Origin of the sequence: Neorhizobium alkalisoli (genome assembly GCF_002968635.1) — a bacterium.
Classification (GTDB): Bacteria; Pseudomonadota; Alphaproteobacteria; order Rhizobiales; family Rhizobiaceae; genus Neorhizobium; species Neorhizobium alkalisoli.
On record NZ_PVBN01000010.1, the window covers coordinates 169,202 to 254,398 of the forward strand.

Consider the following 85,197-nt stretch of genomic DNA (forward strand, 5'->3'; position numbering starts at 1 on the left):
ACCGAATGATCAGTCGACGCTGCTATCGTTGCCGAAAGGTCCGGGTCACCTGCCTTGTCCTCGGCCGGTTTCTCCGGAGCAGCCGGAACCAAGGGCGACGGTTGCGTTTTACGGCGCGACGTCAGGTCCGCGAGAAATCGCCATGGTGACTTCATAGTGCTTTACCCTCGGACTTAATGCGCAACGGCGCTGCGAGATCCTTGCAGATCCCGCTTGCCAAATTTCTTGAATTACTACGCTTGCCGCTGTCAAAAGGCAGAACGACAGCACTGTTCGCGTCAGACGCGATCGAGCCGCTTGCGCAGATCGGCGTTTTCGTTGCGCAGCTTTTCGGCAAGCAGCTTGCGAAGGCGCTGGTTCTCTTCTTCCAGCTTGATCAGATCTTCAATCTCATCAAGGGCTGCGACCGGGGTCGTTTGTGGCTGTACGACAGCCTTGGGTGTGCGCTTGGCTCTGGTCGCCTTTGCTGCAATTTCGGGCTTTGCAGCGACCGCTTTGGCCTTCCTGCCACGGCCGCTTGCAGCCTTTACGGACTCCGCCGGTGCAGCAGCAGCTTGCGACGCAACGTCCGCGGGTGCGGCAACAACCTTCTTCTGGCGAGGTGCCCGCGTTTTCTTCACAGCGGGTGTCTCCACCGGCGCCGCTACACCTACAGCAACGGCGGGGGCGGTGTTATTTTCTTCAGCCATCGATCGTCTCCTTTACAGCCGAATCCTTTTCGGCCGGGCGAGATACTCTGTCAACAGGCGCTTGCGCGGGCCTTTCAGCGCCTTCGGTCGAGTGTCAGAAGACTATCGGGTCGTTGTCACCGACCTGCACCGAACGTCTAACGAGCTTATCTTAAAGCTATGAAACCTGACGTTTGTCTTTGATACGGCAAACGACGAAATAGAAAGCGCTCGACCCTTGCGGGAAGCGCCTTTTCTGGACCCGGACAGCACCTAACACGTACCATGCGGCGATGTCTGATGCCATCGGTAACGGCTGATGCCGGGGAGATATGACATCGAACCGTCACAAACAAGAAGGCTTTGAAGAATCCCTCAGGCGGCTTTGGTCGCCGCTTGAGAATCGGCATCCACGCCCTCCTCCATCTCCGTTGCGGCCAGATCCTTCTCGACCTCGGCCAGTCGTTCCCGCTTGAGTTCGAGGTCCGCCTCAAAAGCGAATGCCTCACCGAGACGTGGGCGATAGGACGCCAGACGTCGCTCGCCATCGGCAAGTCGGAGCCGATAGCCGTCGCGTTCGACCTCGAAGCCGGAGAGTGCGTGTTCGATCCGGGCGACGGCACCTATCGGCGTTGTCGTCACCGGCAGCTCGATCTCGTAGTCGCCGGCAGTCCGCTGCAGCATCGCCGTGTACCGGTAGCCGTCCTTGCCAAAGCGCTCGCCCGAATAGATCAGGTCGAATCCTCCAATCGAGGCCAAAGCTGTTTCGCCCTCGTCGCGCATCTGCACGCGGGTGATGATCTCCTTCATGACAGCACGGCCGGCAAGCTTCCGTTCCAGATATCGCTCGCTGCTCACCTCCATGACGAAGGCATCACCCGTCGTCGGCACGAGCCGATCAAGATCCTCGCCGATATCGGCAATCCTCATCGTCGAGATCTCGATGTCTCGCTCGGCATCACGGATCTGCCGACGGATCGCATGCTGATCGTCGATATGGGCGGCTTCGAGCCGCTCAAGCCTGGCGATCTCGGATTCGAGCCCGGCTTTTTGCATCAGGCGGGCATCCCCGGACGCAATCGCCTTGGCCATGGCGAACTGGTTCGCCTGTCCCTCCCCGATATCCTCCAGCCGGCGTATCGAGGTATCACCGGACAAGGCTGCCGCAATGAACCGGGCCTTTCGCTCGTTGTTCTGCCACATCGTGGCATCGAGGCTGCCAAGCGTGGCATAGGCGAAGATATCGACCTCGTCATGCTGGTTGCCCTGGCGCACGATCCGGCCCTCACGTTGCTCGATCTGCGACGGCAGCCAGGGCACGTCGAGGTGATGCAGCGCCTTCAACCGCGCCTGCACATTGACGCCCGTTCCCATGGTCTCGGAAGATCCGACGATCACCCGCACCTTGCCGGCGTTGAAATCATTGAAGAGACGCTGCTTCGCCTCTGATTTCTTGAAGTCCTGCATGAAGGCGATCTCGGAGGCCGGCACGCCCATCCGGATCAGTTCGTCGCGGATCCAGCGATAGGCCGAAAAGCCGCGCGACGCCTCCACGGAGATCGTGCCGAGATCGGAGAAGATCAGCTGGCCGGCGCCGGGTCGCTCGAACGGCTTGCCGTCCTTGCGGCAATATTCGGCCTCAGTCGTCTCCTTCCAGATGCGATAGGTATTGGCGACCAGTGCATTGAGCTTGTTCTCTGCCTCATTGTCGATCTCGGGATCGACGAGGCGTAGATCGATCGCCGCGTGCCGGCCGTCGGTGATGACAGACAGCAGGATGTCATCACCGGGCTTGACCGGCCCATTGCGCATCTCGATTGCCTTGATGCGGGCATCGAGCGTCTTTTGGTAAGTCTTGAAGGCCGTGGTCGCCTCAGCCGTCACGATTTGACGGCGACCGCCGGAAATTGAGGGTACTTTGACATACTGCCTCAGATCGGCCGGCAGCACGACGTCGGCGAAGGTGCGGAACATGGCGATCAGTTCCGGCACATTGACGAACTGGGAGAACCGCGTGACGGGCTTGTATTTGCCTGACGGCTGCAGCTCGAGCTCGGTCGAGGTGTCGCCGAAGGTCGAGGCCCAGGCGTCGAACTCGTGCAGGCCTCGCTCTGACAGAGCGGTCGCATCCATCAACCGCTGGGCCGTGAACATTTCGCCAAGCGTATTGGTGATCGGCGTGCCTGAGGCGAGTACCAGCGCCCGGCCCGGGTTTTTCGTGTCGACGAAGCGGGACTTCACATAGAGGTCCCAGGCACGCTGCGAGCCGTTCGGATCAACACCGCGCAGCGTCGACATGTTGGTGGCGAAGGAGAGCTTGCGGAACTCCTGCGCCTCGTCGACGATGATCTGGTCGATGCCGATCTCCGAGATGGTCAGCAGGTCGTCCTTGCGGGTTGCGAGCGCTTCCAGCCTCTCCTTGTGACCTTCCTTCATGCGCTCGATGCGCTTGCGCGACAGCCGGTCCTCGCGATCGACCTTGGTAAGCAGATCCTCGTAGAGCTCCAGCTCATCCTGGATCATCTGTGCCTCGAACGCCGATGGTACGGAGATGAAGCGGAAGGCGGAATGGGTGATGATGACGGCGTCCCAATTGGCGGTGGCCGCCCGCGACAGGAAACGGTGGCGCTTCTCCTTGACGAAGTTGGTCTCGTCGGCGACCAGGAGGCCGGCATTCGGATAGAGCGCCAGGAACTCACGCGCCGCCTGCGCCAGGCAATGGCCGGGCACGACCAGCATTGCCTTGTTGATCAGGCCGAGGCGCCGCTGCTCCATGATCGCGGCGGCAAAAGTCAGCGTCTTGCCGGCGCCGACGGCATGCGCAAGGTACGTCGCGCCTGCCGAAATGATCCGCCAGATGCCGCGTTTCTGGTGCCCATACAGAGAAAAGGCGCCAGAGGCGCCGGGAAGCTGAAGATGGGTGCCGTCGAAGGCGCGTGGCGCGATATTGTTGAAGGTGTCGTTGTAGATGCGCGCCAAGCGGTCCGTGCGATCGGGATCGGACCAGATCCACGATTGGAACGCCGCCTTGATCTTGCCAAGCTTCTCCTTGGCGGCTTCCGTCTCGACCGTATTGAGCACCCGGCGCTCCGTCTCGCCGTCGCGGAAGGTGTCGAAGATCTGCGGCACGGAGGAGTTCAACGCGTCCGACAAGAGCTGACCGGCATGGCGGCGATGCGTGCCCCATTCCGTGGTGCCGGCGGCCGACCATTCCAACTGGCGGGCATTGACCGTCCAGGTGGCAAGCTCGGGCATATGGTGGATGGTGATCTCGGCGTCCATCGTCTCCTTCACGAAGGCGACCACATCGGAGGCGGGGATCCATGGAGCGCCGAGACGGGCGGTGATATCGGAGGGACGCAGGTCTGCCGGCTGCACGCGCATCAGCGCCGAAACGTTGCGGGCAAACGCATGGTCGAGCTCTGCGGCAGCCTTCGCGACGGCAAGCTTCGAGCGCACCGCGCCGGAGAGATAGGCATCTGCGGTCAGCCAGGCGCCGCTTGCCGGGTCCTGATAGATCGCCTCGCCGAGCTCGGCAATGACGTCAGCCACGTCACGATGCAGGAGCTCGGCGATATGGTCGAGATCGACATGGCCGCGAGCATTGAGAACGACGGCAAGCGCGTCCGGCGCCGAAGCGATTATCGGCGCCGGAGGCGGTGCGATCACCCGCTCGGTAAAGATCGGCCCCGGCTTGGCGGTATTGGTCTCGAGATCGTAGTCCTCGATCGAGGCGACGAGCCAGCAATCCGGATCGTCGAGGAAGGGCTGCAGGTTCGGGCGCCGATGCGTCTCGCGAACCTCGCCGGTCTGCGGATCTTCGACGCTCGAGACTGTGGTGAAGTTGATCGGCCCGAAATCGCGCACGAAGCTCGACCAGGCGATGCGAAGACTGACCTGCGCGCGGGCATAGGGATGATCGCACTCTTGTAGCTTGAGGATTTCACGGACAGCGTCGCGGATCGGGATGAGCTTGCGGATGATGCGCGCCTGCTTGGCAAAGACCCCATCCGATCCCCTCGCCTTCTTCACCTCGACGGAAACGGCTTGACCATCGACGATCTGCATCAGCGCCGTCGCCTTGCCGATAAAGTAGCTGCCTTCGCGCAAGCCCGGATCGCCAAGGCGTTCGGCCCTCCCCTCGCCGGCGTCTCCCCCTTGGCCGAGATCGACAGTCGGCTCGCCATCATAGATCCCGGTTGGCAGCATCTCGATCGCGGATGCGAGAGCAGCTTCCAGATCGCTCTCGCACGGCAGGCACGTATACGTGTCTCCGTATGGGCCCGACGTGATTGCGTGGCGGCCCAGCACCATGTCCGGGTGATCGGCGAACCAGCGGTTGACGAAGATCGGCCCCTCCCCTTCCTGGTTTTCCTGCACGTCGGAAAGCTCAAGCCAGCTGTCGTCGGTCGCCGGCTCATCAGCGCGACGCTTGCGCAGGAAGAGGATGTCGACGACGACGTCGGTTCCGGCGTCCTGCCGGAAGGCGCCTTCCGGCAATCGGATCGCACCGACCAGATCGGCCATGCCGGCAATGCGCGCGCGGGCACGCGCATCCACCTTGTCCATCGTGCCGGCCGAGGTCACGAAAGCGGCGAGCCCACCCGGCTTCAGCGCCGCGATCGACTTGCAGATAAAATAGTCGTGGAGCCGGAGCCCCTCGCTTCGATAGAACGGATCGGAGCGGACGATGCGATCGGAAAACGGTGGATTGCCGATTGTAAGATCGAACGACGCGGGCAGCGATACGCGGGTGAAATCCTCATTGAGAATACGGGCACCCGGCTGAAGCAACCCGACGATCCGAGCGGTGACGGGATCGAGCTCGATACCGGTGACGCGGCTTCGGTCAGTGATCGCCTGCGGCATCAGTGCCGGAAACAGGCCGGTCCCGATGCCGGGTTCGAGGATGCTCCCGCCCTTGAAGCCCAAGCGGAGCAGACCGGCCCAGACGGCGCGGACGATGAACTCCGGCGTGAAATGGGCATATTGCGTGCAGCGGGCAAGCGATGCGTGATCGGCGCTGGATACGGCGGCCTCGAGGTCTCGGCCGAGCTTGTCCCAACCCCTGGCGAAGCTCTCCTCGCCCGGCCGGCGAAAGATGCCGTTCGCGAGATCGGAAGCGCCGAAGCCGGTGAAGCGGATGAGTTGAGCCTGTTCCGCAGGCGTCGCAGGACGGTTCTCATCGATAATCTCCGCCGCCAGCCGGATCGCCGCGATGTTTGCGACTGCCCTGTCCTTCCAGCTCTTCGCCAGGCCGCGATCGCCGGAGAGTTCGAAGTTCGCAGCCCTCGGTTCCTCGGCGGGCTCACCGGCGACCATCTTCTGCACCGCCAGTCGCGGCGGTGCCGGCCTATCATCGACAGGACGATCGACATCGACGCCTGGTGTCGGGGTGGCGAAACTGGAGGATAGATCGAAATCGGCCAGCCGGCCTATATTGGAGAACAGGTCGAACGTGAAAGGATCGTCATGCGCCATGGGGATTTCCTCTTGGGTGATGGGCGCGCGGCGGCCAGCGGATGTCGTTCCGCCTAGCGCGTGTGCAAGTGGGTTGGGAGGGTTTGAGGGTTGGCGCCGATCAGGCGGCCACGGGTTCGCCAAGGTGGCGGAACTGCACGGGCAGCTTGGCCGCGATCTCTTCATCGGTGAGATCGTCGATGAGCTTCCAGATTTTCGCCTGAGCTGCGGTAAAGACCATGACGATACGCCGGCCGGCAAAGCCCGCCGCAAAGCGCTGATCGGCAAAAGCACAGAAATCCGGTCCGGTGATGCTCCAGATGTGCTCAAGCTTTTCGGCCCGGCTCATGGCTCGCACTGGACGCGATTCCCGTTCGACGATCGCCCGGCGCATGTCATCGATCGAGCCGCTATCGGCGAGATCACAATAGCTGTGGAACCAGCGAAAGCGGCCGTCGATCTTCAGGCTGAAGAACACGCTCGTCACCTGCGCTGCCTGGAACTCGCGCATGGCGAAGTGGTCGCCACGCATGAGGAGCGGCGGCAGGATGTTAAACATGCGGTCATGGTCGACTTCGGCGATTTCGAACCATTCGCCGGCGTAGAGCCGTCCGGAAAGACGCGCCTCGTCGAAGGGCGCTTGGTTGTGGCGGTTCATCATCGCGTAGAACTCGTGGCGGCTGGCGACACCTTCGAAGATCTTGCGCGTTTCGGGACGGCTGGTCATGGCTTTCTCCTGAGGTTTTGGCCCGAAGAGCCTTGCCTCCGGACCTTTTGATCACCCCATCCGCATGGCCGCCTGGAGGTTTGCCGGGTCAGGGGCCGCGCCAGCGGGCGAAGCCTTGCCCTTGACGCGGCGAACTCCCATGCGGCAGGCCATCCTTCAGCCCTCTTCCCATTCTCGCCTTTGCTGCAGATCCTCGTTCCAGTCCCCAGCGATAGGGCGAAGCCGTTGGAAACCGCAGTCCTGTCTCGACGCGATCTGTCGCAACTTGTCGGCATAGGCCTCGCCCTGGCTGTTGCGGTCGGTCGCCGCTACGACGAGATCGAGGCCTCCGGCGAGCAGCGTCACGGCACCCTCGGTCGCCGGCGACCAGCCGCCTGCCGTGCTGGCATAGAGGGTATCGGCGCGGCGACCTTCGAGTGCCGACAAGCTCAAGGCATCGATCGCTGCTTCGGTGACGCAAAGCCGGCCGCCTGACCGGTTGCCGAACCGAAAAAGCGTCTTGGTTCCTCCGCTCGAAAATCCGCGCCACAAAGGCCCCCTCTCCTCCCAACCGCAGATTTTCCCCTCGTCGTTGTGATGGGCAAACCAGGCGCTGCCGGAAGGTCCCTGCCTGATGAGCCTGCCGTCGATCGCCTGTTGCAGGACGGGGCGCGGGATGGCACGTATGCGGGACAGGTAGTCGTGAGCGCGCGCGCCCTGGCGCAACAGTGGGCGGGCCGACCACCGTGCGGTGATCTCAGGGGCCGTCCTGCGCGACGTGCGCGGCCGCCATGTTGGCTGCAATGGCTGAACGCCGGCCAAGGCTCCGACTGCCGTCAGCGTTGCCCGAAAATCTCCGGGCTGAAGGAAGCCAATCAGCGCAAAGACGTCGCCCTTGCGGTCCGACAGTGGATCGAACCAGCCCCTTCCCTCGTGGGTGACGATGATGATGTCACCGCCGCGCCGGAATTTGACGGCGCGGCGTGTGCTCTCCTTCAGATCGATCTCAAAACCAGCCTGCTCCAGGGCGACGGCGCAGGAGACCCGCTCGCGCAGCCGCTCGATATCTTCTCGTTGCATGTCCAATGTCCTTTCCGCCTTTCAGATTGTCAGGGCAGCTTTCGCCAGCCGCGAAGACCGGCGGCTGCAAGGGCGCGATGTGAGGAAGAGCCGCGACGAGATAATGTGCGCGGCGAAGCCTCCCTTGCGGCCGACGGGGCGCCAGCGGCAAAAACACGTCAGGGATGGATGCCCGCAGGGGGAAGACCGCAAGGGCTTCCGCCTTGCCGACAGCCCGGCCCGAAGGGCGACGCCCGAGCATCGACAATCGGCAGGACCGGTCCCAAAAGAAGGCTCGTCATGCTGTGTTTCGACTTTCGGCGATCGGGGTCCGGCGCCGGCCTCGGTTCAGGCCTCGCCCAACGTTGCGCCAGTGCCGCGAATGAAGTCAAAAAAGCCGGGCTGCGGCTCTTTTGCGAGATGTTTCGATACCCAGTTCCGCTCGCTGTCATCCGCAGCAAAAGCAAACTGCCGCGCTTGCCGAACGACCTTGCGATTGTTGCGCTCGACAAGAACCCGCAAATCGGAATTCAGCAGTCTGTTCAAACCCCGAAGCGATTTCGCCGCGAGGAAGAGGAGCCGTGGACCAATGGGCAAGGTCAGGAACGACTTTTCGGACCGCAGCGGAAATTCCAGGCGCACCGGCCGGTCTGATGTCAGCAGTTGTCTGCCTTCATCGACGGCACGAACGCCCCAGTGCATATTGGCGATAAGCGAGGATATGGCGTGATGATCCGTCATGTCGGCCATGATCTTCATTCCGAGCCGATAGCCGTAATTCTCGTCCATCGAGGCAATGTAGTCCCGGAGCGATGGGGGCGCGGCAAAGCCGGGAAACTCGCGAATGACGTCCTGATAACGCGCTTCCATTCGCTGGTTGGGAATTGCCCATTCACGAGAGATATTCGCCTTTGCCGACCGGACGTCTTCCGGTCCCCGCACCAGCAGCGAGACGATAAACCAGGTCCAGTCATAACGTTCCTCACTGCTCCAGGGCCCCGAGGACCCACGCTGTTCCAGGCGCCTCAGCATCTGGCTTGCCCGATGGTCCTTCGGCTTCATGAGTTCCAGTTCGATCGCTGCGGCCTGATCGCCGGTAAAGCCGTCGAATGAATAGCCATCACGTTCCCAGCCCACACCCTTCGGCGCTTTTCGGTCGACCGCGAAATTGCCCGACGGCCAACGCGTGAACCGCGTCAGCATCCGCGGATGACCGCAGGCCCAGCGTTTTGTGTAGAAAATCGGAATATAGTGATGAACGCCAGGAGCGTTGCTCTTGTCTGGTTGGGGCAAACTTGTACCTCGATGCAAACCCGAGGAGACGACGGGGAGAAGCTCTATGGCAACGTCAGCACCGAATTGCCAGACGGGCGCTGCCTGGTCACCGGGTAAAATAGGCCGACATGCGATGCGACGCACGTTTCTGCCAATCGTCGGTGGTATCGAGGAAGCCATCCCAGCGCGGGTCGGACTTCCCGCCTGCAGCCCCATGCTTCTTGGCGTGAGCGGTGACCTCCGCTTCGGCGGCGCGGAAGCGGTAGTGATCGTAGACGTCAAGGACGTGCGCCGCATAGGCCTGGGCGAGCGCCGCGTGCCCCTCGACAATGATCAGATTTTCATCGTTCGAGTAGGACGCCTTGTAACCGAAGTTATGGCTGCCGAAGGCGACGACACATTTTTCCGGATCCATCGGATCGATCACCAGCACCTTGTCGTGGATGATGGCTCGACCGAGCGTCAGGGTCTCGTCATTCTTGAAATCGCCCACAGCTCGGCCGATTTCCCGGTCGGTGAGAGCGGTGGCGCGGATAACCGAGATGCCGGCCTGCTGAAAGACATGCGGCGACCAGGCGGGAAGCTTTTTACCGCTCGGCAGCTCCTGGCTCGGCTCATAACCCCACATCGCCTGCGTATCCGAGATCGCGCCGACAACGTTGAGCGATGTGTCTTTCAGACCGAGAGCGATCGCTTCGGAGACGACGGAGTTGACGCCGCCGCGCGAGGGCATGAAGACCAGGAAGAAGATCGCTTTTTCCGCCTTGCGCAGCAGCGAGAAGAGCCGGTCCATGTCGGGCGGCGGCAGTGCGGGCTTGGCCGATTTGGACGGCGGTTGCTTTTTGCCTGGCATATTGGGCGAGAACCAGATCTCGGCGGAGGCCCCGTTTGGGAGCGCGACGCGCGACGGCGTTCGATTGGTCTTTTTGAGCGTATCGCCTTGGGTTGCGCCCTTGGCCTTGGCGTTGAGCGGAGTGGGTTCAGGCAGTTTGTCCGCCTTGAGCTGCGTCCAATATTCGAAATAGGCGCCGGCAATCGCATCGTCATCGATGCGGACGCAATTGTTGCTCTGGCCGGCCACGCCTGACCAGGTCCAGTTGGTCGAGCCTGTTATGACTGACCGGGGGGTGCCGCCATCGTCGAGCCAGACGACGAATTTGTTATGGCCGATATGACCGGTACCGTTGAACAGTCTGTTTCGAAGCGTGCAACCGCTGCCTGGGATGTCGGCGATCGCCCGAAGGACTGCGCGCGCGGGTGCGTTGCGCGTGTCGTAGATGGTGGGTTGCTTGCCCTTCTCGTTCGGCTCAGCGTCCTCGTCCTGTCCGCTACCGGCGTCCGAGAGAATCAGGTCGAGCCGTGCAGCGTTGTCGGTCAGGAGCTTTAGCAGTTCGACGTCTTCGAGCTCGTAGAGCGCTGCATGGAAACGGCCGCCCGGCTGCGCGAAGAAATCGTGCAGGATGGGAAGGACGTCGCCGGCAAGATAGTTGCGCAGCCAGTCGCCGGGCTTGCGCAAGTGATTCTCAAGTTCGTTCGGTGAGATCGTGCCGTCTTCATTCAGCACCTTGGAGAGGAACTGGGTCGACAGGATGCCGTTGGTGAAGCTGCTTGTGAAGGGCAGCCGTTTTGTGGTGACGTCGATGACATTGGTGAAGGCGGCCGGGGTCAGGTACCCCAGCGGTATCGGCTTTCCCTCGTATGTGTGCTGGACGATCTGTCGCGTCTTGAAGTCACGATGGCTCTCCGGCACGACCTCGACTGGGTCGAGCTCCGCTTTCATCTTGCCGACCGCGCGAATGCGGTAGCGGACACGTTCGTTGTCGGGACGGCGCTGGGCTTCGTTTCGCTTCTTTCGGAGCGTGAGGTCGCGCCAGTTGAATTTCTGGACCGGCCAGACGCTGGTGTTTTGCGCCTGCCACTCAGGATTGCTCTGGCCCTTGAAGGCGACATAGGAGGCAAGTGGCCGTTCCTCTGTCACCTGATCGTTGTCGTCGAGATACTCGCGCACGATGTGAAAGCCGAGGCAGCCGGGGATCGCGGTCGTATCGATATCCCAGGCAAGATAGGCAACTTCGTTATTCGCTATCGCAACGGCTTTCAAAATTTGCGCCATGTCCCATCCCCCAATAGGTCTTCATAAAGGAGCGCAATTTCACGTTGATGACAAGCAAGCAACTTCCGCTTTCAAAAAATAAATCCAATCAACTGGACTCAAATGTTGATTGGCTGGCATGGGATGCCGCCGGAGCGACCGTCGAAACGCGCAACCGCGTCGCCAGGATGCGCAAAGAGGACTGAGCGCGGCGAAGCTTCCCTTGCGGCCGGCTGGCAAGAGGCACAACGGCGGATTGATTCCTCCCCGCGTCAGGGATGGACGTCCGGAGGGGAAGAGCGGAGCGGGCTTCCGCTTTGCCCGCAGCCCGGCCCGAGGGGCGACGCCAACCCGCAAACGTCTGAGTGAACGAATGGAGCAGAAGGGCGACGGCACGATTAAACCGAGCTTGAGATTGGGTGGATAGGAGCATCAATTTGCCTATCGCATAGCTGCAATGCACAATAAGTGATTGCGCACTGCACAACGCATAGGCATGTATGGTGCAGCTGATGCATTTGATGGCCTCCTCCCAGTGCCATCGCGTTAGCTGTTCCCCTCTGGAGGTTTTAACCTTCACACCTTAAAGGGCCCCGGTCTTCCGGTGGCCCTATTTTTCCGGTGTATTGGAGATTAGGGTCGCGAGGAGATTTGCCCGGCGAAGCCTACCGACCGACGCGCCGCTAGCGCAAACGTTCCAGAGATGACGGCCTGAAAAGGCTGGCAACCGCAGGCTTCATTTGCCGACAGGGCGGCCCGTCAGAGACGGCACTCGATCCTATCAAGTATAACGCCAAGATCTGCGAAGTTCAGCCTCTCAGTCCAATGGCTCGCAACCAGGCGTCGACCTGACCAAAAGCATCCTGCTGCCACTGCTCCGGTGAACGGTCGCCGAGCAAGCTGGATTCCTCGACGAACTGCCGAACGCAGGTCGGACCAAATCCGTCGACATTGTCGAACTTTCTGTTGATATGCTCGTAGCCGACAGCGCCGCTCTCATGCTCAAGGATTGGCTGGCTTGCCGCCGCTCGGCAGCTTCCAGGGAAAGTTCGCCGTCATCGGCGGCGCTGTCCCTTGGCTGTTGCTGGACAATGACGAGATGCGCCACGTCGGTACGTTAGACGTAGAAGGATCTGGCCCATCTCGATCAGGACTGTCTTGACCGCCATCGTGGTGCGGGTCGTCGTATTCGGTTGCCGACTGAGGATCGGGTGGACCTACTCCTGCCATGTCAGCATTTCCTCTTTCAAATGATCGGCGGCTTCGCGCCCACGCTCTCCGGCGGTCGAGAGGTCGAGGTAGGTCTGGACGGGGCTGGTGCAGTAAATGCCGGGCGCAGGCTCGATCGTATCCTGGAGGATGCCTGTATCGTGCGGCACTGAAATCCGAACATTTTCCCCCGAAGATACGGACTTGAGTCCAAGACCGTCAACGAGCTGCTCAACTCCGAGATGATCCGCAACAAAGAAATGTGTCGACGTCCTCCCGAAAGGGGCCAGCCATTTCGCGGCGGAAAAGCTCGCCAGTGCGGCGTAAAGACCATTTTTCGACAGGACGAGTGCGGTGACGATCTGCTCCTCCATCGCCTGGCCGTGCAGGGGCGTATAAAAGCGCAGGATTTCGCCCTCCGGCTCGTAGGCTTGGCGCCAGGCTTCAAGCAAGTGAGCAGGCTTCAATAGGAAGATGCCTTCGTCCGATACCTGTCCCCACTCGCGATCCTGCAGCGCCTTGCGGACATTGCTGACATGACCAAGACTGACATCGGCGGCCTGCGCCAATTCGGCGACTTTCCAGGCCCGCGCCGGTTCGCGGAGCATGACGCGTAGGACGGCTGCCGATTTCGGCTTAAAAAGGGATCTCAGCTCGCGCTTTTCGACGGCTGGCCGCGGGGGCACGATGCGTTCGATGAAAACCGTATCAAAGGTCAGCCACGCATTCCCTTCGAGATCCAGATAGGCGACCTTGTTGTCCCGGCAGAAGGATTGCGTTTCCTTCGAGAGATAGGGCGCGATTACGACCGGTGTCAGCGTCCCACCCGCAAGGGCAGCAATCGACCGCAGCTTCGAGATCGAATGTCGCACATACCGAGGCTGCCCATTTTCCTTGAGTTCGCAGACGAGCGTGTGATTTCTTCCAGCGAGATCGACCGTTACCGAAAAATCATATCCGCGGTCCGGGCCACCCACTGGCTCGTTCGCTGATGTGACTATTTTAAGCACAGGAATCTGGCGCAAAAGGTCCAGCAAACGCGTGGGACCTTGCTCGACGAACCTGTTCACCATTTCGGAGCTTTTCAACATTCGCTGAAACTATGTGTTCTGGTGAAAATAGCAACCTATTTCATCACTTTCTTTTATTTCAGCATTTGTTGAAACCAAGATAACAACTGAAATTGGCTCGATTGAGGTTTGCCAAGGGATACTGAACCATCTACCTACACAGCCCAAACGACAGCTGACGCCCCTTTCGCGACTGATATTTGGGATGCTTCAAGCGCAAAGGCGAATTGGGGTGGCGTCCATGCCAACCAGCAAACCGCGATGGCGGCCGAGCCTCGAAAATTGCTCATACTGCCCCACTGCGACGCGACGAAAAATGTCAGCGGTGGACCAAGCATCTATCCGAGCGACGTCATGATCCTCAGATGGGAATTGCAGCGACCGGTATCTTTCCCATTCCTTTCAGCATAGAGCCGGCCGAAACCGTACATCGTTGCGGTCGCCGTATGGGCGATACCAAATAGGAAGCTGATGACTGTGACCAACAGGCTGAATCTTGAGGATAGCGATCGCTACGAGCGAACAACAGTCGCCATCTGCACTAGGCGCTGGATCCGCGCGCCATTGTCGATGCGCTCGCCAAAAAATCGGTTTCCGGCCATGGTCGTGATGGAGACCAGCGCGGAGTAGACGCTTATCTTCCAAGGCTGCTCGCCCTGGTCTTCAACGATGAAGTAGCCCATGAAGGGCGCCAATGAAGCGCTGCAGAGGGCTCCGACGAGAAGGCAAAACGGGATCGAGTTTGACGACCAGTTGGATCGAAAGTTCATCGGGCAGCGCTCTAAACGGAATCGGTGGGCGGCGGGCCTATTGAATCAGGCTGTATCCGTTCAAGTTGTCACAATCAACGCGAGTTCTTACAGCTGATAGCAGACTATTGAGACATCCATGTCGAGGCTGATCGGAGGCTGCCGCTGGCAGTCAATTGCAAGGGTACGGCCGTTGGGGGGGATGTCTCGGACGCAAGCAGCGGTCGTTGCGACGGTTCCAATACGTAGAGGCGAGATGGATTGCCCAGTTCCGCCGGCGAACTGACGGCTAACTACTGGCCAATGACTCTGGCTTACCGTCCAGTGCTACGACACGACCGGCGGCGACATCGATGGGTCCGGCCGCCTCTTGGAGGGCTTCCGCGATGGAGCGACTTCGGCTTCCTCGGCATCGTCAACCTCTGCATCGCCGTTGCCGACTTCGCTCATCCGATGCTTGATGGCCAGCGCGTAGATCGTATCCAGCACGTGCCGGTCGGTGACATCCGGATCGGTGAGCGCAAGAAGTGCTGCACGGACAATCCTTTTACTTGAGGTCTTTGGGCAGCGCTCAACCACAAAGTCGTAAAGTGCCTTGTCGGATAGGCCTTCGGTGGCACCGTCCACGAGAGCGTGATAGATTTTCTTGCGTTTTTCACCCATTGCATATCTCCTTGCGTCGCGCGGCAAGGATAGTCGTCGAACTGTCACAAACAAGGGTAATCTCAAGCGTCAGATTGCGAACCTCCTTTGCACGAAGGTTCGTCCGCCCAACTGGGGATGCGAGCATGATTCCGCAAGCAGCGATGCAAGTCGAAGTCTACGAGGATGAGGCTGAGTTCGATCGCGCCGAGGTCTCAGCACCGAACGAGATCAAGCAAGCTGGAGCAATCTGTCTCCGCAGGAAAAACGGCCAGGAAAGAGTGGAGATTCTTTTGATCGGCAGCCTTCGCAATGGTCGATGGGGTATACCGAAGGGACATATCGAGCCTGGCGAAACATCTCGCGACACCGCCGAGAGGGAGGCTTTCGAAGAAGCCGGCATTAAAGGCACGGCTACGGAGCGGGTCCTCGGGTCGTTTGCCTATACAAAGGAGGGCAGCCCCTTTCGGTACTGTGTTGCCGTTCACCTCCTTGTGGCAACGGATATCGCGAGCGATTTTCCTGAGAAGGACAGGCGCAAGACGAAATGGGTGCCGATCGACGTCGCTCACCGGGAGATCGCCCAGACCCCGCTTGGTCAGATTATTCGCGACCTGTTCTAATTGTTCTGGTCCTTGAATGTCATAAAGTTCCTTGTCACTATCGCCCACCGTAGCGCCTCGACCAGAGCATCATTGACTGCCGAGCGACAGAAGACATCCCGTGTGGTGGCATGTCGTGCTATTGATCCCAACACGCAATACTTACCAGAGCGCCCTCCCCTTCCCTCGATGGTCGAGCCTCTGTTGCCGCCGAAAAACTTTCATACAACCTGCCTTGCCAATGCGTGAGCTTGGGTGCGATTACTCACCACGGTGAGGCACCAAATACGTCGAAAAGAACCGAGAGGTCCAGTTCTGTATTTTTGTGGGAAGCGTGACCTCAGAGGACCGTTATGAAGCCCTGGACGGCCAGCCGTGGCCCAATCGCAGCAACGGAAACCGATGTCGCAAAGGCAAGCGTGATCAATACGCTAATGACATCCCCGGCCGCAATTTTCCCCAAGAAGGCCGGCGACCCGATCCTTCCGTTTTCGATCGGCTTGTTCGAAGACCTCAAAAGCCGTTTGAAGCCTGGCGTTGGGACGACTGCCCTGAGACGCGCAGTCGCTGTCTATGTCCATTCAAAGCGATACTATTTCGCGAGCGCCCAGCCAGACGCCATGCGTCATAATATTGACGGGGAAGTGGTTGAGCCGGTCTCGGCAGCAGACCGAATACTGGCGCAGGAGCGCTTCATGACCTTGAAGCGAGACAAAGAACCACCCTCGCCTGCTACCGTTGATGACAATGTCGCGGCGGCAATACCAAGCAAGAATGAAAGGATCCGCGCCGCCCTACTTTCACGCAAAAGAGATCCGGGTCCGGCGTCTGACTAACTCTCTGGCACCGCTGCGCCGCTATCGGCTTAGCAAACTGCGCGAGTCGACACGGTTGCAGTTAGGCGCGCCTAACTCGCAGACCCTCATCATGTGTACGCTCCGAGGCGCGCCTCGTACGTCAGCCTGTTTCAATTCTCGCGCCATTTCTTGGCGTCGACTGGCAATGCTCAAGCCATCTTAAACGATGACAAGCAAGTAGACGTTGGATCCCATGGTGTGCCACGGAGACCGGCAAGTTAGGCGCGCCTAACTTCGCACCACAGAGCAGGTGACGCCGCCTTTCTTCGCGCTGCCCAGGCGCCTCTCCCATCGGAGGCTCCGACCCGATGCCGGCGGCGCTCGGGAGTTGCGATGATCGCCGCGCCGGCCCCAGTATGTTCAAAGCTCAGATCTCTGCATAGGCCGTGTTACTCCTACCAAAACAACCTCGACACCTCGCTGCTGCGCCGATCTTGAGACACCGGCCAACTCCGCATTTCTACATCGGCGCCTCGGATCCGGCTCGACACCGAGTGCACTGCACCCTTGAGGTACGATCGCCCCGAGGAGAATTGGCGAGGCCGTTCCGTGACAACGGGAACCCACATCAAACGGCTATGGACCTGACGCCACGAGATACGAAATTTTCGAATAGAACTCGGGGGAGAGGTTAGGCGCGCCTAACTGCTCCCCCACTGTTCACCTTCAGCTGCGCCATGACCATCGGTCCAAGCGAAAACTCTCCTCGCTCCCAGCGCCGCGTCAAGTCGCGCAGATAGCCGCCGGGCGAGGTGATAAAGTTCGCTCGCTCCAGAATGCAGGCCATCGCGATTGCCGCATTTTCCGGTCCCATCGCATCGCAAGCGTCTTGATAGGCCGATGGGCTGACACCCAGCATCGATCTGACGACAACCGCAGCTGACATCAGATCACGCCAGCCTCCCACCGCACCGCCTTGTCCATAGTCGCAAATCTGCGGGCAGGCCTTCAGCACAACACCCAACGGGAAGGATGTGCTCGCCAGACGCGGGGGCAAATCAGTTCCACCAGACTTTGCCCCCTGCTCTTTTCGAGAGCTAGGTTCAAGTTCACGGATAGATTCGGGTTTTGAATTCTGTATGTGGCGCTCACCATGAGCATCATTGGTGCTAATAATTTCGGGTTCTTCGTGGATACTCAGGCGGCTAAGCACCTCGGCGTAAAGCAACTGCATTTCACCGAGCAGGCTATCGACGTCAGCATGCGATGGTGTGCGGGGGAGACGCGCCGTCAGATTGATGTAGATGTCCTCGATCGCTTGCCAATCACCCTCCGCGCCTTCCTCAATGGCGGCGCTGATCAGTTTCCGGACGTCCCTCCGGCATATTGTTAGCGTCTCCTTGGCCCTTCTGAACGCAACACGAGCAGCCACGACCTCCTGCGCCATCAGGGCAAGTTCCTCAGCACGAGCGAGAAGCGGCGACAGGTCGAAGCCGAAGGCCGTCTCTATATCGCCATCACGACCCTTCCGCGCAAATCTCTTGCCGTTGGCGCTGTCTTTTCGCACGATCAGGCCGGCATCGACGAGAATTGCCAGATGGCGCCGAAGCGTAGCCCCCGCAATACCGTGGGCGCGGAGTGTCAACTGGGCATTCGAAGGGAAGACAATCATCTGCCCGTCCTGACGAAGTTCATTGGTCGGATGGAACGTTAAGAGCGCATCCAGGATGGCGACGCTGCGATCCTGAAGGCCAAGCGTCTCCCGGGCTTCAGCAACATCTCGGAAGACCTTCCATTTCTCGACAGACTTACCAGGCTTGATCTCGTTCGCGGCCACCTGCCGCTTCACGAGGGCAAGCGTCATCGACCGCCGCCCAAACGGCGTCGTCACACTTCCAGTATGCATCGTCTTTCACCTTTCAGAAGGCAAAAGAAATCCACTCACCAAAACGGCGCCAAGACTCTTGACGAAGATTCATGGAAATGCGATTCTCTGTCTTGCTACAGAACAGATAAGGGCTTCCACGACGGCGACGTTGAGGGGGCTCTTTTCTTTTGCGGGTTTCACTCCGTGGTTCGTTGATCCAGCGTGCTATTTCGCTGAGCGGTGCTCGCGATACAGTTCCTCAAGCTTCTCCAGGACGAGCGCGGCAAACTCAGGCGCTTCTTTCCGGTCGATGGCGATTTCCAGTTTCCCGTCGGTGTTCAGCACTTTCGCAAGGCGCTTTCCGTCGTCGGCGGTCCACACGTCAACAGCCGCCGGAGCTGCCCGCGGTTTCAGGTGCGCGATAAGAGCCTTGAAGCGTGCCTCCGAGGGGAGGGACTTACCCTGCGCCGATTCGAGAAACAGCTTGGCCAAGTCGAGCGAACCGTCCTTGGCAAGCAGGTCTGCAAGCTCAACCCAGCTCCGGCGCCCCACACCCGGGGCAGCACCGATTGCATTGATCAGATCTCGGGGGATCCTGACCACGACAGACAGCATGTAGGACAGATCGCTCTTATAGACAGACAGGGCTGACATGATGACGTCCCTGGTAAAGCGCTGCTGCAGATTGTCGGCGAAGAGGGCCTTCTCGATATAGGTAAGATCCTCGCGCTCGTTGTTCTCCTGTCCCTGCGCCACAACGAGTTGCTCGTCCGTCAAATCGCGAACGATCGCCTTGACCGGCCGTTCAAGCGCCTGAACTGCGCGAAGCCGACGGTGACCAAACGCCACTTGATAGCGACCGGCCTGGTCCGGGTGAGGGCGGACAAGAATCGGCACCTGCTGGCCTTGCTCCTTAATCGAAGCCATCAGCCCCTCAATATCGCCCGGCATGCGGTCTTGCACAAAGGAAGGCTCGACCTCGGCTGGGTCGATCTCGACCACAGTCTGACCCTCGGCAAGTCGCCGTTCGATCTGATCTGCACGGGCCTGACGGGCCTTTTCCTCGCGGATTGTGGACCCGACCTGCTTGACAAGCTTGTTGTCCGCCGTGGATTCGTCAGACTGCACAGACGGCGAAAGCAGCGGCCGACCCTGTGTCTTTGCCGGGCGTGCTGCGTCGACCTGTACGAGGTTCAGAAGGTTCTTCCGGCTCATGCGGCTCTCCCCCAGGATTTCTTGATCAGGGTCTCGATTTCCTCGTTGACGTTGTTCATCGCCTCGAGGGCACGATCGTATGTGCTACGCGTAAACTGACCTCTCTCGACCTCGTAAAGGGTCTGGTTGGTCAGTCCGGCATCAGAAACGGCCGTGGTCTTGAGCATTGGGAAATTTAAGACATGGGAACCAAAGATCGACCGCAAATAGCCAACCATCTGGTTCTGCGGTCCATCGGCAGGCTCAAAGCGCGTGATCAGATAGCGCATCCATGAAAAGTCGACGTTCCCCCCCGCTGTTGCGACCTCCCGAAGAAGTTCAGCAACCATCGCCAGGAACTGGTTCATCGACATAACGTCCAGCATCTGGGGATGAACCGTCACGATCACCGACGTCGCGGCGGTGAGGGCGGACAGCGTGAGATAGCCAAGTTGCGGCGGGCAGTCGATGACGACCACATCGTAGTTGCTTTCGACCTCGTCCAAAACCTGGCGAACCCGGTCGAAGAACATCACATCGCCCACTTGGCGCTTCATCAATGCTCGCGGGGTGTCGTGCTCAAATTCCATAAGCTCCAGATTTCCTGGGATCAGGTGGAGATCGGGAATGTATGTCGATCGGATGATCTCTTGGATGGGGCGGCGCTCGTCATCATAGCGAATAGCGCCGTACATGGTTTCGTTGGAACCGACATCCAGTTCGGGCTGGTTGCCAAAGAGCGCCGAAAGGCTCGCCTGAGGATCCAGATCGAGAGCAAGAACCCGGTACCCCCGCAGTCCCAGATATTGCGCCAGGTGCGCGGCCGTTGTGGTTTTTCCGGAGCCACCCTTGAAGTTCATAACGGATATGACTTGCAGCACTTCACCATCGCGCCGGTGCGGGAGATACCGCCGGTCAGCGCGGCCGACACGATCGAGATGCCTGCGGATCTTGTCGATGTCTTCAACCGAATACGAGCGACGGCCGCCCGCCGTCGTGCTCACCTCAAGATCCTCGATGTCGTTCGACACCTGACGAAGGTAGACTTCCTTGACACCCACGAGCTTGGCAGCTTCTGATGGCTGGAAATGCCGAATCCCTTTCTCGGCAACCGGTGGGAATGTGCTCAGGTGATGTGCTTGAAGCTGCGTCGCAAGCGCTGAGGAGTGCCGTTCGATGAGCTCGACCAACGTCTCCTGTGCCGCTAATTTCTTTTCAGCCGTTCGCTTCATTTTCAGCCCGATATCTCACAACAGCGCTTTGAGGCGGTCAAAACCGATTTGCACCGCTGTTGCAATAAGCCGCGATTCTGGTGTGTGGGCAAGCTATTTATGGTAAACGAATTCTTAACGAAGCTGCTGGTCTTAAAGGAAAATCGGCTCTCCTCACTCGCAAATACCAAACGAAACAAGCGTTTGACGTCTTTGAGTGCACATACGAAAATCCCGTCAAAAAAGTAGTTGAGAATACAGAAGAATGGCTCGTTCTCACTCGTCGCTGCTTACTTTTCGGATAGTGGCCTATGCGACTCAGTGGAGTCGCGTCCCTAGATGCCACCATTATTCGACTTCAGAGGCGCCGCGGACCGCGATATGAGAAAACAAAAATGTCCATGACAACAGTCCCGCGCTCCCCCGGACTGTCTATTGCAGGGAGCCTTACGATTAACTGCAAACGACGAAGTCGATCTAAACGTTGTCGAAACACTTTTTACGATATCGCGGGCCGATGGGTATATGAAGTAGATCTACGGGAAGGCAATCACGTGGCACGACGATCGAGACGTTTCGCTCCTCCGACAGACCAAGAGAAATGGGACCTGACCTCAGTTACGATGCAGATGCGCATGGATGTCGTCTCCAACATGGAGGCGAATACTCCTGTTCCAGTTTACTTCTCGAATTTCGAACATTTGGAGGCCTACTGCGACTGGAACGACCTGATCATCGAGGAGATCAGGGGCGTAAAGCTAAAAGATGCAGCTCTAGTACGGCATGTAGGCCTGCGCGTTGGGTATGGCCTCGTTTGGGTGAACGCGAAAGCGCCGCAAAGTGACGTGCGAAAAGCGATGGTGCATCACATTGTCGACGCTTACCACCTCAAACCGGATGAACTGTCGCCAGTTGACGCAGACCACGTCGTAAATCGGGCCAGCCTCGCCAAGGTTCCTAGTTCCTGGGTGGCGGTGATGCCGGTCTTTTATGAGGTAAACCAACGTACCGGGTTTATCTTCGAGAAGGGGTTAGAGGTCGACACCTCGGAGTCTAAAATCCATGCCAATCCTCTCCAAATGTTCAAGATTCTCTCAGACATCTGGCCAAAAACCGTTGAGGAGTACGAGGATGCAATGAAAAGAATCGAAAGCCAGCATCAATTGAAGCATCTAACGCCAGATATCCGGAGGTGGATCAGCGGCGGCTTCCCATTTGTCTCTCAATAAAGTGGAGGCGCGTTCGCGCCAGTTTGTTTATATGTGGCAGCCGACGTGAACCAGGTTTGCCGTCTCGCTTTGAGGGCGCGTCGTGACGCCTAATGCAAGTGCCTTGCCCTGGCAACGTGGTCAAAGCATGCGTGCGGCACGGCCAGTACGTCGCACAGCGCCATTGTAGTAGCTTGAAGCCTGTTGCACCGAGCGATGGCGCGACTGCTCCATCGCCTCGGGAAGAGGGATTCCCCTATTCGCTGCCTCGGTGAGATAGCCGGAGCGCAGACCATGCGCCGAGAACTCCCTCGGCTCCAGCCCAGCCATCACAGCACGCTCCTTGATGATCGCATTGACCGACTGCGGATCGAGCGCCCGTCGAGACATCGTCCCCCAACGCCCGATTGCCCGAAACACGCTGCCGCTCTCGATCCTGGCGGCAACCATCCAGGCGTCGAGTGCCTCGACCGGCCGGCCGGTCAGATAGACGATCTCGTCCTGTTCACCAGTGCTGGTCTTAGTGCGGCCGAGATGGATGGCGAGGGAGGGGAGGGGGGCGCCATTCTCGACCGGGATCGGTGGCTCGACGGTCAACTGCTCGCGGCGCAGTCCGGCGATCTCGCTGCGCCGGCGGCCGCCGGAGGCGAAGGCGACCATCAGGATCGCCCGGTCACGGAGATCGCGGAGACTGTCGGTCGCGCAGGTCGACAGCAGTTTTGCCAGCACGTCGCCGGTGACCGCCTTGGCGCTCTTGCGGCGACGCGTCCGGGGGACGGCGCGTACCGCGAGACGAATGGCCGACTTGAGGGCAGGGGAGGCGAAGGCGCTGTCAAAACCGCGCCACTTGGTTAGCGTCGACCAGTTCGCCAGCCGCCGGCGTACCGTGGCGGGCGCATGCGGACCGGTGGATTTCAGAAACCCCTGTTGCCGAAGTTTTTCGTCGATAACGGCCGGCATGCCGTGATCGGGATCAGTACTGCGCTTTTCAGGATCCCACAAATGATGGGCGACGAATTTTAAGAGCAGAGCCTCAGGCGCCGGCCAGGGCAAGGATCGTCCGGTCGCCGCCAATCCCCAGGCTTCCAGATAGGCGAGATCGGAGGTTAGCGCGCGTAGCGTGTTGGCGCCCATACCCGCGTTGACGAGGTGGCGCAGCGTTTCCACGTCCTGGTCGGTCAGCAACTCGGCGAGTTCGTCGCGCCGATCGATCGGCAGCACCGACGCGATCGTGTCGAGCTCGACGGCTCGACGCTCGACGCCGGAGAGATTTGCGCGTTTTCGGGCCGGAGCCATCAGCTCGTGACCGCCTGCGGCCGCCAGCGGCCGATGATCTGCTCGATTTCGCTGCGATAGTCGTCGGGGTAGACGACATCCTCTTCGCGGGCGAGAAATGTAAAAATCGTCGCCATGTCCTCGCCGATATGGGGGTCGACATTGCCGAGGTCGGTCAGATCGAAGCCGCCATGCGCCTCGGCATTCCACCAGGCAAGAATGAAGTTGGCGACACGGCGGCCTTGTCCGGTATCTTCATGGGCGACGTTGAGCAGCTTTTCGAGGGCGAAGCGGACACGATCTTCCATGGGTTCTGGCCTTTCCGGCGGGTTGATGGCGCGACGATAGGGTGATTTGCGGGGTTTGTCGATCTACCATCGATAAGCGATACTTATCGATGGCTAGGCGTGGCCTAGGGCATCATCAGGAGTGAGGAACATTAAGTTCGTGATAGAATTCCTTTAGCAAATCATTTACCATGATTTCAATGGCTTACGATCTCGCGAAAATCAGCATGACAGCCCTGTTGCAGCCGGCTTTCGACGCCGGTATCGCGCTCGCCCGTCTCGACGAGCGTATCGCCCGTTCGCCGGTCGGGCAGGGATGGATCGAGCGCATGCATTTCGGGGACGCCTGCGCCTCGCTGTGGATCGACGGCGAGCTCGTCCACCTTGAAGACCTCGTCCTCCATGACGCCACCCGCGATATTCGCACACCGACCCATGAGCTGACAATCGCCCGCGACGTGCTGCGCACCCGCCGACGCGTCGCAGCCCAGTCACCGGGCTGGGCACTGTCTGCAGAGGGTATCCGAACTTTGCGACAAACGTCGGACATCACGTCGGCCGGCGCAGACGAGGGAGAGACGGCCGGCGGCATTCGCCGGGCGGACGCGTCGGATCCGGAAGGGGAGGGGGACGATGTCGATGACGTCGAGAACCTCCCGGGTGTCGACTACGCCGCGATCGATGCGGTGCTGGCCCGATCGGAAGCGGCGATCGAGAACGCAAGGCGGCCCGGCCGCGGCGGTGGCCAAGACAAAGATCCGATGATCTATGATCTCGACTGGGACGAGGATGCCCGGCTGGACGAATGGCGCGGCGTGTTACGGCAGGTACAAGACTTGCCGACGGTGCTGCAGGCCATCATCGCCCTCGATGCGTGGAACGAGCTTTCCGTGCTACAGCATGCGCCCTGGCTCGGCCGGCTGCTTTCCGCCTCGATCTTGCGCCAGGCCGGCATCACGTCAGGTGCTCATCTGGCTGCCATCAATCTCGGCCTCAAAACCATCCCCGTCGATCGGCGCCGGCATCGCGATCGGGAGACGCGGCTGCTCGCCATTGCCCACGGCTTTCTGGCGGCCGCCGAAATCGGCATGAAGGAACACGACCGCCTAGTGCTGGCCCGCACGCTCATGGAGCGGAAGCTGGAGGGGAGACGCACCTCTTCAAAAATGCCGGAGCTGGTCGAGCTGGTGATGGCAAAGCCGTTTGTGTCGGCCGGGATGGTGGCGAAGACGCTCGAGGTGACGCCGCAGGCGGCGCGGCGGATTGTTTTGGAGCTCGGCCTCAGGGAGATGACGGGCAGGGGGAGGTATCGGGCATGGGGGATTGTCTAAACATAGATCTTCTGAAGGATAGCGCGTCTTGTAGGCGTTGCGCTATGTCACCTAAGTTTTCACGATAGATGGCAGCGATTCACCACCGATGGGCATCCGAACCCCCCATGGATACTTCTTTTCGTTACCTGCTTCATACTGGTATGCAATCAGGCTTGGGAGGTTTCTCTTGTCATAGCGGCGGCCCAGATTGAAGACCACACTGTTCTGTGCCGCGAGCAGAAGATGGATGGTGGTCACTCCGCGCGCTTCGAGTGCCTTCACCGCTGCGAGAAACTGGCTAGCCAAGGCGCTCTGCTTGGCCTGAGACCAGTGTGGCGAATTCAGATCGGGGATCGACAACCTCACCACAGGATGAGTGAATGTCGTGGCAATGTTCTCCGACCGAATCTGGTAAGAAACGGAGACTGCAAGAACGACTTCAGTCGCATTCCCGACGCCATCGACGCCTTCGAGGTGGAACCGCTGACCATCGTCCGCACCGTCAAGGCTTCGCCATGCTTCGCCGTCCCTGTCCCAGTCCATGACGACAATCCGGCCCTCGTCGTCGAACATGATCCCGGTGAGGAATGTGAGCGGGACAGGCGTCAGGCCGCCGTAAACGAGCGTCACGTCTTGGGCATCACCGTGTTTCGATTGCTGCTGCACGGTCCTTCTCGTCGCGTCCACTTCGTGCAGGAGTTCTCCCGGGTCCACGATAACGCCGTCCTTCCGCTGGCGCAGATCGAGCAGAACCCCGATACGGTGGCCTACAATGTCCGACGGAGCTGCTGCCGTCAGCGGAGACCCATCATCCTCGCGAAGCCCGCGGCCTTCTATGACGATGACCTTCTTCCTGTTTCGTAGTTCATTCTCACGCAAGAACCGCTTCCAGCCGACCCAAACGCAGAAGAGAAATATTGCGGCGAAAAGAGACACGAGGGGCCATTGCACCCACTCCGGGATGGCATTTGTCGAACCGACCTCAATCGAAGAACCGTCCGGCGCGGTGGCTTTGACGATCCAGTTCCAGCCCAGGAGAGTAACGAGAACGGCGACGCAGCCAGCCGCAATTCTGCCTTCGAATCCTTTAGGCCTGAATAGAAATTTGACGAACTCGCGAATGACCCAGTTGACGGTTTCTCGATCCATGCTTGCCTCTAGTTCTGGGTTCTGATGCGCACGGGAACGGGACGCGTCCCACGCTGATGAAAGGTTGCGGTTGCAACGAACTCGGCCGGCGTGTCCGATCTGACAACGAGCAGGACCGCGAAGGGTATGTTTCGCTCGCCGTTCACGAGGTCCTCCATGCTTTCCAGATCTGTCAGGCTAGGAAGAATCGGAAGCCGCGGGTGGGAATGCCATTCACCGATGTAGTTGTAGTTCTCGTAGTCATGGCCGGTCTTCTCGAAAAACTGATCAAGGAAAGCATTATGAAAGACAGGGTCCCTCACGAAGTGGGCTCGTTCGCCCGTCAACTCATCGACGGAGAAATCGACGATCTCAAAACATCCAGGTATGATCTGCCGTGCCATTAAAATGCCCCCGATTTCGCGGCTCTCGGCGCGCTCCAAGCCTGCCCTCATCCTGTCCATTATCGTGTCAGGAAGGATCAACTCCACTGTCACTGAAATTCCTCATCGATAAGTTCGGAGAGGAAGCCTGAGATGTCCTCGTGACTAGATGCCGCGGCTGTGGCTTGCCAGGGTTCGGTCTGCTTGATGTCAATCGGCCACGTATCGAACGGTGCAGTGAAAAGCCACGCCTTATTCAATCCGATCAAATAGGCGGAACTTGGAAAGATCGTTTCCGACCCTTGCAGGATATCAAGGGCAAATCGAGCTGCATGAGCAGCTACGACGGACACATCGGCATCGTCCGCGACGAAGGGCGGGCCATCCTCGCGTGCCGCCTCATAGTTCTTCTCGGTTTTCCATTCCCACGGCGTGTCATGGTCATCGCACCACCTTATAATCTGATTTCTTGCCGAAAGGGGATGAGGGTCGGTGTCTGGACGTGCCCTGGCGATCAATCCACCGATGCCACCGCTGAAAACTTCGGCCCATACCATCGGCTTCATGTGGCGCCGTGCAGCTCCCGCACAAAGGTTGAACGATGTGGGATTCGCTGTCGCCTCGATGATGAGGTCACAGTCACCGATCGCCTCCAATGCGGATTCCATCGCAAGCCCCGAGGTCTGGCTGCCGAGCGCAACGCGGCGTGTATCGGCGTCAGTGTCCGTAACAAGTTGCCCGATCCTGTCGGCCAAGGCATCGACCTTGTGCCAGCCGATTGCCCATGCATCGAGCTCGTTCCGAACCAGATTACCGGTCAAGAAGATGTCCTCGTCGACGAGCACAAATTTTCTGACGCCTGCACGGGCAAGCGATGCAGCTATCTTAGATCCGATCGAGCCGCAGCCTATGATGGCTACCCGGTTGTTGGAAACCGCACCGCGGTCGGACGCTGACCGCATGGCCAACTCGTTCTCCTCAACGATCCTATAGGGGATCAGGATCGGATGGCCTTGGTCGCCGCGCACGATGTCGAATGCCGTGTGGCGGCCGCTCTTTTCGATGACGACGATGAAGGGCCACAAGGGCCGCTCGAGAAGAGAAGCAAGTTCTGGTACCCGCCTGGCGAGATCCTTGAACTCACCACCTCCGTGCAGCGTCAGTAAGCCCATATCTTGTCCTGTCCGCAACAGAAAGCCGACACGACTTCGCGCGGCTGTCGGTGCGGGGTTCGGTGATTTCCAAAGCTCGCTTCCGGCGGCCCCGATCGACCTGAGATGCGCAACCCGTTGCGACCTTCGCGCGGTCATCGTCAGGGATATCTCGAACACGGCTTCCGGTAGCTGACGATCAAGCGAATTCCAGGCGCCATCCGGAACCATCAATCGCCACGTCTCGAAGCGCAGCTCACCCCCGAGTGATGAACGGTGTTCCGAGGGTACAGAAACTGTTTGCCCGTCCGAAGGACGTTCGCCGGAGATCAGGCCGTATGCGCTTTCGGCCATCATTGCTCCGGTGATGGCAGGATCCCAGTTGTCCGGGCGCCACTGAAGGCAGAGCTCACCGCCGGCACCATACTGGTGTTCCGAAAGCCTCTTCTCGCCATAAGGCATCACGATCGGCGGTGTGTCAGGGAACGTCACCGGGTAAATCACGGCTAGGGGAAATTTCTCGCCGCCGTAGGTGATCTCGATATCGATGCACAGTTGCAGATCGGCTAAGTGTCTGGTGCGCACGCTCGTCAGCCAGTCATGCTCCTCCTGAAGCGCGACGAACGCCGCCTTCTCGGCCCTGGCTCTGTTCTGGTCCAGAAGCCACCAGGTCATGCGTAACCCTGAGGCTTGGTCGGCCGGCGCTCCGCATTCGCAAAGCTGGGTGCGTTTGTCAAACCCCCGGCTGCTACAGATGCGCCCGTGGCCGCCCGCAGCAGGCGCGAACCTCCAGTAAGGCGATCCATAGCCCGCATGGACAGCGCATACCCCATACGCGGGTTAAGAGCGTCGGCCATATCCTTGAAGGTTGCCGCCTGCGCAGCTGCGTAGAAATCGACTCTAGCTTGGCGGAGCCAAGAATCGAACGCATCTTTCTTCTGAGGCTCGCGGTTCCACTTGTCGGCGAAGTTTTCCAGGGAGTCAGTGGGGTTTGCGATGACGTATTTATTGCCGTCATAGACAATGAATTTGTCCATGTCGTTCAAGATGGCGAACAATGCTCCGGAAATGGTGTCCTGATTGTTGTAGGCATGCGCCGCGAGCGTGGTGATGATCACCGAGATCGGACGCATGTCCAGATCCCGCGCGAACATGTTGTCCCGGTGCCTCTTGAGGATCATGATCGCCGACTGAAGCGGAGTCTTAACTTTGAAGGCAGGAAGGCGTTCCACGCTCGCCGTGACACCCTGCCTCTGCATTGCCTCCAGGAGCGCGCGCTTGCGGCGCTCGAAGACAATGGCTTGCCGTGAAGCGAACCAGTTTGCATAGCCTTTGGGGTTGGAGCGGGGCCAGTCATCCGTCAATATCTTGTAGGTTGGTTCACGCCGGTCCGTGATCGAGATCGCGGTCGATGCCCAACTGGTATTGAGCATCCTTGCATTCAAAAGTCTGTACTGCTGTTCATGGTTCGGCACTGCGGGAACGACATCCATGTGGAACTGCGCGCCGTCGGCGTAGTCCAAGATCCAGCACCTGTTTCCTTCGCGGACAGGTTTAACCATCGCCATGGCGTCGTGATAGGCTTTGATTTCGGTACCAAGCATTGTCTTCAGTTGTTGCTGGGTCTTATCGCGCTTCGTCAGGAGGCGGAGCTCAACAACGGAATCGACGTCGTATTCTTCGGCATCCGTATGCGGTCGGATCGCGGTTCCCAGCCGGAACGAGCCTTGGCAGTAGACCTGCGGATCATATTGGCGGACAGTGCTTGCCGGACGGTGAAGCCATTCCCCGAGTGAGGAATAGCTAGTTTCTGCCTGCTCGTAGCGGTGGTCTGGAACGTCGAGTTCCTTCACCAGAGCTTCAAGAAATGCTTCGATTGTATTCACATGCATGTTCATGATGGGAAGCCCTCAATAATTACGATCTTCATCGCGCGATAAGCCTCGCTCGACCTTTTGTTGCTGATTACGCGTTTAGGTCGAGCGTAAAACCCGACAATCGACGCACTGCCATTTCCTGTGCGTTGACGGCACTCTCGTATGCCTCCATAAAAGGTAAGCGCTGTTTGAAAACCAATCAAGTAATGCGATGCATCTTTTTCAGATGAATCGGAAAAGGAGACGAGTTTATGGTGGATTCTGCAGATCGTGATCTGCGATGGGGTGTTGCTAAGAGATTGGAATTTATAGACTTCAGGCTTTTTTGGGACGGGTCGTTCAATCGAAAAGATCTTGTGGATTTCTTCGGGATTTCAGAGCAGCAAGCCTCATCCGATATCGCGCTGTACCAAGCGAGGGCTGATCATAATTTGACATATGATCGGAGTCTGAAGAGCTTCGTCCGTTCAGAAGAGTTCGAGCCAGAGTTTATCGGACCCTTTTCCGATCGATATCTGTTACAACTTATGGCAGTTAAAAATGGGTGGATGAGTGGATCCGACACCTGGTTCTCAGAAACCCCACCCGTAGATGTGGTGGGCTTCCTCAAGCGACGTTCGACTAGTCCAGGCAACCTCATTCGACTACTCGATGCCATCAAGCAAAAGAAAGAACTTGAAATCGAGTACGCATCGCTTACTGGCTCGCCCGCCGGGAAGCGGACAATCGCCCCTCATTCGTTTTTATTTGCTGCAGGACGCTGGTATGTGCGCGCTTGGTCAAAAGAGCACAATGAATTTCGTGACTACAGTTTGAATCGCATAGCCAGCACTGTTCTCCTCGGAGCTAGTGCCGTGGGCGCCGAATTGGATCTTGAGTGGCATCATACGATGGAACTGGTTTTGATCCCAAATCCGAAGCTCGCGGAACTGAAACAGTCCGCAGTAGCGGCGGAATACGATATGGCGGATGGAGAACTACGAGTACCCTCCCGTCTGAGCGCGGCGTTTTACCTCATTAATGAGCACAATCTTGACGTCGAGCCCGGTGTCTTGAAGGCGGAGAAGCAACAGCTTGTCCTTAAAAATCTCAACGAGGTCGTTCAGACCAGAGAAGTGATGCATCGTCTGTCCGTAGAGGCGCTGCATAAGAAAAGGCGCGCGGAGGCTGGAGCATGAATCAGCCGCGCGGGCTTTTGGCATGACTATATCGGCGATGTTTTTGTTTGGTAGCCACGCCAGAGGTGACGAAGATATCTATTCGGATACCGATTTGCTCCTCATCTCTCAGGACGATCGACCTCAGCATGTTCAAAAAGGGCATTTATCGACGTCAATCTATCCCCTTGAAGACTTGCTGAAACGAGCGCGAGACGGCGATCTCTTCGTATGTCACATCGCCCGCGAGGCGAAGGCGATCTACGACCCTTCCGACCAACTTGAGTTGTTGCGGCAGCACTTTGCGCTGCGCGCGTCCTATGAGCGGGAAATCCTCCTCGCTTCGGACCTAGGCTGGTTCATCATTGATTTCGGATATAAGAGCCATCTCCAGTCTCTCCTCAATCGACGGATAGCCTGGTGTGTCCGGACCATTCTGATCGCAAAATCTGCCGAACTGAAACGGCCCGTCTTTTCCGCGGCAGAGTTGGCAGCAGTCGCGGAGTCCAGCGATGTTTTGAAGTTGATAAAAAACAAAGAAACAGATCGTGCTGACCCAGAGGCCATGGCAATGCTCGGCAAGTTTCTTGCGGCCTTTGGCACGAGGAGATTTCAGCGCGGCGCTATAAGCTACGGTACTTACGTAAGACGCTTTTCGGATACCTCAAACAATGTGGCCCTCTCGTTGATTAAGGCTGAGGCATCCTCGCAGACATTTGATTATTGAGACGGGTCATGCCCGGCAGCCTGCGCACTAGGACTCAAAACAGCGTTGTGCAGAAACGTGTAGGCAGTATCTCGAGATTCGACAAAGCAGGCACCATTATGGAGCTGCCTCATGGAGTTGCTCGCTGTGGCGGTCGCGGCTGTAGACGCGCTCTCACTTGGTCATATAGCCGAAGCTCGCCCGGCATTTCGAGTGAAACCGCCAGTCCGAAGGTGACCGTCTCGTCCACAGGATTGCCCGGGTCGGGCTCTCGCTGGACCTTGAGAGTGATCGTCATGCCGTCAGCGACCACCGCCGCCCGATCGCCGCTCCATCGGCGGGTGAAGACGGTACCGCGATTGGTCTGGTTCAGGTCGGGTTGGCTACCGTGGCCCTTCACTGCCAGCTCGTCGAGATCGTCTGGTGCCAATATTTTCATTTTCACGCCTCGATAGGATTTGCGCCCTGGAAGGACGGGCGTGAACCAGGCGAGAGTCGCGCAAAATGAATGGGGACGTGCCTGGCCGCCCAAGACTGCGGGAATGGGAACCACCACGTCTACGCTGCGCTCCCGACCAAGCTCACCGACGCACCAGAATGTCGCGCGGTCAGACGCGCAGGCTATTGCGTCGTCCGCGTCATACACGCCGTATCCGAAAAATCTGCGGATATTGTCCTTCTGACGAGAAGCCTGGCCTTGCCCAAATGGTCCAATCAGCCTCTTGACCATAGCCGCCGCGTGTTCGGGCCACCGCGCCGGATGAACCAAGAGAGCCTTGATCAGTACCGCACGCGCTGTCCCAGGCAATTGGAGAAACTCCTGCCCATAGGCGGTTTCCAATGCATCGTGAATCCGGTGCGCCGTACGCGAAGCAAGCGCAGTGGCAGCACTTGTTCCGTTGGTGAAAGCTTCGCCGCCCTCTATCCCCGGCCGAGGTGGTGCTGCGACCTTCAACCCAGCGCCGCGGGCTGCGCCCGCTGGGCTGACGACAATGCCCCCTCCGCTCCCAATAACGCGAAGATGCTCGCGGGCAGCAGGCATGAGGATGTCCGGTTTGACGGAATCTGCAAAGCCCGGACCCAGCGCGCTTGAAGGATTGGCCGTATCGAGTTCGGTGAATGGGTTCACGTTGGTGCGGGCCGACGCCCTGTCCGCCTGCGAAACCCAATCGAGGTTCCGGCCTCCGACCGTCAGACCATTCACAGTCTCAGACGGGGAGAGAAGTCGCCGATCGGCAATGATGGCCGCTATCGCACTAACGACACCTTCGGCACGAGTGCCGTGACCAGCGTCCTCGAACGCGGCGCGCGTATCGAATGTCGGAATTGGAAAGCTGGAGGTAACATTTCCAGCGCTAACCAAGAAAAGTATTCCGAACCGGTATGCCAGTCGGTCGAGAAGCCGCGCCCATGGTGACAGCTGACCATGAAACGGCCGTCTGACATTTCCAAGCGAGATGTTGACGATGATAACCCAAGGAGCCGATGGCTGCGCGCCGCCACGCATCTGTAGCACTGCCTGATAGATAAGGTCGACAATCAAGCGGTCGGAGGGAAACCGGTCATTGCTGCCCATGACCGGGATGCAATGGATCTGGCGAGGCAGCGGCAGTTCCGGCCGGTTGCGATCGCCGTGGATGATAAGGGAGGCCATGGCCGACCCATGCACGCGCTGCGCAACCAGAGCGTCTGGTTCAAGACCAAAATGGTCCTCGACATTGAGGTGCCTCCTCAGAAGGGGATGGCCCGCGACCGGCACTCCGTCCAGGAGTGCAAGAATCGATGCAGGGCTCACCTGCACCTCCGCCGCTGGCGCGGACGCCGGTAGGCTGTCATTGGCTTCGATGCCGGTAACGAGGCTCTGCGGTCTGATATGCATGATCGGCTCGACACCGGCCAGGCTGCCAGGCTGCCGAGTGATGACGCTCCGGATCGAAGCAACCGGTATTTCGGCGAGAATGGCGTGGTAGGCAATGTCGTCGATACGGGCACGATAGATGACACGTCCGCCCACCTGGGCGACAGCATTCGAGACAGCGGCTTCGCTCACGACACCGGCGTTCGTCGAGGAGCGGAAGATGAGCTCGATCTCGAGGGGAATCAGCTCGTCGTCGTCCCGCCCGTCGATTTCATCCTCCAGGATACCGGCATCCAAGGGCTGAACTCGATCGGCCGGTCCCCAAACACGCAGGTCGCGAAGGCAGGCAAAAACGTCGCGCCACGGTGTATAGCCGGTTGGAAGCGTTCGTCCCGCAACCCAGCTGCGCCATAACGATTCGATCTGGCGAAGGGCGGCGAGATCAGGAACAAGAAGATAAGCGAAGGGCGACTTGTCCTCGTCGCTTGGAAGCTCTTCCTCGTCGATCAATTCCAGGCCGGGAATATTGTTGATGGCACGCGCGAAATTCGCGATGTCGCTTTTCACTTCGAAGACGAGAAGCCTTTCCGGAGCAAGCGCCGTGGGATCGGCGCGTAGGGAGAGCCCCGTTGGATCCCGTTGCAGGACCTCGGTCAGACGCCGGAACGTTGGAGTAAACTGCTGATCCTGTCGCTGCCTTGCGAAAGGCTCAGGTCTCTGGATGTTTGCCGGCTTGCCGATTTGTCTTGGAACCGCCGCGCTTGGACGCAGTCTCAGGATTGGTCTGGTCGGATCGCTCACCATTCAGAATTTCCGGTCCCACGCGTGTGGCCCAGAGGTCAAGCTCAGAACGCAAAGCGTCATCGACAGAAAGCTCCCCCAAGCCCAGTATCTGTCTTCTTCTCACGTTTTGGCAGAAATCCAAAGCCTCTGCAAAACTTAAGGTACCCAGTTTCCCACTGATAGTCTTCGAAGTTGCTTTAGGAAGATCGGGCCATTGAGAAATGACCCGATTGAGAAATCCTTCAATACGCTGGCGGTCAGGAGCTGGAAAACCGAGCCGCATCTGGAAGCGGCGCCAGACCGCTCGGTCGAGCAACTCGGCATGATTGGTTGCGGCGATCACAACCACATAACTCGGAAGCTGGTCGAGCTGCATGAGCAGAAAGGAAACCACACGCTTGATTTCGCCAGTCTCGTGCGTGTCACCTCGTTCTTTGCCGATAGCATCGAACTCATCGAAGAAGAGGACGCTAGGCCGTGTGCGCACATAGTCGAAAAGCTTGCGCAGGCGCGCATTCGTCTCGCCAAGATAGCTACCGATTAGCGCGTCATACCTCACCACGAAAAATGGCAGACCCAGCGATTCGGCCACGGCTTCGGCAAACGAGGTCTTGCCGTTGCCGGGCGGTCCGGACAGAAGCACGCGGTGACGAGGCTCGTAACCATGAGCCCGCAGAACATCGGCGCGCGTATGTTCCTCGATCAGTTGCCTGCCGCCCTGTTCAACAGGCAGCGGCAGCATCAGCTCGCTCAGCTGGATGCGAGGCTCGAGTTCGAGAATGGTGTCCTTGCCAGAGCCGGCTTGCGAAGAATTTGATGTTAATGCCGGCGGTGTTACGGTTACCGCGGCCAGCGCACGCTCAAGCCGGTCCGCAACTCCGTGATGGTTTTTTGCGCGTTCTTCCGCGACCAGCGCCTCGGCTGCTGACTTCAGCGTCGCCCGATCGCCAGCTGCACCGGCCCTTACAAGGGAAATGAGAAGATCGCTACGGGCCATATCGTCGACTGACTTAGTGTTTCCTGTTTGTTCGCTTTCCGAATCTTAGCGCAAATAGTTTATAAAGTCTTCCTATGCCAGCCCCCGAGCGAAATTGCCGTCCGATTATACATAAATTCGTGAGTGCCAGTTGCGGCATGACAGCGACGCTTGCCCCGCCAACGCTTCGGTTCCTTTCTCACGGCGGAGTGAAATAGAGACGATCCCTGACGTCGGGTCCAAGTTCGGCCGGTGAAAATTACACATCGGCTGACCATTCATCGACTTTGCGCAGAACCCGTTCGAGGAGTGCGCCGGGATTGTTCAATGTATCGTTTGACATTGGACCAGCTCTCTCGAGGATACCCGGACCTCTTTTGAAATCATCGCCGCCGGGAGCGCATATCTTCTGCACAAGCATTGGCAGAAGCCAAAACAGACCGACAATATGAGCCTGCCGCGCGCGGACCGCGGCTTTCAAGGCGAGTTGCGGGTCCGATGCCTCGAATGTCGCGAGATCCCGGACCCCGGAATTGCGGCCGTTCCACTCACGCCACCAGGCATTGTTGCGGGGGAAGCCGGCCGTTGCGAAATGTCTAACGGGGTTGCGCAGGATCTTTCGTCGAGACGGTGCTGCCGATGCGGTATCCACTCGAACACGCTGCGCGCCGGTACGCTTGCCACGAAGAAAAAGCCGCGATGTTTCGGCAAAGATTTCGTGACCGTTGCGGTCATAGTCCCGTTGATGACCACCCCAGTCCAAATAGGCGGAGTAGAAGAAACCGGAAACCTTGTCATCAATGACGACATCTGCGCTATCATCGGCTATCCAGTCCTCCAATGCCGCGTCCGTTTCGTTAGCGAGGTTCACAAAGCCCGGATGCCCTTTAAGAAACTGATGCGGTGGATGGGTGGTGCCTTCCAACATCACATTCTTCGATTGGGTCGAGGCTACGGCCTGCATGGCGGCAACATAGCCCGGATCATAAAGGGTGTCCGCGTCAACCTGGATGATCAAAAGCTTGTCAGCCTCGACGTTCTGCTCCCGCGCGATGTCCGCAGCAGCTGCTATCCCACGGGATCTCGCCGGCACATAGCCTTTGACTGGTTCTTCGCAGACGATGATTTCACCTGGTGCCGCGCGTTCCTTAATGGCACGCATCATGTCCAATGTGCCATCGGTCGAGCCATTGTCGACCAAGATGAAGATCGCATGCGCGCTGCCGTGTATTCATTTTAAACCCCACCTTCGTCGGGGTTGCCTTTACATGCAAGAGTGGCGCTTGTCGTTGAAATCCTGACTTTTGAACGCTGCAAAAGTCAGGCTAACATATCGAGCAAAACTCGGGATTAAAGCGACAAGCTGACCTTTATTCAACCTTTCGAATCTCTGCATCCAGCCAACTGCAGAACCGGCGTACGACCTTCGATTCAGAGCGGCGCAGGTAGCGATATGTGCCGATTTCAACAGGCTCATATCCAGGTAATGCTGTGAGTGCTCCGGAACGCGTTTCCCTGTTCGTAAGAATAGGGGGCGCGAGAACCATGCCAAGGCCAGCGACACACGCGTGAAGCGCTGCATCGTCGGTGTCGAATGAGTGACTGAATGAGAGTTGCGTCAGCGGGACGCCGGACCTCTCGCACCAAAGCTTCCAATCCCAATTGCCTGCTGCACTTTGAATTGCGGGAACATCGGAAACGGGGATTCGACGCGAGCTGTCATCTGCTAACAACAATTTTGGAGAAACAACGGGGCGGCTTAAATCACACGCAAGAACCTTCCATCCTTCCGGGACTTCGTCGGCGCGGAAATATCGAATGCTCACATCCACCAGCGGGTCAACAATGGAGCCTGTAGCTGAACCGGTTTCCACCCGAACGCGAACCTCAGGGCAAATGTTGCGGAAGTGATCCAGTGACGGGATAAGCCATCGCACTGCAAGAGAGGTGGATGCCTGCACGTTAATTTCGGTTTCGTCTCGATATAGCGCTTCGGCGGAGCGCTCGATCAGCGCGACCGCCGGCCCGATCTCCTCATAGAACCGCTGGCCGGCATCTGAAAGGGAAACAGAGTTGCTTCCTCTGCGGAAGAAGCTCACTCCAAGCTCATCCTCTAGTTTCTTGAGCTGGTGGCTCACAGCGCCAGGGGTCACACCGAGTTCTACGCCGGCGGCCGTCAAGCTCCCGGTGCGCGCCACGATCGCGAATATACGGATGGCGTTGAGAGAGATCCGATGTCTTTGCTGCATGAATTTTCCTCACTCACCCTGCAATTTTCTCGTTTGAGCTTCGCCAAGAGTTTCTGCACAAGGGATATCAAATGCCATGCAGGAAACGCGATGTGCTCCGGAAAAAGATACACCAATACCCAGGCCATCGCATGGGTCACGATCGGGACAGCATTATTTTCTTTGATTTTCGCATCCGGGAAATTTGCTGACGGAGCCGCAACTCCATTGCAAATCCTGTTTCTCCGATACATCGGCGGCCTGGCGACGCTGCTACTGGTCGTGCTGGTGCGACGGGAAAAACTGTCGGCCTATCGAAGCCCTAAACCGCTTTCCCATTTCACAAGAGCTGTCTTCGGTGCTTCGGGCGGGGGAGCGCTGATCTACGCATCGGCGAACATGCCAATTGTGGACGCCACAGCCCTCGGGCTGCTCTATGTCGTATTCGTCATCCTTCTCGGAGTTCTGGTGCTGAAGGAACAGCTCACCAACCAGCATCTCGGGGCTGTCGCAATCTGCTGCGCCGGGGCTGCGATCGTTATGGTATCGCGCGGCGCGTTCGCCGGGTTCCATCTGACCTATGTCTTCCCGGCCGGCATAGCGGTTTTTGGCGCTGCGCTGCTGGCCGTCGAAGGGCTGATGATCAAGATGCTCTCACACTCCGACCGGGCGATGACGGTGCTACTCTATGTCAACGCGTTCGGCATCCTGCTGATGGCTGGCCCCGCCGCCACGCAATGGGTACCGCTCTCTTTCGAAAGTGCGATGTCGTTCCTTCTGCTCGGGCCGATCGCAGTGACGGCGCAATATTGCATCGTCCAGGGTTATCGCCTCGCATCACTCTCGATCGTCGGCCCGGTCGACTATACCTGGCTGATCTTCGCCGGCCTGATCGGCTTTATGTTTTTTGGCGAAAAGCCCACTTTGGGGGTCGCAGCAGGTTCAGCGATTATCGCGTTAGGGGGCATCATGCTTGCCATCATCAAGCCACCGGCCGGTGAGCGCGAAAGCACATCGTCGGCGTGACGCGTAACCAGAAATCGACTGGCCCTGCATCCGGAAGCAGGCCTTTGTCCCATGATAGTTTCCCGGAAACTGGAACAGAGTCATGCGGCTGACCTATCTGGTGTTCGCCCTGCTCGGCCTCTTCTGGGGCTCGAACTTCATCTACATGAAATGGGCGGCGGAGTTTATCACCCCGGCACAAATCACGCTGCTACGGGTGTTCTTCGGCTTTTTGCCGCTGGCCTTTGTCGCGTGGCGAAAGGGAGTAATCCATCTGGATCAGGTGCGACACATGCCGCATCTCTTCGTTATGGCTGTGCTGGCAACGGCGTTTTATTATTTCGCGATCGCGGAAGGCACGGCGCTGCTTCCCTCGGGCATTGCCGGCGTTCTCGGGGGCTCGATCTCCCTGTTCACAACAATTGCCACCCTGCTGTTCCTTCGCACTGAAAAGCCGAACGCATTGATGTTGATCGGCGTTCTTGTCGGCTTCGTGGGTATCGTACTGATCGCTAGACCATGGGAAGGATCAGATAGGACCATCGACACAACAGGGGTGTTCTGGATGCTGGCCGCCACTACGATCCTTGGTGTTTCCTACGTTTACGTCCGCCGCTTCCTATCACCGCACAACTTGTCGCCCCTCGCGCTCGCCACATGGCAAACAGGCCTCGCTCTGCTGGTGCTTCTGCTTGTCGTCGATCGAACGGGGACGGGCGACATTTTGCAAAACTGGCACGCTGCTGCTGGTGTTGCCATTGGTCTCGGCGTCCTCGGAACCGGCATGGCGTTCCTAATCTACTATTATCTGCTGCAAGAGCTGGGCGCCGTCGCGGCCTCGGGCGCTACCTACATCACGCCCAACGTCGCCCTACTGATCGGTTGGGCCACTGGCGAGCATGTCGGTATGCCGGAAATCGTCGCCATTATTCTCGTTCTTACCAGTATCGCCATGCTGCAGATCGGTCGGCAGAAAGCCGTCAACCAGATTGAACGGGCCGCAAGCATCTGAAAGGCAGGAGCTGAACGTGAACACAGGCACTGGAATAAAAATCGCGGTGGTCGGGCGGGGCCTGATCGGGTCGGCGGCTGCGCGTCATCTGTCTAAGATGGGTCACGCTGTGGCTCTGATTGGGCCTGATGAACCGGAAGACTTCTCGCGTCACACCGGCGTTTTTGGCAGCCATTATGACGAGGGCCGTATTACCCGAAGGTTTGATCCAGAACCGTTCTGGGTCCAGATGAATGGTGCTGCGATTTCCCGCTACGACGAGATTTCGGGAGAAAGTGGTGTCGAGTTCTATCGGGAAGCGGGCGTGCTGCATGTCGGAGACGCCGAAAACCCAAACGTGGCACTTGTGGAAAAAGTCACCGCCGAGAATGGCATTCTCTGCGAGGCTTACAGGGATGCGGAGCTGGCTGAGCGATTTCCGTTCCTGAAAACAACGGCGGCCATGCAGGGATATTTCGAGCCCCATGATGCGGGGTATATCAGCCCGCGTCGCTTGGTTCGGGCACAAACGATTGCAGCACAGCGCGCCGGCGCTCGCATCATCGCCGAACCTGCAATAGGGATTTCCGAAAGCCACTTCGGTGTAACGGTTCGAACGAATTCAACCAGTATCGGCGTCGATCATCTACTCGTTGCAGCAGGGGGGCACACGCAATCCCTACTAGGACAGTCATTGGGATTTAAGGTCTACGGCCGAACGGCAGCAATGTTTCGTCTCAGTATCACTGAGGCGCAGCGTCTGGCCGAGATGCCCTCGATGCGCTGTATCGGTCCAAAGGGCAACAATCCCTATATTCTACCGCCAATTTCCTATCCCGACGGCCAGTCTTGGTTAAAGCTGGGCGGCGATCCTGTCGATATCCCGCTCGAGAATGAGGCCGATATCAAGAACTGGTTCCGGTCAGGAGGATCGGTTCAAGTTGCTGATCTGCTTGAAACCCAGATCCTTGACCGTATTCATGACCTGGAATTTGAAGAGCGCCGCATGGTGCCCTGCATGACTACTTTTGGTGATACCGGCCTACCCTGCATCGGCCCGGTTTCAGAAAGGGTAACGGTTGCATTCTGCTGCTACGGCAAGAGTGCAAAATGTTCGGATGAATTGGGACGCCTAGGTGCTATGGCGCTGTTGGGCGAGGTTAGGGCAGAACTCACGCCGTGATAGGAATTTGTCGCGGAAATCCTAATTTTGCGGTGCCGCAAAAGTCGGGGTAACATATCGAGCAAATGTCGGGATTTTCGCGACAACTACGAGGAACGCTGTGTCGGATGTAATTTCGCTTGAAGAAGGCCGACGCGCGTTCGGAGCAAACAGCGAAGCTTATAATGATGCAAGGCCCGCGTATCCGCCGCGCGTCTACGATATTTTGCGCGATCAAGGGGCAGCCTCGCAAACGGCTAGAGTTTTCGAAATTGGAGCGGGGACAGGACAGGCTACCGCGCCGTTGCTCGCATTGGGGTGCACGATAACCGCTCTCGAACCGGACGAGCGGCTTGCCACGACGCTGGCTGATCGATTGAAGCACTACGGTTCGTTATTGACCATCATGCAATCCTCATTCGAGGACAGTTTGCTACCTTCTGCCGGTTTCGATCTCGGCGTCGCCGCCATGGCTTTTCACTGGCTCCAGCCGGATAGTGCGCTTGCCAAGGTGTTTCGGCTTTTGAGGCCGGGTGGTTGGTGGGCCATGTGGTGGACTGTCTTTGGCGATCCGGCTGACATGGACCCGTTCCAACGCCGAACTCAGGCGCTTTTCCAACCACTAAGCCGCAGCCCCTCCAATGCGGCCGGCTCCAATCGACCGTTCGCGCTCGACAAGGACGTGCGGATGGCCGAGTTGCATGCACAACAGTTCAGGGCCTATCCGGCATTGTTTCGCGTGCCGCGATTCTGGGCCTATGGATTGTGCATGTCGTTTTCTGTCGGCGCATTCTACGCCTTCCTCGCCGGGGCACCGCTCGCCGCAACATCGGCGTTCGACTTGGAGCCGGGAGTGCTTGGCTTCTTCATGGGCGTCACGACCCTCGGTTATATCTTCGGAAGTTTCCTATCCGGGCGATATGCCGGTCGCGTGCCGCTGACCACGATGATGATCGTGGGGCGCATCGTGGCGTGCGCTTGTCCTATCATCGGCCTGACCCTGTTTCTGGCGGGCTTCAGGAGCGCGCTCACCCTGTTCGGCCCCTGCATCCTGATTGGTATCGGGAACGGCCTGACCATGCCGAGCGCCAATGCCGGAATGCTCTCTGTGCGGCCGGATTTAGCCGGAAGCTCCGCCGGGCTGGCCGGAGCCATGACGATCGGTGGCGGCGCTGTCCTTTCTTCCGCCACCGGGGCGGTGCTGACGCAGAACAATGCGACTTATGGCCTGTTTACTATCATTCTTCTTTCCACGGCGACCGGGCTGCTGGCGGCCTCGCTCGCGGCTATGGCCGAGAAACGCGACCTCGCAACAGCGCCGGCAGCATCGTCGCCCACGGCCAGCCAAGCAGAGGGAGGATGAAGAAATGCCCCAATCGAATCCCGTCCTTGCGGCCAGCGCCGTCATTCGCGATGAAAGCAGCCGCATTCTGCTGGTTCAGCGTGCCAACCCGCCAGACATGGGGTGCTGGACGCTACCGGGTGGCCGCGTCGATCCCGGTGAAACCTTGGAACAAGCCGCCATCCGAGAAGTTTTCGAGGAAACCGGCCTGACGATCTCTATCGTTCGGGAATTGGGACAGCTTGACGTGCCGGATGGCAAAGGCGGCGTCTATGAGATTCACGATTTTTTGGCCGAGAAGATGAGCGGCGAGGCAGTCGCCGGGGACGATGCGGCGGCCATTGGCTGGTTTCGCAGCGATGAGCTTCCCGAGCTTTCATTGACACCCGCTCTGCTGCAATACCTGAGCCGATATGGCATCTATCCCTAATGTTGTACAACTCCTAACATTCGCGACAAAATTGGCGGCGCTGGAAACACAGCCTAATTTCTGTCGCAAAAATCAGGTGCAAAAGTCAGACTTTCGCGACTGAGTTCTGCGACAGTTTTCGCCTGGTAGACAAGCCGTTCGATCTATGCGGAAACGAGCGCGCTTTTGCCCTGTTGCCGTCGCACTGGTTCGACCTGGTGAAGATAGACAGCGAAGGTGTCCCAAGGCGGGGTGATGGAAAGTCGCCAGAGAACGCTGCCAACCTCGCACCGGTGATAGCCTCCATGCAAGGCAACATGGGTCAGCATTTCCTCGCGGGTCATATAGCCCTTGTCGCCATCGGTGAAGGTGAATGCGACTTTGCCGAGACAGCGTCTATTATTCTGGAATATGAAACTCTCGATGTGTTGGCCTGTCCGTGGATGTCGCCCGGACCCTTTCCATATTTTAGAGAATATTCTACAATATTTTCAGCAGTCGGTGGTAAACGCCCTGAAGTGTCGTCGATTCGAGTTTCGAAACCGTCCGTAGTGCGTTTCGGGGTCAAGTGCGCCTTGGAACCAGAGGGTCGTTTGGTGGCGATACCTCTAGTGCATGATATTCGCCAGAAACCGCCGTGTGCTGTCATGCGACGGAGCGTCGAAGAACGCGTTAGGCTCATTGACCTCGATGACCTCTCCCGCTTCCATGAACACGACACGGTCTGCCACCTTTCGTGCGAACCCCATTTCATGGGTGACGACAATCATGGTCATCCCTTCTTCGGCAAGCGTGACCATGGTGTCGAGAACCTCCTTCACCATCTCCGGATCGAGTGCCGAGGTGGGTTCGTCGAAGAGCATGATCTTCGGTGTCATGCAAAGGGCCCTCGCAATCGCCACGCGCTGCTGCTGCCCTCCGGACAACTGACCGGGATATTTGTCGGCCTGTTCAGGAATGCGAACTTTCCCGAGGAAATGCATGGCCATGTCCTCCGCTTCCCGTCGCTGTTTGCCGCGTGACAGGATCTGGGGCAGGGCACAGTTCTCCTTCACGGTCAGATGCGGAAAGAGATTGAAGTGCTGGAACACCATGCCGACCTCCCGCCGGATTGCATCCAGGTTCTTGACGCTGTCGCCGAGCGGGATGCCATTGACGGAGATACTGCCCCGCTGGTGCTCCTCCAGCCGGTTGATGCAGCGGATGAGTGTTGATTTCCCGGAGCCGGAGGGACCGCAGACGACGATGCGCTCACCCGTCGCGACGGTAAGGTCGATGCTCTTCAGGACGTGGAAGCTGCCATACCATTTGTCGAGAGCGGCCACTTCGATAGCGTTCAGGTCATGTGCGGTCATCTGTAGCTCCGGGATTGTACGCGGATTTCAAGCCAGCGGCTGTAGTTCGATATGCCGAAGCAGATCAGGAAGTAGATCAAGGCGACGAAAACGTAGCTCTCCACATAAGGAGCAGGCCATACCGGGTCGGTTGCCGCGACGCGGGCAGCGCTCAGCATGTCGAAGACGCCGACGATCAGGACGAGGCTGGTGTTCTTGACCATCACAATGGCCGTGTTGGTCAGCGGCGGAATGACTTTCTGGAGTGCCTGCGGCAGGACGATGTGCCACACGGCCTTCCAGCCGGGGATGCCAAGCGCCTTGGCGGCTTCTATCTGCCCGGCGGAGACGCCTTGAAGGCCGCCGCGGATCACCTCCGCAAGATAGGCGGCGGCAAACACCGTCAGCGCCGCCAGGGTGCGGCCGAGCTTGTCGATCGACCATCCTGCCGGCAGAAGCAGCGGCAACAGGATGGAGGCCACAAACAGCAGCCCCACCAGTGGCAGGCCGCGGACCAGCTCGATCGTCATCAGGGACAGCATGCGTGGGATCGGCAGCGACGAGCGTCTTCCAAGCGCCAGAAAGACGGCGAAGGGCAAGCCGAGGCCAAGCGACAGCAAGGCGAGTAGTAGCGTCACCGGCAGTCCACCCCAGCTTGAGGTCGGTACCGGCGTCAGTCCGAGGACGCCGCCCCACATCAGGGTGAGCATCACGGCGACGGAGGCGATCCAGGCGGCAATCAGTCTCTGACCCCAGAGCCTTGGGGAGAGAGAGACGAGGGCCATCGCAAGGATCAGGCCCATGACCAGAAGCGGCCGCCATTGCTCGTCCGGCGGATAGACACCGAAGATGATGAAGCGGAATTTCGCGGCGATGAAGGCCCAGCAGGCACCGCGGTCGCGGCAGGTGGAGGGGTCGTCGGTGGCCCATACAGCGTCCAGGACAGCCCAGTTCAGAGCCGGGATCATCAGGATCAAGAGGAAACCTGTGGTGACGGTGAGGACGGATGCCATGACGTCACCGAAGAAGAGCTGCAGGATCGGCTTTCGCGGAGGCCTTGGCGGAGCTGACGGCTCGATGTGGGCAACCGTTGGGGCCAGGTCGATCACGGTCATCGTGCCTCCACCAATGCGACATGCGCATTGTACCAGTTCATGAACAGCGAGACGGCAATGCTGATGGTCAGGAAGATGCCGAGCAGCAGCCCGATGCTCTCGATCGCCTGGCCGGTCTGGTTGATGACCGTGCCGACCACGAGGCCAAGCTCCGGGTAACCGACAGCGAGCGCAAGCGTGGTGTTTTTGACTGTCGATAAATACTGCGATGTCATCGGGGGAATGATTATGCGCAGTGCCTGCGGGATGATGATCTTTGTCAGCGTGTGACGTTCCGACAGCCCGATCGCGCGTCCGGCCTCCCACTGCCCGATCGACACTGCGTCGATGCCGCCGCGGATGATCTCTCCGATGAAGGCGGAGGTGTAGATTACCAGGCCGAGCATGAGGGCCGCAAATTCCGGAGACAGCCGCAGCCCGCCCGTGAAGTTGAAGCCGCGCATTTCGGGAAAGCTGACCACGGCATCAGGCTGGAGAAGCAGCGCCGCGCCGAGGGAAACAGCGGCCGTCAACCCAGACAGCGCCAGGACGGGATGGCGGTCATGCCATCGGCCGGTTCCGAACACATGGTGGCGCAGGCGCCAGGCGCCCCACGTCACGGCGATGACGAGGCAGATCACGACCCAGGCAGTGGCGTCCAGTTCCAGTGCGGGAATGTAGAAGCCTCTCAGCGACAGGAAGACGCCGGGCAGGGGGTTGTAGGCCTCGCGCGGCGCCGGCAGTGCGGTGGTGGCAAGCGCGTACCAGAACAGCAGGTGGACGATCAGCGGCATGTTGCGCATGGTCGTCACGAACACGCCGGCGACGCCAGACGTAAGCGGGTGCTTCGACCGCCGCGCCAGTCCGACGAGCAAGCCGAGCGCTGTCGATAGAAAGATGGCGAGAACAGAAATCGCCAGCGTGTTGCCGACGCCCGTCACATAGGCCCAGAGAAAAGTATCGGAGGGATTATAGGGCAGGACGCTTTCGGAGATCGGGAAATTGGCCTGGCGCCACAGGAAGTCGAAGCCCACCTTGATCCCGCGGGCATCGAGGTTCGTGACGGTGTTGTTCACAAGCCAGAGGAGGAGGGCGGCAAAGCCGCCCAGCAGAAGGATCTGCCCGCCCCAGCTTCTGAACCGTCTGTTGTCGAGAACAGCGGAGATCATGATCGACTCCAGACGTTATTGGAAGGCCATCGGGAACATCAGCCCACCATCGGAAAACAGCCTGTTGGGGCCGCGTTCGATCTTCAGCGAACTTCCGATACCAAGGTTGCGGTCGAACATCTCGCCGTAGTTGCCGAGCTGCTTGACGATATTGTAAGCAAACCTGTCGTCAAGCCCCAGGGCTTTGCCGTTGCCCGGCTCGACGCCGAGGAAGCGCTTCACCCGTGGGTCATCGGAGGTCATCATCTCGTCGATATTTGCCTGGGTGATGCCGTAGAGCTCCGCATTGAGCAGCGCCTGTATCGACCAGTTGACGATGTCCGTCCAGTTGTCGTCGCCGTGGCGCACGGCCGGCGTCAGGGCATCCATATACTTGGTTGCTGGGAAGATGAGGTAGTCGTCGGGATTGTCTGACTGCGTGGCACGAACGGAAGCAAGGGCCGCCGCATCGGTGATGAGGGCGTCGCAGCGGCCGGAGAAGAAGGCTTGCCGGGTGGCCGCGACGTTGTCAAACACGACGGGGTTTAGCTGGAGGTTTAGCTTGCTGGACACATCGTTGACGACAACCTCGGTGGTGGAGCCCGTCTGAACGCAGACGGACGCGCCTGTCATCTCTTCCACTTTGGTCACGCCGGACGACTTGGCGACCATAAAGCCCGTGAACTCATAATAGGTCGGCGTGGTGAAGTCGATACCGTTCGCGTCACGCTGCAGCGTCCATGTGAGGGTCCGCGGCAGGATGTCGATTTCGCCGGTCTGAAGCGCTGGAATGCGCTGCTGGCCGCTCAAGGGCACAAACTCGACCTTATCCTTGTCACCGAAGATGGCGACTGCGACGGCGCGGCAAGTTTCGACATCGAGGCCGGTCCAATAGCCCTTGTCGTCCGGCGATCCAAAGCCGACGGTTCCCTGACTTGCGCCGCAGATGATGCGACCTCTCTCCTTCACTTTGTCGAGCGTTGGTCCTGCGTGTGCCGCCGTGGCGGTCAGTGCGCCGGCGAGTGCCGCAATGCCGATTGTCCAGTTTTTCATGTCTTCGTTCCCTTCGTTATTTTATTTGGTTCGTGATGTGCTCAGGCAGTCTTCGCCACGGCGGGCGCTGTCGCGACCGCTTTCACGATCGGCTCGAGGTCTGCCCAGAGGTCGTCTTCATCCTCCAAGCCGACATTGATCCTCAGGATCGTGCCGGCATGGGCATGAGGGTCGGTCGCGCGGGTGATGGTCATGGGCGCAAGAAGGCTGTGGGTGCCGCCCCAGGAGGCGCCGATCGAAAAGGTCTGCGCCGCCGTCAAGAGGTCGGGGAGGGCAGCCTCGGCGTGAGGGGGAATGACCAGGCTGAACACGCCGCTTGCGCCAACAAAGTCCCGCTGGAAAAATGCATGGCCGGCGGCGCCGGGAAGGGCAGGATGCAAAACCAGTTCCGGCGGAACGCGGTCCGCAATTTTCCTGGCAAAATCCAGGGCGACCCGACCGGAATGGGCAAGGCGGACGCCCATGGTTTCCATCCCGCGGAGCGCGAGCGCGCAGTCGTCCGGCGAGACCCCCATGCCGATCATCCGCATGGTGTCCTTCAGCCTCTTGTGGAGCGCGATGTCCTTGACCGCGATTGATCCCATGAGAAGGTCGGAATGGCCGCCGACATATTTCGTCAGGGCCATCGACGAGAAGTCCATATCATGGGCAAGCGGCTTGAAATAGAGCGGCGTCGCCCAGGTGTTGTCGCAGCCGGTCAGGACGCTGCGGGATTTCGCCGCTGCGACGACGGCGGGAATGTCCTGGATTTCCATCGTCGTGGAACCGGGTGATTCCGTCCAGATGAGCTTGACGGTCTCGTCGATGAGGCTGGCGATGCCCGCGCCGATCATGGGATCGTAGATGCGGTGGGAGATGCCGCGCGGCTTCAGGTAGTTTTCACAAAAGCCGGCCACCGGTGGGTAGGCGCTGTCGGGAATGAGCACCGTATCGCCCGGCATCAGCACCGATAGAAAGACGACGGTGATGGCGGCCTGGCCAGATGGCACCAGTACCGTGCGCAGACCCTGCTCCAAAGCGGTGATCGACGCCTCGAGCGTGCGGGAGGTCGGTGTCCCGTGGAGGCCATAGGTATAACCGTCGGGGCCGCGCTTGGAGCGGTTGGCATAGGCTTCGGCGCTGTCGAAGACGATGGTCGATGCCCGGTAGGTCGGTATTGCAAGGCTCGCAAAACCTGCATGGGAAACTTCGGGCCGCTTTACGCAGAGCGTCTTGTCATGCATGGACTGTCCTCATTGGATAATTTTCCAACAGTCTAAGCGGGAGCGGGGTAGACAAACAATTGACCCTGGCGTCTAAGTCTATGCGTAAACCGTATGGGTGATGGATGAACTTCAGGCAGATCGAAGCATTTCGCGCCGTTATCATCAGTGGCACGGTCTCGCGCGCAGCCGAACTTATGGGCGTGACTCAGCCAAATGTCAGCCGATTGGTCGGCGAGTTGGAGGAAGGTGTTGGTTTCGCTCTGTTCGATCGCGTGAAAGGAAGGCTGATCCCCACCCCCGAAGGTCAGGCATTCTATCGCGACGTGGACGCCAGCTTCAAAGGCCTTGATTTGCTGCGTTCATCCGCGGCGCGCATTCGGGATTTCGGCTCAGGGCAGCTCCGCGTGGCAAGCCTGGCCGCTGCTGGCTCAACAATCGTGCCGCGTGCAGTGAAGCGGTTCAGAGAGACCTATCCCGCCGCTATCGTGACACTCAGCATCATGTCGTCTGCTGCTGTACGCAACCATATTGTCGATGGTGATTTCGATCTCGGTCTCGCGGCCGATGAGGTCGACTTGTCGGGGGTCGAACATCAGGTCTTCGGGAGCTTCCCGGCCCTGTGCGCTATCCCGCCCGGGCACCCTCTGACGGACCGGAAAGTTGTTCGGCCGGAGGACTTTCATGATGTGGATTACATAGCGTTGTCGCCGGAGGACCGGGCCCGGCTTCAGTTCGAGCGTCACTGCGCCGAAGTCGCGTCCAGGCCCAACCTTGTGATCGAAACGCCTTTCTCCCACACCGCTTGCGCCCTCTCGCTCGAAGGCATTGGTGTTGCTATCGTCAATCCACTCGCCATCGACGGATTTGCGCAGCGCGGCCTGATTTTTCGACCTTTCGAGCCGTCAGTCTATTTCAAAAGCTATCTCTTGTTTCGGCCTGATATGCAGAAGGCGAGCCTTGTCAGGGCATTCGTGGCTGCACTCATGGATGTGCGCAATACCCGCCACGGAGGTAAATAGGTCAACCTAGTTGTCTTCGCGAGGGGCCGAAGCCGAGCCCCCCGATCGTCTGTAACGGGCGTCTATTCGATTGAAGCGACGCGGGCTCTCGACCTTTCGAGCCTACTCCCCAACGATCATGCGGCCTCTGTCAATCGACAGGAGACGACCGGTTCATGCCGCCTTGAGATCCCAGCTCGAGAACGGGTCCGGAAGGTTGCGCCATAGGTCTGGCATAAATGTCGGGCTGTCGATCAGGCAGGCGTCCAGTTCGGCGCAGATCTTTGGCTGGTCCATCGGATCGGCGCCGATGAAGACGATTTCCTGCCGGCGGTCACCCCAAACCGGGTCGAGAAACGGTTTCATCATATTGAGGAAGCTCGGGTCCCGGGGCCACTGGTCCTTTGGAATGGAGGTCCACCAGAGGCCCATCTTGCCGGTTCGCACAAGCGCACCCGCCTGGCTGATCTCGCCGACATGATGCGGGCGGGTCGCGAGCCAGAAGAACCCCTTGGCACGCACGACGCCCGGCCAGGATTTGTCGATAAAGGCCTGGAACCTCATCGGGTCGAATGGTTTCTTGGCGCGGTAGACGAAGGAGCGGATGCCATATTCTTCCGTTTCAGGGATATGATCCTTGAAGCCGTGCAATTCCTTGTACCAGAGTGGATGCGTTTCGGCCTTGGTAAAGTCAAATCGGCCGGTGCCCAGAACCTCTTTCAGATCCACCTTGCCGAAATCGGCTTCGATGAGCCTGGCATCCGGGTTCAGCCCAACGATAATCTTGCGGGCGGCATCGCGCTGTTCTGATGTGGCTGTACTGACCTTGTTGAGGACGACCACATCGGCGAACTCGATCTGCTCGACCAGCAGATCGACCAGCGTCCGGCTGTCTTCTTCTCCCGCGGTTTCGCCGCGATCGGCCAGGAAGTCTTTGGAGCTATAGTCATTGAGCAGATTGGCACAGTCGACGACGGTCACCATCGTGTCGAGCCTGGAGACGTCCGCAAGGCTTTGGCCATTTTCGTCGCGGAAGTCGAAGGTAGCGGCGACAGGCAGGGGCTCGGCGATGCCGGTTGATTCAATCAGCAGGTAGTCGAAGCGATCCTGCTCGGCAAGAGCCCGCACTTCCTGGAGAAGGTCGTCGCGCAGCGTGCAACAGATACAGCCATTGGTCATCTCGACCAGTTGTTCCTGCGTGCGCGACAGGTTGGCGCCGCCGTCGCGTACCAATGCGGCGTCGATGTTGACCTCGCTCATGTCGTTGACGATCAGGGCAACGCGCATGCCGTCGCGATTCGTCAGGATGTGGTTGAGCAGTGTCGTCTTGCCGGCCCCGAGGAAGCCGGAGAGGACGGTGACAGGAAGCTTCTTCATGGATTATCCTATAAATGATATAACGTTACAAATTTTGGCCGCAAAATGTGGCGGCCTGCAGGTTAGCAGTTCAAGCTCAGTGGCAGTCTGCGCAGAGGCCGTGGACTTCGATTGTGGTGGAGCGGACCTTGAAACCACTACCCTTGGCGCGTCGTCCAAGCGCATCCTCGATCTTCCCATCGTGGAATTCGTTGACCTTCCCGCAGGCTTCGCAGATCTCGAATGCCGTGATCCGGGGATGGATCTGACCATGCTTTGAATGACAACAGACGACGAAAGCGTTCATGCTTTCCAACCGGTGGATGCGGCCCGCCTCCATCAGCTTGTCGAGGGCGCGATAGATCTGAAGTGGCGCCCTCAATCCGTCATCCCTCAGACGATCCAGGATGGTGTAGGCGCTGAGCGGCTGCTCGGACGATTGCAGCACCGAGAACACAAGGCTCTGGTTCCTCGTCAGCTTCAGATCGTCGGAATGGGCTGCCTGCAACATGCTGATCTCCGGGACGTGCCGTTTTGAGGTCAGCCCGGAACTGCTCTGCAGGTCCGGGCTGAGGTTCATCCTATCAGTGAGAAGCACCCGAGCCGCCGACGGCAACGATCGAGAAGGGCTGGCCTTCGACCGCGATGGTCCGCGTTTCTTTCAGCGTTTCTGCATCGACAACGCGAACCAGAGAATGGCGCGGATCGGTGATGGCGATCTGGCCATCGGCGACGGCCAGACGCGGACGCGGATCGCGCCAGTGGCCGTCCTTGCTGTAGGGCTCGGTGACCTTGGCCTTCTTGACGGTTTCCCCCTTGATCACGTCGAGAACATGCAGGTCGCCATCTTCCGTCAGGATATACGCATTGCGCGGTTGCGCCGGATCGAGCTGGAAATCGACGCGGCGGGTCGGCAGCTCGATCAGCTTGTAGGGCTGTTCGGCATCCGGGTCGATCAGCACGAGCTTGTCGTCACCATAGTTGCCGAGGAAGAACTGCATGGCTTTGCCGCCAAGAAGCGTGCCGGTATAGGCCTTCGGAAAGTCGGTGGGATAGGGCAGCATCGTGAGCTTTGGCCCATCAACGCCGCCCGGGCGCGCGACAAGAACGCCTTCCTTGCAGCCGAAGGCGACGAGGCGGGCCGAGGTCGCCTCACCGTGAAGGTCGGTGCAGATTGCCGTCTGGCCAACCTGGCTGCCTTTTTCATCGACGACGCGCAGACCAATTCGTGGGGGCAATTCGTCTGGCTTCGTTTCGGCCTCGGTGTTCGGGACCGAGACGAGCACGTAGCGTCCCATCGTCACTGCCACGCCGTGATGAGGCTTGATCGTATCGATAATCCGCATCTCCACTTTTCCGTCGAAGATGTCGGCTTCATCGACGATTTCCGCCTTGTCGGCGCGGTCGTAGAACAGGACGACATGGTCATCATGCGGCACGACATGGCCGGGGCGTCTGCCCTCAAATGTCACTGGCAGGAGTGCTGGCTCGGACACTTCGAGATCGCGGTGTTCTCCATGATCGGAAAAATTGATGCCGGTCTTGATCGCGTGAATGACGTCCGCTTCCGTCTGGGCCGCAAACACCGTCTGACCGGAGGCACTGGCTGTTAGCGACGCATATCCCTTGACGTCGTAGCGGCCCAATTCCTTGCCATTATCAAAGTTGATGACGCGCACGACCGGGTTTGTATGGTCGGCCACGAACAGGCGCCAGGCTTCCTTGGTCTCATGATCCTCGGCAAACGCGCCAGGTGCGGCGAAAACAATGCCTGCCACGATTGACGCCAGCAGGTGATTGCGGATGAGAGACAATCTCATTGGGGTTCCTTCCTTGTTGTGATTTTTTGCGCGGGGCGGACTATTCGGCGGCCTGCCGAACCGCGCGGCACTTGGCAAAACCGTCTGTGATAATGTCCTTGGGCAGATCGCGACCGATGAAGACCAGTCGGGTCACCCGATCCTCATCTTCCTTCCACGGGCGCTGGTGCTCGCCTTCCAGCAGCATATGCACGGCCTGGACGACGAAGCGGTCGTTGTCACCGGCAAAGGAGATGATGCCCTTCATGCGCAGCATATCCATGCCGAAGGCCTGGACGGTCGATTGCATCCAGTTCAGGAATTTGCCCGGGTCCATTGGCTCATGCTCGACCAGCGAGAAGCTGGTGACATGGTCGTCGTGCTCGTGCTCATGAGCCCCGTCCAGGAAGTCCGGCTCGATTTCCAGAATGTGGTCGAGATCGAATGCCTTTCGGTCCAGAAGGCTTGATATATCGACGTCGCATCGCTTGGATCGGATGATGCTGGCCGTGGGATTGATCCGCCGGATCCGTTGCTCCACTTGCGCGATTTCGTCATCACTGACGAGATCGGTCTTGTTGAGGATGATCGTATCGGCAAACGCCAGCTGCTCCTGCGCCTCATGGGCGCGGTCGATCTCGCCGAGAAGATGCTTGGCGTCAACGACGGTGATGATCGAATCCAGTCGGGTTTTCGACCGGACATCCTCGTCGACGAAGAAGGTTTGAGCCACGGGCGCCGGATCCGCGAGCCCCGTCGTCTCGATGAGGATGCCATCGAAGCGGCCGGGTCGGCGCATCAGTCCTTCGATGATGCGGATCAAATCGCCGCGTACCGTGCAGCAAATGCAACCATTGTTCATCTCGAACACGTCCTCATCGGACTCGACGATCAGGTCGTTGTCGATCCCAACCTCGCCGAACTCGTTGACGATGACGGCGAATTTCTTGCCATGCGGCTCGGTCAGAATGCGGTTGAGAAGCGTGGTTTTGCCGGCACCCAGATATCCGGTCAGCACCGTGACGGGGGTGGGGTTGATCTGAGACATGGTGATCCTCCTGAACGTTGAGCATGATGCAGCGGCAGCCATGGCCCGCTCTTACGCAAATGTTATTACGTTACGTTTTCGATTGACGAACGTAATAACATTACCTATGCAGTCGCTGTCAATCCCCGAGGACGCGATGAACAACACTTGTCTGGAATTTAAAAACCTGACGCTTGGCTACCAGGGTCACGCGGCCGTTCATCACCTGAGCGGTGATGTGAAACGGGGTTCACTGACTGCGATCGTCGGCGCCAACGGGTCGGGAAAATCAACCCTGCTGAAAGGTATAGCCGGTATCCTGAAGCCGATCAGCGGTGGTTGCGTTCCAGGTTTTCGGCGTCTTGCCTATCTGGCGCAGCAATCCGAACTCGACCGGACGTTTCCGGCTCGCGTGATAGATCTCGTGTCTCTTGGTCATTGGCAAAAGCGCGGCTTGCTGGGGCGCCTCACAGCCGCTGACAATGCCAGCCTCTCCAAGTGCCTGAACGCGGTAGGCCTGACGGGCTTCGAGAAGCGACCCATCGACAGCCTGTCCGGCGGGCAGATGCAGCGCGCGCTGTTTGCGCGGACTATGCTGCAGGATGCGGACCTGATCCTGCTGGATGAGCCGTTCAACGCCGTCGATGCCCGCACCATTGCTGACCTCATTGTGGTGATCAAAGGCTGGGTGGCGGAAGGTCGCACGGTTCTGTGCGTGCTGCACGACCACGCGCTGGTGCGCGACCATTTTCCCGAGACCCTGCTGATCGCCCGCAAGCCGGTGGCATGGGGCGCCACCTCTGACGTCATGATATCAGAGAATTTGCGCAAGGCACGCAGCTTTCAGGAGGCCTGGGACGAGCAGGCCGGCTGGTGTGAGGATGACGCACGGCAGGGACACCACACCCAGCTCCCACACAATCGCAAGGTTGCCGGCCATGTATGAGGATCTGATCGGTCCATTCCTGCGCTATGGCTTCATGCAGCGCGCGCTCTTCGGATCGCTCGTTTTGTCCGTTAGCTGCGCGCCTGTCGGCGTGTTCCTGATGTTGCGGCGCATGAGCCTGACGGGGGATGCAATGGCGCATGCCATTCTTCCCGGTGCGGCGGTCGGCTTCGTGCTGTTCGGGCTTCAGATCGTTCCGATGACAATCGGCGGTCTGATCGTCGGGCTGCTGGTGGCGCTCGGCTCAGGCATAGTTTCACGCTTCACCGTCCAGAAGGAGGACGCATCGCTTGCCGCCTTCTACCTGATCTCGCTTGCCGTCGGGGTGCTGCTGGTGTCCTGGAAGGGTTCGAGCGTCGATCTCATGCATGTGCTGTTCGGCTCTGTGCTGGCCCTCAATGATGCAGCGCTCACGCTGATTGTCGGCGTCGCCATCATCACATTCGCCGCGCTGGCGGTGTTCTGGCGCGGGCTTGTCGCCGAGTGCCTCGACCCGCTTTTTCTCCGGTCCGTCAGTCGTATCGGAACGCCTGTTCACCTCATCTTCCTGACGCTTGTCGTGCTTAACCTGGTCGGCGGGTTCCAGGCGCTCGGCACGCTGCTGTCGGTCGGCCTGATGATGTTACCCGCTGCGGCCTCCCGCTTCTGGACCAACGAGGTTCGCGCGATGTGTATCATTGCGATGGTCATCGCCGCCATCTCGTCGGTCAGCGGATTGCTGCTGTCCTATCACGCCTCTTTGCCATCAGGCCCCGCCATCATTCTGACGGCCGGCATCATCTACGCCGTCTCCGCCCTGGTCGGCACGCGGGGAATGCTTCCGACTGCCCTCACGTCCCGCCGCCACAAAACCGCCTGATCAACCCAAGGAGATCTCCATGTTCAACACTCTACGTTTTGCCACCTGTGCCAGCCTCCTCACCCTTGGAGGCTTTGCCTCCAGCGCATCGGCTGCCCAGCTAAAAGTGGTCGCCAGCTTCTCGATCATCGCCGACTTCGCCAAGAACGTCGGCGGCGACCGCGTAGACATCTCCACGCTGGTCGGGCCCGATGGCGACGCCCATGTCTATGAACCGCGCCCGGCCGATGCTGCCGCTCTGGAAGGCGCCGATGTCGTTCTCATCAACGGTCTTCAGTTCGAGGGCTTCATGTCACGCCTTATCGAAGCCAGCGGCACGAAGGCTTCGGTGGTCGAGGTGACAAAGGGGATAGAGCCGCTCAAGAGCGCTGAAGAAGAGCATGATCATGAGAAGGAAGAGAAGGCCGAGGCCGGACATGATCACGAAAAAGAGGCTCACGATCATGCCCACGAGGGTCATCATCACGGCGAGTTCGATCCGCATGCCTGGCAGTCGATCCACAATGCCGAGATCTATGTGAAGAACATTGCCGATGCCTTCTGCGAAGCCGACAAGGCCGGTTGCGCGACATACACGGCCAACGCCGAGGCTTATGTTGCCAAGCTCGGCGAACTTGAGACCGAGGTGAAGGCCGCAATCGACGCGGTTCCTGCCGACAAGCGCACGGTGATCACGTCCCATGATGCCTTCGGCTATTTCGAGCACGAATACGGCCTCACGTTCATCGCGCCGGAAGGCATCTCGACGGAAGCGGAAGCCTCTGCCGCTGACGTGGCGAAGCTGATCGATCAGGTGAAGCACGACAAGGCGTCGGCAATCTTCCTCGAAAACATCACCAATCCGCGTCTCATCGAGCAGATCTCGACAGAAACCGGCATCAAGATCGGCGGCACGCTCTACTCGGACGCGCTGTCGAAGAGCGACGGCCCCGCATCAACCTATATCGATATGTTCCGCTACAACGTGAACACGATGAAGGCAGCGATCCTCGGAAGCTGATCACCGAGGCTTGCCCGGTTGATGCCGGGCAAACCTCCCACCCGACATTCAAACCCATGGATTGCCTGCAGCATGATTGGCGGCCTGTTCAAGCGGTGGCGCAACCCACCCGTTACCAAGGAGGATGACGTGAGACGGCTTTACGATTCCGTGCCGGTCACGCTCCTGACCGGCTTTCTTGGCTCGGGCAAGACAACGCTGCTGAACGACATCCTGGCAGATCCGGCCATGCACGGCACGGCCGTGATCGTCAACGAGTTCGGAACCGTTGCGATCGATCACGATCTCGTCCGCAAGGGCTCGGAAACCTACTTCCGCATGACGACCGGCTGCATCTGCTGCACGGCGACCAGCGACATCAGAAGCTCCCTGTCCGAGCTTCACGAGGCGCGGCTTCGCGGCGAGATACCGCCTGTTTCACGCGTGGTGATCGAGACGACTGGCCTTGCCGATCCAGCGCCCATCATCAACAGCATCATCCCCGGAGGCTCACCTGCCTTGGGGCTGAGAGATCATGTGGTCGCGCGGCATTTTCATCTTGCCCGCGTCGTGACGACCTTCGATGTGCTGGAGGGACGCGCAACCCTCAACAGCTTCCTGGAAGGCTGGAAACAACTCGCCTTTGCCGATCATGTGGTCCTGACCAAGACCGATATCGCCGATGCGGCTCACGACTGGCCAGATGAACTGACGGCTCTTAATCCTGCTGCAGTCTACCACGATCGTCACCGGAAGGATTTCAACCTGTCCGGGCTCTTCAGTGAAGGCGCTTACTCCGTCACGGACAAGGTGGAGGATGTGCCAGGCTGGCTGGCGATGGAGCGGCTGGGGACTCATGGCGATCATCCCCACGACCCCAACCGGCATGGGGATGAGATCGAGGCGATCAGCCTGAGCCACGATGTCCCCCTTTCGCCGCAGGCCGTCGAGACCTTTCTGCATATCGTGACGACGAATATCGGCTCCGGCCTTCTGCGCCTGAAGGGTCTGTTCGCGCTCACCGATGATCCGGCCCGTCCACTGGTCGCTCACGCGGTGCAGCACCGGCTCTATCCGCTAAAGCGTCTGGACTATTGGCCGGACGAAGACCACCGCAGCCGCGTCGTGCTTATCGGCCAGGACATGCCGGCCAAGCCGATCCGCGATCTCTTCGAGGTATTGGCTCCGCGCACGGCGCGAGCCAAGCGAGGGGCGGCATGAGCGAGGCATTTGCCAATCCACTGGCTCGCAATGGCGCCTCGGTCATCAACAGTGCCCGCGCGATCAAATCGTGGGTGCGCACGCTGCACTCGCTACCGGACGAGGCTATCGTTGCGGTCAGCGAGCTTGCCTGCCACGTGCCCGGCTGCCCTCCGAAAGAGACCGTGATCCTGGTGATGCAGGACGCAGAGACGGTTCAGGCTTCTATCCATAAACCGATGACGGACGTGACGGAGGACGACGTAGCTCATGCGTTTTCCGCAGCCTCCAATCCCAACTGATCATTGCACTTTATCAAATTGAAAACGGAGAAAATTCCATGCGCATTGCGAAAGCGCTTTTCCTCACACTCATGCTCGGCGCATCGTTGCCGGCAAGTTTTGCACAGGCCGAAGCCCTGAAAGTGGCAGGTCCGTGGGAAATCACCGGCATCGAACCGGCGCAAACCGGCTATGTCTTCAGCCGTCTCCAGGTCGCCGAAACGCTTGTTACCACCGACAAGCAGGGCGCACTCGTTCCGAGCCTCGCCGAAAGCTGGAAGGTCTCGCAGGACGGGCTCGTCTGGACGTTCAAGCTGCGCGGCAACGCCCAATTCCATGACGGAACACCGGTCACGGCCGAGGCCACGGTTGCCAGCCTGCAAAGGGCATTGGCAGGTGTGGGTGTCCTGTCGCAGGCGCCGATCAGCGAGATCAACGTCGAAGGCAGCGGTATCCAGATACGGCTGAGCAAGCCATTCTCTGCACTGCCCGCCTATCTCGTGCATTTCAGCACCATTGTACTCGCGCCTTCATCCTTTGACGCGGCCGACAAGGTCACGCAGATTGTTGGCACCGGTCCCTACAAGGTGAAGACCCTCACGCCACCGGCGCGGCTGGAACTGGAAGGTTCCGGCGCCTGGTGGGGTGGCGAGCCCGGTATTTCCGAGGTGAATTATCTTGCCGTAGGCCAGGGGGAAACCCGTGCCCTGATGGCGGAGAGCGGCGAGGCAGACCTTGTCTTTTCCATGCTCCCTGTCTCCGTCGACCGGCTGAAGGCCAATCCGAAGCTGGATGTGCAGATCGCGACCATCCCGCGGACTCGGCTCCTGAAGATCAACGCGGCATCGCCCTTCTTCGATCAGGTCGAGGAGCGGCAGGCGGTCAGCGCCGCCATCGACCGTATTGGCACGGCGAAGGTCATTTTGCGCAATGCAGATCTTGCCGCGACGCAACTCTTCCCGCCCGCGATGAAGGGCTGGAACTCGCCTGACGTTCAGCCGCTGGAGAAGGACTTGGAAAAAGCAAAGGAACTGCTGAAGGCAGCCGGCTGGGTGCCGGGCAGCGACGGCATCCTGGAGAAGGACGGCAAGCGCTTCAGCGTGACCATGCTGACCTATGCGAGCTGGCCGGAACTTCCGCCGATCGCCACCGCACTTCAGGCTCAGCTTCGGCAGGTCGGCATCGACGTCAAGGTGTCCGTCGGCAACAGCTCTGAAATCCCCGCGCGCCACCAGGATGGCACGCTGGAGATAGGTCTGGTCTCACGGCTCTATTCGATCGTGCCTGATCCGGTCGGGACGCTGCTCCAGGATTACGGTCCGGGCGGAAGCGACTGGGGCTCGATGGGTTGGGACAACAAGGAGATGCAGGCGATTGTAGATCAGCTGGCCGCGACAAGTGATCCCGTCGTCCGCGGGCCTCTCCAGAAGCGTGCCGTCGAAATCCTGCAGGAGGAGCTGCCAAGCATTCCGGTGACATGGTCGGAGCTGGCCATCGTGTCCAGCAAGCGCATCGCAGGGGTCGAGGTCGATCCGCTCGAGGTGAACTACGGCCTCTCCTCCATACGGTGGGCGGAATAACGGGCATGGCGATCAAGAATTTTCTTCTGGCGCGCCTCCTGCAGGCCGGTATCGTCGCCATCGTGGTCGGCGCCCTGTGCTTCGTCCTGATGCGCGTGCTGCCAGGCGATGCAGCAATGCGCATCGCCGCTGGCCGTTACGGGCCGGACGCGCGCATTGCCGATGCGGCGGAAAAGGTACGCCTGGAGCTCGGGCTCGACCGTCCTATCGCCGTGCAGTTCATCGAATGGTTGGGAAGTCTCGCGCGCTTCGATCTCGGGCATTCGCTGGTTACCGGCCGCGCGGTCGCCCATGAGCTGCAGGTCCAGCTTGGTGCTTCGGTCTGGTTGGCGGTGGCGGCGCTCATGCTGTCGCTGCTGATCGGTCCGATCGTCGGTCTCTTCGGTGGTCTCCGGCCGGGAGGAACCGCGGATCGCGTCGGTCTGTTGGGCGCGGTCACCTTCCGCGCCATTCCGCCTTTCGTTCTGGGCCTGATCCTGATGTTGGTATTTTCCCGGCAGCTCGGCTGGCTGCCGCCGGCGGGCTTCGGTTCCCCGCGCGAAATACTCCTGCCGGCACTGACGCTGGCGCTCGGGCTTGCTGCCATGTCGAGCCGTGTCACCCGCAACGCGGTTGCCGCGGTGGCACGTGCGCCATACTTCGCCTTCGCCCGCTACAAGGGCCTTCCGGAAGCGGTTGTCGTGCGGCGCCACGGCCTCAGGAACGCAGCCATCCCCGTTGTTTCCTATCTCGGCCTCCAGGCGATCTACCTGATCGAAGGCGTTGTGGTGGTGGAATCTTTGTTTGCGTATCCAGGCATTGGTCACGCGCTGGTGCACGCGATTGTCGAGCGCGACGTTCCCATGGTGCAGGGCACGGCGCTTGCAATGGGCCTGATGTTCGTTGCCATCGCCGCCATTGTCGACCTGGTAACGCTTTGGCTCGATCCGCGGATGAGGAAAATCGCATGAGTACCGTGGACCAGACATATCAGCGGCCGAAGCGCGGCCTTGGAACCACCCGTTTGGCCGGCGCCGGTCTGCTGATCTTTCTCGGCGGGTTTGCCATCATCGGGCCGGCGGTCATTCCGTTCGATCCCGCCGCCCAGGACTTTGGTGCCAGCCTTGCCCCGATCGGTGGTGACTACTTGTTGGGCGCCGATCACTACGGTCGCAGCCTGCTGGCGCGCCTTGCCCATGGCGCACGCCTGTCCTTCGGAATGGCCTTCCTCACCATGTTGGCTGCCGCCATTCCCGGCGTCCTGTTCGGGCTCATCGCCGCGTGGAGAGGCGGATGGACGGAACGCGGTTTCGAATTTGTCGCAACCATTGTCCTGGCATTGCCCGGCCTCATGCTCGTCTTGCTATTGCTGGCCTTCTCGCCGGGCAACTACGGCCCGCTCTTCCTTGGCCTGGCCCTAACGCTCTGGGTTGAATTCTACCGGGTGACCAAGGCGACCACGAAAACCATATTGTCCCAGCCCCATATCGAGGCGGCGCGGATGCTCGGTTTCGGCTCGCGCTACATCCTGACCCACTATGTCGTGCCGGTGATAACGCCGATGATCTCCACACTTGCCGCGTTTGCCATGGCAACGGCCATCATCGCTGTCTCGACGCTAAGCGCGATCAGCGTCGGACTGCAACCGCCGACGCCTGAGCTCGGCAGCATGATCGTTGAACTTCTTCCCTATTTTGCCGAGGCGCCGATGCATGTGCTGCTCCCCGCAGCGCTGATCTTCCTGCTCGTTCTCGCCCTGCAACTTCTCGCCCAGGGAGAGCGGGCATGAACATCCAGTTGATGAATGATCTTGCGATCAACGATCTGTCGATCCACGCGGCTGATGGTACGATCGTCTCGAACGTCTCGCTTTCGCTCGGCCGGGGCCGGCCACTGACCCTGCTTGGAGAAAGCGGTTCGGGCAAGTCCCTCGTGGCCCAGGCGATCATGGGCAATCTGCCTGCGGGTGTGCATGCCACGGGGAGGGTGCTCTTCAAGGGGCTCGATCTCCTTGCAGAACCAGCCGCTGAGAGGCGCCAACGCTGGGGACGAAGCATTGGTCTCCTGCCGCAGGAACCATGGTTGGCACTGGACCCGACGATGCGGGTTGGCCCGCAGGTCGCCGAGGTACATCGTTACGTCAAGGGCAAGACGGTCAACGATAGTCTGGCCGCCACCAGTCAAAATCTCGCTGAGGTCTCCCTTTCTCAGGCCGAGGCTCTCTATCCGTTCCAGATCTCGGGCGGCATGGGGCAGCGGGTGGCCATTGCGATGGCGGATGCTGCCGACACCGAATTGCTGATCGCAGACGAGCCGACAAAAGGTCTCGATGCGGCGCTACGGGACTCGGTGGCGGCACGGCTGAAGTGCGAGGTCGAGGCGGGGCGATTGCTTCTGACGATCACCCATGATGTCGCTGTTGCCAGGGCACTCGGCGGCACGATCGGGGTCATGCTCGAGGGCCGACTGGTCGAATATGGCCCTGCCGAGACGCTGCTCGAAAAGCCGGAACATGCCTATACCAAGGCACTTCTCGCCGCCGAGCCTTCGCAATGGGAGAAAAGGACAAGACCGTCGTCCGGCAAGACCGTCGTCGCAGCGCAGGCTCTGGAAAAGCGTTATGGCGACAGGGTGCTGTTTTCCGGGTTCGACGTTGCAATCGCCGCAGGCGAGATCGTGTCGATCGTCGGTCCGAGCGGCTGCGGCAAAACAACGATCGGCAATATTCTGCTTGGCCTGACCACGCCCGATGCAGGTGCGGTTGTCAGAGATACGGTACTGTCGTCACTCCGTTTCCAGAAGCTTTACCAAGATCCTCCGGCTGCCTTCGCGCCACATCAGACCATCCGCAGGGGATTGAAGGACCTTGCTCGCTTGCATGGCAAGGACTGGACGAAAATCGAAGCCCTGTGCGGGCGGTTGCGTTTGCAGGACGCCTTGCTCGATCGTCTACCGGGGCAGGTTTCGGGCGGTGAGTTGCAGCGCTTCGCGCTCCTGCGCGCGCTTCTGCTCGATCCCGCCTTCCTGTTTGCCGACGAGGCGACCTCCCGTCTTGATCCCGTCAGCCAGCAGGACGTCATCACGTTCCTCCAGGAGATCGTTGAGGAGACAGGGCTTGCGGTTCTGTTGGTCACCCATGATCGTGATCTGGCAGAAAAGGTTTCGACGCGGCTCATCGAGTTGGGAGGCTTTCAAGGAAAATCAACTTGAGGCGTCCGCGGTATCTCCAAGTCGGGTCTATGGAGCGTCAGTTCGTATCCGTTCAAGGCGTAGGTATGGGTGTTTGAGGAGGCACGCACTGAGAAGTCACGCGCACCCTCTCAATCGCTTCCACGCCGAAAATCCAAATGAACGAGACAGCGATCCGGTAAGGACGCATTCGTTTTTGTGAGATCAGAACTCACTGCTCTCTCATACAACGGACCAGCAGGGTCATTCCCGATGGCGCTTGATAACATGCCATCAGTTAGTGTGCTGCACCTTCAACATTTGCCGATCGATAGTGGCTTGGAGGCACACCCATCACCCGTTTGAAGGCCCGGCTGAAAGAAGCTTCCGACTCATAGCCAAGGCGTTGTGATACATCGGAAATCCGCGCGTTGTCGCGAACGATCCAGTGTCGGGCCTGATGCATACGAACCTGTGCGATATACTGGGCGGGTGTTTCGCCAACCACGTTGGCAAACTTGGCAGCGAAGCCTGATCGCGATACGCCGATGAGATCAGCAAGCTTCTCGACGGTCCAGTCATACTCTGTGTGGGAGTGAATAGCAGCTAACGCGCGTCCGATCTGTGGATGGCGAACCGCTGCGATCCATCCACTGGCACCGACGCATCCGTATTCCACCCAGGAACGGATGATCTGCGCCGCAAGGACGTCCGCGAGCCGCGCCACAATCCCGCAAGCGCCGACGCGGTTGGCTGCCATCTCGCACGCCATTGCATCAAGCAGTTGAAGCGTGGCGGGTTCGTGACGCATGAGCTCCTTGGCTTGCATGACGTCCGGCATCATCCCGAGCAGTGGATGCAGGTTGTCCAGATTGAAGCGCATGGACCCATAGAACAACAGGCAGTTGCTGCCGGTCGCCATAGCGCTCGGATCGTAGACATCGTCGCCGAGAGGTCGACACTGCCATTGGGGAAAAGGTTGCCTTACGGCGTCTGGCTCACTGGCAAGTGCGTGGGCTCCTCCGCGCGGCAGCAAAACAGCATCGCCGGCTAATAGCTCCAACCATTCTCCTCCCGGCGTCAGGAGCCAGCAGGCTCTGCCTCCGACGAAATGGAAATATGCATGCTGCTTTTGCGGAAAAGAGAACGCCCAGGAGCCGTCAAGATGACGCCGCCCATACTCGATGCCGTCGAGCCGTAAAGTGTGCAGCATGCCGGTGAGATGATCAATTGGCGGCGAATTGGAGGAATTGCTAAGCATATCAGATTCTATAACATGGAAACGCCAATTCGTCCACGGTACGACTCTGGAAAAGCCAAACCGGAGCCTGCCCATGTCCGATACGTCCTGTGACGATGATGCGATATCCACCAGCGCTTTTTCCTCCGATTTCGGAGAGACAAAGGCTGCCTGGGGTGCGGTCGCATCGCTGGCCGTTGGCGTATTCGCCATGGTCACAGCGGAGTTTCTGCCAGCCAGCCTTTTGACACCCATGGCCAGTGATTTGGGCGTCACCGATGGAACCGCTGGGCAGGCGGTGACCGCAACGGCGCTCGTCGCGGCCATCGCGGCACCTGTCGTTGTCCTTGGAACGGCGAGGCTCGATCGCCGCGTCGTGATCTGGGGCCTGTCGCTCCTGCTGGTGATGTCCAATCTCCTTGCGGGTGTCGCGTGGAACATCTGGGTGCTGATCCTTGCGCGTATCGGCGTCGGTATCGCGTTGGGCGGGGTCTGGGCGCTGGCCGCCGCTCTCGCCCTTCGCCTCGTCCCCCGGCATATGCTGCCAAGGGCGACCGCCGTTATTTTCGGCGGCATCGCGGCTGCGACCGTATGTGCTCCCGCACTCGGAGCCTTTCTCGGCGATCTCTGGGGATGGCGCGTCACGTTCACTGTGGCGGCCGGTCTGGCTGCATTCGCTCTGTTGATGCAACTGGTCACGCTGCCGGGGCTGCCTCCCGAAACCCCGCCCGGCCCTGGCACCTTCGCGATTCTTCTACGGCGGCGCAACATCCGGATCGGATTTCTGACGGTGCTGCTTGCCTTCTCCGGACACTTCGCAGGTTACACCTATATCCGGCCGTTTCTCGAACAGGTGCCGCATCTCGATGTGCGGATGATCTCTCTGGCCCTGCTCGCCTTCGGAGGCGGAGGTCTCTTCGGAAATTTCGCCGGTGGCTTCCTCGCTGAAAGAAGCGTCAGGCTGGAGATCGGCACGGCATCGGTTCTTTTGGCTTTTGCGGCATTCATGCTGTTGGTCTTTGGACATAGCACGGGGATAGCCATTTTCGCGGTGACGATGTGGGGCTTTGCCTTTGGTGCGCTTCCGGTCGGCACCCAGACATGGACGACACAAGCAGGTGCGGACCACGCCGAAAGCGCCGGCGCCCTCCTCGTCACCACGACGCAAGGGGCAATTGCCATCGGCGCCGTGGCGGGAGGCATGCTCGTCGACAATCTGGGCATAGAGAGCGTCATGATCTACTGCTCCCTGGCGGCAATCGCGGGAAGCTCCGTGATGCTTCCTCTTTCTCGAAAATAATCACCTACACCAGTATCGCCGCGCCAGCGCAGTTGGCGCTCCCACCGAAACAATCTCGCATCTGGAAAATACCTTCAATTCCAGGCGGGAACGAAAAAGATGGAAAGCAAAAATGTCGGAATTTGGGATTCCTGGAAGTGCAACAATTCATGCTGTAAAACGAAGGAGCTTTCTTCTTGGCGCAGCTTCCTTCGCGGGCTTCGCCCTTGCAGGAAACGCAGTGCTTGCCGCGAGCAGACTCGGAGGGAAATCATCGAATTACATCAAAAACATCTCCGGCTTTTCCGTTGGTGAGGTGGCCACCTCCAGGCACCGGACTTCCTATATCGAGGCTGGTCCCAGAACGGGGCCGCTGATGATTTTTGTGCACGGTCATCCCGAGCTGGGTGTCATGTGGCGCGCCCAGATGGAGCATTTTGCGGCTGCCGGGTGGAGATGCGTTGCGCCTGACATGCGGGGTTACGGCGGCTCCTCCGTCCATGCTGAGGCGAGCAGCTATGCCGTGCGAGAAATCGTCACCGACATGATAGAACTACACGATGCTCTCGACGCCAAGGCAGCGGTCTGGGTGGGGCATGACTGGGGTGCTCCGATCGCATGGGCTATGGCTTCTCATCATCCCGAAAGATGCCGCGCAGTCATCAATATGTCCGTGCCCTATATGGCGCGTGGTTTCGCTTTGCCGCATCTTGTCGCTTTGGTCGACCGCGATCTCTATCCAGTCGAGAAATATCCGGTCGGCCAGTGGGACTACTGGCTCTACTACAGGGAACAATTTGAAACCGCCAACCGCGATTTCGAGATAAATGTTCCGGCAACGATCGCAGCCCTTTACCGGCCCGGTCCTCCAGAAGCGGTCGGCAAGCCCGCGTTTACCGCGACTCTAAGCCAGGATCAGGGATGGTTTGGCCCAAGCCATCGTGCTCCGGCAGTGGCGCCCGACTTCGGGATGATCCCCAAGGCCGATTATGAACTCTTCGTTTCCGCCTTTTCGGAAACGGGGTTCGCCGGCGCAAACGCCTGGTATCTCAATGACGCAGCCAACATTGAATATGCAGCTGAAGCTCGCAATTTCGGCCGTCTCGATATGCCGGTTCTGTTCTTCCATGGAGACTTCGATGTCGTCTGCGAAACTGTGAACAGTCGGCTTGCGGACCCGATGCGCGACGATTGTTCGGACCTCAGCGAGGTTAGGATTCAAGGCGGACACTTCTTCATGCTCGAAAGAAAAGAGGACGTGAATCTCGCCATGCAAGACTGGCTGTCCGAAAAGGGATTCGAAACATGATACCGCTGTCCATTCTGGAACTCGCTCGTGTAAACGAGGGTTCTGATGCCAGCGAAACGCTTGCTAACGCTCGCAGCATTGCCGGCCATGCCGAGATGCTGGGTTACAAACGCATCTGGGTCGCCGAGCATCACAATATGCCGGGCATTGCCAGCGCTGCGACATCGATCGTTATCGCCCATCTTGCAGGAGCGACATCCCGGATCCGGGTCGGTGCTGGCGGCATCATGCTGCCTAATCATGCGCCATACATTATAGCCGAGCAGTTCGGAACGCTGGCGCGACTTTTCCCCGATCGTATTGACCTCGGGCTGGGCCGAGCACCGGGGACAGATCAACTCACGCTCAGAGCGCTGCGTCGTTCGCCGCAAGACGCCGAAAATTTCCCGCAGGATATTCTTGAGCTACAGGCTTTCCTCGCATCACCGGGAGATGGCCAGCAGATCGTGGCCGTTCCCGCGGCCGGAACGAACGTACCGCTGTGGATTCTCGGTTCCAGCCATTTCGGTGCAATGCTCGCGGCGGAACTCGGGTTGCCCTACGCGTTTGCATCGCATTTTGCGCCCGAGCAAATGATCTCGGCGCTCAAAATCTATCGCGAGCGCTTCAAACCCAGTGAACAACTTGCCGAACCCTACGCCATGATCGGCGTCAACATCATCGCCGCTGAGACTGACGAAGAAGCGCAATGGCTCGCCACGACGCAGAAGATGTCTTTTGTCGATATCATTCGCGGCGCACGCCTGCTTACACGTCCTCCCATCAATGACATGGAGAATTTCTGGTCGCCAAGTGAGAAGGTGCGCGTGCTGCAAATGCTATCCTGCTCGGCGATTGGATCCGTCGAGACCGTTCGAACTGGGCTTGAGACACTGGCCAGGACGACGGGTGCCAACGAGTTGATGGTCGTTTCGGATGTCTACGACCACGCGACGCGATTACGTTCCCTCGAACTGGTCGCCGAGGCGGCAGGTATCGAGACGACGGTTCGCAATGATCTTACCCCACCCAGACCAACGCAAAGCTGGAGGGAAGAACGATGAGAATTCATCGTCCGTAGTCGGCCCATTGTAGTCACGGCACGTGCCGCAAAGGCCGACCAGTCTTGCCAAATTCGACTACTCGGAAAATCAACCTGCGAAGTAGCGGGTCGGTGTTGTTCCCAATGCCTTCTTGAACATGACGATAAAGGCGGTGGCGGATTCGTATCCCAAGTCGCTCGACACCCTCTGCACCGTTGCGCCGCTCGCCAGTTCGCGCAACGCGATGACCAGGTGCAGTTGTCGCCGCCAGCGGCCGAAGGTCAGTCCCGTTTCCTGGACCATCAGACGCTTCAAGGATCGCTCACTCATGGCGACGTGTTCCGCCCAATCGACCAGGGTACGACGGTTGCTCGGCTCCGCCATCAGGGCAGCGGTGATCGCGGCGATTTTGGGATGGTCGGACGCGGGTAAGTCCAGCCCCTGTATCGGCATTTGCGCGAGTTCGTCCAGCAAGACCCGCACCATACGGCCGACATGGCCGTCCGGAGCATAATTGACCGGTACATCCGCCAGTCGGAGGATCATCTCGCGAAGCATCGGCGACACAGACAAAGTGCAGCACTCCTGTGGCAGCGTCGCAGCGCCTGGTTGAACAAACAGATAGGACAGGCGTGCGTTGGACGTGACCTGGTTGCTGTGGGGCACGCCGCCGGGTATCCAGACTCCGCAATCTGGTGGGACAATCCAGATGCCATTTTCCGTCCTGCAGGTGACGGCCCCGTGCAGGGCCAAAATGAGCTGCCCTTCCTTGTGCTGGTGCTGGGGCACTTCAGCCTCATAGTCACTGAAGTCGAGGTGGACGGCGAAGGCCGGCCGATCCGACTGGTCGAGATCGACGTCGTCGTAACAGGAACGCAGCAGTTTTGCGGATTGGCCCGATTTAGAGATCATTTGGCATTATCTCCAAATTCGTGCGGACTGCAATAGTCTACTATCGGGCTATCAACAATCGAATGGAGACTGTCATGCGAATTTCTGTCGTCGGCGCAACGGGACGAATTGGCGCCAAGCTGACCCGGATCCTGCTGAGCGCCGGGCATCAGGTCAGAGCGTTGTCGAGAGGTGGCCCAGCGTTGGACGCACTGGTCGCGCTCGGAGCAGAGCCATTTCTGGGAACCTTCGACACAGGAGCGGGAGACCTTGACCAATTTTTCCAGGGTGCCGATGCTGCGTTCCTGATGGTGAAGACCGATTGGAACAACATCGAGGGACACTACCCCGCTGTTGCCCAGCGCTTTGTCGATGCGCTCGAAAAATCCCCCGTCAAACTGGCCGTAAGCCTGACGGCCATGGGTTCGGACGTGAAGGGGACAACGGGTCACTTCGAGTCCTTCCACCGTCTGGACGAAAAGCTCAACGAACTCGGCAATATCGATCTGGTCCACCTGCGCGCCGCGTGGTTCATGGAAAATGTGGCGGCGTGGACGGGGTCGGTTGCCAAACACGGTCGAATTGCCTGGTTCTGCAAACCTGATCTGAAGATGCCCTGGGTGGCGACCGATGACATCGCTTGGCTGGCAGCGAAGGAACTGACCAATCCGACGGGCAGACACCGCGTCTATCGCGAAGTAGGCTCTGAAGATGTCTCGATGAACGAACTGGCCGCGATCATTGGCAAGGAGATCGGCAGGCCGGTGGAGTACCGATACATCGAGACAACCCGCAAAGACGTGGAAGCTGAATTTCTGGCGCGGTTCGGGACGCTGGCGAAATGGCAGGACGACACCCGGAGTGCCGACGCTTTGAACACTGGCATCGTAAGGTTCCATGGGGAGCACGAGGATCGTCCGAGATTGCCCACGACGATGGAGGCGTTCATTGGTGGCGTTTGGAAGCCGCGTTACCTGGAGGCGGCCAGAGCGGAAGACGAACGCGAGACGTTTTCCATGTGGACCGCCAGGGACTAGCTGGATGTCAGGCTAGATTTTTTGAACCCCCCAGCAATCTCGAGTCCTTACTAGATGCTACCGCAAGTTGTTAATTTGCGGTAGCTATATGACCGCGATGCGCAGCATCGCCATCAAACCGAGATAGCACTACGGCGCTACGGATCAGTCTTCATGTTCGATAGCAGCGCCCGTATAAGCTCAACGAGTTAAGTCAGAGGACTTCTGGTTGGGATCCAGCCTGCTGACTGTCGCTGCTCAGGATCTTAACGATCCGGTCATAGCCGTAGAGAGTAGCGAGGCTTAACGGTGTCAGGCCCGAATGAGTTTTCAAATCACGGCGAGCACCGGCGCGTACCAGGGACGCAACGGCATCCACGTATCCATGCCACACAGCATCGTGCAAAGCGGTCAGACCATTGTAAGGACCCTGCGCATCAAGCTCAACCTGTGTGTCCCCCTGCTTTGTTGATGAGGTCAAAATATCGATGTGATCCGCCTTTCCGAAATAGGCAGCATCGTGAAGTGGTGAACCGCGCATGAGGCCGATCGTACGGCGAGGATCTGCTCCAGCATCGAGCAATACACGCACGATTTCGGCATGACCTTCGCGAACTGCAAGACCGAGAGGCGTGTAGTCGTCATCGAACGTCCCGGTTATTGGCACCCGAACCTCAAAATCCGCGCCATCTGCGATCAGCCGCTTCACCTCCTCAATATTTCCGGCCTTGACTGACGAGACGATCGACAAGCCCACAATGTGCTTTTCATCAGTCTCATCTCGTTCCTCAATCAGTGCTGCGATTGCTTTCAGGTCGTCATGCCTGGCAATTTCGAGCGCGGTCTGTTGCCAGTAATTCCGTATCGTGGTCCGCGCGCGACGCGACAACAAAACCCGCACGACAGATTCGTGCTTGTGAAGCACGGCATCCATCAAGGCTGGGTTACCGAGAACGGGCGATTGCTGATCGATGAAGGCTCCGTGGTCAAGCAGAATCCCGATCACGTCGGCGCTGCCGGACTGTGCCGCCTTGTGGATTGCCGTTGCTCCCATTCGAGGTTCCGCCGCCAGCACGTCCGCGCCGGCAGTCAGGAGCAAAGCAACACCTTGTGCCTGCCCAAGCGCAGATGCGATCATCAACGGCGTGAGACCATCGGGGCCTCGAGCATTCACGTCGGCCCCGGCGTCGATAGCTTCTTTGACTGAAGCAAGATCGCCTGTACGAAGTGCGTGAGAAAGTGTCATGGTCTTACGTTCCTTAATTTATTAAGCAGTTGCTGAATCGGTGGCATTCAGGCCGTTCAGGAATTTGATGATTTCGGCATTCACGCGTTCGCGGGCCTCATGATGAGGCCAGTGACCGACACCTTCCAGCCGCACGACATCGACCAGCCCCGGCGCTGTCTCGCGCATTTCTTCCACGGTCGGTGGGACAGGGTGGAACAGTCGGCACAACCCATCTGCATCACCCCAAATATAAAGCGATGGCTGCTTGATCAGCACATCTTTGTAGGCAGCGAGATGCTCAAACGTCGCCTGCACGCCACGGTACTGGTTCAGCCCCCCTCGGAATCCCGTTCGCTGAAACGTTTCGATGTTGTGTTTCACATCGGCTGGATCGGCCCAGCTCGGCAGCACGTCAGGGGCAGGTCGAAACATATTCCGCTTTGCGTCGATGGGGTCCCAGCCGGTTCCTTCGGCGGGTTCGCCCGAGAGCCAATAAAGTGCACTGGGAATAGACTTGCTCGCATCACGGATCCGTTCATCCGTCTCCGGCTTTATCATGTCGAAAGCATAATAGAGATCGCCGAGACCGCGACTGCGTAGCAAGTCCCATGTGCTCAACTCGCCACGCGGCAGGAACGGGATGCTGAGCGTTATGATCCCGTTGAAACGATCTGGTCGCATGACCATTGCCCGTTGTCCGTGGTCCGCGCCCCAATCATGCGATACGATCGTTGCGGTAGATACTTGCAACGTATCAAGGATGCCAATCAGGTCACCTACGATCAAGGCTCCGCTATAAGTGCTGGATCGTCCGGGGAATAGCTGTCGCCAAAACCCCTCATGTCTAGTGCGACCGCACGGTACCCGTTTTCTGCGACAACTTGCATCTGGCTACGCCACGTTTCCACTGTGTCCGGAAAGCCGTGCAAGAACAGCACGACTGGACCACGGCCTTGTTCAACGACATGGAAAGAGGCACCGTTGGCCTCAATTTGCGAATGGTGTACGGGATGATCCGCGGCGGCTGATGCTTCATTACGGGGACTCATTTTTTGCTCCAGGTTATGCTCGGTCTGAGACTTGCGGCGCGTGTTGGACCGGCTCCAATTCAATGACTTCACCACCGGAGGCGCGAAGCCGCTCAAAGTATGTGGTGTGGTCGATGAGCTGGGCTGGGAAGTAGAGGCCCGGTCGAGGCGTATCGCCTGCGAGACCAGCCAGGCGTTCAAGAACGAGCGCGACACCCAGACCCGTTAGCGGCATCTGCCCGCCGGGGTGAACGATCGCGTGACGTTTCCGAAGTTGCCGCCCGGCGTGATCCAAGCCCGAAAGATTGATAATGATTTCAGCCGATACCGGTCCGCCATTCCGGCGGGCGGAGCTCATTCCAATAGCCAGGTCGAACCGAATATCAGGAGCGCCGGTTGCGTTTGCCAACAACAAGACGTCGTTTGGCGAAAACACGCTCGCCTCCAAGTCGGTGCCGTCGATTGCGCGAACCTTGGACCTGGTTTCGTCTCCATGGCACCACCGCCATGTACCAGCCTTTCTCATAAGAGCGGCAGTACCCGCTTGCATCTGGCGCTCAAGGTCTGCATTTGCTGCAGGTCCGAACGCATCTTGTTCGTCGAGCACCGCCTCGATGTGAATTTTTTCCAGACAACCAAATTCCTGGGCGAACAAGAGTGAAGGTACACTTGTCGCACCAACGAGCCACTCTGTACCAAGGACGACAGGCGCGGCGGTAGGTTTCTGCATGAATGTCGCAGTTTCCAGGCCAAGTTCGCTGATGCTTGGTGAGATGTTGATGTGCCCGGCGCCTTTTTGCTGGGCCCAGCGGAGAGCTGCCCCCGTTTCATCGGTAAAAAGCGTTGCGACCGCCGAGACACGTTGCTCGCCTAGCCCCAGGTCAGAGGCAGTGAGGTCCACGACCACCGCAGACGCGCCGTCGACAGCGGCTGCCGCTCGTATCGCCCGTTGTTCGTCCCGACCGCCAATGAGGATTGGCACGTCGGGATGCCACGCACGCAAGAACCGACTGACCCAGCGGCCCACTTCACCGGCGCCGCCGATGATTAGTATGGGATCTTGGGGTTTTCCTAAAGCTTGTAACATTACGACACCTGTGATTAACTGACACCTACGAAACGTAAGTTACTAAACGTAGGTATGCAAGTGGAAAAAACTAAAAGCACCGTGGATAACAGGAGCGTGCGCCGCCTATCAAAATCAGAACGGCGTCAGCAGCTCCTCGAAACGGCGCGGCTTGTCGTCCGGGAAGAGGGCGCAGATAAGCTCACCCTGGCGCACCTCGCGGCGCGAGCGGGGGTTTCAAAGCCCGTCACGTACGAGCACTTCGAAACGAGAACAGGACTCTTGATTGAGCTCTATCGATGGATAGACACCGAACGCATTTCCGCATTTCGTGCACTGATGGCTCAAGGGAACCGAACGGCAAACGAGACCGTGTCGGCGTTGGCAAAAACTTACCTGGCCTGCGGGGCCGACCAGGGTGACGAATTTCATGCTGTTGGGTCGGCGCTAGCTGGAAGCGAGGAAAAGGCGGTTGTATATCAAGAGTTAGTCGACGCGGTGATCGAGATGTTCGTGGAGGTTTTGAAGCCTCACTCGAACCTGCGGCTGGACACACTCGCCCTTTCAAGCCTGGCGTTGGTTGCGTTAGGAGACGCGCTGACAAATGCCATGAATCGCGGGTCTTGCTCCGCTTTGGAGGCCGAAGAGGTGTTTACGAAACTCATTGGCGCGGCGATCCAAGATAAAGTATAGCATTGAACGGCGTCATTCGCTCCCAAGATACGGGGCTCATTTTCATCGATAGTTGGATAGTGCACGTAAACAGCGGCTATGTTGCTTCCAGATATTGCAGTTGGCTACAACGGTATTTTGCGCACAGCTTTAAAGATGGTACATACTTGAGGTTGAGGCTCCTTAGGCGGCTACCGGTCATTTAAGAGTGAGTTGTTGCGCAGCCGTGAAATTCCAAAGAACTGTAAGGGAATTAACTAATGCGTCGGCGGTTCATATCCGCTCAAGAGCAAGCTAATGTTCAAATCCTGGATTAGCGGAGTTTGCTAGGGCTTCGCAAAAAGACCGCAGCGGCCGTCAAACCGGTTGTAAATCTTCTAGATAAGCGATGAACATGTCCGACATGGCGTCTGCATAAGCATCAATCTCGGGGGGAGATCGCGGCGTCTCTGTAAGCTCCTTTCCGACAGAAGTCATCGTCATGACGATCATATCCCCGGCCAATCGTCTTGCTGTCTCCTGAACCTCGGGAAGCGCCTCGACCATGAACGCTTCGATGATGCGGTCGCCTTCAGCATGAATTTCTTGGGCCTCGGCTGCGTCACGATAGAGTGGCGCGGCATCATCAAGCGCTAGCCGCACCGCGGCTTCTTCGACCTCAGAATGTAAAAACGAGTGCACAAGGTGCCGTAAGCGGTCAGAGGGTGACCGTGCCTGATCAGTCAGAATGGTCCGCCATTGTTCGGTCGTTTCTCGCCATTCGTCACTCTGCAGGCGGTAAAGGATCGATGCCTTGTTCGGAAAGTATTGATACAGCGAGCCGACACTGACCCCAGCCCTTTCGGCGACACGTGCGGTTGTGAAGCGTTGCGCTCCTTCTTCCGCCAAAACGCGAATAGCTGCTTCCAAGATCGCCGCAACGAGCTCTGTCGAACGTGCCTGTTTCGGCTTCTTTCGTGAGGAAATACGAGGGCTTGCATGACCGTTCATCACGCGTCTCTCCTAATGCGAATTGCGAAATACGACGGATTCGTCGCAATATAGCTCATCCCGAACACAACCTCAATTTGATTGGATGACCATGAACACTTTACAGAGTGCACGCGTTGCGCCGCTTGTGGATCGGCTCTTCGCTGAAGCTGATACTGCAACAAGCCCGATCTTTCGCAATGTATCGGGAAGCGAGCGGGCGCGTCTGCTGAAGAGCAAAACAGAGTATCTTCAGCTCTACTCGTTGATGAAGGACCTTTGGCTTCCTGTCTCGCCGGAAACGGGAAGGCTCCTTTACATGCTGGTGCGAAGCATCAGGGCAAAAACCGTTATCGAGTTCGGTACGTCGTTCGGAATTTCAACGCTGTTCCTGGCGTCAGCGCTACGCGACAACGGCGGCGGGCACCTCATCACCACAGAGTTCGAACCTTCTAAACTCGCAAAAGCCAGCGAGCATCTTATGGAAGGCGGCCTGATCGATCTTGTCGAAATGCGGGAAGGGGATGCCCTTAACACGCTGAGCGTGGGTCTGCCGAACCAGGTCGATCTCGTGCTGCTCGACGGTGCAAAGCCGCTCTACGCGGACATTCTCCGCCTTGTCGAAAACAGTCTTCGACCCGGTGCTCTGATCATCGCAGATAACGCGGACCTGTGCCCGGATTACCTCGAGCACGTGCGCACTGCAGAAGGCAAGTATCTGTCGGTCCCGATTGCAGACGACATCGAGCTTTCGATCCGCCTCTGAATCAAGGCTCGCTGCCTGCGACCACCATTCACCTCAAAAGAATAAAAGGAACTCATCATGATTGTTATTACCGCCCCAACCAGCCAAATTGGTGGTAAGGTCGTCAAGACGCTGATCGAGGCAGACGTCCCACTTCGTCTGATCGTGCGCGACGCTTCCAAGCTACCAGAGCACGTGCGCGATCGAGCGGAAATCGTCCTCGGATCCCATGGTGACGCATCCGCTGTTGACCGCGCTTTCGAAGGTGCCGACGCTGTATTCTGGCTGGCCCCGCCCCCATGGGCGCAGTTACTGGAAGACGCTTACCACTCCTTCACCAAGTCCGCCGCCGAGGCGATCTACCGCCATTCTGTCCCGCGCGTTCTGTCGATCACCGCGATCGGCCGGGGAACGGACTGGCAGGATCGGGCAGGGCCGGTCACTGCCTCAATCCACATGGACGACCTTTTGATGTCGACGGGCGCAGCATTCCGCGCACTGGCCATGCCCTCATTCATGGAAAACACTGCCCGTCAGCTCGGCGTCATGAAGGAGAAGGGTATGTTCTTTGGTCCAATTGCTTCTGACCGGAAGCTGCCGTTCACGGCGACGCGGGACATGGCTGCGGCCGCGGCCCGCCTGCTTGCTGATCATAGCTGGAGCGGCCAGCGGGAGGTTCCGGTGTTAGGCCCCGAAGATCTGTCGTTCGACGACCAGGCGGCGATCATTTCCGAGGTGACCGGTCATGCCGTGCGCTACCAGCAGATTTCTTATGACCAGCTCAAGCAGCAATTCCTCGGCCGAGGCGCAAGTGAATCTGTCACTCAAGGCTATGTCGATATGTACCGGGCCAAGGAAGAGGGCATCGACAACACCGCTACCCGTACACCTGAAACGACTGGCAGCACCAGCTTCCGGGCATTCTGCGAGGAAAACCTGATGCCCGTATTTGCGGTATAAGGGAGAGGTATGATGGACACCGCTGGATCACAGTACGACCTTGCGACCAACCCGTTGACCATATTTTGGCTCATCAAAACAACGCCCGAATGGCTACAGCTCCCGCCGCAGGGGGAAGGGGGTCGGTTTGCGTTCGGCAAGACCGTGCTCAACCCGATCCTGGCACGTTACCCAGGCGCCAGAATGGCTTTCTTTGATAGCGAGGCATTCACCGCCGATTGCACCGACGTCATGGTCTGGACCGTAACCGATCTCGAGCACTACAACGGCGTGGTCAACGATCTTCGCGAGACCAAGTTCTGGGGCTCGTACTTTACGATCGAGAAGATCATTCCCGCAATCGAGAATGAGTATGCCAAACATTACAAGGACGACGTCCTCGGCGCGGGCTGACCATATCCCTTGCATGTTCCGCTGATCGCCGGAGCCGTAAGCGTTGACGTGAACCAACGCATCCAACCTCCACAATGAGTGCGTTACAATGACTGATATCACTGAAGCCACGCTCGGCTATCCACGCGTGGTCATCCTGACCTTTGCCCTGTTCCTATCTTACCTCACCGTTGCCATGGCTCTGCCGGCCATACCAGTTCATGTGGTTGAAGGTCTTGGTCTTGACAACACATGGGGCGGCCTTGCGGTCGGCATCGCCTTCCTCTCCACGATCCTCACGCGCGGGAATGCCGGCGCATGGACCGACCGGGTTGGGGGTAAACTCGCGATGCAGTACGGCTTCCTGATCTACGCTGCAGCCGGCCTTGCCTGCGCCCTGGCTGCCTGGCCAGACCTCTCGGTGACACAAAGCTACACACTGCTCCTAGTCGGCAGGCTTGTGCTCGGTCTGGGCGAGAGCCTTGCCTTGGTGGGCATGATGGGCTGGGCGATCGGCCTGACAGGACAGGCACGGTCGGGGCGTGTCATATCTCTCGTCGGGATGGGTATGTATGGCGCGTTTGCCGCTGGTGGCCCTCTGGGGCTGACCTTGCTCGACCGGATCGGTTTTGTAGGTTTGATGGGTGTATGCAGTGTTCTGCCAATGGTGGGACTTGTCATAATCCAATCGGTTCCGGCCGTAGAACCTCATGCTGGTCCACGCGAGTCCATCTGGCGCATTGTCGGACGGATCTGGCGCCCTAGCGCGGCAGTGGGTCTGCAGGGGGTAGGGTTCGCCGCCTTGGGCGCCTTCTTCCCACTCTACTTCCTGAGCAAGGGCTGGCATCATGCCGGACTTGGCCTCACGTTCTTCGGGACTGGCTTTGTCGCGATGCGGCTGCTCTGCGGGCATTTGCCGGATCGAATGGGAGGCGCACGCGTTGCGGCCGTCTCTCTCGTGGTTGAAGCTTTCGGCCAGTATCTCATCTGGCTTGCCCCCGGGCCCTATGCGGCTCTTGCGGGCGCTCTTTTGACCGGCATTGGATGCTCCATGGTCTTCCCATCGATGGGATCTGTAGTGATCAAGCAGGTACCGCCTCAGCTTCGGGGAACAGCGATCGGTGGCTTCGCGGCTTTCCAGGATCTGGCATACGGTGCAACCGGGCCTGTCGTCGGCGTCATCGCCGACCATTCCGGATATGCTTCCGTCTTCTTGATTGGAGGAGTTGCCGCCACCCTGGGGCTTTGGGCTGCAATAGCAGCCGGTCCCAACAACGGTTGAAGCGTACCCTGCGGGCAGGAGCAATTCCGATTGTCCTCGTCCGCAGGGTACCGGACTTCATAAGCCCCACGTCACATTCCATTGAGCTGGGTCGCCGCTCGTAGGTTCCGCCCTTCATCACCTCGCCGAATTTACAGCCTCAAGGATGACGTCTGCCGTTTCTTGCGGATGCGACATGTAGACCATGTGGCTCGACTTGATTTCCTTTACCTTCGTCGACGTGCGATCATACATCCATCGCAGAAACTCCGGAGAGAGGACCTTATCTTCGGTTGTCACGATGCCGAATGACGGCTTGTCACGCCAGGCGGCATTCTCGAACCGCATCTGGAATGTATCCACCCTCATAGGCTTGGCTGACGCCGCCATGAAATCGGTGACGTCGACAGGAAGGTCTGCACCGATCATGTCGTGATAGCTCGCCCGATTGGGAATGAACCTCTTGTCGTCGAGCATTTTCGAGTCGATACCCATCGGAAAGCGGCTACTGATCTCTGCCAGAGTTTCACCCTTGTCGGGTTGAAGGGCCGCAACGTAGACCAATGCCTTGACGTTAGGTGCCATGCCAGCCTCGGTGATGACGGCGCCGCCATAGCTGTGGCCAACCAGAACGGTGAGACCGCTTTGTGAAGAGACAGCCAGTTTAACCGCCGCAATATCGTCCTGGAGGCTTGTATGAGGTAGTTGAACGACGGTGACCGTCAGCCCCTTCGCCCGCAGGATTTGAAAGACATCCTTCCATCCGGAGCCATCGGTTGTCCCACCATGCACAAGCACGACGTTGCTTGCGGGGGCTGTGGCCGATGCGACACCCTTGTTGGGTGCTTGAGCGTTGGCAGACCCCTCGGCATAGGCGGGGCCTGCAACTGACAGCACCAGCAGGGCGGCAGCCAAGTTTCTCATCATGGACATTCCATTACCTTCCAAATATTTCCGGAGCGCACCGAACGTCGCTCCACCACTTCTAGGAATTCCGCGCGGGGTCAAACTGCTGCGACCCCGCCATCGACGAAGAGCTCATGGCCGGCGACGAAGCTGCTTTCGCCTGACGCCAGGAACAGCACGGCATTCGCGACCTCTTCAAGGTGTCCCAGGCGTCCAAGCGGAACCCCCTTGACCACCTCTTCCTCAGCCCCCGGTGCTGCATCGAAGTAGCTGCGCATCAGCCGGGTCTCCGTCGCGCCGGGAGAGACGACGTTGACGCGGATGCCGCGTTCTTTAAGGTCGATAGTCCAGCTTCGTGCGAAGGAGCGCACTGCTGCCTTACTGGCGTTGTAAAGGGACTGTCCCGGATAGGCCTTAGATCCGGCGATCGAGCCGTTCAGAACGATCACGCCCCCGTGCGTCATCAGCGGCAGTGCCTTCTGCACCGTGAAAATCAGACCCTTCACGTTGAGGCCGAAAGTCGAATCGAAATGTGCTTCCTCTATCGCTTCAAGGGGAACGGGTTGGTGCATGCCGGCATTGGCAAAGACGACATCGACCTTGCCGTGATCACGCTCGACGCGCGTGTAAAGCGACGTGAGGTCAGCGAGGTTGGTGACGTCGCCTTGCACGCCGATTGCACCGTGACCGATCTGGCCGACCGCCAGATCGAGCAACTCCTGACGCCGTGCGGTGATGTAAACCCGGGCGCCTTCTTCCGCAAACCGCTGCGCGGATGCCAACCCGATGCCATCACTCCCGCCAGTGATAATCACAACCTTGTCTTCGAACCGTTTAGCCATCATATAATCCTTTGTGTAAGTGGATGAGTTCTCCACTTACGATATGGAGACATTCTCCACTTTGCAAGCCGAGGAGAACAAAATGGTTGAAGTTGGTCTACGCGCCGATGCGGAACGAAATCGCCAACGCATTCTCGTCGCGGCGGAGGAGCTGTTTCTGGAGCGGGGGGCAACTGTCTCGCTAGACGAGGTGGCCAAGCGAGCCAAGGTCGGCGCGGGTACGCTTTACCGCCGCTTTCCGACGCGAGAAGCACTCTTGGCGGCTACCAGCAACGAACGCTTCACGTCGGTTGCGGAGGCGAGCCGCGCGCGGGATACGGAGTACAAGAGCGAGGACGCGCTACGCCAATTTCTTGAGGAGCTTGCGCTGAACACGAGCGTCTACCAAAGCCTCGCGGCTTCGCTCGGGACCGTCATCCAACACGGAACGCCTGGCTGTAACGCAATCACCGAGGAGGGGCACAGACTGCTCCAGCGCGCAAAGGAAGCAGGGATTGTGCGTGAAGACATAAACTTCGACGACATTGTCTGTGTTGTAAGTGCAATCGCCATTGCGGTTGAGAAGGACAATGAACCAGCGCCGCGCGTTGCTCACCTGGTAGACTTGCTCTTCAACGGCATGCGTGTGCGTTGAAATATCCGAGGACCTGCGAGGTCTGATTTTACGGGTTTCGCATACAAGCGCGGCGCCCCAGAGCGATGCGGCAGCCGTATTTGCGTCAGCGTTTTCACCCCGTTATCCGAGCGTCTGCGGGAGGCGCGAGGCCCGAGGCTTGCCGCTACCGCGAATGGCGACCCCTCATCCTGCCCAAAAGCGGACCGTTAGTGGCGACTGCTTTTTACATCGCTTGTGGTTACCTATCAACCGCAGTGGACGCCATAATGCCGGCCATAGATTTTAGGATACTTGTCTGGAAAGAAGGCATCGCATTGGCCCAGCACGACGACTACCGCATTGTGCCCCATGTCCCGGGTACCGACGATTATCTGCGCATACGGCAGGTGTCAGGCCTCAGTGCTTTTTCGAGAGAGGCGGCCGAAAAGGGCTTGCCGAACTCGATCTTTGGCGTCTGCTTGATGCATGGCGACGTGGTCGTCGGCATGGGGCGCATCATTGGCGATGGAGGATGCTTCTTTCAGGTCACGGACATCGCGATCATGCCCGAGCACCAGTGGAGGGGGTTGGGCAAGACGATCATGTCAGCGCTGACGGACTATATCGAGAAGGAGCTGCCAAAGACCGCCTATATCAGTCTGATCGCCGACGTCCCGGCGAACCGCCTCTACAAGCAATTCGGTTTCGCTGAAACCGCGCCGCGGTCGGTCGGGATGGCGAGGAGAGTTACCTAACGGGCCTTCTCGAACAGCGCAATCTGCGATCGTCAGCTTAGACCATCCATCAACGGGTCGCGGCGATAAGGGGTGACCTGTGTGGCGGCATTAATCAAGACGTAGTCTTACAATTAAAGGGTCTGCCTCACTTTGTGTGGAGCTCGGCCGATTTGATTGGCATCATCCGCGCTCTGAGAAGTTCTGAACCTGCTCGGCCATACATGGCGCGCTTGATCGTCTTCAGTCGATTGATCTGCCCTTCCGCTTGGCCATTGCTCCAGGGCAGCTCGATGGCGTTACAGACGGCCTCAATATCGCGGTGTAGAACGCGGGCAAAACGGGCCAGGAAAACGAGGCCAGAATGAATGGCATCATCAATCCATTTGCCGAGTCTTGCCGACTTTCGGCTATGAAATATTCCGCGAAATTGCATGGAGAAGCTGCGCAAAGCAGCAAACATCCGTGATCCCTGTTTGAGAGCATCCACTTTCCGTGCTTGATTGATAGTCAGCGCGCCGCGCGGCTTGATGCAAAGAGTAGCGGCGACAACCGGTGAGATCAAATGACCGGTTTGCGGATCACGCACAGGCGCATTATCGTATGCTCTGTCGATGAGGCCAATCCGAGCCGGCGCCGCCTCACCCTTGTCCTTATCCGCTTCCGGCTTCTCCGCGCGGCGCCAGGTTGCCAGGAGGCGTTCCAGATTGGAAAAGCTGCCGGTGTACCCGCGGTGCTTGATGTCATGAAACAGATGCCGCCCACGGCGGTTGCCGTCCTTCCAGCATTGGGTGAGAAAGGCTTCGAAATACCGAGGAGATGTCGGCTGTAGCGCGTTCCTGCGTCGGTCGGGTGGCGTTTCAAACGTCAGCCACTTTGCGATGCTGCGGCGGCCATATCCCGTGCGGCGCGCAATTTCCGAGCAGGTCAGGCCTTCTTTGCTCAAGGCGTGCACCGTCTCGAACACCTCCTTCCGGGACTGCCGGTGTGTCCGGCGAAGCTGATTGCGCCAAAGCGTTTCAGGCGCCAGCTCATGCGAAGCTCGATCCTCATGATCAATCTCAATGTCGTCGTCTGGCAGCAGTGCCCTGCCTGTAGCTCGCCCCGAGAGGCTCATCTGTTCCTCGATAGCAAGACGCAGATTCTGGATGAGATGAAAGCGGTCCGCTACCTGAGACGCTTGCGGGGCACCTTCACGAGCAGCCTGCGCGTAAAGTCCGCATCGATCTCGGCTGACGACCTCAATGGAGGGGTGCCGCTTCAACCATTGCGCTACGCTCGCCACGCTCCGGTCTTCGAGAATGTCCACAACCTGTCGGCGCTCGAGATCAACGATGATCGTGCCGTAGCGCCAAGATTTCCTCCAACTCCAGTCATCGATACCGACGATCCGTGCGGGAGGTTCGTCGACCGGTGAAGCACCCCGCTTCAAGTGCCGAAGGATGGTGTCGTCGCTGACAGGCATCCCAAGCTGTTTCATCAAGCGCTCCGCGGGGCGTCCGCCCGTGCCGTGACCCAGCAGGCCCACTATCTTTGCGGCCCTCGTTGTCCTGCGGGCGTAGGGCGAGGCAATCTCCGGGATCGGGTCTGAGAATGTTTGCCGTTTGCACTGCCGATATGTGCAACGCCAACGGCTCAACCGAAGCCTTACCGTCACCTCATTGCCTTGGATCGGCAGGTCCTGGAGCCTGCGGTACGACCAGCCGTGCCGACTTCTACTCTGATGTCGACAATCTGGACATGTGCCCGAGGATGGTCCACAACCCGATATAACCCAGTCACCGTTGCCGTTGGACACGACGCTTTGCACCTTGATGCCCGGACCGGGCGACCATTTTGATTTTGTTCGCATGCCAGCCCATAGCGGCGTGACTGCTAACGATCTGTTAACCACACAAAGTGAGGAAGACCCCGATTAAATGCAAAACGACACCGACCGACGCACCTAGGAAGCCATTGCACTCGTCTTCGACAAGGTTGCCGAACTCGGCAGTGCGCGGCAGGCTCTGCTATGGTTGCTCGAACAGGGGCTGGACCTGCCGATCAGGTACGCCAATGGTGACGTCATCTGGCGCAGGCCAAATTATGCTACCATCCACCGGATGATCGCAAATCCGATCTACGGCGGAGCTTACGCTTAAGGTAAGAGTCGCTCCGTGCCGGGATACGATGGCCGATCTGGAATTCGTCGCAAGACGCGTGATGAATGGTTGGCGCTGATCCCGGACGCACACGAAGGTTACGTCAGTTGGGAACGGGCGGAGGAGATCCGCAAGATGGTCAGCGACAACATGCCGGCCAGCCGCCATCACGGAGCGCCAACACATGGTGACGCTCTGCTTGCCGGCCTTTTTCGTTGTAAGAGGTGCGGTCGGAAGCTGACGGTCCGGTACACCGGAAGCAAGCATAACATTCCGCGCTATTCCTGCTGGCGCGGTCTACTCGATAATGGCGAGCCCCGCTGCATTGCACGGCGGCTGAGGGTTGATGACGCGATCGAAGAGGCACTGCTCGGCGTGGTCGAACCAGGAGCCATTGCCGCCATCGAGGCGGAACGTAATCTGGCCAGCCAACACGACGAGGTTCAGGACGCCCTGCTGCGCGCCCTCGAGGCCGCGCGCTATGGAACCGACCGGGCATTCCGGCAATATGACGCGGCCGATCCGGAGAACAGGCTGGTGACGTCGGAGCTCGAAGCACGCTGGAACAAGGCGCTCGCTCGCGTGGGCGAGATTGAGATCGCTAGCCGTAGAGCTGCTGCAATGCCGCCGAATGCTGATAGCGCGTTTCGGATCTGGCGCCGTACTCGGCGAGCTCTTCAGCCACGACACTGATCTGCGCGCCGATGAAGGCCAACATCGAGGGCGGGATCATCTTGCCTGGCGGCAAGAGACGACCAGGATATCGGAAGGCGCAAAGCTGCAGGGCGAAGCCAATCGATTTCGCGGGCGGTAACTTTGTCTGATGTGACGCGCGGGCATAAGGTAAGCGTCGAGTGGACGGTAACTGCGTGCCCCCTCGACCCAGACGTCGCCCGCCCTCATATTACGGAGCCGGCCTAACGAACAATGCATTCGAGATAGCGGCTCTTAGCGGCCACTGATAAGGCAACGAGCACTACCTTGTAAAGACCTGGTCGCATATGCGATTGCTTAACCGCTTTCACGGTACCCTCCGAGCAAAAAGGAGGCAATGATGCGAATCTTTCTCGTCCTCGCCGCAGCAGCAGTCGTGTCGGGCGGCCTGATATCTGTGATTAAAGTATCTAACGTCAATGGCTCAGAACGGCTGTTGAAGAGTTATCGCACCGACCCACAGAAGACTTTGATGCAGATAGAATCCGCTATATTCGAATGTGTCCCAGGCAGTGCCCAGAGTTCCACCGGATCGAGGTTTGCAGGAGCGTTTTTGGCGCCCTTTTACGTTAAAATCGTAGCTCTTCGTATGGAAAGAGTTTCGAGGGAGACGATAGGCGCGCAAGTCCAAAAGTGGATCAAAGCGAGTCATCAAAAAATCTTGAGTCTTCCGGCAAAAGATTTTCTTGAGCTGATGGGCTATCTCAAAGCGCTTGAGGAGGATGACGTGGAAAACTGCATTCTCTCATCCGCATCGTAATCTTCGACTCCCAGCTTCGCACAGGTTTAAACTTTCATGAATAACTGGCACGATGTGATTGTGTGTATCTTCATCGCGGCGATGGCTGCGGGCGCGTTGTTGCTCAAGCGCTTCGTCTACCCGTTCCTGTTTCCCTATCTTCCCACCTGGAGGTCCGCCTACATCGCAGCGTCAGTTCTTTTTGTCGCGCTCTTTGGTGCGCTTATTTTGAGTTGATTTCTTGCACCTCAATCGCGGCCTTCCAAGAGTACCAAACTATTTGGGCTTGACAATAACGGAGTGTCGTTGCCTCGACTCAACTGCATGTTTCAACACGTGTCCCTATGAACAAAACAAAAAACCGTCGCAAAATAGAGTTAAAAGGCCTTCGTGTCCGCATCGCCACATCACCTCGTGACATTCTGTTAACTGCGTCAATCGCACGAGAGGCTCACGAGGAAAGCTGGTTCAAAGGCTACCCGTACTCGGAAACAAAGCGAGAGGCGTTCATTTTCGAGGCTCTTGCGTTTCCTGAAAGAAGCGCATTTTTTATCGCATCGGTCGGCAGTAAAGTGACCGGCGTCCTTTACTGTAGGTGTGAGGAATACATACTCGGTTCAAGCGGGTTAATGACTAATATATATGGGATTTATATAGAAAAGGATAGCAGAAAATCGCTGCTAGGCGGGAAGAGCGCCGTTTTGCTGATGAAGTCTTGTCTAGAATGGTCGAAGCAGCGCAAAAGCACGGAGGTATTACTCCACGCAACCGCTAACATCGAAAACTATAGATCGTCACGATTCTTTCAGAGGGCAAACATGAAATACCTTGGCGGAAATTACTCTATTCTTATATAATGCTATTTGTTGTACGATAATCAATATTTGAACGTATATGACAGTCGCCTTTGGCCTGCGCCGGCCCGGGGCAAAAGTCAGGATCGTGCCTTTCTTAGCGCTCGCCGCCCATAACGTCGCCCCTGCCCAAGTTGATAGCGGCGGCGGGAAGGGTGTGTCCCGAGGCAGCAAGACAGGCAGAAAACGCGCGCGCAAACTGGCTTACTGCACGGACGCGGCCCCTGCGACTGCAAAACGGGCGAAAGTCGAAACCGCACTTTCAACAAACAGCGCCGCTTGATTTATGTGAGTTGAGCGTTTACGTGTTGCGCTTAATGGTTGAAACCCAATTTCACATATCGGAGCACCAAATGCCGACACAGGAACAAGCTGAGAGTGGCATCAAAGAACTCGCCGACAAACTGCTCAGTGAAATTGACAACCCTGAGATAGAGACGGGCATTGAGGTTCTCAAGAAGCCGTTCGATGCGGCCGATAACTTAGAAAAGGTTACGAAGCTGTGGGAGCTTAGGCAGCAATTGGACGATCCCTCGCTGTCTTCCACGGAGCGCCTGCTTAAGATCACCGAAACTGCCACTGCAATCGCGGACTTCCCATTGACACATTGACCTGCCACTGAAGTTTCATCCAGCGGCGCCTAGAGCAGATCCTGTTCAATCCGGGTCATATCCGGCAGCTCTGAAGTAGTTCGCGCATTCTGAGGGTGTGAAGCAGGGAACCAAAGCGCCTACTGCATCCCACAAAGCATCAATCTTTCGCTCTGCC

The 85,197-nt window shown here is 58.7% G+C and carries 79 protein-coding genes and 3 pseudogenes (1 of these 82 running past the window's edge); 37 read left to right on the forward strand and 45 right to left on the reverse strand.

The genetic code is table 11. The features are described 5' to 3' along the window. From C5L13_RS20940 to C5L13_RS20985, 10 genes are all read right to left on the reverse strand, one after another. Window positions 1-155, reverse strand: the beginning of a protein-coding gene (locus C5L13_RS20940; protein WP_105385197.1) for a hypothetical protein. 445 nt of this gene lie to the left of the window's left edge; the window shows 155 of its 600 coding nt (coding positions 1-155); its start codon is at window positions 153-155; its stop codon lies off the left edge, out of view. A 123-nt stretch (window positions 156-278) separates the two neighbouring features. Then, window positions 279-689: a hypothetical protein gene (locus C5L13_RS20945; protein WP_105385198.1), complete on the reverse strand. Its 411-nt coding sequence runs from the start codon at window positions 687-689 to the stop codon at window positions 279-281. Between the two features lie 354 nt (window positions 690-1,043). Next, window positions 1,044-6,149 (reverse strand): helicase-related protein, encoded by a 5,106-nt coding sequence (locus C5L13_RS20950; RefSeq protein WP_105385199.1) that lies wholly within the window; start codon window positions 6,147-6,149, stop codon window positions 1,044-1,046. Window positions 6,150-6,249: 100 nt separating this feature from the next. After that, the gene (locus C5L13_RS20955; protein WP_105385200.1) at window positions 6,250-6,855 is read right to left on the reverse strand and encodes a DUF1419 domain-containing protein; all 606 of its coding nucleotides are present in this window, start codon (window positions 6,853-6,855) and stop codon (window positions 6,250-6,252) included. 156 nt (window positions 6,856-7,011) lie between these two features. Beyond that, the gene (locus tag C5L13_RS20960) at window positions 7,012-7,914 is read right to left on the reverse strand and encodes a DUF3991 and TOPRIM domain-containing protein (protein ID WP_170117300.1); all 903 of its coding nucleotides are present in this window, start codon (window positions 7,912-7,914) and stop codon (window positions 7,012-7,014) included. A gap of 327 nt (window positions 7,915-8,241) precedes the next feature. Next, the gene (locus C5L13_RS20965; protein ID WP_342588189.1) at window positions 8,242-9,384 is read right to left on the reverse strand and encodes a DUF4238 domain-containing protein; all 1,143 of its coding nucleotides are present in this window, start codon (window positions 9,382-9,384) and stop codon (window positions 8,242-8,244) included. Next, window positions 9,275-11,281 (reverse strand): phospholipase D-like domain-containing protein, encoded by a 2,007-nt coding sequence (locus C5L13_RS28820; RefSeq protein ID WP_158693496.1) that lies wholly within the window; start codon window positions 11,279-11,281, stop codon window positions 9,275-9,277. The genes C5L13_RS20965 and C5L13_RS28820 overlap by 110 nt, the downstream gene beginning before the upstream one ends. A 1,196-nt stretch (window positions 11,282-12,477) precedes the next feature. Then, window positions 12,478-13,446, reverse strand: a complete 969-nt coding sequence (locus C5L13_RS20975; RefSeq protein ID WP_245571411.1) for a type IV toxin-antitoxin system AbiEi family antitoxin — start codon at window positions 13,444-13,446, stop codon at window positions 12,478-12,480. A 605-nt stretch (window positions 13,447-14,051) separates the two neighbouring features. Beyond that, window positions 14,052-14,222 carry a hypothetical protein gene (locus C5L13_RS28830; RefSeq protein WP_158693498.1) on the reverse strand — a complete coding sequence of 57 codons (171 nt, stop codon included), beginning with the start codon at window positions 14,220-14,222 and terminating at the stop codon, window positions 14,052-14,054. A 393-nt stretch (window positions 14,223-14,615) separates the two neighbouring features. Continuing rightward, the gene (locus C5L13_RS20985) at window positions 14,616-14,951 is read right to left on the reverse strand and encodes a hypothetical protein (RefSeq protein WP_105385203.1); all 336 of its coding nucleotides are present in this window, start codon (window positions 14,949-14,951) and stop codon (window positions 14,616-14,618) included. Between the two features lie 125 nt (window positions 14,952-15,076). Here C5L13_RS20985 and C5L13_RS20990 point away from each other — a divergent pair, with 125 nt between their 5' ends. Further along, a complete protein-coding gene (locus C5L13_RS20990) occupies window positions 15,077-15,553 on the forward strand; it encodes an NUDIX hydrolase (RefSeq protein ID WP_245571412.1) in 477 nt (158 codons plus the stop codon). A 332-nt stretch (window positions 15,554-15,885) separates the two neighbouring features. Then, entirely contained in the window at window positions 15,886-16,368 is a 483-nt protein-coding gene (locus C5L13_RS20995; RefSeq protein ID WP_105385204.1) for a ProQ/FINO family protein, read from the forward strand. A 652-nt stretch (window positions 16,369-17,020) separates the two neighbouring features. On the opposite strand, the gene repC is transcribed toward C5L13_RS20995, so the two are convergent. The 3 genes from repC to repA form a co-directional block, all read right to left on the reverse strand. Beyond that, on the reverse strand, window positions 17,021-18,235 hold the full coding sequence (gene repC / locus C5L13_RS21000; RefSeq protein WP_105385205.1) for a plasmid replication protein RepC: 1,215 nt from the start codon (window positions 18,233-18,235) through the stop codon (window positions 17,021-17,023). A 186-nt stretch (window positions 18,236-18,421) separates the two neighbouring features. After that, a complete protein-coding gene (gene repB, locus C5L13_RS21005; protein ID WP_105385206.1) occupies window positions 18,422-19,411 on the reverse strand; it encodes a plasmid partitioning protein RepB in 990 nt (329 codons plus the stop codon). After that, window positions 19,408-20,622, reverse strand: coding sequence for a plasmid partitioning protein RepA (gene repA, locus C5L13_RS21010; RefSeq protein ID WP_105385207.1), 1,215 nt, complete (start codon window positions 20,620-20,622; stop codon window positions 19,408-19,410). Before repA ends, repB begins: the two co-directional genes overlap by 4 nt. Window positions 20,623-21,236: 614 nt before the next feature. On the opposite strand from repA, the gene C5L13_RS21015 reads away from it, so the two are divergent. Further along, window positions 21,237-21,830 carry a hypothetical protein gene (locus C5L13_RS21015; protein WP_158693499.1) on the forward strand — a complete coding sequence of 198 codons (594 nt, stop codon included), beginning with the start codon at window positions 21,237-21,239 and terminating at the stop codon, window positions 21,828-21,830. Between the two features lie 120 nt (window positions 21,831-21,950). On the opposite strand, the gene C5L13_RS21020 is transcribed toward C5L13_RS21015, so the two are convergent. Continuing rightward, window positions 21,951-23,105, reverse strand: coding sequence for a site-specific integrase (locus C5L13_RS21020; protein ID WP_105385209.1), 1,155 nt, complete (start codon window positions 23,103-23,105; stop codon window positions 21,951-21,953). Beyond that, a complete protein-coding gene (locus C5L13_RS21025) occupies window positions 23,105-23,392 on the reverse strand; it encodes a DUF7673 family protein (protein ID WP_105385210.1) in 288 nt (95 codons plus the stop codon). Before C5L13_RS21025 ends, C5L13_RS21020 begins: the two co-directional genes overlap by 1 nt. 170 nt (window positions 23,393-23,562) lie before the next feature. Between C5L13_RS21025 and C5L13_RS21030 the strand changes: the two genes are divergently transcribed. Further along, a complete protein-coding gene (locus C5L13_RS21030) occupies window positions 23,563-24,702 on the forward strand; it encodes an RHE_PE00001 family protein (protein ID WP_105385211.1) in 1,140 nt (379 codons plus the stop codon). Between the two features lie 51 nt (window positions 24,703-24,753). On the opposite strand, the gene C5L13_RS21035 is transcribed toward C5L13_RS21030, so the two are convergent. Genes C5L13_RS21035 through C5L13_RS21050 form a run of 4 tightly spaced genes read right to left on the reverse strand, consistent with a single transcriptional unit; the run spans window position 24,754 to window position 29,244 of the window. Next, window positions 24,754-25,833, reverse strand: coding sequence for an SAVED domain-containing protein (locus tag C5L13_RS21035; RefSeq protein ID WP_105385212.1), 1,080 nt, complete (start codon window positions 25,831-25,833; stop codon window positions 24,754-24,756). 8 nt (window positions 25,834-25,841) lie between these two features. Next, window positions 25,842-26,303, reverse strand: a complete 462-nt coding sequence (locus C5L13_RS21040; RefSeq protein ID WP_205836862.1) for a Mov34/MPN/PAD-1 family protein — start codon at window positions 26,301-26,303, stop codon at window positions 25,842-25,844. 2 nt (window positions 26,304-26,305) lie between these two features. Then, window positions 26,306-28,021 (reverse strand): ThiF family adenylyltransferase, encoded by a 1,716-nt coding sequence (locus C5L13_RS21045; RefSeq protein WP_105385213.1) that lies wholly within the window; start codon window positions 28,019-28,021, stop codon window positions 26,306-26,308. Next, window positions 28,018-29,244: a nucleotidyltransferase domain-containing protein gene (locus C5L13_RS21050; protein ID WP_205836863.1), complete on the reverse strand. Its 1,227-nt coding sequence runs from the start codon at window positions 29,242-29,244 to the stop codon at window positions 28,018-28,020. The genes C5L13_RS21045 and C5L13_RS21050 overlap by 4 nt, the downstream gene beginning before the upstream one ends. A 230-nt stretch (window positions 29,245-29,474) precedes the next feature. Between C5L13_RS21050 and C5L13_RS21055 the strand changes: the two genes are divergently transcribed. Beyond that, a complete protein-coding gene (locus C5L13_RS21055; protein ID WP_105385214.1) occupies window positions 29,475-30,401 on the forward strand; it encodes a helix-turn-helix transcriptional regulator in 927 nt (308 codons plus the stop codon). Window positions 30,402-30,423: 22 nt separating this feature from the next. Continuing rightward, window positions 30,424-31,107, forward strand: a complete 684-nt coding sequence (gene halB / locus C5L13_RS21060; protein WP_105385215.1) for an anti-phage Hailong system nucleotidyltransferase HalB — start codon at window positions 30,424-30,426, stop codon at window positions 31,105-31,107. Window positions 31,108-31,216: 109 nt separating this feature from the next. Here the strand turns inward: halB and C5L13_RS21065 are convergent, their stop codons facing one another. The 4 genes from C5L13_RS21065 to C5L13_RS21080 all read right to left on the reverse strand — a co-directional run bounded on the left by C5L13_RS21065 (window position 31,217) and on the right by C5L13_RS21080 (window position 36,952). After that, the gene (locus tag C5L13_RS21065; RefSeq protein WP_105385216.1) at window positions 31,217-33,748 is read right to left on the reverse strand and encodes a S8 family peptidase; all 2,532 of its coding nucleotides are present in this window, start codon (window positions 33,746-33,748) and stop codon (window positions 31,217-31,219) included. Further along, window positions 33,654-34,724: an AAA family ATPase gene (locus C5L13_RS21070; protein WP_170117301.1), complete on the reverse strand. Its 1,071-nt coding sequence runs from the start codon at window positions 34,722-34,724 to the stop codon at window positions 33,654-33,656. The genes C5L13_RS21065 and C5L13_RS21070 overlap by 95 nt, the downstream gene beginning before the upstream one ends. A 238-nt stretch (window positions 34,725-34,962) precedes the next feature. Further along, on the reverse strand, window positions 34,963-35,904 hold the full coding sequence (locus C5L13_RS21075; protein ID WP_105385217.1) for a glycosyltransferase family 2 protein: 942 nt from the start codon (window positions 35,902-35,904) through the stop codon (window positions 34,963-34,965). A gap of 169 nt (window positions 35,905-36,073) precedes the next feature. Beyond that, entirely contained in the window at window positions 36,074-36,952 is an 879-nt protein-coding gene (locus C5L13_RS21080) for a LysR family transcriptional regulator (protein ID WP_105385218.1), read from the reverse strand. Between the two features lie 90 nt (window positions 36,953-37,042). Here C5L13_RS21080 and C5L13_RS21085 point away from each other — a divergent pair, with 90 nt between their 5' ends. From C5L13_RS21085 to C5L13_RS21105, 5 genes are all read left to right on the forward strand, one after another. Next, entirely contained in the window at window positions 37,043-37,957 is a 915-nt protein-coding gene (locus C5L13_RS21085) for a DMT family transporter (RefSeq protein ID WP_158693500.1), read from the forward strand. An 82-nt stretch (window positions 37,958-38,039) separates the two neighbouring features. Next, entirely contained in the window at window positions 38,040-38,948 is a 909-nt protein-coding gene (locus tag C5L13_RS21090; protein WP_105385220.1) for a DMT family transporter, read from the forward strand. A gap of 16 nt (window positions 38,949-38,964) precedes the next feature. Continuing rightward, on the forward strand, window positions 38,965-40,110 hold the full coding sequence (locus C5L13_RS21095; RefSeq protein ID WP_158693501.1) for an NAD(P)/FAD-dependent oxidoreductase: 1,146 nt from the start codon (window positions 38,965-38,967) through the stop codon (window positions 40,108-40,110). A gap of 100 nt (window positions 40,111-40,210) precedes the next feature. Then, a complete protein-coding gene (locus C5L13_RS21100; RefSeq protein WP_105385221.1) occupies window positions 40,211-41,452 on the forward strand; it encodes an MFS transporter in 1,242 nt (413 codons plus the stop codon). A 4-nt stretch (window positions 41,453-41,456) separates the two neighbouring features. Further along, window positions 41,457-41,861 carry an NUDIX hydrolase gene (locus C5L13_RS21105; RefSeq protein WP_105385222.1) on the forward strand — a complete coding sequence of 135 codons (405 nt, stop codon included), beginning with the start codon at window positions 41,457-41,459 and terminating at the stop codon, window positions 41,859-41,861. Between the two features lie 143 nt (window positions 41,862-42,004). On the opposite strand, the pseudogene C5L13_RS21110 reads toward C5L13_RS21105, so the two are convergent. From C5L13_RS21110 to C5L13_RS21135, 6 genes and pseudogenes are all read right to left on the reverse strand, one after another. Continuing rightward, window positions 42,005-42,220: pseudogene (locus C5L13_RS21110) on the reverse strand (DinB family protein); the annotation flags it as partial. Between the two features lie 228 nt (window positions 42,221-42,448). Next, a complete protein-coding gene (locus tag C5L13_RS21115) occupies window positions 42,449-43,195 on the reverse strand; it encodes an amino acid ABC transporter ATP-binding protein (RefSeq protein ID WP_105385223.1) in 747 nt (248 codons plus the stop codon). Next, entirely contained in the window at window positions 43,192-44,289 is a 1,098-nt protein-coding gene (locus tag C5L13_RS21120; RefSeq protein ID WP_105385224.1) for an amino acid ABC transporter permease, read from the reverse strand. Before C5L13_RS21120 ends, C5L13_RS21115 begins: the two co-directional genes overlap by 4 nt. Then, entirely contained in the window at window positions 44,286-45,437 is a 1,152-nt protein-coding gene (locus C5L13_RS21125) for an amino acid ABC transporter permease (RefSeq protein WP_105385225.1), read from the reverse strand. Before C5L13_RS21125 ends, C5L13_RS21120 begins: the two co-directional genes overlap by 4 nt. 15 nt (window positions 45,438-45,452) lie before the next feature. Next, window positions 45,453-46,469: an amino acid ABC transporter substrate-binding protein gene (locus C5L13_RS21130; RefSeq protein WP_105385226.1), complete on the reverse strand. Its 1,017-nt coding sequence runs from the start codon at window positions 46,467-46,469 to the stop codon at window positions 45,453-45,455. 41 nt (window positions 46,470-46,510) lie between these two features. Further along, complete coding sequence (locus C5L13_RS21135) at window positions 46,511-47,692, reverse strand: trans-sulfuration enzyme family protein (protein WP_105385227.1); 1,182 nt, start codon at window positions 47,690-47,692, stop codon at window positions 46,511-46,513. Window positions 47,693-47,796: 104 nt separating this feature from the next. Here C5L13_RS21135 and C5L13_RS21140 point away from each other — a divergent pair, with 104 nt between their 5' ends. After that, the gene (locus C5L13_RS21140) at window positions 47,797-48,693 is read left to right on the forward strand and encodes a LysR substrate-binding domain-containing protein (RefSeq protein WP_105385228.1); all 897 of its coding nucleotides are present in this window, start codon (window positions 47,797-47,799) and stop codon (window positions 48,691-48,693) included. Window positions 48,694-48,846: 153 nt separating this feature from the next. Here the strand turns inward: C5L13_RS21140 and zigA are convergent, their stop codons facing one another. The 4 genes from zigA to C5L13_RS21160 all read right to left on the reverse strand — a co-directional run bounded on the left by zigA (window position 48,847) and on the right by C5L13_RS21160 (window position 52,875). After that, a complete protein-coding gene (zigA, locus tag C5L13_RS21145; RefSeq protein ID WP_105385229.1) occupies window positions 48,847-50,049 on the reverse strand; it encodes a zinc metallochaperone GTPase ZigA in 1,203 nt (400 codons plus the stop codon). Between the two features lie 76 nt (window positions 50,050-50,125). After that, a complete protein-coding gene (locus tag C5L13_RS21150; protein ID WP_105385230.1) occupies window positions 50,126-50,539 on the reverse strand; it encodes a Fur family transcriptional regulator in 414 nt (137 codons plus the stop codon). 73 nt (window positions 50,540-50,612) lie between these two features. Then, on the reverse strand, window positions 50,613-51,848 hold the full coding sequence (aztD, locus tag C5L13_RS21155) for a zinc metallochaperone AztD (RefSeq protein ID WP_105385231.1): 1,236 nt from the start codon (window positions 51,846-51,848) through the stop codon (window positions 50,613-50,615). A gap of 40 nt (window positions 51,849-51,888) precedes the next feature. After that, window positions 51,889-52,875, reverse strand: coding sequence for a CobW family GTP-binding protein (locus tag C5L13_RS21160; protein WP_105385232.1), 987 nt, complete (start codon window positions 52,873-52,875; stop codon window positions 51,889-51,891). A 136-nt stretch (window positions 52,876-53,011) separates the two neighbouring features. Between C5L13_RS21160 and aztA the strand changes: the two genes are divergently transcribed. From aztA to C5L13_RS21205, 9 genes are all read left to right on the forward strand, one after another. Further along, window positions 53,012-53,800, forward strand: a complete 789-nt coding sequence (gene aztA / locus C5L13_RS21165) for a zinc ABC transporter ATP-binding protein AztA (RefSeq protein ID WP_105385233.1) — start codon at window positions 53,012-53,014, stop codon at window positions 53,798-53,800. Beyond that, window positions 53,793-54,659: a zinc ABC transporter permease AztB gene (gene aztB / locus C5L13_RS21170; RefSeq protein WP_105385234.1), complete on the forward strand. Its 867-nt coding sequence runs from the start codon at window positions 53,793-53,795 to the stop codon at window positions 54,657-54,659. The genes aztA and aztB overlap by 8 nt, the downstream gene beginning before the upstream one ends. A gap of 19 nt (window positions 54,660-54,678) precedes the next feature. Beyond that, window positions 54,679-55,659, forward strand: a complete 981-nt coding sequence (gene aztC / locus C5L13_RS21175) for a zinc ABC transporter substrate-binding protein AztC (protein ID WP_105385235.1) — start codon at window positions 54,679-54,681, stop codon at window positions 55,657-55,659. A gap of 72 nt (window positions 55,660-55,731) precedes the next feature. Continuing rightward, entirely contained in the window at window positions 55,732-56,859 is a 1,128-nt protein-coding gene (locus tag C5L13_RS21180; protein ID WP_105385236.1) for a CobW family GTP-binding protein, read from the forward strand. Beyond that, window positions 56,856-57,140 carry a hypothetical protein gene (locus tag C5L13_RS21185; RefSeq protein WP_105385237.1) on the forward strand — a complete coding sequence of 95 codons (285 nt, stop codon included), beginning with the start codon at window positions 56,856-56,858 and terminating at the stop codon, window positions 57,138-57,140. Before C5L13_RS21180 ends, C5L13_RS21185 begins: the two co-directional genes overlap by 4 nt. A 38-nt stretch (window positions 57,141-57,178) precedes the next feature. Continuing rightward, window positions 57,179-58,699: an ABC transporter substrate-binding protein gene (locus tag C5L13_RS21190; RefSeq protein WP_105385238.1), complete on the forward strand. Its 1,521-nt coding sequence runs from the start codon at window positions 57,179-57,181 to the stop codon at window positions 58,697-58,699. 11 nt (window positions 58,700-58,710) lie between these two features. Beyond that, window positions 58,711-59,649, forward strand: coding sequence for an ABC transporter permease (locus C5L13_RS21195; protein ID WP_105385280.1), 939 nt, complete (start codon window positions 58,711-58,713; stop codon window positions 59,647-59,649). Beyond that, entirely contained in the window at window positions 59,646-60,467 is an 822-nt protein-coding gene (locus C5L13_RS21200) for an ABC transporter permease (RefSeq protein ID WP_105385239.1), read from the forward strand. Before C5L13_RS21195 ends, C5L13_RS21200 begins: the two co-directional genes overlap by 4 nt. After that, window positions 60,464-61,888 carry an ABC transporter ATP-binding protein gene (locus C5L13_RS21205; protein ID WP_105385240.1) on the forward strand — a complete coding sequence of 475 codons (1,425 nt, stop codon included), beginning with the start codon at window positions 60,464-60,466 and terminating at the stop codon, window positions 61,886-61,888. Before C5L13_RS21200 ends, C5L13_RS21205 begins: the two co-directional genes overlap by 4 nt. A 256-nt stretch (window positions 61,889-62,144) precedes the next feature. Here C5L13_RS21205 and C5L13_RS21210 read toward each other — a convergent pair whose 3' ends face one another. Beyond that, window positions 62,145-63,107, reverse strand: coding sequence for an AraC family transcriptional regulator (locus C5L13_RS21210; protein ID WP_105385241.1), 963 nt, complete (start codon window positions 63,105-63,107; stop codon window positions 62,145-62,147). 73 nt (window positions 63,108-63,180) lie between these two features. Between C5L13_RS21210 and C5L13_RS21215 the strand changes: the two genes are divergently transcribed. The 3 genes from C5L13_RS21215 (at window position 63,181) to C5L13_RS21225 (ending at window position 66,717) form a co-directional block, all read left to right on the forward strand. Further along, window positions 63,181-64,386: an MFS transporter gene (locus tag C5L13_RS21215; RefSeq protein ID WP_105385242.1), complete on the forward strand. Its 1,206-nt coding sequence runs from the start codon at window positions 63,181-63,183 to the stop codon at window positions 64,384-64,386. 355 nt (window positions 64,387-64,741) lie between these two features. Beyond that, entirely contained in the window at window positions 64,742-65,674 is a 933-nt protein-coding gene (locus tag C5L13_RS21220) for an alpha/beta hydrolase (RefSeq protein WP_105385281.1), read from the forward strand. Beyond that, the gene (locus C5L13_RS21225) at window positions 65,671-66,717 is read left to right on the forward strand and encodes an LLM class flavin-dependent oxidoreductase (RefSeq protein WP_105385243.1); all 1,047 of its coding nucleotides are present in this window, start codon (window positions 65,671-65,673) and stop codon (window positions 66,715-66,717) included. The genes C5L13_RS21220 and C5L13_RS21225 overlap by 4 nt, the downstream gene beginning before the upstream one ends. Before the next feature lie 87 nt (window positions 66,718-66,804). Here the strand turns inward: C5L13_RS21225 and C5L13_RS21230 are convergent, their stop codons facing one another. Then, window positions 66,805-67,608: an AraC family transcriptional regulator gene (locus C5L13_RS21230; protein ID WP_105385244.1), complete on the reverse strand. Its 804-nt coding sequence runs from the start codon at window positions 67,606-67,608 to the stop codon at window positions 66,805-66,807. Window positions 67,609-67,682: 74 nt separating this feature from the next. On the opposite strand from C5L13_RS21230, the gene C5L13_RS21235 reads away from it, so the two are divergent. Then, on the forward strand, window positions 67,683-68,624 hold the full coding sequence (locus C5L13_RS21235; RefSeq protein WP_105385245.1) for an NmrA family NAD(P)-binding protein: 942 nt from the start codon (window positions 67,683-67,685) through the stop codon (window positions 68,622-68,624). A 193-nt stretch (window positions 68,625-68,817) separates the two neighbouring features. Here the strand turns inward: C5L13_RS21235 and C5L13_RS21240 are convergent, their stop codons facing one another. Genes C5L13_RS21240 through C5L13_RS21250 form a run of 4 tightly spaced genes read right to left on the reverse strand, consistent with a single transcriptional unit; the run spans window position 68,818 to window position 71,946 of the window. After that, the gene (locus tag C5L13_RS21240) at window positions 68,818-69,849 is read right to left on the reverse strand and encodes an ankyrin repeat domain-containing protein (RefSeq protein ID WP_105385246.1); all 1,032 of its coding nucleotides are present in this window, start codon (window positions 69,847-69,849) and stop codon (window positions 68,818-68,820) included. A 21-nt stretch (window positions 69,850-69,870) separates the two neighbouring features. Then, a complete protein-coding gene (locus C5L13_RS21245; RefSeq protein ID WP_245571413.1) occupies window positions 69,871-70,617 on the reverse strand; it encodes an alpha/beta fold hydrolase in 747 nt (248 codons plus the stop codon). After that, window positions 70,614-70,880 (reverse strand): alpha/beta fold hydrolase, encoded by a 267-nt coding sequence (locus tag C5L13_RS29570; protein WP_342588190.1) that lies wholly within the window; start codon window positions 70,878-70,880, stop codon window positions 70,614-70,616. Before C5L13_RS29570 ends, C5L13_RS21245 begins: the two co-directional genes overlap by 4 nt. A 13-nt stretch (window positions 70,881-70,893) precedes the next feature. After that, entirely contained in the window at window positions 70,894-71,946 is a 1,053-nt protein-coding gene (locus tag C5L13_RS21250; protein ID WP_105385247.1) for a saccharopine dehydrogenase, read from the reverse strand. 54 nt (window positions 71,947-72,000) lie between these two features. Between C5L13_RS21250 and C5L13_RS21255 the strand changes: the two genes are divergently transcribed. Then, window positions 72,001-72,618: a TetR/AcrR family transcriptional regulator gene (locus tag C5L13_RS21255; protein ID WP_105385248.1), complete on the forward strand. Its 618-nt coding sequence runs from the start codon at window positions 72,001-72,003 to the stop codon at window positions 72,616-72,618. Between the two features lie 336 nt (window positions 72,619-72,954). Here the strand turns inward: C5L13_RS21255 and C5L13_RS21260 are convergent, their stop codons facing one another. Then, window positions 72,955-73,587: a TetR family transcriptional regulator gene (locus C5L13_RS21260; protein WP_105385249.1), complete on the reverse strand. Its 633-nt coding sequence runs from the start codon at window positions 73,585-73,587 to the stop codon at window positions 72,955-72,957. Between the two features lie 91 nt (window positions 73,588-73,678). On the opposite strand from C5L13_RS21260, the gene C5L13_RS21265 reads away from it, so the two are divergent. The 4 genes from C5L13_RS21265 to C5L13_RS21280 all read left to right on the forward strand — a co-directional run bounded on the left by C5L13_RS21265 (window position 73,679) and on the right by C5L13_RS21280 (window position 76,925). Beyond that, window positions 73,679-74,332 carry an O-methyltransferase gene (locus C5L13_RS21265; protein WP_105385282.1) on the forward strand — a complete coding sequence of 218 codons (654 nt, stop codon included), beginning with the start codon at window positions 73,679-73,681 and terminating at the stop codon, window positions 74,330-74,332. Between the two features lie 57 nt (window positions 74,333-74,389). Then, complete coding sequence (locus tag C5L13_RS21270; RefSeq protein ID WP_105385250.1) at window positions 74,390-75,271, forward strand: NAD(P)H-binding protein; 882 nt, start codon at window positions 74,390-74,392, stop codon at window positions 75,269-75,271. Window positions 75,272-75,283: 12 nt separating this feature from the next. Next, window positions 75,284-75,664 carry a darcynin family protein gene (locus tag C5L13_RS21275; RefSeq protein WP_105385283.1) on the forward strand — a complete coding sequence of 127 codons (381 nt, stop codon included), beginning with the start codon at window positions 75,284-75,286 and terminating at the stop codon, window positions 75,662-75,664. Window positions 75,665-75,752: 88 nt separating this feature from the next. Beyond that, window positions 75,753-76,925: an arabinose transporter gene (locus tag C5L13_RS21280; RefSeq protein ID WP_105385251.1), complete on the forward strand. Its 1,173-nt coding sequence runs from the start codon at window positions 75,753-75,755 to the stop codon at window positions 76,923-76,925. A gap of 117 nt (window positions 76,926-77,042) precedes the next feature. On the opposite strand, the gene C5L13_RS21285 is transcribed toward C5L13_RS21280, so the two are convergent. Beyond that, a complete protein-coding gene (locus C5L13_RS21285) occupies window positions 77,043-77,837 on the reverse strand; it encodes an alpha/beta hydrolase (protein ID WP_245571414.1) in 795 nt (264 codons plus the stop codon). A 71-nt stretch (window positions 77,838-77,908) separates the two neighbouring features. Then, entirely contained in the window at window positions 77,909-78,652 is a 744-nt protein-coding gene (locus C5L13_RS21290; RefSeq protein WP_105385285.1) for an SDR family NAD(P)-dependent oxidoreductase, read from the reverse strand. 82 nt (window positions 78,653-78,734) lie between these two features. Between C5L13_RS21290 and C5L13_RS21295 the strand changes: the two genes are divergently transcribed. Both C5L13_RS21295 and C5L13_RS21300 read left to right on the forward strand, forming a co-directional pair. Then, entirely contained in the window at window positions 78,735-79,286 is a 552-nt protein-coding gene (locus C5L13_RS21295; RefSeq protein WP_105385286.1) for a TetR/AcrR family transcriptional regulator, read from the forward strand. A gap of 248 nt (window positions 79,287-79,534) precedes the next feature. Next, entirely contained in the window at window positions 79,535-80,002 is a 468-nt protein-coding gene (locus tag C5L13_RS21300) for a GNAT family N-acetyltransferase (protein ID WP_205836865.1), read from the forward strand. Between the two features lie 127 nt (window positions 80,003-80,129). On the opposite strand, the gene C5L13_RS21305 is transcribed toward C5L13_RS21300, so the two are convergent. Next, window positions 80,130-81,833 (reverse strand): ISL3 family transposase, encoded by a 1,704-nt coding sequence (locus C5L13_RS21305; protein ID WP_105385253.1) that lies wholly within the window; start codon window positions 81,831-81,833, stop codon window positions 80,130-80,132. 154 nt (window positions 81,834-81,987) lie between these two features. On the opposite strand from C5L13_RS21305, the gene C5L13_RS29365 reads away from it, so the two are divergent. Then, the gene (locus C5L13_RS29365; protein WP_342588192.1) at window positions 81,988-82,122 is read left to right on the forward strand and encodes a hypothetical protein; all 135 of its coding nucleotides are present in this window, start codon (window positions 81,988-81,990) and stop codon (window positions 82,120-82,122) included. Between the two features lie 150 nt (window positions 82,123-82,272). Continuing rightward, window positions 82,273-82,815, forward strand: a complete 543-nt coding sequence (locus C5L13_RS21310) for a zinc ribbon domain-containing protein (protein WP_407070456.1) — start codon at window positions 82,273-82,275, stop codon at window positions 82,813-82,815. Here C5L13_RS21310 and C5L13_RS29635 read toward each other — a convergent pair. Next, window positions 82,787-82,870 (reverse strand): annotated as a pseudogene (locus C5L13_RS29635) (hypothetical protein); the annotation flags it as partial. The gene C5L13_RS21310 and the pseudogene C5L13_RS29635 overlap by 29 nt on opposite strands. A gap of 306 nt (window positions 82,871-83,176) precedes the next feature. Here C5L13_RS29635 and C5L13_RS21320 point away from each other — a divergent pair. From C5L13_RS21320 to C5L13_RS21335, 3 genes are all read left to right on the forward strand, one after another. After that, window positions 83,177-83,596: a hypothetical protein gene (locus C5L13_RS21320; RefSeq protein WP_105385255.1), complete on the forward strand. Its 420-nt coding sequence runs from the start codon at window positions 83,177-83,179 to the stop codon at window positions 83,594-83,596. 36 nt (window positions 83,597-83,632) lie between these two features. Next, window positions 83,633-83,812, forward strand: a complete 180-nt coding sequence (locus tag C5L13_RS21325) for a hypothetical protein (protein WP_105385256.1) — start codon at window positions 83,633-83,635, stop codon at window positions 83,810-83,812. A gap of 970 nt (window positions 83,813-84,782) precedes the next feature. After that, complete coding sequence (locus tag C5L13_RS21335; protein WP_105385258.1) at window positions 84,783-85,040, forward strand: hypothetical protein; 258 nt, start codon at window positions 84,783-84,785, stop codon at window positions 85,038-85,040. A 45-nt stretch (window positions 85,041-85,085) separates the two neighbouring features. On the opposite strand, the pseudogene C5L13_RS21340 reads toward C5L13_RS21335, so the two are convergent. Then, window positions 85,086-85,197, reverse strand: a pseudogene (locus C5L13_RS21340) (IS630 family transposase); the annotation flags it as partial.

Bases quoted from the DNA above. Each gene is read 5' to 3' on its own strand.
- C5L13_RS21230 (WP_105385244.1), bottom strand. From the start codon at position 67,608: ATGATCTCTAAATCGGGCCAATCCGCAAAACTGCTGCGTTCCTGTTAC.
- aztD (WP_105385231.1), bottom strand. From the start codon at position 51,848: ATGAGATTGTCTCTCATCCGCAATCACCTGCTGGCGTCAATCGTGGCA.
- C5L13_RS20950 (WP_105385199.1), bottom strand. From the start codon at position 6,149: ATGGCGCATGACGATCCTTTCACGTTCGACCTGTTCTCCAATATAGGC.
- C5L13_RS29570 (WP_342588190.1), bottom strand. From the start codon at position 70,880: ATGAGTCCCCGTAATGAAGCATCAGCCGCCGCGGATCATCCCGTACAC.
- C5L13_RS21310 (WP_407070456.1), top strand. From the start codon at position 82,273: ATGCCGGCCAGCCGCCATCACGGAGCGCCAACACATGGTGACGCTCTG.
- C5L13_RS21130 (WP_105385226.1), bottom strand. From the start codon at position 46,469: ATGAAAAACTGGACAATCGGCATTGCGGCACTCGCCGGCGCACTGACC.
- C5L13_RS21030 (WP_105385211.1), top strand. From the start codon at position 23,563: ATGATTTCAATGGCTTACGATCTCGCGAAAATCAGCATGACAGCCCTG.
- C5L13_RS21320 (WP_105385255.1), top strand. From the start codon at position 83,177: ATGCGAATCTTTCTCGTCCTCGCCGCAGCAGCAGTCGTGTCGGGCGGC.
- C5L13_RS21250 (WP_105385247.1), bottom strand. From the start codon at position 71,946: ATGTTACAAGCTTTAGGAAAACCCCAAGATCCCATACTAATCATCGGC.
- C5L13_RS21135 (WP_105385227.1), bottom strand. From the start codon at position 47,692: ATGCATGACAAGACGCTCTGCGTAAAGCGGCCCGAAGTTTCCCATGCA.
- C5L13_RS21080 (WP_105385218.1), bottom strand. From the start codon at position 36,952: ATGCAGCAAAGACATCGGATCTCTCTCAACGCCATCCGTATATTCGCG.
- C5L13_RS21215 (WP_105385242.1), top strand. From the start codon at position 63,181: ATGTCCGATACGTCCTGTGACGATGATGCGATATCCACCAGCGCTTTT.
- C5L13_RS21205 (WP_105385240.1), top strand. From the start codon at position 60,464: ATGAACATCCAGTTGATGAATGATCTTGCGATCAACGATCTGTCGATC.
- C5L13_RS20955 (WP_105385200.1), bottom strand. From the start codon at position 6,855: ATGACCAGCCGTCCCGAAACGCGCAAGATCTTCGAAGGTGTCGCCAGC.
- C5L13_RS21265 (WP_105385282.1), top strand. From the start codon at position 73,679: ATGAACACTTTACAGAGTGCACGCGTTGCGCCGCTTGTGGATCGGCTC.
- C5L13_RS21090 (WP_105385220.1), top strand. From the start codon at position 38,040: ATGCGGCTGACCTATCTGGTGTTCGCCCTGCTCGGCCTCTTCTGGGGC.
- C5L13_RS21140 (WP_105385228.1), top strand. From the start codon at position 47,797: ATGAACTTCAGGCAGATCGAAGCATTTCGCGCCGTTATCATCAGTGGC.
- C5L13_RS21105 (WP_105385222.1), top strand. From the start codon at position 41,457: ATGCCCCAATCGAATCCCGTCCTTGCGGCCAGCGCCGTCATTCGCGAT.
- C5L13_RS21050 (WP_205836863.1), bottom strand. From the start codon at position 29,244: ATGAACATGCATGTGAATACAATCGAAGCATTTCTTGAAGCTCTGGTG.
- aztC (WP_105385235.1), top strand. From the start codon at position 54,679: ATGTTCAACACTCTACGTTTTGCCACCTGTGCCAGCCTCCTCACCCTT.
- aztB (WP_105385234.1), top strand. From the start codon at position 53,793: ATGTATGAGGATCTGATCGGTCCATTCCTGCGCTATGGCTTCATGCAG.
- C5L13_RS21325 (WP_105385256.1), top strand. From the start codon at position 83,633: ATGAATAACTGGCACGATGTGATTGTGTGTATCTTCATCGCGGCGATG.
- C5L13_RS21335 (WP_105385258.1), top strand. From the start codon at position 84,783: ATGCCGACACAGGAACAAGCTGAGAGTGGCATCAAAGAACTCGCCGAC.
- C5L13_RS21180 (WP_105385236.1), top strand. From the start codon at position 55,732: ATGATTGGCGGCCTGTTCAAGCGGTGGCGCAACCCACCCGTTACCAAG.
- C5L13_RS21185 (WP_105385237.1), top strand. From the start codon at position 56,856: ATGAGCGAGGCATTTGCCAATCCACTGGCTCGCAATGGCGCCTCGGTC.
- C5L13_RS21280 (WP_105385251.1), top strand. From the start codon at position 75,753: ATGACTGATATCACTGAAGCCACGCTCGGCTATCCACGCGTGGTCATC.
- aztA (WP_105385233.1), top strand. From the start codon at position 53,012: ATGAACAACACTTGTCTGGAATTTAAAAACCTGACGCTTGGCTACCAG.
- C5L13_RS21025 (WP_105385210.1), bottom strand. From the start codon at position 23,392: ATGGAAGATCGTGTCCGCTTCGCCCTCGAAAAGCTGCTCAACGTCGCC.
- C5L13_RS21210 (WP_105385241.1), bottom strand. From the start codon at position 63,107: ATGCTTAGCAATTCCTCCAATTCGCCGCCAATTGATCATCTCACCGGC.
- C5L13_RS21285 (WP_245571414.1), bottom strand. From the start codon at position 77,837: ATGTCCATGATGAGAAACTTGGCTGCCGCCCTGCTGGTGCTGTCAGTT.
- C5L13_RS21070 (WP_170117301.1), bottom strand. From the start codon at position 34,724: ATGGCCCGTAGCGATCTTCTCATTTCCCTTGTAAGGGCCGGTGCAGCT.
- C5L13_RS20945 (WP_105385198.1), bottom strand. From the start codon at position 689: ATGGCTGAAGAAAATAACACCGCCCCCGCCGTTGCTGTAGGTGTAGCG.
- repB (WP_105385206.1), bottom strand. From the start codon at position 19,411: ATGAGCCGGAAGAACCTTCTGAACCTCGTACAGGTCGACGCAGCACGC.
- C5L13_RS28830 (WP_158693498.1), bottom strand. From the start codon at position 14,222: ATGGGCTACTTCATCGTTGAAGACCAGGGCGAGCAGCCTTGGAAGATA.
- C5L13_RS21240 (WP_105385246.1), bottom strand. From the start codon at position 69,849: ATGACACTTTCTCACGCACTTCGTACAGGCGATCTTGCTTCAGTCAAA.
- C5L13_RS21015 (WP_158693499.1), top strand. From the start codon at position 21,237: ATGGATGTCGTCTCCAACATGGAGGCGAATACTCCTGTTCCAGTTTAC.
- C5L13_RS21115 (WP_105385223.1), bottom strand. From the start codon at position 43,195: ATGACCGCACATGACCTGAACGCTATCGAAGTGGCCGCTCTCGACAAA.
- C5L13_RS21295 (WP_105385286.1), top strand. From the start codon at position 78,735: ATGGTTGAAGTTGGTCTACGCGCCGATGCGGAACGAAATCGCCAACGC.
- C5L13_RS21160 (WP_105385232.1), bottom strand. From the start codon at position 52,875: ATGTCTCAGATCAACCCCACCCCCGTCACGGTGCTGACCGGATATCTG.
- C5L13_RS21255 (WP_105385248.1), top strand. From the start codon at position 72,001: ATGCAAGTGGAAAAAACTAAAAGCACCGTGGATAACAGGAGCGTGCGC.
- C5L13_RS20995 (WP_105385204.1), top strand. From the start codon at position 15,886: ATGAAGCCCTGGACGGCCAGCCGTGGCCCAATCGCAGCAACGGAAACC.
- C5L13_RS20990 (WP_245571412.1), top strand. From the start codon at position 15,077: ATGATTCCGCAAGCAGCGATGCAAGTCGAAGTCTACGAGGATGAGGCT.
- C5L13_RS21045 (WP_105385213.1), bottom strand. From the start codon at position 28,021: ATGACCTGGTGGCTTCTGGACCAGAACAGAGCCAGGGCCGAGAAGGCG.
- C5L13_RS28820 (WP_158693496.1), bottom strand. From the start codon at position 11,281: ATGGCGCAAATTTTGAAAGCCGTTGCGATAGCGAATAACGAAGTTGCC.
- C5L13_RS21225 (WP_105385243.1), top strand. From the start codon at position 65,671: ATGATACCGCTGTCCATTCTGGAACTCGCTCGTGTAAACGAGGGTTCT.
- C5L13_RS21055 (WP_105385214.1), top strand. From the start codon at position 29,475: ATGGTGGATTCTGCAGATCGTGATCTGCGATGGGGTGTTGCTAAGAGA.
- C5L13_RS21020 (WP_105385209.1), bottom strand. From the start codon at position 23,105: ATGGCTCCGGCCCGAAAACGCGCAAATCTCTCCGGCGTCGAGCGTCGA.
- C5L13_RS20985 (WP_105385203.1), bottom strand. From the start codon at position 14,951: ATGGGTGAAAAACGCAAGAAAATCTATCACGCTCTCGTGGACGGTGCC.
- C5L13_RS20960 (WP_170117300.1), bottom strand. From the start codon at position 7,914: ATGCAACGAGAAGATATCGAGCGGCTGCGCGAGCGGGTCTCCTGCGCC.
- C5L13_RS21190 (WP_105385238.1), top strand. From the start codon at position 57,179: ATGCGCATTGCGAAAGCGCTTTTCCTCACACTCATGCTCGGCGCATCG.
- C5L13_RS21125 (WP_105385225.1), bottom strand. From the start codon at position 45,437: ATGATCTCCGCTGTTCTCGACAACAGACGGTTCAGAAGCTGGGGCGGG.
- repC (WP_105385205.1), bottom strand. From the start codon at position 18,235: ATGCATACTGGAAGTGTGACGACGCCGTTTGGGCGGCGGTCGATGACG.
- C5L13_RS21200 (WP_105385239.1), top strand. From the start codon at position 59,646: ATGAGTACCGTGGACCAGACATATCAGCGGCCGAAGCGCGGCCTTGGA.
- C5L13_RS20965 (WP_342588189.1), bottom strand. From the start codon at position 9,384: ATGGGGCTGCAGGCGGGAAGTCCGACCCGCGCTGGGATGGCTTCCTCG.
- C5L13_RS21220 (WP_105385281.1), top strand. From the start codon at position 64,742: ATGATTTTTGTGCACGGTCATCCCGAGCTGGGTGTCATGTGGCGCGCC.
- C5L13_RS21235 (WP_105385245.1), top strand. From the start codon at position 67,683: ATGCGAATTTCTGTCGTCGGCGCAACGGGACGAATTGGCGCCAAGCTG.
- C5L13_RS21300 (WP_205836865.1), top strand. From the start codon at position 79,535: ATGCCGGCCATAGATTTTAGGATACTTGTCTGGAAAGAAGGCATCGCA.
- C5L13_RS21290 (WP_105385285.1), bottom strand. From the start codon at position 78,652: ATGGCTAAACGGTTCGAAGACAAGGTTGTGATTATCACTGGCGGGAGT.
- C5L13_RS21150 (WP_105385230.1), bottom strand. From the start codon at position 50,539: ATGTTGCAGGCAGCCCATTCCGACGATCTGAAGCTGACGAGGAACCAG.
- C5L13_RS21035 (WP_105385212.1), bottom strand. From the start codon at position 25,833: ATGGATCGAGAAACCGTCAACTGGGTCATTCGCGAGTTCGTCAAATTT.
- halB (WP_105385215.1), top strand. From the start codon at position 30,424: ATGACTATATCGGCGATGTTTTTGTTTGGTAGCCACGCCAGAGGTGAC.
- C5L13_RS21275 (WP_105385283.1), top strand. From the start codon at position 75,284: ATGGACACCGCTGGATCACAGTACGACCTTGCGACCAACCCGTTGACC.
- C5L13_RS21085 (WP_158693500.1), top strand. From the start codon at position 37,043: ATGTGCTCCGGAAAAAGATACACCAATACCCAGGCCATCGCATGGGTC.
- C5L13_RS21120 (WP_105385224.1), bottom strand. From the start codon at position 44,289: ATGACCGTGATCGACCTGGCCCCAACGGTTGCCCACATCGAGCCGTCA.
- C5L13_RS21305 (WP_105385253.1), bottom strand. From the start codon at position 81,833: ATGCGAACAAAATCAAAATGGTCGCCCGGTCCGGGCATCAAGGTGCAA.
- C5L13_RS21260 (WP_105385249.1), bottom strand. From the start codon at position 73,587: ATGAACGGTCATGCAAGCCCTCGTATTTCCTCACGAAAGAAGCCGAAA.
- C5L13_RS21065 (WP_105385216.1), bottom strand. From the start codon at position 33,748: ATGGTGAGCGATCCGACCAGACCAATCCTGAGACTGCGTCCAAGCGCG.
- repA (WP_105385207.1), bottom strand. From the start codon at position 20,622: ATGAAGCGAACGGCTGAAAAGAAATTAGCGGCACAGGAGACGTTGGTC.
- C5L13_RS21270 (WP_105385250.1), top strand. From the start codon at position 74,390: ATGATTGTTATTACCGCCCCAACCAGCCAAATTGGTGGTAAGGTCGTC.
- zigA (WP_105385229.1), bottom strand. From the start codon at position 50,049: ATGAAGAAGCTTCCTGTCACCGTCCTCTCCGGCTTCCTCGGGGCCGGC.